Origin of the sequence: Leucobacter sp. UCMA 4100 (genome assembly GCF_027853335.1) — a bacterium.
GTDB lineage: Bacteria > Actinomycetota > Actinomycetes > Actinomycetales > Microbacteriaceae > Leucobacter_A.
Genome location: NZ_JAFEUS010000002.1, coordinates 628,905 through 743,624, shown reverse-complemented (window position 1 = coordinate 743,624; position 114,720 = coordinate 628,905). Strand labels below are relative to the sequence as shown.

Sequence of the window (114,720 nt, the reverse complement as noted above, 5' to 3'; positions counted from 1 at the left end):
CCAAGGTTTGTAGGGTTTTGCCGCCGCTGAAATGAATCAGCGAAGAGGGTGAGGCGACATGAACATCGTGTTAAGGGTGGTTGCCGGGGCGGTTCTTGGCTGCCTCTACGTGGGCCTCGCGGGCATTATCGGCATGCAAGCGTTTGGCGCCAGAGTCGGGGCAACATTTTCGTTGAAGATTGAGCCCATCATGGCGGGGCCGCAGAGTGTTCCTTACTTACCCTACGCCGTTGGTGGGGTGCTTGGCGCGGTCTTCATCTATGTGTTGTTTGCGGTCTTTGCGGTGTTTGCGGCACGCAATCGCACGCACTCGGCGGCCTTGAATTTCGGCTTTAGCGTAACGCTCGTGCTCATCGGGTTGCAGCACACGTCGTACGGCCCTGACTACGAGTTGCTGCCATGGGGTCTCGGGTGGATACAGCGTGCCTCTCTTGAATCGGCAGTACACGTTCTCGCCGTAGCGAGCTTTGGCTTTGCGATCTGGCAGTTGCTTCGACGAGGGCGCGAGGTGCGCTCGGGCCGAGATGGATTGTCAGAACCGGCAGTATGACGAAAGGGCGGGTGTCTCGCCCAGTGTTTGGCCGAGACACCCGCCCTTTCGCGGCGTGAGAACTTACGCGTTTGCTGTGGCGGTTGCCTTCGCGAAGCGCTCCTGCACGTCGCTCCAGTTCACGATGTTCCAGAACGCCTTGACGTAGTCGGCGCGAACGTTCTGGTAATCGAGGTAGTAAGCGTGCTCCCACACGTCAAGCTGCAGAAGCGGGGTGATGCCGAGCGGAGCGTTGCCCTGCTGGTCGAACAGCTGGAAGATCACGGGGCGTGCCCCGAGGTCGTCCCAGCCGAGAACCGACCAGCCTGAGCCCTGCACGCCCATTGCGGTCGCGGTGAAGTGCGCCTGGAACTTTTCGAACGAGCCGAAGTGCTCGCCGATGGCCTCGGCGAGGTCGCCCTCGGGCTCGCCGCCACCGTTGGGCGACATGTTCTTCCAGAACACGCTGTGGTTGATGTGACCACCGAGGTTGAAGGCGAGGTCCTTTTCGAGCTTGTTCACGTTCGCGAGGTTGCCGCTGTCGCGGGCCTCAGCGAGCTGCTCGAGCGCGGTGTTTGCGCCCGTGACATAGGCCTGGTGGTGCTTCGAGTGGTGCAGCTCCATGATCTTGCCCGAGACGTGAGGAGCAAGCGCGCCGTAGTCGTAGTCGAGATCGGGAAGGGTGTAGACGGTCATGTGTTTCCTTTCAGTGGTGTCGCAGCGACGAGCGCGGCAACGAGTTAGATCGCGTCGCCCGTGAGGTGAAAGGCGCGATCGAGGTAAATCATGGGGGCGCCGCTCTCGTTCGTGTGGGCGCTCAGCACCTCGGCAACCGCGAGCATTGACGAACCAACGGCGATCTTGTTGACGATGCGGCAGCGAAGCGCGACGCGAACGTCGCCCAGGTGCGGTTCGCCCGTGGGGAGCTCGCTCCAGTTCTGCTCATCGGTGAAACGTTCGCCGCCAGATACCGCGTACTCCTGCGCGATGGCCTGGTGCCTTGCGTCGAGCAGGTGCACGAGAATGGTGTCGGCCCCAAGGATGAGGCCGGCGCTGCCGGTCGAGCGCGTTACCGAGAACACGAGCGTTGCCGGGTCGACGGCAACTGAAGCGACGCTCGAGGCGGTGAGCCCGACGGGCCCTTCTACGGTGTTCGCGGTGATGAGCGCGACCCCGGCTGGATGCTCGCGAAACGCTGCCTTGAACGCCGTCTCAAGATCGGTCTGTGTGGTGGTCATCGGGTCCCTACTTTCAGCGTGGCTTCGGTTGATGCTTGGGCATGGTGCAGCATGTCGTGGCGCTCGACGATCTTCGTGCGTTCGCGGTCGCGCACCGAGCCGAGGGTGCGCTCGGCGTGGTCAAGCTGCAGCCAGCCTTCCCACGTCACCGCCTGCCGCAACCGCTCGCTGAGAGCCTCGGCGGCGGCCGCCTGGCGTGCCGCCCGCTCCTCGCTGCCCGCGGCGAGCGCGAGATCATCGAGCAGCGAGCCGATCGTTTGCGCTGCATCAGATTTCGTCGAGCCGATGAGGCCGATGGGCCCACGGCGGATCCACCCCGTCACATACAAGCCCGCGATCGGCGTGCCATCTGCCGCGAGCACGCGCCCGTCTTGCTCGGGAATCGTGCCGGTCTCGTCAGAGAACGGCACCCCCGTGACCGGCGACGATCGATAGCCGACGGTGCGGTATACCGCCTGCACGTCGTAGGTGACGCGTTCGCCGGTCGGGGTCACCCTGCCGAGTTCATCGGGCTGCGTGCGATCAAACTCGATGCCGGTGACAGCGTGCTCGCCGAGCACCCTCGCCGGTTGTTGGTAAAAGTGCAGGTGCACTCTGCGTGACGCCTCACGGCTCGCCGGGTCAATCGCGGCCCACTCGGTAAAGGTCTTCATCATGATGCGACGCTGAGTGAACTGCTTGACCATGCGCTCGCCGTGCTCGTCAAGCTCGAGGTCTGCTGGGTCGACGATGACGTCGACGTCGTGCTGGGCTCCGAGCTCGCGTAGCTCGAGGGCCGAGAAGCGCACGTCGGCCGGGCCACGCCGAATGAAGAGGTGCACGTCACGCACCCGGTTTGCCTTGAGCGCCGATTCTACGCTGTCGGGAATGTCGGTGTGGTCGAGGTGCTCGGCGTGCTTAATGATCATTCGGGTGACATCGAGTGCCACGTTGCCCGCGCCAATCACCGCGACGCTCTCGGCCTCGAGCGGCCACTCCCGTGGGGCATCAGGGTGTCCGTCGTACCAGGCCACAAAGTCGGCGCCGCCAAAGGATCCAGGGAGGTCGATTCCGTCGATCTTCAGCTCGGCGTCGCGGTCGGCGCCCGTCGAAATGATGACGGCATCGTATGCCTCGCGCAGTTCGTCGACGGTGATGTCGGTGCCGATGGTGACGTTGCCGTGAAAGCTGATGCGCGGGTTTTCAAGCACATCGTGCAGCGCGTCTTGAATCTTTTTGATGCGTGGATGGTCGGGCGAGACGCCGTAGCGCACGAGCCCGTAGGGCGCTGGGAGCTTCTCGAACAGGTCGATGCGCACCTCGGGGTCACGGTCTTGCAGGATATCGGCGGCGTAAATGCCAGCGGGGCCGGCGCCAACGATCGCTACAGTTCGTTTCATAAGGTTGGTCAGTCACTCTCTTGAGGGGGAAGGGCTGCGACGAGCGGGTGGTCGTATGCGAGCGGGCCGGTTCGTGAAGCGCCGCCTGGGGCGCCGATCTTGTCGAAAAACTCGACATTGGCCTTGTAATAGCCGCTCCACTCATCGGGCAGGTCGTCTTCGTAATAGATCGCCTCGACGGGGCACACCGGCTCGCATGCGCCGCAGTCGACGCACTCATCAGGGTGAATGTAGAGCATTCGCTCGCCCTCATAAATGCAGTCGACGGGGCACTCGTCAATACACGCACGGTCTTTGAGGTCGACGCACGGGAGCGCGATGACGTAGGTCATGCACTGACTCCTTTCACAAGTTCAGGCAGGGAATGTAAGCTCACACTGAGACTCTAAAACCTCAACCTAGGTTGAGGTCAATTCGAGAGGGGCGAAATGTCAGTGAGTACTCAGCATCGAAAGGCTGACGCGGGCGTATCGCAGGGAGTGTCTGGGGAAGATTCAGCGGGGGCCGCGGCCCACTCGCCCGACGAACTCCTGAGCATCGGCGAGATGAGCGAGCGCACCGGCGTAGCAGCCTCTGCACTGCACTACTACGAGCGACTCGGGCTCATTGCCTCGCACCGCACGGCGGGAAACCAGCGGCGCTACCCCCGGCACATGCTCCGCAGAGTCGCCCTGGTTTCGGTCGCCAAACGCCTTGGCATACCGCTTGAAGACGTGAAAGATGCCTTTGCCGACGTGCCCATGTTTGAGACGCCCTCGCACGAAGACTGGCAGCGAGCCTCGCGGCGTTGGAAGCGGGTGCTCGAACAGCGCCGCCGCGGCATTGAAAAGCTCGAGAAAGAGCTCACGGGGTGCATCGGGTGCGGCTGCCTCTCGATGAAGGCGTGCAGTCTGTTGAACCCCGACGATGAGCTCGGCGATACGGGGCAGGGCGCTCGCCGTATTCCGGTGTGACCTGGCGGTGCGGGTGATTTTAATCCTGCAAAAGCCCGGCTTTTCGTGCTCGCTTTGCTGCCCATAGTGCGATACGCAAATCAATTGAATCTGAGGGCGATAGCGCATCTTTGCCGGTGAGCTCACGAACTCTTGCAAACCGGTGCCGAATGGTATTGACATGCACAAAGAGCTTTTGAGCGGTGTGTTGCAGATGGTTTTCGCAGTCAAAAAAAGTTGAGAGCGTGGTCACGAGATCACCGCGCCCAATCTCGTCGGCCTCAAGAAGCGGCTCACAGAGCTGGGCGAAGAATGTTTCGAGGACAGCAGCTGGCTGCTGCTCTAAAAGCGCTTCAAGCGACGCTAACTCGTGGGGGCCGGTCACGCCGCCACGGCTTTTGGCGATGCGCAATGCCGAACGTGATTCGGTGAGGGCCCGACCGAGATGGGCGAGTGGCACCACCGAGCTGAAGCCGCAAACGAGGCCAGGCTTGCGAAAGGTGTCGGGCTGCACTGGCTCACTAATGAGTATGACGTCGCGTTCGCTCGTTGCAATGAGCCCGAAAGGGAGAGTGGCTTTGAGAGCACGTTCGCTGCCGGCGGGCCAGCGAGACACAATGAGCCGCTCTGGGCTAAGTTGCTGTGCTTCGAGCTCAGGTGCGAGTGCTTGGGGCAAGGCGAGGCCCTCGACAATGAGCGTCGTCAGTTGCCCAAGGCGTGACTGTTGCTCTGATGTGGCCCTTGCGTCTTCCCGTTCTGAGAATTCAAGCAGGCTTTCAAACTGCTCTTTGAACTCTTCGCTCGGCTCTTCGGCGCCCCCGCTCTGGCTGAGTGAGTGTTCGACGGCAGCAGTGAGCTCAGTCGACTTGGCCCCTTTGCGGGCGAGCGTAAAGAGTCTCGCAAGCAGGGCAATCTCGCGCCTGCGTGCCTCGCTCTGGAGTTCGGCACGGCGCTCGAGTACGGCGTCATTGAGCGCGAGAAAAGGAACCCCGTGTTCAACGAGCAGAAGCGGTAATGATGCTTCGCGGCATGCGTCAACGAGTGCCTCGGGTGCTTGAAGGTGCACCTCGCCAAGACCTAGCACCACGCCCGCGACCTCGGCCTCAGCGAGCGCTGCAACAAAATGCTCTGCGGCACCAGGGCGCACGAGTGCACTGCCGAGGGTACACACGAGCTCGTGGTGGCGAAGATGCGGGCGTGGGTCAAGCTGTTCGGTTGAGTGAACCCACGAAACCTGAGTCTCGGCAGCGCCGGGTGGCAGAAAAACTGGGGTGAGTGACAGGGCGTCATTGCTCAAGAGATCGTTGATCGAGGTGAGCGTCATCATCGGCGAAACACTCCTTAATTGTATGTTTCTCTATATTGTATCGCTCATTATGGAGAAAAGTCCCATGTTGTCCCGTTTGCTTATGGAGAATGCCATAGTTGGTTGAAACGCTTAGTTTGGGGCCAAAGGAGACCACAATGAGCCAGGGGAATCCTGCACTCGAAACAGAACACCGAACACTTCGCCGAGAATTTAACTTCGGCTCGGTGTTCGCTTTTGCATTCGCTTTCATTTCGCCCATCGTTGCGCTATACGGTATTTTCGGCATTGCTGTGGCTGAAGCCGGGCCCTCATTTTGGTGGGGTTTTCTCATCGTATTCGGTGGCCAGTTTCTTGTAGCTCTCGTCTTTGCGACGCTCGTATCGAGGTGGCCTATCGAAGGCTCGGTATACCAGTGGGCAACGCGACTTATTGGCTCTGCTTACGGCTGGTTTGCCGGCTGGTTTTATATCTGCACCCTTGTGATTGCGATGACCACGGTCGCTTTAGGCGCCGCTGGATTTATTGCCAATATTCTCGGGGTTCGCGGTGCAGGCGCGACACAGGTGGCACTCATCGCCTTTGTGCTGCTCATCGTGGGCACCATCATTAACCTTTTGGGCCGTGGGGTGCTGAAAGTGTTTATGGTCGCGAGCATTATTGCCGAGATTTTTGGATCGATTGGTCTTGGCATTTGGCTCCTCATCGCTCACCGCACGAACAGCATTACGATTCTCTTTGATCAAGGCGAGAGCGTCGGTGCCTCTGACGGCTACTTCACGCTCGGCGGGCCGTTCTTGCTCGCCGTCGTTTTCATTGGCTTCTCGTTCGTTGGGTTTGAGAGTGCTGGTGCTATTGCTGAAGAGGTGCATGAGCCGCGCAAGAACTTGCCGAAGGCCGTGCTCTTCTCACTCACCATTATTTCGCTCATCGTGATGTTCTCGAGTCTCGCGATTATTCTCGCGATGCCTGAGAATGCAAGCCAGCTTCCAGGCTATGCCGAAGACCCCGTGCACGCGGTACTGACAGCGCTGCTTGGCTCACAGTTTGCGATACCCATTCAAGTGCTCTTTTCTATTGGGTTTATCGCGAGCTTCCTTGCCCTGCAAACCTCTGCTTCACGGCTCATTTGGGCCAAGGCCCGCGACGGGGCGCTGCCATTTTCACGGAGCCTCTCGGTGCTCACGAAGAAACAAAGCCAACCGATTGGCCCCATCATTATCACGACGGTGATTGGCACGGCGTTGCTACTCATGAGCAACGTAGCCGAAAACATCTACGAAGTGATGGTGAGTTTTACCTCAGGCGGCTTTTACCTCAGCTTCCTCTTTCCTGTTCTCGGGTTTGTGGTTGCGCTCTTCAAGAAGCGCTGGGTCTCGGGCCCGTTCTCGCTGGGCGTGTTCACGAAGCCGGTTGCTGTCGCTGCCCTCATTTGGGTCGTGCTCGAACTCGTGAACATTGCTTGGCCCCGTGCGGTCAATGGCAGCTTTTTGCTCGACTGGTCAGTGATTATCGGGGTAGGTACTCTCGCTCTCGTCGGGGCACTGGTGTACGCCTCGGTGCGCAAACGTATAGAGAATGTTGAGACCTCTGCGGTAGTGATTGATGCGCCGAAGAGCGATGCCTCACGGGCTGACAGGAGTTGAGTCACCAGATGAATCCAGTAGTTTTTGTCACGGGCATTGCCGGTGGCATGGGTGCCGCGATCGGCGAACGGATGCGCCGGGCCGGTTGGGCCGTGGCCGGTTATGATCGTGCTGAACACAGCCTTGCCGATGTGCATTTCTCGGGCGATGTGACCGACAGCGAGTCACTCGTTGCTGCGATCGATGAGACCGAAGCGCAGCTTGGCCCGATTGCGGGTCTCGTGTGTGCCGCCGGCCACTACGAGAGCACGGCGTTCACTGAGGTGACCGACGAACAGATGAGCACGATGTTACGCGTGCATCTTGGAGGTTTTGCAACCGCTTCTCAAGCGGTTCTCGGGCGCATGATCAAACACGGTGGCGGATCAATCGTTGCGATCACGAGTGAGCTTGCGATTGGCGGTGGGCCGCGTGACTCGCACTACTCGGCTGCAAAGGGTGCGATCACGGGCGCAATGAAGAGTCTTGCCGCCGAGGTCGCGAGCACCGGGGTTCGGGTGAACGCGGTTGCCCCAGGGCCTACGAATACTGCTTTGCTCGCAACTGATTCGCCTTGGCGCGAACCGGAGTATCTGAAAACCCTCCCGAGCGGGGCGTTAACCGAGCCCGAAGAAGTCGCCGCATGCGTGCAGTTCTTGCTTGAATCTGCAACTTTCATGATTGGCGAGACGCTGCACCCGAACTCAGGAGCCGTGATCTAATGCATGATCAATCGTTAGCCACTACATCTGCTCTCGTCACTGGCGCGGCGGGAGGCCTCGGGCAAGCCCAGGTGGCGCAACTCGCCTCACTCGGCGCAACGGTCGCTGCCCACGCGCGTTCTGAGAGCTCTGGCTTAGCTCAACTGCTCGAGCAAACCGGGGCTACCCCCATGATCGCTGACCTAGCGACTCCAGAGGCTTGTCGGGCGCTTATTCGCGACACCGCCGGGCAGCTGGGAAGTCTTGACCTCGTGGTGGCAAACCATGCAACCATGATCATGGGGCTGCTCGTTGACGCTGATCCGGCTGACTGGTGGCGCGTGATCGAAGTGAACCTGCTTGGCACCTTTGCGCTTATTCAAGAGAGCGCGCGAGTGATGCGCGAACAGGCAACCGGTGGCCGCATTATCGTCATTTCAAGCGAGTGGGGTGTGACGGGGTGGCCCGAAGCCACCGCCTATGCGGCGTCAAAAGCTGGCCTATTGTCACTCGTCAAGAGTCTTGGGCGGGAGCTTGGGCCGGAAGGCATTTTTGTCAACGCAATTGCGCCCGGCGTGATTGACACCCCGCAACTCGCGGTTGATTCAGACGCCGCAGGCATCTCACTTGAGGCTATGCACGAGCAATATGCAAAGCAGATACCCCTCGGGCGCATAGGCCGCCCTGAAGAGATCGCTGAGGCTGTTGCGATGCTCGCATCGCCTGAGCAGCGATCGATTGTTGGGCAAACCATACAGGTCAATGGCGGTGCCACTCGAAGTCGCGTCTGAACCGACCGAGCAGGCACACCGTCACAAGAAGAAAAGAGTGAACACATGACTCACCACACACCAGTACCTCCTATTGATGGCCAGGTATCACCGCGGTATGCAGGGTTGACGACCTTTGCGAGGCTGCCACGCATTACCGATGTTGAAGACCACGATGTTGCGGTCGTTGGCGTTCCGTTTGATGCGGGGGTCACGTTTCGCCCGGGTGCCCGATTCGGGCCAGGAGCGATTCGCGAGGCTTCACGGCTACTGCGCCCATACAACCCAGCACTTGAGGTTGCGCCTTTCGACGAGGTGCAGGTAGTCGACGCGGGCGACGTTGATTGCAACCCCTTCGATATTCAGACCGCGCTTGCCGAGATAGAAGCGGGCATTTCGGGCCTGGCCAAAGGTGGCAAACCTGTTCTGGTACTTGGTGGCGACCACACCATCGCGTTGGCTTCGATTCGTGCGATGCATAAAGAGCACGGGCCGATGGCGCTCATTCACTTCGACGCACACCTTGACACGTGGGGGCCGTACTTCAACACCCCAGTGACTCACGGCACTCCGTTTCGGGTGGCCATCGAAGAGGGGCTGCTCCTGAAAGAGCACTCGGCACACGTCGGTATTCGCGGCTCGCTGTATAGCGCCGAAGATTTGACTGATGACGAAGAGCTTGGGTTCACGATTGTACACGCGAGAGAGTTTCACACGACCCCGTTCACCGACATCATCGAGCGTATTAGCGCTCGCGTTGGCGATGCGCCCCTTTATATCTCAATCGATATTGACGTACTTGACCCGGCACACGCTCCGGGAACGGGCACTCCTGAGGCAGGTGGGCTGACGAGCAGGGAACTTCTTGAGCTTTTGCGTGGGCTGAAGCACAAGAACATTGTTGGCGCTGATGTTGTTGAGGTCTCACCCGCATACGACCACGCGAGCATCACTGCCGTTGCCGCCTCACACTGCGCTTATGATTTACTGTCAATAATGAGTAGAAAAAACGCAGATGAATAGAGCCGATAGCGCACCGGCTGCCGCACCCATCGTCTGGCCTGAGAACGCTCGCACCGCGGTGTCGTTTTCGTTCGACGTTGACGGTGAGTCGGCGGTGCTTGCCGCGAACCCTGCCACTGCCGAAAGCATGAGCGTCATGACGCATCAGCGCTACGGGCCAACGGTTGGGGTTCGCAGGCTGCTCGATATGCTCGACCGGCAAGGGGTGCAGAGCACATTTTTTGTGCCTGGTTTTACCGCTCACCTTCACCCGTGGGTCATTCGCGACATTGCTCGTGCCGGACACGAGATTGCTCACCACGGTTATCATCACGACAAACCTGCCGGGCTCACCGTTGCCAAGCAAATTGAACAGCTTGACCGCGGTAGTGACACGCTTGAAGCGCTGACGGGTGAGCGCCCTGTGGGATACCGTGCGCCGATGTGGGATCTCTCGTGGCAAATGCCAGGGCTCTTGCTCGAGCGTGGATTTGCGTATGACTCGAGTCTCATGGACGATGATTTTCCATACCTGCTACGCCCACAAGACGGTGCGCCGAGGCAGGGAACGACAGTTGACACGATCGTTGAGATTCCCATTCAATGGGCGCTCGATGATTGGGAGCAATACTGCTACATTCCCGATGTCACCGAACTCGGGCCTATTCAGACCCCGTCCCATGCGATCGAGCTTTGGCGCAGCGAGCTTGACGGCATGCGCCGCTTTGGTGGCTGTTGGGTGCTCACCAACCACCCGTTCCTCTCAGGAAGGCCCGGGCGTGCGATGGCCCTTGAAGCGTTCGTTGCCGAAGTCGTCGAGCAACGTGATGTGTGGATCGCCCCGCTGCACCGCATCGCAAGCCACGCGAGGGAACACTCGACAACCGTGAAGCAGTTTCAACGCATCGTGTGATGGCGTTTAGCCGCCTTAGGGCGCCGTGTCGATGGGGTTGAACTCGTGCTGCACCGCATCGGGGTCGGTCTCGATCGTGGGGTAATCGTTCTCTCCTTTGAGGCGGGCGATCGCATCGCGAAACTGCACCTCGAGAGCGCTGATCGAGGACTGCGCGTTGCCGAGCTCGAGCCCGCTGAGCAGCGCTTCGTAGGTGGGCGAGACCGAGAGGCGCACCGCAAACCCCTCCTCGGCGCTCAGACTCGCAAGTCGCGTCTCCATGACCAGCGTCGACATGATGCGCGAGAGCCGGTAGCTGCCGGCGAAATCGACGAGAAGCTGGTGAAAGGCGAGGTCTGAATCGCCGATCGCCCAGGCGTCGTCGCCGCGTTCGGTCGCCTGCGCGAACCCCTCGTAGGCGCTCCGCAGGGCGCCAAGCACCTCGGTGTTGCGTGCCTCAGACACGAGGTGCACTGCGCGAGACTCGATTGCGAGCCGTGCCTCGTACACGTCGTCGATCGCGTCGCCGGTGATGCCCGTGACGCGAAGGCCGCGGCCGGGAAACGCGGTCAGGAGCCCCTCCTGCACGAGTCGCTGGGCCGCCTCGCGAAAGGGGGCACGGCTCACGCCAAGCTGTGAAGAGATCTCGACCTCGCGCACCGGCGAGCCGACGGGGAGCCCTCCGGAGAAGATCGCCGAGCGAAGCTCGTGGGCGATGAGGTCGACGGTTGAGCTGCGGGTGAGGGGAGCCATTTGGCGGGGTGATCCGCCGTGGTAGTGACCGTGCAAGGGGTGCTCCGTTCGGTGTTGTGGGCGGTTCTGATGGCCCGGGCCTGCCGTTGCCGCGGCAGAGCCGGTGGCGGGCTGCCTGGTGGGATCCGCTAATGCAACGATTCTATCTAATTGTAGACAATCTTACTGTTTACATTTCATTCGGTCTGCATTCCGCGTAGCATCGCTCAGGTCGATCGCTGACACGGGCCTACACCTGGCCTTCAGAAACGAAACGAGGAACAATGACCAGTACCAGACACCGATTTACGCCCCTCGCGGCCGCTGCCGCCGGGGTCGCGGCGCTGCTGCTCTCGGCCTGCACGGCCACCGGAAACACTGACACGGCAGACGGAAACACGCTCGAACGGTTGCAAAAAGAGGGAACGATCACCCTCGCGATCGCCGAAGAGCGCCCCTACTCATGGGTTGATGAGAGCGGTGAGGCAACTGGCGCGACTATCGCGATGCACAAAGAGATCTTTAAAGGGCTCGGCATCGACAACGTTGAGGTCGTTGAGGTCGACTGGAACTCGCTTATTCCCGGCTTGAATGCTGGGCGCTTTGACGCGATTAGCGCGGGCATGTCGATTTTGCCCGACCGTTGTGAGCAAGCGGCCTTCAGCGACCCCGAGATCATGTACACGACCGCGCTCGCGGTGCCGAAGGGCAACCCCGAGAAGCTCAGCGACCTTGACTCGGTGCTTGACCGAGACGGCGACGTGAAGCTCGCGGTGCAGGGCGGCGCGATCGAGGCCGACTACGCCGATGAGCTCGGCATCAAGAACACGATCCAGGTCGATAACGCCCAGGCAGGCATGGAGGCCGTGCAGAGCGGTCGCGCTGACGCGTTCACGCTCACCGCGGTCTCGATGAACTGGATGGCAAAGGATCTCGACGACGTCGAGACGACCGACGCCTTCGTGCAGGAGCTTGACGGGGTGCCGCAGATCGGTGCGGGCGGCACGGTGTTCCGCAAGGCCGATACCGAGCTGCTTGAGGCGTACAACGCTGAGCTCGCCAAGATTACCGGTGACGAGGCGAAGTACCTTTCGCTCGTTGAAGAGTTTGGCTTCACGGCAGAAAACCTGCCGCCCGAAAGCCTCACGACCGAGCAGCTTTGCTCGGGCGAACTCGCTGAGTAGGGGCGAAACAACCCGTGGTTGAAAACCTTGAAGCGCTCGGAAGGGCGTGGCCGCGCATCATGGAGGGGCTCGGTATCACCGTCACCCTCACGCTCGGCGGCGCCCTTCTCGCGCTCATCATCTCTGTTGTGCTGGGGCTTATGGCCCTGTCGCAACACGGCCTCGTACGTGGTATTGCTCGTGTGGTCATCGAATTCTTTCGTGGCACCTCGCTTGTCGTGCAGCTCTTCTTTCTCTTCTTTGTGTTGCCGCTGTTCGGCTACGAACTTACGCCGATTTTTGTCGGTATCTTAGGCCTGGGGCTGAACTATGGGGCCTACGGAGCAGAGGTCGTTCGTGGGTCGATCAACGCGGTTCCGAGCGGTCAATGGGAGGCCACGACGGCGCTCAGTATGTCGCGCTTTGGTCGCATGCGTCGCGTGATTTTTCCGCAGGCGTGGGCCATCATGTTGCCTTCGCTCAGTAACCTGCTCGTGCTGCTGCTCAAAGGTACGGCGATTGTGAGCTTCATCACGATGTTTGACCTCACGGCTTCGCTCAACAAGCTGCGCATCGACACGAACGTCTTCTTCGCCTACACGGTTGGCCTGCTGCTCTACTTCGCTCTGGCGTGGGCGTTCAGCCTCGTCATGATTATGCTCGAGGCGCGCGCTAAGCAGAAGCTTGGCCGCGGTAAATCATTCGGCGAAATGCTTCGCGGCTCGACCTCGAAGGTAACCGCCGCACAAGATGCTATTCGCCCCAGCAACGGTCAGGGGGTGACGAAGTAATGCAAGACGCACTCTGGAACTGGGACTACGCGCTCGAAGCGCTACCCATCTTGCTCGGCGCCTTTGTGAAGGTGACCCTTCTCGTCACGGTGCTCGGCAGTGTGATTGCTGCGCTGCTCGGTCTCGTGATCGCTGTCACGAGGCGAAGCGCGCCTCGCCCCATCGCGCTCGCGCTCGGTTTTGTCGTGAATTTCATACGTATGACCCCGATCGTTGTGCAGTTGCTGTTCGTCTATTACGCCTTTTCGAGCGTCTCACCGCTCACTCTCGGCGTGATCGTGTTTGGGGTGCACTACGCCACCTACATGGCCGAGAGCTATCGCGCGGGCATCGAAGCGGTTCCCGCGGGGCAGTGGGAGGCGAGCACGGCACTCAGCATGTCACGCGGCCGCACCTGGTGGGCCGTCATCATTCCGCAGGCCATCAGAAGCACGCTGCCCTCGCTGGGCAACTACGTGATCGCGATGTTTAAAGACACCCCCTTTCTCATGGCGATCACCGTCACCGAGCTTGTGCGCGCCGCACAACTGTTCGGCGGCCAGCACTTTCGCTACATCGAAGCGATCACGATCGCCGGCGTGATCTTCTTACTTGCTAGCTACCCGACCTCACTCGTGATCGGGCGAATGGAGAAACGACTTGTCAATAACGCCTAACCCTTCAGAAGAGCCGGTCGAGGTGCAGTTCGAGCACTCGCCGGCAACCCACACCGGGGCAATTACGATTGCCAACGGCGAGACGCCCGCGATCCACTTCGATGGCGTCGAGAAGCGCTTTGGCGACCACGTCGTGCTCAAGGGGCTCGACTTCTCAGTGCGCAAGGGCGACCGGGTCACGCTCATCGGCCCCTCGGGCTCGGGTAAGACGACCATTCTGCGGCTCGTCATGACGCTCGAAGAGGCAAACGGTGGGTACATTTACATCGACGGCAAGCCACTCACCCACCGCGAGGTGAACGGCAAGCGCGTCGAGCTCAAAGAGAAGCACAAGAACGAGATGCGAAAGCGCATCGGGATGGTGTTTCAGCAGTTCAACCTGTTCCCGAACATGACCGTGCTCGAGAACATTATCGAGGCGCCCGTGCACGTGCTCGGGGTGCCGAAGGCGAAGGCTAAAGCACACGCCTACGAGCTGCTTGAGAAGGTCGGTTTGCCCGACAAAGCCGATGCGCACCCCTCGCAACTTTCGGGCGGGCAGCAGCAGCGCGTCGCGATTGCGCGAGCGCTCGCGATGGACCCAGAGATTCTGTTGCTCGATGAGGTCACGAGTGCGCTCGACCCCGAGGTCGTGGGCGAGGTGCTCGGTATTCTCACTGATATCGCGCGCGACACCGATGTCACCATGCTCATCGTGACGCACGAGATCCAGTTTGCACGCGAGGTTTCAAACCGCGTGCTGATGTTCGATAACGGCAGCATCGTTGAAGAGGGCGATCCTGAAACCCTCTTCAATAATCCAAAAGAGCACCGCACGAGAGAGTTTCTCTCGGCGGTGCTCTAAGGGGCCGCGAGGTGATCGCGACATATTGGTTGCGGATCGCGCGCTACGCGCGTGCCGAGCGGGCTCTGCGCAGTACGACGAGGGCGGCACCGAGCGTGATCGCGGCTACCGCTGCGAGCCCGATCATGCCGGGGTTGCCGCCGGTTGATGCAAGGCTTTCGGGGGTGCTGGGCGTCTTGGCGTCGGTTGTCGGCTTTGACGCGGTCGGCTCTGAGGGCTGCTCAGTGGGCTCAGAAGGATCGGCTGGTTCAGCAGGGTCCACCGGCTCCTGAGGGTCTTCGGGAGTCGTTACCGAGGGGTCTTTGGGCTCTGGGCAGGTCTCGGCGGTGACCGTGAACTGCCACTCGGTGGTCGCTCCAGCCTCGAGGAAGTAGCCCTCGGCTGCGGCGGCGGTCACGGTGATGACGTCACCGTCGCGGGTTTCGCTGTAGATGACACCCTCGTCATTGGGAAGGCTGACCCTCGCTTCGACGCCGCATGCGCTGGCGCGCTTGAGCGCTGGCTCGGTCGGGGCCACGAATCGGGTGACAAGCTGAGAGGTGAAAACCAGGTACCCGGTGGAGTAGCCTTGCCAGCCGTCTGCACCGTTACGAACCCAAGGTTTGAAGTCGTGATCAGAGTTCTCCCAGTCAATGTTCATGACGAATGAGGCATTTTCCCCACTCTTCGTCACCGGGTCGATGACGAGGGCATAGCGCGAGCCTTTGGTGAGCAGCGGGCGGTCGGCAAACGAGACCTTGGCCCAAAGCTGTCCTGAGCCATCTGGCTCTTCGAGGGTTATTGCCGACGATGATCCGCCTGCCAATGGCTCTGCTGCGGGGCCGGTCGCGTCGTCAAATTCGTGAATATTCATCGAAGTGAAGTCGGCGCCGGTTTCGATGTTGTTCAGCTTGATGCGCACCGTTGCCAGGTTGCCCGTTTCAGTCTGGGTGAAGGGCTGTGCCATGTGATCAGAGGGTGATGAAACTTTCCAGGCTGAGGCAAAACCGCCCGTCGGTGACTCGGCACCCGGCCGAAACTCTTCGGTTACCGCAGCCGCTGGCGCGACCATGCTGAGACTCCCTGCGAAGCCGAGTAGTGCGGCGGTGACCGTCGCGAGCAGTGGTGTGAAGACACGCATGAATGGACCCTTTCCCCTGAGTGCGTGGAACCCCCGTGAGCGCTCATCGCTCTGTAACCTCTCGGGCTGCTCCGTGCACGGGGCAGACAACCCGCAACGATATGCGGGGCCACGGCCCAGTGGGTTCCCGGGCAAATGGGGGAGCCCGAGCAGAAAGTGTTGCACCCTATGCAACGTGCGTAGCCTATGCGTGATGGAGCGGCGAATTCAAGCGGCCTGGCGCAACGTTATGCGCATCGCTCACGAGTAGCGTGAAAAGCACGGCGTCTTTTGTCGACAGTGTGACAAGTTGGTTTTGCGCCCGAAATGGGCGATTAGGGGCGAACCGCATCGGTGTCGAGGGGCTGTTCTGCGGCCTCTCCCCGGGGTCGCCCGGCGAGAACCCAGTACACGATGCCGACGAGAAGCCCGCCACCCACGAGGTTTCCAAGACCCACGAAGAGCATGTTTTCGGCAAAGAGCGGCGCGCTTGCGGCGGGGTCTCGCAGCAAGACGCCGATCCAGTAGGTGGTCATGTTGGCCACGACGTGCTCGAAGCCTGCGCTGACGAAGGCGAGCATGGCCAGCAGAATGACGGCGATGCGCGGGCCCGGGGCGACGATGCGCACGCCCATCCACACCGCGAGGCACACCAGGACGTTGCACAGGGTGCCGCGAATGACCAGTTCGAGCGGGGTGAGCAGCGACTTCGAGAGCAGCAACTCGTGCACCATAGCTCCCGCGGCGGCGTTCGTTTCGAGCACCCCGGATGCGACGATGAGGGCCGCGAAGAGTGCGGCGCCCACGAAGTTTAGGGCAAAGGTGGTGGCGATGAGGCGTACGGCGGTGCGGCCGCCGATGCTCTTGGCCGCGAAACCCTGAACCGCGGTCATCATGGTTGAGGTGACGAGCTCGGCGCCGGCAAACACCACGAGGGTGAGAGCGACACCAAAGACGAGGCCGCTGACGAGTTTGGTGAGTGGGTCGCCGGCGGCGAGCAACGGCCCGGCCGTACTCACCATGAGAATGACACCAACACCAACGTAAGCGCCGCCGAGCAGACCTGAGACGGTGAAGGCGCCTGGGCGTTTGAGGTCGCGGGCCTTCGTGAGGGCTGCCTTGGCCTGGGTGTCGAGGGCCTCGGGAATCGAGAGCATACTGCCGCCTTTGGGTATGAATCGGTGACGTGAAAACACGAGAGTGTGGTTCGCGAGAATATCGCGAACCACACTCTGCGGGTATTGCCTGGCCTGGTTTACTAGGCGACGCTGTGCGCGAGGCTCAGTTCAGGCGCCTCTGAACGGTATTTGCCGTATCCGAGCTGAATCATGATCTGGTCGGCGACGTAGCGCGCATCGTGCCACACGCCCCAGATGAAGTTCGAGCCGCGGCGGGAGAGCCAGGGCAGCCCCAGGAAGTAGATGCCGGTCTCTTTCGAGATGCCACGCTGGTGATCGGGGTACCCGCTGTCGTCGAAGGCGTCGACCTGCAGCCACGAGTAGTCGACACCAAATCCCGTCGACCAGAGCACGGTCGTGATTCCGGCCTCGGCGAGATCGATCTCACTGAGGGGGCTTGTCACGCACTCGGGGAGCTCACCGAGCACGTGTGCCTCGGGCTCTTCGGGCAGGTCGAGGCCGTTGCGCAGTACGTATTCATCGGCCTCGCGGAGCGTCGTCAGGTAGTTGTCGTCGCCTCGCGCAATGCTCTCGGCGAGACCTGGCTCGAACGTGATGTTGCCGTTCTCGTAGCCTTTCGTTCGGCCAACGAGGGTGATGCCGCCCGCCGCCAGTTCACGAAAATCAACCGTGTGGCCGCCGTCGGCACCGCTCACCGCGATGGTGACGTGGTCGGCTCCCTGCGGGGGCGTGTTTGCCTCCCACTTGCCGAGCACGCCGAGCCACCACACGAAGTCCCGGCCGCGGTACTGGCGCGGTGGGCGGTCATGGTCGCCCACCGATAGGTACACCTGGCGCCCCGACTTCTGAATCTCGTCGGCGATCTGTACGCCCGATGAACCGGCCCCAACCACGAGCACGTTGCCCTCTGGCAGCTGGCTTGGGTTGCGGTATGACGACGAGTGCAACTGGTGCAGGCCGCTGTCGGCGGGAATGATGCGTGGGTACCGGGCTACCTGAAAAGGGCCGGTTGCCGCGACAACGTGAAGCGCCGCATAGGTGCCCTCTGACGTCTGCACCTCGAAGCCTGGCTTGCCCTCGCGCTTCGTGACCTGACGCACCTCGACGCCGCACTTGATGGGGGCGTTGAACCGTGCAGCGTACTGCTCGAAGTAGTCGGCGACGGTTTCTTTGTCTGGAAACGCGTCGGGGTGTACGCCGGCGAACTCCTGGTTCGGAAACCGGTCGTGCCATGCTGGCCCGTTTGCGACGAGGGAATCCCAACGCTCTGAACGCCACCGCTCGGCAATGCGGCTCTTCTCGAGCACGACGTGCGTGATGCCGCGGTCGGTTAAATGCTCGCTCATGGCTACACCGGCTTGCCCGGCGCCAACGACGACGACTTCGACCTCCTGAATCGACATGCGATCTCCTCAACTTTGAAAATATGGCCCGATAGGCGGCTTGAATACCGGCGCTCACGGCTTTTGCCCGCACCAAGAACGATGCGTGGGTGGCCAGAGCCCGTTCCTTCAAGCAAAAGCCCTTGCGGGCCGCGAAGCAAATAGTCGTTTTCGCTCGCGTCTATCAATAAAAGAGATGCAGTTGGTTTGCTAGATCGAAAAGAATGTTTAGTGAAGCGTTTCCTGGGGGTCAGCTTCGAGCAGAATGCGGCGGATCATCTTGGTCACCGCGACCGCACGTTGCGAGCGCTGCACCTTCGTGAGGGTGCTCACCACGATCTCGAGGCTTGGCACCGCCCCTTCGATTTCAAGGGGAATCACCTTTTCGCCCGTATACGTGCGCTTGATGTTTGGGCGCAGGTTGAGAATCGAGTAGCCGAGGCCGAGGGCAACCATCGAGCGCACGGTTTCGTAGCTCGAGCTCCGGTGCGCGATGCGCGGCTCAACCCCAGACTCTTTGAGTACCGAGAGGAAGTATTGGGAGCTCGAGGGGAGGTTGAGCATGATGTACGGGTCATCGGCGAGGTCTTTGAGTGCGATGCTGCCGCGGCCCGCGAAGCGGTGCTTCGTGTCGACGATGACGTGGGGTGCGACGTCGATGATTGTTTCACGCAGCAGCCCTTCTTCCTGGGCGAAAGCGTAGTGAACGCCGAGTTCTGCGCGCCCGTACCTGAGGGCCTCGAGAATGGTCGCATCGTTTCCCTCGAGCACCTCGACCTCGAGCTCTGGGTACTCTGAGTTGAGCCGTGAGAGCAGTTGCGGCACGAGAAACGGCGCGAGGGTGTTGAAGCAGGCGATCGTAATGCTGCCCTGCACTGCCTGCTGGCCCTCGTGAAGCCCCTCGATGGTGTTCGAGAGCATCGTGAAGAGCTCCTGGGTGTCGGCGACGAGCTGGTGGCCCTGCGGGGTGAGAATGAGCCCCTTCGAGTGCTGCCTGATGAAGAGCGTGGTACCGAGCGCCTGCTCGAGCTGGGTGATGGCGGTCGACACAGCCGACTGGGCGACGAGCATGCGCTGGCTGGCCTCGGTCATGTTGAGGGTGCGGGCGCACTCAGAAAAATAGGTCAGCTGGGTGAGGGTAATGGGAAAACGCTTCATCGACATCTTTAATCACCTAAATAGATTTGATAGCTAACTTTTAACTATTTTACAGATGCTATCGAAGGGCCGAGAATAGTTCCAGTATCCATTAGTGCTGCTCAACGAGGAGAACCGTGATGACGACTCATGTGCGACTGAGAAAATTCAATACCAAAGAGACGTACCCCGAACAGAATCTCGACAACGACCTCTGCCAGGCCGTCGTCGCCGGCGGTGTGGTCTACCTGCGCGGTCAGATCGGTCAAGATCTTGAGACGCGTGAGTCAGTTGGTATTGGCGATGTCACCGCCCAGACCGAGCAGGCCATGAAAAACATTCAGATGCTGCTCGAAGAAGCCGGCAGCAAGCTCGAAGACATCGTCAAGGTCACGATCTACATCATCGACCCCCGCTACCGCGAAGACGTGTACCGCACCGTGGGCAAGTGGCTCAAGGGCGTGTACCCGGTCTCGACCGGAATCGTCGTGCAGGCGCTTGCTCGCCCCGAGTGGCTCGTCGAAATTGACGCCACCGCCGTTCTGAGCGAGGCATAGCACCATGACACTCTCACTCATTCTGCGCGACGCTGAGACCGGCGACTTCGGTGCGGCGATCAGTTCATCATCGCCTGCCGTTGCTGCTCGGTGCATCAACCTTGCTCCCGGAGTTGGCGGCGCAAACTCGCAAAACGTGACCGACCCGAGGCTCGGTTTTCAGCTCATCGAGCAGCTTCGCAGCGGATCAGGCGCACAGGCAGCCCTCGAAGCGGTCGTGCGCGGTGCCGACCCCGAGACCATCGGGTACCGTCAGCTGCTCGTGCTTGATACCTCGGGCAAGGCGGCAGTGTTTACCGGCGACCGAGCCCTCGGAACTTTTGGTGAGGCGACCCGCGAGAACGGCGTCGCTGGTGGCAACATGCTTGCGAACCTCGGGGTGCTCGATGCCCTCGTCGACGCAGCGCTTGCAGCAGAAGGGCCCCTCGAACGCCGGCTCATGGCGGGCCTCAAGGCTGCCGTTGCAGCGGGCGGCGAAGAAGGCCCCCTGCACTCGGCCGGGCTCTCGGTTGTGACCGATGCTGGCTGGCGGGTCACCGACCTGCGGGTCGACTGGGCTGATGGAGATCCGATCGCAGAGCTTGAGACCCTTCTCGACCGCTGGATGATCGAGCGCGACGACTACATTAACCGCGGCATCAACCCCCACGTCGCCCCCTCGTACGGGGTTCCGGGCGATGAGTAACGACGTGAAGGCGCGCATCGCCGATCGGCAACGAGCGATCGACGACGAGCTCATCGCGCTCTCGAATCAGCTGCACGCAGACCCAGAGCTCGGGTGGCAGGAGCATCGCTCTTCTCGGGCGGTCGCCGACCTGCTTCGCGCGCACGGGTTTGTGGTCGAGCAGCCCTACCTTGGGCTTGAGACGGCCTTTCGTGCCGTCTTCACGCCGTCGCAGTCGCGGTTTACCGTTGGCTTTCTCGCCGAGTACGATGCGCTCCCTGGTCTTGGCCACGCATGCGGGCACAACCTCATTGCGACCATGTCGGCCGGTGGCGCGATTGCGCTCTCTGAGGTTGCCGAAGAGCAGGGCATCACCGTGACCGTCGTTGGCACTCCCGCTGAAGAGGGTGGCGGTGGCAAGATCGAGCTGCTTGAGCGTGGTGCTTTTACTGAACTCGACTTTGCGCTCATGGCGCACCCTGCTCCCGTCGACGTGGCCGAGGCTGAGCCCTTCGCGGTCACTCACTGGCACGTTCAGTATGAGGGTCACGCAGCGCACGCCGCGGCCTATCCCGAGCGGGGCGTCAACGCGAATGACGCCTTCCTTGTGGCGCAACTTGCCATGGCGCTCCTGCGTCAGCAGCTCCCGTCGACCGTGCGGGTGCACGGGGTACAGACGCGTGGTGGCGAAGCGCCGAACGCGATTCCCGAGCGCACCGAGGGTCGTTGGTACGTGCGTGCCACGACCACCGAAGAGCTCCTTGATCTCGAGCGTAGGGTCGAGGCCTGCTTCGAAGCCGGGGCGGTTGCGACCGGTGCGAAGCTCACGATCACGCCCGAGAGTAAGCGTTACGCCGAGATGCGCACCGACACCGAGGCGCTTGCGCATTACAAGACCAACGCGCTCGCGCTCGGCCGAAATTTTGACGTGAGCCCGGCACAGGCGACCATGAACCGCGCCTCGACCGACATGGGTAATGTCTCGCAGCTCGTGAACGCCATTCACCCTTATATTGGGGTCGGGTCGACAGCGAGCAACCACCAGCCGGCGTTTGCCGAAGCGTGCGTGGGCGAGATCGCCGAGCAGACCCTGCGCGATGGGGCAACGGCCCTCGCGTGGACAGCGTTTGACGTCGCAAAGCGGCGCATGACACCGACCAAAGCAGAACTGACCGAGGAGAACTGAGAATGAGTCACACGTTTGATGAGTGGCGGGCGAAGGCCGAAGCACTGGTGTTCGATGGTCGCCCCGTGATCCACGGTGAACGCGTCGATGCCCTCTCTGGCGCAACCGTCGAGAAAAAGAACCCGGCGACGAACCAGGTGGTCTCGCAGTTGCACGCGGGCAACGAAGCCGACGTCGATGCGGCGGTTGCCTCGGCGCGTGCTACCTACGAGTCGGGGGTGTGGTCGCGCGCTGGCGCCGGCTACCGTCGCGAGCGCCTGCTCGCCTTCGCCGAGGTGCTTGAGGCGCACGCCGACGAGCTCGCGCTCTACGACACGATCGACATGGGCAAGCCCGTGCGCGAGTCGTCGACGATCGATGCGCCGGGTTCGGCTGCGCTCTACCGTTTTTATGGTGAGGCGATCGAGAAGCTCGAAGACCGTATTCCCGTCACCGCGCCGGGATCGACCGCGCTCGTGACCCGCGAACCTCTCGGGGTCGTTGCCGTCATCGTTGCGTGGAACTACCCGCTCGAAATCGCAACCTGGAAGATCGCGCCGGCCATCGCCGCCGGCAACTCGGTGGTCATCAAGCCGCCCATCGAGGCTTCGCACTCGACGCTGCGACTCGCAGAGCTCGCGGCCGAGGCTGGCATTCCTGCGGGCGTCATTAACGTGGTGCCAGGGCGCGGATCGCAGGTTGGTAAGGCGCTCGCCTTGCACGAAGACGTTGACATGCTCGCTTTCACCGGATCGACCGAGGTCGCAAAGCAGCTGCAGCAGTACGCTGGGCAGTCGAACATGAAGCGTCTCGCGCTTGAAGCTGGTGGCAAGAGCTCGAACATCATCTTTGCCGACACCGACGACTTGCAGGCCGCGGCGGCAAAGGCTGCGTTCGGCAGCTTCTATAACCAGGGCGAAATTTGCTCGGCGAACTCTCGCATCTTTGTTGAGCGCCCGGTGTATGACGAGTTCATGCGGCTCTACGTTGAGGCGTCGAAGGCATACACGCCGGGCGATCCGCTTGATCCTGCCAGCGGAATCGGCTCGCTCGTGTCGCAATCGCACGCCGATAGCGTGTGGGCGACGATCGAGAACGCGCGCCGTGACGGCACGATTGTTGCGGGCGGTAACCGGCCCGAGATAAACGGTTCGCAGGCCTTCATTGAGCCGACGATCGTCACCGACGTTCCGATCGATCACGAGGTGCACACCCGCGAGATCTTCGGCCCCGTCGCGGTCGTGACGCCCTTCGACACCGAAGAAGAGGCGATCACGCGGGCCAACGAAACCCCGTACGGCCTCGCGGCCTCGGTATGGACCGGCAGCCTGGCAAGGGCGCACCGCGTCTCGCAGCTGCTCGTCGCTGGCACCGTCTCGGTGAACACCGTTGACGCGCTCGGGTTCACAACACCCTTCGGCGGGTTCAAGCAGTCGGGCTTTGGCCGTGACCTCTCGATTCACGCTCTCGAAAACTACACAGACTACAAAACAACCTGGATGCAGTGGGGCTAGGCCCCGGTGCTCAGTCAATAGGAAAGGAACGACCATGACACAGCAAGTCGCTGAAACAGTTGTCGTGCCACAGCAGGCCGAGGCCGGTGGCGAAGACCTCTCGCAGATGGCCAAGCGTCACCTCGTGATGAACTTCACGCCCGCGAGTAAATACCGCGAAGACGATCTTCCGGTCTTCGTACGAGGCGAGCACTGTTCGGTTTTCGATGCCGAAGGCCGACGCTTCTTTGACGGGCTCGCAGGACTCTTCTGCGTGCAGCTCGGCTACACCCACGGCGCCGAGGTTGGCGACGCGGTGCGAGAGCAGCTCGCGGCCCTGCCGTACCAGACCACCTGGAGCGTTGCTCACCCACCCGCGGCAAAGCTCGCGAAGAAGCTCGCCGACCTCGCGCCTGGCGACCTCAACCGCGTGTTCTTTGCATCGGGAGGTGGCGAGTCAAACGAGTCGGCAATCAAGCTCGCTCGTCAGTACCACATCACCCGTGGTGAGGGTACCCGCTACAAGTTCCTCGGCCGCCGCGTGGCTTACCACGGCACGAGCTTTGGCGCGATGTCGCTGAACGGCATGACCGACGTGCGCAAGATGTTCGAGCCCCTCATGAACGGCGTGCGTCACACCCACAACACGAAGCGCTACCGCCGCCCAGAGGGTGAAACGGCTGAGCAGTTCACGCAGTTCCTCTTGCAGGAGCTCGAGTCGCTCATCGTGCAAGAGGGCGCCGACACCGTTGCCGCGATCATCATGGAGCCACTGCAGAACGCGGGCGGTAGCCTGAAGCCACCGACACCCGAGTACTTCCAGGGCGTTCGCGCGCTGTGCGACAAGTACGGCATCCTGCTCATCGCCGACGAGGTCATCACCGGCTTCGGTCGCCTCGGCTCGTGGTTCGGCTCGACCCACTACGGGTTCCAGCCTGACATGATCACGTTTGCCAAGGGCATTGCTTCGGCGTACATGCCCCTCGGCGGCGTCATCGCGAGTGACCGCGTCATCGAGACCGTGCTTGACGGCCCACTCGGCATGTTCAACCACGCACTCACCTACGGCGGGCACCCTGTGGCGTGCGCCGCAGCGCTCAAGAACCTTGAGATCATGGAGCGAGAGGGCGTCGTCGAGAACGTCGCCGAACTCACCCCGTACCTCGAGCAGCAGCTCGCCGGCGTGCGAGATCGCCACCAGGACATCGTCGGCGACTTCCGCGGCGACGGCTTTCACCGCACCTTCGAACTCGTCACGAACCACGAGAAGAAGGCGTGGGATGCACCCAACCTGCCGGCAGACGAGTTCGTTGGCAAGTACCTGAACCCCGCGCTTGGCGAGGTCGGCCTGCTGTGCCGCGTCGCCATTGACGCCGAGGGCAACCCGCTCGTGCAGGTTTCGCCCCCGCTCGTGATGACGAAGGCCGATATTGATGAGCTGGTCAGCCTGCTCGACAGCGCCTTCGGTATCGCAAAGAAGAACGCGAGCCTCTAACCACCGCGTCTTCGCAGGTAGCGCCCGTGACGATTCACGGGCGCTACCGACCCATCTCCTCTTGTATCGCTTCTATCGATTTTTTATCTCATTCTTATCTTGTAAATAGATTGTGGTTGCTCCTTCCTGGGGCCCGCCACGTAACAGGCAACGGAGCCGAAGGAGTGACCATGTCGCCCAAAGAACCCCCGGTCGTAACAAAGACCTTTGTGCAGTTTGAGCAGCAACACATCATGCCGATTCCCGAGACCGAGCGGAATGGTACGAACCGTTCGAACCTCTCCATCTGGGTGAGCCTCAACATGATGCCACTCGCCGTGGTCACCGGCGCGATCGCGAGCGGCGCATACGGTCTGCCGATCTTCTGGAGCATCGCCGCCATTCTCATCGGCAACGTCATTGGCGCATTCGGTGCCGCGCTCCACGCATCGCAGGGGCCGCACCTCGGCATTCCGCAGATGCTGCAGGCACGCGCCCAGTTCGGATACTTGGGCGGTAGCCTCTTCGCGATCATCGCGCTCATTATGTTCCTCGGCTTCTTCGCCGGCATTCTTATCGTCGCGAAAGACGCGATCGAGCTCGTCTTTCCCGGCGTCAACGGCACCCTCGCGATTATCGTGTTCGCCGCCGTCGGCATTCTCCTGTGTATCTTCGGCTACGACCTGCTTCGCAAGACCATGACGTGGATCTCGATCTTGATCGGCGTGACCGTTGCCATTTCGATGATCATGCTCGCCATGAATCCTGCCGTCACCTCGCAGCGCGCCGAGGCCGCGTTTAACTTCGAGGGCTTCTTCGCGATGCTCGCGATTGGCGTGGTGTGGCAGCTCGCATACGCGCCCTACGTCTCTGACTACACGCGGTACCTGCCCAAAGACACTGGCCCGAAGTCAGCGTTCTGGAGCACCTACCTCGGCCTTGTTGGCAGCTCAGTCTTCGTGATGTCGCTCGGCGTGCTGCTCGGCGCCGCGAGCCCCGACAACCCACTTGCTGCGCTCTCTGATCACCTTGGCGGCTTCGGTGTTCTCGTGCTGCTCATCTTCGCGATTACCTCGGCGCTCATCAACGGCGTCGAGCTGTACTCGGCCGTCATGAACGCCCTCACGGTCATGCAGTCAAGCTTCAAGAACATCGTGATCACGACCCGCACCCGAGTGATGACGACCCTCGTCGTTGGACTCATCGGCATGGGCATCGCGCTCTTCGGCCAGGGCGACTTCATGACGACCTTCGACAACTTCCTCTCGCTGCTGCTCTACGTACTCATCCCGTGGTCAGCGATCAACCTCGTTGATTACTTCATCGTGAAGAAGGGCGACTACGTGATCGCCGATCTCTTCGCCCGCGACGGTGGCCGTTACGGTAAGTGGAACCGAGTCGGTCTCCTGAGCTACTTCATCGGCCTCGCGGCCCAGGTGCCCTTCATGATCACCGATCTCTACACCGGCCCAATGGCTGGGCCGCTCAACGGCATCGACATCGCCTGGCTTGTGGGCTTTGCCGTCACCGCTGTGGTGTTTCTCGTGCTGGTGCGCTCTACATCACGCAGCACAACACGCGTCAGCGCGTAACACCCAATGGGCGGGGCGGGCCCTCGTGGCCCGGCCCCGCCGCCTCTCGATAGCTTCTCGGTCTCGCGCCAAGATCTGCACAACCCAAGGCTCTACTCAACGAAGAGAAAGTCAGTACGATGCAACAACGACCACGGCTCACCGAATCGACGACAAAGATCGTCACGTTTGAGCGCCGACATATTCGTCCCATCCCAGTGACTGAACGGCACGGAACCACGCGGGGGCTCTTCTTCGTGTGGCTCGGCATCAACATGTTGCCGCTGACCGTTGTGACCGGTGCGCTTGGGCCAACCGTCTTTGGGTTGAGCTTCGGCTGGACCCTCGTCGCGATCGCGATCGGTAACCTCATCGGAGGCCTTGGCGCCGCGCTGCACGCTTCGCAGGGGCCAACCCTCGGTATTCCGCAGATGCTGCAGGCGCGCGGCCAATTCGGGTACTTCGGGGGCAGCTTGCTCGCGCTCATCGCGCTCGTGATGTTTCTCGGCTTCTTTGCCTCAAACCTCGTTGTTGCGTCGCAGAGCTTTGCTGCGATCTTCGACAGCGACAATATCAACGTCGGCATTATCGTTTGCGCGCTCATCGCCCTCGTCGTAGCGATCTTTGGTTACGACCTCGTGCGCAAAATGATGGCGGTTTTCTCGGTGATCATCGGCATTATCGTCGTGGTGAGCATCGTTATTACGCTGAGCAACCCGGCAACGTTTGCTGCGACTCCTGAGCTCGGGTACAACACCGCCGGGTTCTTTGGCATGGTCGCCGTCGGCGTCACCTGGCAGCTCGCCTACGCCCCGTACGTTTCAGATTATTCGCGGTACATGCCGGCAGACGGGGGAGCGAAAGAGGCGTTCTGGGCAACCTACCTAGGGCTTGTTCTCGGAACGGTGCTCGTGATGGTACTCGGAGCCATCGTGGGGCTTCACGCCACTGATGGCGACATCATGGCGGCGCTCGGCGGGCTTCTCGGCGGGTTCGGGCCACTGGTTCTTTTTGCCTTCGGTGTTGCCTCGGCGGTCATGAACTCATCAAACATTTACTCGGGCGTCATGTGCTCGCTCACGGTATTTGAAACGATCTCAGAGGAAATTCGTATCAATACCCGCGCCCGGGTGCTCATGTCAGTTGCCTATGCGTTGCTCGCGATGTTCGGCGCCATCATTGGCAAAGATAACTTCCTCGTCATCTTCGGCGACTTCGTTTCGATGCTGCTCTACGTGCTCATTCCATGGTCAGCGATCAACCTCATCGACTACTTTGTGCTTCGCAAAGGGGAATATTCGGTCGGCGACATGTTTGAACGAAACGGCGGTCGATACGGCAGATGGGACGTGGTCGGGCTGGTGAGCTACCTCATTGGCATCATCGTGCAGATACCGTTTATGGTGAGCACGATGTACACGGGCCCGATGGCTGAACCGCTTGGGTTTGTCGATATTGCTTGGCTGCTCGGCTTCGCTGTGCCGGCCCTCGTGTACGGGGTGTGGAAGCGCGCCAAGCTCGGCAGTACGCAGCGAGAAGAAGGAGCGCTTGTATGATCGCAGATCGCATTGTGACGAATGCGCAGTTGTGGCTGCCTGAGCCGAGCGCAGCGATCGCTGTTGCTTGGGCTGATCAAACGATCCTCGCGGTCGGCACCAACGAAGAGGTACTCGAGTACCGTGGCGCGTCGACCCTGGTGACCGACGCGGGTGGTGCCGCGCTTCTTCCTGGCTTTCACGATGCGCATATCCATGCGCAGTCGGGCGGTATCGCGCTCACGGGCTGCGATCTTGACGCAGAGCACTCCCTCGAGGGGTACCGCCGACTCATCGAGGAATACGCCGCGAGTCATGATGATGAGTGGGTCACGGGGTCTGGATGGTTCGGCGACGTGTTTGCCGGCGGGTTTCCTCATCGCGAGCTCCTTGACGACATTCTTGGCGAACGCCCCGCGGTGTTCACGAGTCACGATGCTCACGGCATCTGGGTGAATACCGCTGCGCTCACGAGGGCGGGAATCGACGATGAGACCCGAGACCCGGCTGCCGGGCGCATCGTTCGTGACGAGTCGGGCCACGCAACGGGCATGCTCATCGACACCGCGGGTGAGCTGGTTACAAGGCTGCTCCCCGAACCCGATCAAGCGTCGTTGCGCTCGGCGCTCCTCGCCGCCCAGGAACGTCTGTTCTCGCTCGGGGTAACCGCCTGGCACGATGCAATTCTTGGTGAATACCTCACACTGCCCGATTGCATCCCGGCGTACCTTGAAACCGTCAGCGACGGTTCATTGCGCGCTCGCGTCACCGGCTCGGTGTGGTGGCCGATCGAAGCTGGAGTGAGCTTCGTGCCCGAGATGATTGCCCGCGTTCGCGAACTGCGCGAGGCAGGCATGGCGGTGAATAGCGTCAAGATCATGCAAGACGGGATCTGCGAGAACTGTACGGCGGCCCTGATTGCTCCGTACACGGGAGTGAACCCCGAACAACGCGGCGACTCCGTCATCGAACCGCGGGTGCTGCACGAGATCACGGCAGCGCTCGACGCGGCAGGGCTCAGCGTTCACTTTCACGGCGTGGGTGATAGAGCAGTGAGGGAGTGCCTCGATGCGGTTGCCTATGCGAGGGAGCGCAATGGCTCGGGGCAGGCGCACCAGATCGCTCACCTCGATGTCGTTGACGAGCAAGACATTGCACGGTTTGCAGATCTCGGCGTGACGGCAAACTTGCAGCCGCTCTGGGCCCGAAACGATCAAGAAATACTCGAACGAAAGCTGCCCCTCATTGGTGAAGAGCGTTTTGGTTGGCACTTTCCGTTCGGTTCTTTGCACCGCGCCGGGGCCCATCTGGCGATGGGCAGTGACTGGCCGGTGACGAGCCCTGACCCCCTGTGGGGGTTGCACACCGCAACACAACGAACTGCTCCTCTCGCCGATAAGCACGCGCTGAACCCTGAGTCACGCGTCGCGGCGCAACCCGAACAGCGCCTCGACGTGGCAACCGCTCTTCGGGCATACACGCTTGGCAGTGCTGAGATTTCTGGCAATGCGGCGATGATCGGAAGTCTGGAGCCGGGCAAGCTGGCCGACCTCGTCGTGCTGAGCGGGGCGATTGACGGCGCGCACTCGTTCGATGAGTTGCGCGTCACCGAGACGATTCTCGGCGGCCAAACGGTGTATCTGGCTGAGTAACGTCACCCGTGAATGCGTTCAGTGGGGTTGCCCGGCGGCTTGCCAGACAACCCCACTGAGCAATGACTAGAAGAGGATGAGCTTCGCGATCTCGAAGTAGATAATGAGGCCGGTTCCATCAACGAGCGTCGTGATGAAGGGGCCCGAGATGACGGCTGGGTCCTTCTTGAACTTCTGCAGCACCATGGGCAAGATCGACGCGACGATCGAGCTCCAGATGACAATCGCGGCTACCGTGAGGGCGACCACGAGCGAGATCTCGAAGCCGACGCCCAGGATGCTCGCGCGAATGATGCCGGCCGCAGCCATGCACGCGCCGATGAGCACGCCGGTGGAGATCTCTTTGCGCAGGACGCGCCAGATATCTTTCATCGTCACCTCGCCGACCGCCATGGCACGCACGAGTGTCGTCGTGATCTGTGTGCCCGTGTTACCGCCAGTGCCGATGAGCAGTGGAATGAAGAACGCGAGCGCGATGACCGACTCGAGCTGGTCTTCGAATGCGCGCAGCACCGTGCCCGTGTACGACTCGGCGACGAACAGCACCAGGATCCACAGGATGCGCTTGCGCCAGAGCATCCACGGGGTCGCCTTGAGGTAGGGAACCCCGAGCGGGGTTGAGGCGCCCTGCTTTTCGGCGTCTTCGGTGCCCTCTTCTTCGATGATGTCGGCCACGTCGTCGACCGTGATGATGCCGATGACGGTGCCGTTCTCGACCACGGGAATCGCGACTAAGCGGTAGCTGCTCAGCAGCTGGGCCGCCTCTTCCTGGTCGGCGTAGGGGTCAACCGAGACGAAGTCGGTGTTCGTGAGCTCAGCGACGGTCATCTCGCTCTCGGCGAGCGCGAGGTCACGAAAGCTGACGACGCCGTGAAAGTTGCCCTGTTTGGTGACGTAGACGTAGGCGATGGTTTCTGCCTGCTCGAGGAAGTCGCGCAGACGGTGCATCGCGTCGCCAACGCTCGACGTGGCCTCGACCGTGAGAAAGCGCGGGGTCATGCGCGAAGCGGCACTCTCAACGGGCCACTGCATGAGCTGCTCGAACTGCTCGCGCGAGTCGGGTGAGAGCTGCGCGATGATTGTCGGAGCGGCGGGAAGCTCACGCAGAATTGCGACGGCCAGGTCGGGCTGCGAGAGGTCGAGCACCTCGGCGGCGCGAGAGTGTTCGAGCTTGCCGACGGCCGTAGCGGCCTCGGCTATGGGCAACCGTTCGAGCGCGAGCGCGGCATCAACGGCCGTCATCGGTGCGAGGTTCACGGGCTTCGTGTTGTTTTTGCGCGTGCTTGAATGAAAGATGTTTTTCGACATGATCTTCTTCTTCTGGGTAAAAATGCCACAGCAAGACACCGACGCTCAAACGTGAAGCGTCGGGATGTAATGCTCGAACAGAGTTGCACTGATCGTGCTGGTCGAATCCATGTAAGAGCTTTGACTCTATGCAGCGTATCTACAATCAGAAGCCACTTGGGGCAACACCTTAAGCCGATGTTGCCTGTCCTGATCTTGGGCATCTCTCGATGTCGTCAGATCAGTGGCCTGTGTCTGCATAGGAGCCTCGCCTAACGAGACAACCAGGGTCTACAGTACAAGAAACTTCGCAAGTGTCAAACCATGCGCCGTTATTGACCCGGTTATGCGCTCGGTGACTCACTTTGATCACGTTGGCTCCACGCGGCGGTCGCCTGGAGGTTTGCCTGCGCGCTCTCGGCTGCTGCCTCGGGGTCGCGGGCAACGATCGCATCGAGCACTTCGTCGTGGCCGCGGCGCTCGTCGCGACAAAAGCCGTCGCGGCTTTGCGCCGTGCTCATTGACTCGTGAAGGCGAGGTAGGAGCGCGGTATATACCTCGAACAGAATGGGGTTGTGGGCGGCCCGGGCTATGGCCTCGTGCACGGCAACATCGGCGTCGACCCAGCCCTCGTCGCTCACGCTCGCGCGCTCACTGAGGGCCTTGCTGATGCGTTCGATGTCGTCGTTGGTTGCGCGCTCTGCCGCGAGTCTCGCGAGCTGTGGTTCGAGGGTGATGCGTGCCTCGAGCACATCGTCGAGTGAAGCCCCGGAACGGGCGAGCGCACCGGGAACCTCGCTGCGGGCGCGCACGAAGGTGCCGTCGCCCCGGCGAATCTCGAGCATGCCCGTGTACTGCAGCGCGCGCAGTGCCTCGCGCAGGGTGCCACGCGCGACACCGAGGGAGGCCATGAGCTCAGACTCGGGCGGAATCTTCTCGTCGACCCTCCAACGCCCCTCGACGATTTCTGCGCGCAGTCGCTCGACGACCTGATCGCTCAGCGAGGCCTGCGGTACCGGGGTCAGACTCATGTATGCAATGATAGTACCTTGTTTTGGTTAGACGTTAGACCTTTGGGGGTGAAGTGGTGACTGCACGAGGCACAACCGCTCAGAACACTGGGCGCCCGGCGCTCATGATCGTTGCGTTGCTGCTTGTCGCGCTGAACCTCAGGCTCGCGATCACGAGCGCGAGCGCCCTGCTCACCGCGCTCACCGAGTCGGGAGCGCTCACCCCCGTCACCGTCGTCATCATTCCGGCACTCCCCACCGCAGTGTTCGCCGTCGCGGGCATCGCGACCGCCGGGCTGGCAGAGCGCTTAGGTAGGGAGCGCACCGTGCTCTTTGGCATGATCGCGCTCACGCTCGGCCTCACCATTCGCGGCATCGCATCGCCGTGGATCATCGTGCTCGGCACCGTCGTCGCGACCGGCGGCCTCGCCGTCGTGAACATTTTGCTGCCCGCGGTCGTTCGCGCCCACTTTGGTACGCGGATCGGCGCCGTCACGACGGCCTACACGACCGTCATGCCGCTCGGGGCCGCTTTTGCTGCTGCCGCCGCGGTCCCGTTCGCCGAGCGTATCGGGAGCCCCTCGCTCGGCCTTGCGCTCTGGGCGCTTCCGGCCCTCGTCGGCGTCATCGCGTGGGCGTTGCTCATGCCTCGCACCGCGCCAGAACCCCGATTGCCACTCGAGTCCGGCCAGAAGCGAAGGCTTCCAACCGGCACGTGGCTTCTCGCGGCCTATTTCGCGCTCCAGTCACTCCTCAGTTACGTCATGATGGGCTGGCTGCCCACCATTACTTCTGATGCTGGCATCGCGCCAGAGCGCTCTGGTGTGTTGCTCGGTATCGCCATGGCGGTCGGCGTGCCGACGACGGTCGTCGTGGTCTCGCTCGCGAGTGGCATTAAGCGCATGCGGGTCGGCTTCATTCTCATCGCCCTATCGACCGTGAGTGCAATGCTCGGGTTGCTCATTGCCCCGCAGGCGATGCCCGAGCTCTGGGCCGTGCTCATCGGCGTTGGTATGAGCGCTTTCCCGCTCTTGCTCGCGCTCATTGCCGGGTTCGGCGCCGACGCGACCGAGTCTGCGCGGGTGTCGAGCGTTGTGCAGTCGGTGGGGTACTCCGTTGCGACGCTCGGGCCGTTGGGGGCAGGGGCTGTCAGCCAGCTTCTGGGGTCGTGGGATGCGGTGCTCGTGGGCCTCGCGGTGCTCGCAGTGGTGCAGGGAACCATCGGCATTCTGGTGACGCGCGTGCTCGCGAAGAACCGGCGCGAAGCGCGTCGATCCGCTTAGTGATCATGGGGCGCATCGCAGGATGTCGCAAACGGCTCGGTGGGTGACGCGTTCTGCGCAGACGGCATGGTTAGGCAAGGCTAACCTCATGAGAAGAGCCTTTCTTGTGCTCGATCCCCGGGGGTTCCCGCAGGGGAGATCGTTCTTTTGACCCGAAAGAAACCATGACATTCGTGATGCCAACACTCAAACCTGCCGCGCTCATTTCTGGCGCGGTCGCGGCCCTGCTCGTGCTGAGCGGCTGCTCATCGACGCCCGAGGGCGATGCCAAACCCGACACGGCAGGGGAATCGTCGACCTCAGCGCTGCTGCCCGAGGCCGAGGGCAAGACTGACTACCCGCTCACCCTCGAGACGCCGTTCGGCGACACCACGCTCGATGAGCGCCCCGACCGCATCGCGATCGTCACCTCGGCGACCCCCGACACCGACGCGCTGCTCGCTTTGGGCGGCACTCCCGTTTTTGCGCCCTCGACGATCGAGCGTAACTCGTGGCTCGACGCGAGCCTCACCGACCCCATCGAGACGATTTGGGATGCGAGCCCCGACGTTGAGCTGCCGGCCGAGGCCGTTGCCGCGAGCAAGCCAGACCTCATCGTCACGCTCCAGGCGCTCGATACTTTCGATCAGAAGGCGTTTGACCAGCTGAGCGCGATCGCACCAGTTCTGTATGCCGAGGTCGACTCGCTGAGCTGGCAAGACCTCACACAAACGCTCGGTGACACCATCGACCTCGGTGACCGTGCTGCCGAGGCTGTCGCCGATACCGAGAGCGTCATCGAGCGCACCCGCGAGGCGCACCCCGAGTTTGAGGGCAAGACCGCGACCCACGTGATTGCGCACTCAGAGAAGGCCGGCGCCTTCTACGCGAGCACCCCGGGCTCGAACACCGAGCAGCTCTTCAACGAGCTTGGTTTCGTGCTGCCAGAGGCAGCGCAGTCAGTTGCCCCCGGCACGAAGATCAGTGACGAGCTCATGGGCATGATCGACGCCGACTTCTTGCTCATCAGCACGATTACCGAGCCCGAGTTCTTCCTTGACTCGCCGCTGCTGCAGAGCGTTCCGGCTGTTGCCGAGGGGCGTGCGGTCATTGACCCGGCCGAAGAGGGCACGACGACGAATAACTTCGCGTGGGGCCTGAACCAGCAGAGCGTGCTCAGCATTCCCTGGCTCATCGAGCGGCTCGCCGAGATGGGCTCAGAGGCGCTGAGCTAGCGGCACCCCGAAACCTCACGGGCGTGCGCCACCCCTCTGCGGGGCGGTGCACGCCCTGCCGCCGTCACGCACACCAGAAAGCTTCAGCGCTATGACCTCTCTCAGAGCCAACTCCACGAGCCTGGACGACCCGCCGGGGGCCCCACCCGGTACAGCCGCCGTGCGTGGCCTCGCTCGCCGACGCACGGTAGGAATGCTCGTGATCGTTGGTGCCCTTGTGCTTGCCGCGACCGCGAGTCTCGCCTTCGGTGCCAAAATACTGAGCGTTGAAGAGACATGGGCCGCGTTCTGGCACCCTGACGGGTCAGAGGCGGCAACGATCGTGTGGACCCTGCGAGCGCCCCGCACGCTCGCAGGCATCGTCGTCGGCGCGGCGTTTGGCGTTGCGGGCGCACTCATTCAGGCGCTCACCCGCAACCCGATCGCCGACCCGGGTATTCTCGGTGTGAACGCTGGGGCTGGCTTCGCCGTGACCATCGGCATCGGCATCACAGGGGTGACGAACGCGAGTGAGTACGTGTGGTACGCCTTCATCGGCGCGGCCCTCGCGACGCTGCTCGTGACCCTCATAGGTTCTGCCGGTCGCGGCCCGGCGTCGCCAGTGACGCTCGTGCTCGCAGGTGTCGCGCTTGGCGCCGTACTCAATGGCTTTTCGACCTTTCTCTCACTCATCGATCCTGATACGTTTCGGGCCGTACGCAACTGGGGTCTCGGGTCGATCGAGCGAACCGACCTGGGCGACACGCTCTCAGTGCTGCCGCTCATTGTCGTGGGCCTCGTCATCGCGCTCCTCGTGTCGGGCCCGCTGAACTCGATTGCGCTCGGCGACGAGCTCGCGGCGACGCTGGGTGCGCGGGTTGCCCGTACCAGGGTGCTCGTCATCATCGCGGTGACGCTCCTCGCCGGAGGTGGCACGGCGCTCACGGGAGGTATCGGTTTTGTCGGGCTCATGGTTCCGCACATTATGCGGTGGATCTTCGGCCCAGACCAGCGCTGGATTCTCGCGACCTCTGCACTCGCGGCACCCGTGCTTGTGCTCGCAGCCGACGTGCTCGGGCGCGTGATTGCGCGACCCGGCGAGATTGAGGTGGGCGTGCTGACCGCCATTATCGGTGCCCCCGTGCTCATCGCACTCGTGCGCGGGCGAAAGTCGAGCGGGCTATGAGTGCCAGGCGCGTGTTAACGAAGCGCGGGGGAGTGCGGCCCATCGACTTCGGTTCCCGGGTGCGGGTCGTGCGCACACGGTTTACCTCACACCGTTTCTCGACCCGCGTGCTCGGTGTCTCGGCGTTCCTGTTTATGGTCGCTATCGGCGTGGCCATCGTCGCCATTCGGTTCGGGGATTTCCCGCTCACGGTGCGTGAAGTGCTCACCGTGCTCGGGGGAGCCGGCGATGAGTTTCACCGCATGATCGTGCTCGAATGGCGACTGCCTGTCGCGATCGCGGCCGTTGTCTTTGGTGCGCTGCTCGGTATTGGCGGCGCTATCTTCCAGTCACTCACGCGCAACCCCCTCGGCTCCCCTGATGTGATCGGCTTCGATGCGGGTTCGTACACGGCCGTTGTCGTCATGATTCTGGTGTTCGGTAACGCGAGCGCCTGGGCTCTGGCCGGTGCGGCGCTCGTTGGAGGGCTCGCAACCGCGATACTCGTGGCCTCGCTGGCCTACCGAAACGGCTTCCAAGGCTTTAGGCTCATCATCGTAGGCATCGGCATTTCTGCGATTTTGGGTTCTATCAACTCCTTCCTCATCACCAGATCTGACTCAACCGATGCGATCGCCGTGGGGTTTTGGGGCGCAGGATCGATTACCCGTGTTTCGTGGGCCACCCTCACCCCATCGCTCATCATTGCCGCGGTGCTCGCCCTCGCGGCGGTTGCGCTCGAGCCGAGCCTGCGAAGGCTGGAACTTGGTGACGACGTCGCGGTCGCGCAGGGGTTGCGCATTGGACCGGCTCGGTTTGCGCTGCTGGTGCTCGGCGTCGCTACGACCGCGCTCGTGACCGCTGCGGCGGGGCCCATCGGATTTATCGCGCTCGTTGCCCCGCAGCTTGCGAGGCGGCTCACCAGGTCAGCCGGGACAAGTCTGCTCTCGGCGGCTGCGATGGGCGCCGCGTTGCTTGCGACCGCCCACCTCGTTTCGCTGCTCATCGCGCAGGCCTACCGTGCCATTCCGGTCGGGCTCATCACCGTGTGCCTCGGTGGCCTCTACCTCATCTGGCTACTCATTCGAGAGTCACGCCGTGTTGGCACGGCGAGCTCATCGTGACCGGAACCCCTCGAAGAAAGCAACGTATGTACGACCACCTAGACCACGCAGACCGTGACCCCTCGAGCCGGCTGCGCATCGACCACGCAACGATAGGTTATGACCGTCGCGTGATTTCACGGGACCTCACGACCGAAATTCCAGCGGGCTCCTTTACCGCGATCATCGGCCCGAACGGATGCGGTAAGTCGACGCTCCTGCGGGCCTTTGCCCGCGTGCTTACCCCTGAGCAAGGTCACGTGTTGCTCGACGGGCGTGCCATCTCGTCGATGCGCGCAAAAGAGGTCGCTCGTGAGCTCGGCCTGCTCGCACAGACCTCGTTTGCCCCCGACGGCATCAGGGTCGCTGACCTCGTTGCCAGGGGCAGGGCCCCTCACCAATCACTCCTCCAACAGTGGCAGCAGGCCGACGAAGATGCGGTGACCGCGGCGCTCGCAGCAACGCACCTGAGTGACCTTTCTGACAGGCTCGTCGACGAGCTCTCGGGCGGTCAGCGCCAGCGGGTGTGGGTCGCGATGCTTCTCGCGCAGCAAACATCGATCATGCTGCTTGACGAGCCCACGACCTTTCTCGACATTGCGCACCAGTACGAGCTGCTTGAACTGTTTCGAACGCTGCATGAGGACGGCAAAACGCTTGTCGCCGTGCTGCATGATCTTGGCCAGGCGGCACGCTATGCCGACCACCTTATTGTGATGCGCGATGGGCAGATCGTGACGACGGGGCCGCCAGCCGAGGTCATCACCCCCGAGCTCATCGAGCGCGTGTTTGGCCTGCGGTGCCTCGTGCTGCCCGATCAGGTGACGGGAACACCAACGGTTGTTCCGCTCGATCCGAGAATCGCTTCGGCCGCTTCGGGTTCAGCGGCGAACGAGGTGGGACTCACCCCGTAAAAGCCGCGAAATGTTCGCGCGAAACTGTTCGGGTGCTGGTAGCCAACGCGAAACGCGACCGAAGTAACCGACGCCTCAGAACGCAAGAGTTTTGCTGCGAGGTGCATTCGGCAGCGAAGACGCCACTCACGAAACGTTAGCCCGGTCTCAGCGACAAAGGCTCGCTCAAGACTGCGGCAGCTCGTGTGCACCTCGAGCGCCCAGTCGACGGCCCTCCGCTCGTCGCCGGGGTTCAACAGGAGCGCTGCTGCAACCGCTGCGGCGGTTGGCGTTGTCGGGAGCGGCAGGTTCTCGGGCATCGAGGCGCCGCGCTCGAGAATTGAGAGCACCTGGCGCTGAATGTTGGCCCCGGGTTGAATGATCGTGCTGCGGCTCTGATATAGCGCGAGAAACATGTCTTGCTCGCGTTCGAGAATGCGCACGACGGTTGGTCCGCGCAGCACGGTTGCCGTGTGGTCGATGGGAAACCAGTAGGGGAACACCACCGAATCGGGCCTGACCTCGAGTGCGTGGGGCGTCTCGACCGGTAACCAGAGAACCTCGCCCTCGTGCAGCACGGTGGTGCGGTCGGCGTGCCGAAAGAGCGTTGAGCCGCGTACCTGCCAGAACGCCATGTGCTGGTCGTCGTGGCAAATCTCAGGAACCGCGACCGCTGGAATGTGCAGCGGGATCTTGAGTGCTGGGTCGTTCGCGGTGGGTGTGCTCGGTGTCACCGTGCCCCTTTCTGTCGTGCTGGGCGCCGTGACTGTCGAGTTCTGCGCCGCGCTATAAAACGAAGTTAGCCTAACCTATCTTAGGGCTGATGTTTGTCGGCCTGAGTTACGTTACCGAAGGAACCAGCATGGCCCGGAGTTTGCGCCCGATCGACGTTTTTCCGCTCACGACTCGCACCCTGAGCGTGTTGCGTGTCGTTGATGTGACCCCGGGTATGCGCCGCGTCACCCTGGGGGGCCCTGCACTTGCGGCGCACACTGCTGAGAACGGGTACCATGTTGCCGCGTTTCGTTCAGACGGTGTTGACGATGAATTCAAGATTCTGCTCAAGCATCCCGATGCCGAGGTCGCGGTTGGTCCAACGCAGGCAGACGGCCTGCTCGTCTGGCCACGCCACGACGAGCATCTCGTCATGCGCACGTACTCGGTGAGGCGTTGGAACCCCGAGACCGGCGAAATCGATATCGACTTTGTGCTGCACGGTGTCGGCGCAGCGAGTACCTGGGCGAGGCGCACCCAGCCCGGTGATCTCATGCAAATCGCAGGGCCGAAGGCCTCGTCGGGTCACCCCGTGAGCGCTGACTGGACGCTGATTGCCGGCGACGAAACCGCGCTGCCCGCAATTGGTCGCTGGCTCGAGGAGTGGCCAGAGGGCGCGCGAGGTCAGGTCTTCATCGAAGTGGCCGAGCAGTCGCATCGCCAGCAGCTGCCAACCCCGCCAGGGGTTGAGGTTACCTGGCTGTCGCGCGACGGAGCAGAACCCGGCACGACGACGCTTCTCTACGATGCGATCACCGGAGCAGAATGGTGGCCAGGAACGGCCTTCGCCTGGGTCGCGGGCGAAACGCACACCCTCACCCCGATTCGCCGCTGGCTGCGCAATGAGCGGGGCCTTGGCAAAGAACAGGTCGAGGTCACCGGGTATTGGCGCAGGCACGAGGTTGTGGCATCAGCGAACGATAGCGCGGTTCCTGACGAAGCCGCGCGTGAGAGCGCCCAAGAGAAGTTCTTGCACCTCAGTGAGATCATGCCGGCCGTCACGATTCGTATTGCGGCAACCATCGGGCTTGCCGGTGCATTCAACAGCGCACCGCGAACCGTGGCCGAGCTCGCCGCGGCGACCGAGACCGATCCCGTGGGCCTCGGCAAGATGCTGCGGTATCTCGAGTCGATCGAGCTGACCGAGCTGCATGATGACGGGCGTTATTCGCTCACGCAGGCCGGCAAAGAACTCGAAAACGAGTTTATTGGTGAGATTCTTTCGCTTGACGGCCCCGAGGGTCACCGTGAGCTCCACGGCCTGCTCGCTTTGTCAGCGGCGATTCGAACCGGCAAGGGAGATCATGCGGCCTGGTTTGGAGCCGGGTTCGAAGAGAGCGTGCAGAGCGACCCCACGGCGATTCTCAAGCGCGTTGAGCACGAGGCAGAGGGCGCGGTCTATGTCACCGGAAGCGTTGCGGCGTCGCCGCTCTTCGAAGGGCTCACCTCGTTGCGCGTCGCTGGTCGCGCGGCGGGTGCGTTTGCTGAGCGCATGGTCGCGGTTCATCCCGAGCTGCGCGTGAGCGTGCTTGCGGCTCCGAGCGAACTCGCGGCAATGAGCACAGTGCACCCTGATCACGAACGCATCGTGTTCGAGCCGGGGAGCATGCTCGAGGCGAGACCCGAACCGACCGACGGCTACCTCATCTGTGCCAGGGTTGAGACGCTCTCTGATGCCGACGCCGTGTTCATGCTGCGACAGGCGGCGGCGAGCCTTACCGAGGGTGGCCGCATCATTATTTTCGGCAGCGTACTCGACCCGGATCAGGCTCACGATCACGACTTTGAAGAAGACCTGTTGCTCTTCTCGCTGAGCGGCGGGAGCGCACGGTTTCACGAGGAGTACCTGCGTCTCTTCTCAAAGGCAGGTCTCGAGCTGAGCGCGCAAGATACGGTTGGGTGGGGCCGAACGATCTACGCCCTGACGGCCCGCGCGTAGCCAAGTGGTGAAGGGAAGCGGCAGGGCGGTCTGGGGCCGGTTTGAAGCCCCAGAAGAGCAGCCGGCAGAGCCCCGGCTTGTGCCTCGGCCGCGCATCAGCGCCCCTCAGCTGAGTTATGACATCTTTCGTTCGGTTCGTGGCACCGTGGTCGTGGCTGCCGGGCTCATCGTCCTGTTTGACGTGGCGAGCATGCTCGTGCCCGTGGTTATCGGAATGATCGTCGAGACGGTGATCGCCCCGGCAGCCTCAGGGCATGCCCTCCCTTCGCTGTGGCCCGCGATCGCCATGGGATTTGGGTCGCTCATCGGGCTTTTTGTGCTCATGAACGTGGGCAATCGCTTCGGCAGTCGGCTGGGGTGGCTCGGGGTGCAGCGGGCTAAGTACGAGTTGACGCAACGGGTGCTTGAGCGTCTCGTCGATGAGCGGGGGCTTTCGGGCGATGAACGGCACCCCGGTTCCCTCCTCGCGCTCGCGACGGGCGACGTGCATCGGGCGTGCCTCGTGCTGTACCTTGTCGTGTACCCGCCCGCGCAACTGATCGGTCTTGGGGTTGGTGCCACGGTGCTCTGCTCCATTCACCTTGGGCTTGGGCTCACGGTTTTCGTCGGTCTCCCGCTGCTACTGGCGCTGAGTGCGCTCATCGCGCGGCCTCTCCAACGCCGCAGTATGGCTGAGCAGGCCGAGGTTGCCGATGCCGCGGCGAGCGCCGCCGATCTTCTCTCGGGTTTCCGGGTGATTCGAGGTCTGTACGCAGAGCAACTCGCGACGCGTCGCTACCGGGAAAAGAGCCGTACGGCCCTCGCTTCGACCCTTCGCGCCCGCGAGGCCCGTGCCGTTTTCGAGGGTTGTACCGATATCTTGACTCAGCTGAGTGCCGCGGTCATCGCGATCGCGGCGACCTGGCTGGCGCTGCGCGGCACGCTCTCGGTGAGTGATCTTGTCACAGTCGCGGGTATCTCGGTGGCGCTCCTCGGGCCACTCGAATCGCTGACGAGCTCGGTTGGCTCCTTCTGGGCGGTGTCGCAGGCATCGGCTGGCCGCATCGCCGGCGTGCTCGCGACCGAAGCAAACCCGGCCTCGGCTGGTGACGCGACCCCCGGAACATCCGGCACGGGGCTCAGCCTGCGGTCGCTCGCACTCGACGAACGGTACCTTACGGCCGAGATTGGCCCCACTGAGCTCGTCGTCCTTTCGCTCCGTCAGCGCGAGGCCGCTGAGCTCGGCGCGTTGCTCTCGCTCGAGCGTCTTCCCGTGAGCGGCGAGGCGACATACGGTTCGCTCGCTGTCGCCGAGTACCAGCCAGAGGCGTTGCGAGCGCGGCTGCTCGTGGCCCCGCGCGAACCGGCGTTGTTTCCCGGCACGGTGCGTGAGAACGTGACCTTGTCAGCGGATCCCCGCTGGTCGAGCCAAGCGCACACGGCCCTGAGCGCCGCCGCTCTCGCCGAGGTCGAGCTGCCCGATGGGTACGAGCGTCTCGTGAGGGGTGGCGGCCGCGAACTCTCGGGCGGGCAGCGCCAGCGCATTGCCCTCGCGCGGGCGCTCGCCGCCGACCCCGAGGTACTCGTGCTCAGCGACCCAACGAGTTCGGTCGACACGGTAACCGAGGTGCGAATCGCTCGCGCGATCCGCGAGCTGAGAGCAGGCAAGAGCACCATCGTGGTGACCGACTCGCCAGCGTTTGTACAGATTGCCGATCGGGTGATCCGCCCTCACTCCGGCAATGAAGCCTCTCAGCCTGAGCAGTCGCGTGACCATGGTTGACCCGGCGCTCTTACCCATCGCGAGCGGTGCCGAGGTAGCGAGCGATCTTTGGCGAAGGCTTCGCGGGCGGCGCCTCGCTCTCGGAGGCGTGCTCTGCCTGTGCATCGCACAGGCCGCGGCGGCACTCGTGTTCGCCCTCGTCGTAGGCAAGCTGGTCGATCTCGTGCTTGAAACCGCGCCGCTATCGGGAGGAACCTGGGGCATGCTGTGGCCCGCCGCCTCGCTGATGGTCTCGGCAGCGCTCGCTTCGGGGTTGCTCGGGGCCTGCACCGGGATAGCGCTCGCGCGAATCACCGAGACGCTTATTGCCCAACTCCGTGAAGAATATGTGGGGGCGGCGCTCCGGCTCCCGCGAGCGACAATCGAACGTGCGGGGCCGGGAGACGCGGTGACGAGGGCTTCAGACGATATCGCTCATATCTCGGCGAGCTTGCCCGAGGCTTTGCCGAGGGTGTGCGTCTCGGTGTTCACGGTGATTCTTGCTGGGGGCAGCGTGGCGGCAATTGACCCTCGCTTTCTCGCGGTCTTTGGGCTCACCATTCCGGTCTATCTGTTGACGCTTCGGTGGTACCTTCGCACGGCACCCGCCGTCTATGCCGCCGAGCGAGAACACTATTCGCTTCGTGCTGATGCCGTGCTCGACACGCTCACCCAGCTGCCCGCGGTACGAGCGCACGGTCTCGCCCGCACGCAGCTCGACCGTATTGCTGCTGCCGGGTGGCAGACGGTGCGTTGGGCGATGCGCGCAAGAATCGTGCAAAATCGGCTCTTTGGCAGGCTCAACATCGCCGAAGCATTGGGGCTTGGCTCGTGCCTAGCGGTGGGCCTTGTGCTCGCATTGCGTGGCGAGGTGAGCCCGGGCCAAGTGACTGCGGCGGCGCTTCTCTTCGTGCGCATCGTGGTTCCCATCGAAGGGTTGCTCGGCGTTCTTGACGATCTCCAGTCGGCCCTTGCCTCGCTGGCGCGGGTGATCGGGGTTACGCTCGCGGGGTCGGCTGCAGATGATCCGCCTGCTGCGGGCATGGGCCCACACCCGCGAACTGCACCGCGGCGAGCGAATGCGGCTCCGGCAGTAACCTTGGCCGACGTCAGCTTTTCGTATGACGGGCGGCATGCGGCGCTCAGCGACATCACGCTGACGGTGCCACGGGGTGGTGTGCTTGCGGTCGTCGGCGCAACCGGGTCTGGCAAATCGACGCTCGCTGCGCTCATCGCCGGCGTGCACGAGCCAGCGGGAGGGCGGTTTGAGCGTTCGGTCGACGAGCGCGGGATTGTGACGCTCGCTCAAGAACCACACGTGTTCGCGGGGTCGTTACGCGAGAACCTCACGCTTGCAGCCCCCGAAGCGTCAGACCAAGAACTGTTGCAGGCGCTCGAACAGATTGGTTCGCAGGAGCTTGTGCCCCTCCTACGTGAGGGACTCGACACGATGCTTGGTGTGGGCGGAACTCCGCTCACCGCTACGCAGGCTCAGGAGATTGCGCTCGCGCGGGTACTGCTCGTCGACCCCGAGTTCGTCATTCTCGACGAGGCGACGGCCGATGCCGACAGCGCCAGCAGCGCCCGTCTCGACGAGGCCGTCGCCGCGGTCGTTGCCAACCGTAGTGCGGTGATCATCGCCCACAGACTGAGCCAAACGCTCATCGCCGACGAAATAGCGGTGCTCGAATCGGGGCGGCTCATTGAGCTCGGCGACCACGAGACATTGCTTGGCGCTGACGGGGCATACGCGCGGCTGTGGGCGGCAAGTGCGGGGCGGGCATGATCGGCTAGGGTCGAAACCATGCAAGACGAAGCGACAACCATTGCGGCTCGCCATCACTTTCTCGAGACTCATCTCGTGCGAGGGGTACGCAGGGGCGAGAGCCCCACGCTCGCCTGGGCCCGCACCGGCGCACCTCACCCCGAACTGAACCGGGTGCTGTGGTTCACGCCCGGCGAGATCGAGCGGTCGCTTGAGCGCATGCACGGGGTGCCTGCGCTCTGGGCGCTCTGGCCTGGAATCGAGGGGTACGCCTTGACCGAGGCGGCCGCCCGCGATGCCGGCCTCAGCTTCATCGAGGAGGAGCCGCTCATGGTGCTGCCCCTCACCGGCTCGAACGTGGCCGAGAGCGCCGCGACCGAGCCCGTCAGGGACGAAGCGGGCGACGACGGTGTGCGCATTGAAGTGTGCCACACCGAGGCAGAACTCACCGAGTGGGCGGCGTTCTGGGCTGCCGAAGATGCTCAACCCGATGACGTGCCGCGCATTGTCGCGGCGCTCGCGCCCTTCGCGGGTCTCGCCGGCGCCGCGAGTGAGAAGGCCGTGACCCACCTCATTGCCCGCAACGGCGACGCGGTGGTTGGCTGCGCCGCCGCCGTGGTCGTGGGAGCCTCGTCGGCGGTCGAGCACGTCATTGTCGACGCCGGGTGGCGATCGCGAGGCATCGGGTCTCGGCTGACGCGCGCCGCGATTGATGTTGCCTCGCAAGCCGGTGCCGTCGCTTGCGTGCTCACCGCATCGCCCGATGGCGAGGGCCTGTACCGCAGGCTCGGCTTCACTGACGTGTGTCGGGTGCGCAGCTACGGCCTCGCGTGATGAGGGCGCTTTTTCGTGACCGCGAATGCGGTGCCGATGCCGAGCGCTGTGAGTACCGCGATGCCCAACACGAGCCACCGCGCAGAGGCGGCATGGTCGGCGCCTCCGAGCAGGAGCAGGTTTCCCGCGAGCGCTGAGGTGAGCGTGAACGCGATGAGCTGCGTGGTGCTCACGGCGGCCGCGGCCTTTGCGCTCTCGCCCGGGTCATCGCTGCTGCTCATCGCCGCGACGGTGAGGTGCGGAAACGCGAGGCCGATGCCCGCTCCCGCGACGAGCAGCAGCACCGCCCAGACGATAACCGTGATAGTGCTGGCTCCCGCGACGAGCAGCAAGCCGTAGCCCGTGAGTCCCGCGGTGAGGAGCGCCGGTCCCGTGCGCACGAGCGCTCTCGCGGCCTCGGCGCTCACGTTGGCGCTGAAGAGCTGCCCGCCGACCCAACCGATCGATAGGGTCGCGCCGAGCATGCCCGCGACGAGCGGTGAGAGCCCGCCCAGCTGCTGCCCGAACAGCGGTATGAAATTCTCGGTCATGACCCCGGCACAGAGCGTCGCTACGGTGAGGTAGATCCACTTCAGTGAACTGCCGCGCTGGTAGGCGAGACGGGGAAGTACCCCGTGCTGGTCCTTCGAGTCGATGACGAGAAAGGCGGCGAGCAGCAGCAACCCCGCCCCGATCATCACGAGTACGAATGCACCCGACAGAATCGAGCTGAGGCTCAGCGCGGCCGCCGTGAGCGCGAGTGCGGTCATCGAGGCGATCGGAAGCGGGGCCGCGGCCTGCGCATCGGGGCGCTTCGGGGGCAGCGTCTTGAACGCGACCACGGCGAGCACGAGGGCGAGCACGGCAAGCACCCCGAACGCTGCACGCCAGGCGCCGGCCTGCGCGAAGGATCCGCCAAGCATCGGGCCGACGAGAGCCCCGACGCCAAACATGGCAGTGATGAGGCTTGTCGCGCGAATCCAGAGCTGCGCCGGCAACACCGAGCGGATCGTCGCGTAGCCAAGCCCCGTGAGCAAGCCCGCGCCGATGCCCTGGAGCGCGCGGCCCGCGATGAACAGCTCCATGGTCGGGCTGAGGGAGCCGAGCGCCGTTCCCGCAGCGAAGGCGACGTAGGCACCGATGTACGAGCGACGAGCGCCCCGTGTGCCGATGAGCCTGCTCACGAACATGGTCGCGATGACCGCGGTGATGAGGTAGCCGGTTGAGGCCCAAGCGTAGTAGCGCTCGCCGCCGATGTCGGCAACAACCGAGGGCATGAGTGCTGCGGTGAAGTAGAGGTTCATGGCGTAGAGGGCGACGCCGCTCGCCATGACGAGCACGGCCGAGCGGTATTGCCGTGAGAAGAGCGCGCGCCAACCGGTCTCGGCGGTTTCGGTCAGCGGTGTTGGGGCGGTTTCTGGGGCGGGGGAATCTGGGTAATGGTGACTCATGAGGTCAACGGTAAAACTTAAAGTGCACTTTAAGTCAAGGGTGCTTATTATTGAGAGACCACCCCGGCCCCGAGCGAGAATGAGGTGCGTGATGCAGTACACGCCGACAGAGCTGCTCACCATCGGTGAGGTCGCAGAGCGCGCAGGTATCGCGACGAGCGCCGTGCGCTTTTACGAAGAGCGAGGGCTCATCACCTCGGTACGCACCGCAGGCAACCAGCGACGCTACCCGCGCCATGTCTTGCGGCGCATCGGCATCATCAGCGCGGCGCGACGCTTTGGCATTCCGTTGTCTGAAGTCGCCGAAGTGTTCGAGTCACTGCCCGAAGATCGCATGCCGGGCAAGAACGACTGGCGGCGCATTTCGCAACAGTGGCACGATCGCCTCGAAGCCCGCCGCAAGGAGCTCGAGCTGCTCGAAGCGGAACTTATCGGGTGTATCGGCTGCGGGTGCCTATCGCTCAACACCTGCCGGGTGCTGAACCCCGGCGATACGCTCGCTCAAGAGGGGCCCGGAGCGCGCAGGCTGCAGGTCGACTGACGAGGCATGGGGCCAAGAACGCGGCACGCATCGTGATCATATGGTTACCTTGGAAAGTGCCGAATTGCGGGGAGCTCGGTGGGTGCTCTCGGGTATGCTTCCAAGCAGATGTGGTTGGCGTACGCCGGTGCATGTCTCTCTTTTGGGGCCGGGAGATTCCTTGCCAAAGCGTTATTTGAAAGGCCAAACATGCGCCAGAACAGACTCATCTTTGCAACACTCGTCACTGTTGGCGCTGCGAGCCTCGTGCTGAGCGGTTGTTCGTCAAACACCGAGCCAAATCCTGAAGATCATCCCCTCAACGCATACTGGAGTGCGCTCTATACGGGCGAGGATATGACGCAGGAAGATTACGATAAGCAGCACGATGAAGAGCAGGCACTGATCGCCGAGTGCATGGCGAAGCAGGGCTTTGAATACAAGCCTGATACCAACAGCGGGACCGTCATCTTCGAAGACGACGGCGAGGAGGAAGAAGAAGACTCAGGGCCCGAATGGGGAACCCTCGAGTTTGCCAAAGAATACGGGTACGGCATTGTCGACTGGCCCGGCATGAACGACATGATGAGCCCCGCTAACGGTGATGAAGAAGAGTACTTCGACCCGAATGAGGAATACGTCATGTCGCTCAGCGAGTCAGAGCAGCAGGCTTACTATGAAGCGCTCTCTGGGCCCGGGCTCACCGACGAGCAGATGGAACTGCTCGAAGAAGGCGAAGACTTCGACTGGGATTCACTCGACCAGGGCTGCTATGGCGAAGCGCAAAAAGAAACGCAAAACAACCCAGGTATGGATATTTACGAAGATCCAGAATTCGCTGATTTGATGCAAGACCTCGAAAATCTCTACACCGACATGCAAGAGGACGAGCGCATTAAGAAGCTGAATAGCGATTGGGCTGAGTGCATGGCCAAAGAGGGACTGAGTGACTACAGTGACCGTAATCTCGCACAGGATTCTCTCCAGGAGGAGTGGAACGAGAAAGCCGAAGAGGTCAATGCGAACAACGGTGAGAACGACGAGTGGAAAGAGCCTTCACAGGAGGTCAAAGACGAGTTCCAGAAGCGCGAGATCGAGGTTGCCGTTGCCGACTTTACCTGCGCTGACAAGCTGAAGTGGGACAAGGTCAACAGCGATGTCGACATCGACCTTTCGCAGGCCTTCGTCGACAAGAACAAGGCTCAGCTTGATGCCATGGTCGCAAAGTACGGCCAGAAGAAGTAGGCCTCGGTGAGTGAAGAATCACAGCAGCCCCTGAGCAAAGACGAGAAGGCCGCGGCAAAAGCCGCGGCTCAGGAGGCGAAGGCCTCGGCCCGTGCCGAGAAGAAACGTGAGCAGTCTGAGCAGAAAGCTGCCCGAGCCGAGAAACGTGCCGAACGCAAGGCCGAGGCGGCGAAGCACCAGCCGGCAGACGCTGACGACCCTGAAGCATCGGGGGTTCCCGGCAAGAAAGCATGGGCAGGGCCAAGGCTCGTCGCGCTCATTGCCGGTGTCGCGGTGGTCTCGCTGCTCGCGGGCATTCTGGTCATGCAGTTCATCGTTTCGCCGGCTGAACTCGCCGCGAGAACCGAGGCGCCCGAGGCCGGACCCATTACGGCTCCGGTCGAGAAGCGCGCCATTGAAAACACCGTCGTGATGCGCGGCGAAGTGACCTACGCCGATCCGGTTGAGCTTGAGATCGATACTGCAGGGCTCGCTGAGCGTGCGGTTGTGACCGGGCACGTGCCCGATGAGGGCGCGATCTTCGAGAGCGGCAATATCGCCCTCGAGGTTGCCGGTCGCCCGGTGCTCGTGCTTCCCGGCGAACTGCCGGCATACCGCAACCTCAGCGTTGGCCTGCGCGGCCCCGATGTTGCTCAGCTCAAAGCGGCCCTTGCGGCGCTCGATATTTGGGCCGGCGATCAGTCAAGCGACGTGTTTGAAAACGATACCGCCTGGGGCGTTCAGGCACTCTACGAGCGGGCAGGCTACGACGCGCCAACCGGAGGCGACGAGGCGCGCGATACCCTCCGTGGTGCCGAGCGGGCAGTGCGCGACGCGAACGTCGGCGTTTCGCAGGCACAGGCCGACCTTCGTGCTGCTCGCGAAGCGCAAGAAGACGACTCGGTTGCTCTCGCACAGCTACAAACCGCGAACGAGTCCCTCGGCGACGCTCAGCGTGAGCTCGGCGAGGCACAGATCGCCGTCTTGCCGTCGCTGCCCTCGAGCGAGGTCGTCTTTGTTGCTTCGCTGCCAAGGCGTGTCGACAGCGTGTACGTGAAGCGCGGCGACGTGCTTCAAAACAACGCGATGATCGTTTCAGGCGCGACGCTCACGATTTCTGGAACCGTTGCGAAGCAAGACGCTGAGCTGCTCAAAAAAGACAGCGTTGGTTTCTTCCCGGGGCCCGATGGCGATGAGCTTGAAGCCAAGGTGACCGCAATCACCGAGCCCAAAGCCGGCAAGAAGAACGATGAGGGAGGTGGCAACGGTGGCGGCGGCGAGCAGCAAGGCTCGCAGGGCGGCGACTCGGGTGGCCGTTACACCGTCACTTTCGCGCCGGGCGAGCTCACATCAGAGCAGATCGAGGCGCTGCGCGGCACGAACGTGCGCGTACGGGTTCCGGTCGAGGCCACCGACGGCGAGGTGCTCGCGGTGCCGATCGCTGCACTGTCGGCGGGTTCAGGGGGCGACAATCGCATCGAGCTGCTCACACCGACGAAGAAAGATCCGTACGCAACCGAGATCATCGAGGTGACGGTCGGGCTTGCCGCCGACGGTTTTGTTGAGGTCAGCGCGAGCGACAAACGTATCGAACCCGGCGCCAAGATCGTGGTGGGCCGCTAGTGGAGCCAGCAACACTCGATGGCCCGCTCGTGGTGCTCGACGACATCACGCGCATTTTTCCTGGGCCCCCCGCGGTGCACGCTTTGCGCGGCGTCAACCTCACGGTTGAGCGGGGTGACTACCTCGCGATTGTCGGGCCTTCTGGTTCGGGCAAATCGACGATGCTGAACACGCTTGGCCTGCTCGACCGACCGAGCACCGGCCGGTACCTGCTCGAGGGCATTGACACGTCAACGCTCTCAGAAGACGAACGGGCCGAGCTTCGCGGCGGTCAGATCGGGTTTGTGTTTCAGTCGTTTCACTTGTTGCCACACCGCACGGTGCTCGACAACGTCATGCTTGCCACGGCGTACGCCCAAGTGCCCAAGGCTGAGCGCAAGGAGCTCGCCCTCGCCGCTCTTGAGCGGGTTGGCCTGAGCCACCGCGTGCACTTCTCACCGAGCACGCTCTCGGGAGGCGAGCGGCAACGCGTTGCCGTTGCTCGCGCCGTGAGTACATCGCCAAAGCTGCTGCTCGCCGACGAGCCCACGGGCAATCTCGATAAAGAGAATTCGCGGCGCGTCATGAGGCTTTTCGATGAGCTCGGGGCCGATGGGCTCACCATCATTATGATTACCCACGACCAGGCGGTTGCCGAGGCTGCTGGGCGTCGCGTGCGCATTAGCGACGGAGAATTGTTGGAGATCGAGTGAACGAATTACACACCGAGACAGAGGAGCCCTCGCGCCGGTCACGGCTCGCACGCTTCTCGTGGCGGCCCCGTCGTTCACGAGTGAAGACGGGCTTCACGACGCAAGACCTCGTGCATGAGGCGCTCGAGGGCGTTGCGGCACGACCCTCGAGGCTCATCATCACGCTCGTCGGCACCGTGCTCGGCATTGCCTCGCTCGTGCTGACGATCGGCCTTGCCCAAACGGCGGCGGGCCAGATCTCGCAAAAGTTTGACTCGGTCACGGCAACGCGAGTGACGGTCGAGCCGGGCAAGGCTGATGGCCCGGGGAATAAAGAACGAGTGACCCAACGGCTGCCGTGGGACGCGGTCGAGCGGGTTTCGCAGATCGCTGGTGTCGAAGACTCCACGCTCATTGCTGAGCTGCCTCAGGGCCTCAGCGTTGACGCCGTGCAAGTGCAAGACCCCGGAGCCGTCCCAGAGGCACCACCAAAGGTGATTGCCGCCTCTGCCGGCCTCTTGGACGTGGTGAGCGGATCGCTGTCGACGGGTCGCTTTTTCGACGAGGGCCACGCCGAACGCGGTGATCGCGTCGTGGTGCTCGGCAAGAAGGCCGCCGAGAAGCTCGGCATCAACCGAGTGACCGGGCAACCGGCCATCTTCATTGACGACCGTGCCTACACCGTCATTGGCATTCTCGACGAGGTGGGGGTGCGCGAAACGCTGCTCGACTCGGCCATCGTGCCGATCACGACGGCTCGGGAGCAGCTCGGCCTCGGGAAACCACAAAACCTTGACATTCGCATTCAGGTCGGTGCTGGTCCCGTCGTGGCCAAGCAAGCTCCCATCGCACTGAGCCCGAACAGCCCAGAGGGGTACAAGATCGGGGCCCCCGCGAGTATGAGCGAGCTGCAGGGCAGCATGGAGGCCGACTTCAACGTGCTCTTTATCGCGATTGGCGCGGTCGCGCTGCTGGGCGGTGGCATTGGCATCGCCAACGTCACGCTGCTCTCGGTCGCCGAGCGGCGTTCAGAGATCGGACTTCGCAGGGCGCTCGGTGCTCGCACGAAACATATTGCGCAGCAGTTCATGCTCGAGTCGCTCATCACGGGCGTTCTCGGCGGGCTCATCGGTGTCTCTGTGGGGCTCATCGGCCTGCTGATCATCTCGGTCATTCAGGAGTGGACACCGGTTGTTTCGTGGTGGGCTGCGCCCGCTGGAGTACTGGTTGGCGCTATTGTAGGTTTAGCGGCGGGCACCTACCCGGCGTTAAAGGCTGCTCGCATCGAGCCCGTCGACGCCCTGCGCGACGCTCGCTAGCAGCACTCACCAAGACAGTTTTGAGCCGGGGGAAAGCGCTTTTGCAGAAACGACGTTCGGTAGGTTGGGCTGCCCTGACCCTCATGGCGGGTACGCTGGCGCTCACCGCCTGCGCGCCCGAACTGCCGATGCCCCCGGTTCTCCCGCCAAGCGAGACCGAAGAAGTCGAGCCTGAAGAGCACCCGCTCAGCTGGTATATCGACCAGGTGTGGAACGAACAAGAGCGCGCGGCCGGCGCCGAGAGCATTATCGCTGGTTGCATGGCCTTTAACGGCTTCGACTACAAGCCTGAGGTGGCTGCAAAGAAGGCCGAACGCGATATGAGCGACGACGAGGTGCTCGAGGCCGCTGAGAAGAGCGGCTACGCGGTGACCGATGACTATGTCACCCAACTCGGTGAAAACCTGCAAGAGGTGACGGGCGCCAACGCTGAGTACTTTGAGAAGCTCAGTACAACGAAGCAGAAGGCATATCTTGATGCCCTCGACGGCACGCAAGAAAACGGTTTCGAGGGCTGCCGCAGTGAGGCGCAGCTTTTTACCATGGATCACGATCCGGCACGCATTTACCAGGATGACGATTTCCGTGACCTGGTCGCCGCACTCGGGGCGCTGCCCGAAACCATCTCAACCGACGCGCGCAGTGTCGCCCTCAACGTCGAGTGGGCCGAGTGCATGCGTGAGGAACGCCCGATTCGCAGCACCGAGCGAGCTGACGTTCCCGAAGAGATGCGTGAGAACCTGCAAGAGCTCGGTGATCCGAGCGGGGCGCAACTCGCAGAATTTCGTGAGTTAGAGATTGCGATTGCGACCGCCGACGCGACGTGCGCGAAGTCGGTCGGCTGGAGCGAGAGAATCGCCGAGGTGCGTGACGAGTACGAGACTCGCTTCGTCGAAGAGCACCTCGACGATCTCGAAGCGGTCGTTGACCGCTATGGGCTCTAGCGAATCTTGCGCACCTCAAACTGCATCTCTGGGTTGGCGTAGGCCTCCTGCGACTCGATGAGCTGCAGCTCGCGCTCGCCCGAGGCCAGGGTGTTCTCGAGAAGGGCAAACACGCTCGACACGGTCTTTGCTAGGGCGAGGGCTGCGTCATTCGTCTTCACAAAGTGAGCAGTGAAGAGGGCGGCGGTCACGTCGCCCGAGCCGTTCGCTTTCATCGGCAGGTGAGGGGTCTGTACGATCCACGCGCCCTCATCGGTCACGGCGAGCATCTCGATCGTGTTCTCGGGGCGGTCGGGTCGTGCCACACTCGTGACGAGCACGTGTTTGGGACCGAGCTCGCGCACCAGGTCGACTGAAGCGAGGGTCTCATCGAGGGTCTGCGGGTTCGTGTTCGTCAAGAAGCCGAGCTCGAACTGGTTTGGTGTGATGAGGTCGGCCTTCGGGATGACGCGATCGCGAATGAGCTCCTGCACCTCGGTCGCGACGAAGCAGCCCGACGCGGCGTTCCCGAGCACGGGATCGCAGGCGTAGATCGCTTTGGGGTTGCGCTCTTTGACGAGGGCAACCGAGTCGAGAATGGCGTCGCCGATATCGTTGCCGCCCTGGTAGCCCGAGAGCACAAACTCGACATCAGCGAGCCCGTCGCGCTCGTCGATGCCGGTGACAATTTCGCGCACGGTTTCGCCGCTCATGAGCGGGCCACGCCAAGCGCCGTAGCCGGTGTGGTTCGAGAACGCGACGGTTGCGACGGGCATGACATCGATACCGATGCGCTGCAGAGGAAACACGGCTGCCGAGTTGCCGACGTGGCCGTACGAAACTGATGATTGGATTGAGAGAGCTTTCACCTCTCGATCATTCCATATTTTCCGGGGGCGAAATAGACCAAACGGCTCAAAAGTGACGAAACCAGCGGCTTCGCTTGCCGCAAAAGGTTCCTTGGCCCTCTGAACGGTGCGGCCAGAAGAAGCACCGAATGTGGCAACATGTCTGAGCACTGCAATAATGGCTCTGTGAAAGATTCGCTCGCACAGCCAATAAGTGTTGGAGTCGTGACCGCATTGGTGGGGTTCACGAGTTCATTTGCCGTCGTGCTCGCGGGCCTCGCTGCGGTCGGGGCGACCCCGGCGCAGGCGACGCTCGGGCTCATTGCGCTCAACGTGACCCAGGGGCTTGCGACAATCTGGCTGAGTTGGCGGCACAAGGCACCGCTCCTCACGGCATGGTCGACGCCGGGCGCTGCGATTCTCATCGCGACCGCAGGGGTTACCGGTGGCTGGAGCGCGGCGATCGGCGCGTTCGTCGTGGGTGGCCTGCTCGTGATACTCACGGCGGCCTGGCCCCTGCTCGGTCGGCTCATTCAGGCGATTCCTGCGAGCGTGGCCCAGGCAATGCTCGCTGGGGTGCTCATGATGATCTGCTTGGAGCCGGTCGTCGCCCTCGCCGATAACCCGCTCTGGGTTGCCCCCATTCTCGTCGTGTGGCTGGTGCTCTCACGCTTCTTGCCGCGCTGGGCTACCCCCGCGGCTTTTGGTCTCGCGCTCGTGTTCATCGCGAGTGCCGTGATCGCGGGCGGTCAGGGGTTCAGTGTGCCGGCCGTTGAACCCGTGTTGGTAATGCCAACCTTCGAGGCCTCGGCCATTATCGGTATCGCCGTGCCGCTCTATATCGTCACGATGGCCTCGCAGAACGTTCCCGGTGTCGCCATTATGAAGGCCCAGGGCTACGAGGTTCCGTGGCGCGAATCGCTGCTTGTCACGGGCATCGGCACGGTAGCGGGCGCGCCCGCCGGTGGCCACATGATTAACCTCGCAGCGATCACCGCAGCGCTGCCGTCGTCGGCAGAGGCGCACCCGAACCCTGAAAAGCGGTGGATCGCCGCCCACACTGCCGGGTACACCTACCTCGTGCTCGCGGCGCTGACCCCGGTGCTCACGGCAGCGGTTGCGGTCGCGCCAGCGGGCATCATCGAGACGGTCGCTGGTCTCGCGCTCATCGGAACCCTTGTGTCATCGCTCGCCGCAGCGTTCGCCGATCCGCAGATGCGCATTGCCACGGGCGTCACCTTTCTCGTCGCTGCGAGCCCTGTCGTGATCTTCGGTATTGGCTCGGCTTTTTGGGGCATGGTTTTCGGTCTGCTGACGTGGAGCCTTTTCAGGTACGGTGGTCGGCGTGCAGCGTGAATTTGTGAGGCCCGTCGTGAAGCCGGGCGAGATGTTTGACCGTTTTATTGGTGACGAAGACCCGGCGGTAAAAGTTGCCGCTGCCCACGATACCGCGTGGGCGCTGCTTGATCGCGTGCAGAGCATGGCCGATCCAGAACTCGTGCAACGGGTGCTGCGACTCGTCGAGGCCGAGGGCATCGACGATATTGCCCGGCTCTGGTCGAACGCGCACGAGGCTTCGTTGCCCGGCCTGTTGTGGCGGCTCTACCTGTTGCAAACGGTTGTTTCTGGCGACCCTCAGCAGGCGAGTGTCATGTTTGACCACGGCAATCTTGTCATCACGACCATTGACCCGATTGTCGCGGGCGCTCAGCTGCCGATCACCCCAGAGAGCGTGCGTGTGATGTGCGATGAGATTTTGCGGGGAGCCTTTACCGGCGACTTTGCGATTGCCTTAGAGCGGGCAGCGAGCGCGAGCGAGGTCTTTGCTGCTGGAGCGGCCGATCTCGCCGATAGCCGCGAGGCAACCGACGAGGTCCAGGCGACGAAGCTCACCCGCCAAGCGCTCCGTTTTTCAGAGATTGCTGAAGTTTTTCGGTCTGGGGCCAGGGCATGGCGCACCGGTCTAGTACACTAGAAAGCGCCGGGCCACAGTAACCCCGGGCTCCATCTTTTGCCGCTTCGAGCGGACCTTCGCCGAGAGGCGTTCTGTGGCCCGGTCTTTTCTTTTGCTTTACACTGAAAGCTATGCGACTCATGTTGACGAGCTGTGCCATTGTCGGCACAGTACTGCTTGCACTCACGGGCTGTGCCCCCGAACCAGAGCCAGAGGCTCCTCAACCGGTCGAAGAGGCACCTGCCCCTGAGCCAGAGCCCGAACCAGAGCCGGTTGCGCAACCGGGCAAGGGGCCTGAATGCCCCACAGATCACTGCGTCTCGGTGACGGTCTCGGGCGACCTGCTCTTCCACGAGGGGCTTTGGAGTGGCTTCGCCGTGCCCACCACGGCCGAGGGGCACAACTTTGACTTCTCGTCACTCCTGGAGGGTATGAAGCCCTACCTTGACCGAGCCGACCTCAACATCTGCAACATGGAGACGCCGCTCGCTGATTTCGGTGGCCCGTACAGCGCCTTCCCGATGTTCTCGGTGCCGCCGGAGGTGGCGTTTGCGGCGGCAGACGTTGGGTACGACGTGTGTACCACCGCGACGAACCACGCCGTCGATCAGGGCACCGAGGGGCTCGTGCGAACCCTCGATACGCTCGACGCCGCTGGCATTCAACACACCGGCACGGCGCGAAGCCCTGAAGAAGACGATGAGGTGCTCATCGTTGAAGCGAACGGCGTCAAGATCGGCATCGTCGCGGCGACCTTCTCGTTGAACGGGCTCTACGCCGAACACGACTGGCAGGTTGACTACCCGCTCATGCCAGAGCTCGCGATCGAGCGGGCGCAGAAGGCCCGTGAGTTGGGCGCCGAGATCGTTATTGGTGCGCAGCACGTTGGCACCGAGTACACGAGTGAGCCGAACTGGGAGCAGGTCGATAACGCGACGGCGCTCGCCGAGAGCGGGGCCTTCGATTTCATCGTGAATCACCACTCGCATGCTCCCCAGCCATTCGATGTCATCAACGACACCCCGGTGCTGTATGGCACTGGCAACGCGATCAGTGAGTCGGCCCCAGAGGAGCGGCACCTGAACAATGAGTTCGTGTTCACCAGGGTGCAGTTCGCGCAGCAGGACGATGGCTCGTGGGCCACGAACGACATTGCCTGGGCTGCGGCAACGAATCGCCAGAACGGCGATTACCGCTGGTGCTCAGTTGCCTCTGACGCGCCTCAGGGAGTGTGTCAGGGCGAGGCCTTTGACGCTGACGTGCGCACGCGCACCGAAGTGACGATGACCCGCTTCGAAGCGCCCCTCGTGAGGGAATGGCGCATCACCGACGAGTAGCGGGGCGCCAGAGCATGAGCGCTGCGGGCTGCACGACGATGTCAACCGGGCCAACCCCGAGCACGTCGCCGTCGGCATAGACCTCGAGGTCGTCGCCACCGATGGTCATAGCGCCGTGCCGCTCGATCTGGATCTCTGGAAGGTGCTCGTGGCGTGCCGTCGCGAGCATCGGTAGCACGCTGAAGATGCGCCTCCGGGTTGCTCGTGCGACGGTGATGACGTCGAGCAAGCCGTCGTGTGGGCTTGCCTGTGGCACGAGGCGAATGCCTCCGCCAAGCATGGGGGTGTTCATGACGGTCATGAGGAGCTCGGTGGTGTCGCGTACCCGGCCGCCGCGGGTAAAACGGTATCGATCGAACGTGCCACGTAGCAGTTCGCGCACGAGGGCGACCTTGTAGCCGAGTGATCCCGCCGAAAACCGGTAAGCGTTCGCTCTTGCATTTACCCTCGCAACGAGGCCAAAGCACACGTGTGCTGCGAACCAGAGCGGCCGCTCGAGGCTCGCGTGCGCGATCGTGCCGGCGTCGACTGCGACCGGGCGGGGGAGCGATGCGATGAGCTGCTTGCTGAACACCCGTGGCGACGATGCGAAGCCGAAGGCCGAGGCAAAGTCGTTGCCGGTTCCGGCCGGAAACACCGCGAAGGGTTTTGCCCGAAACGCACTGAGCTGCACCATGCTCGCGACGAGGCCGTCGCCGCCAACGAGCACGAAGCCATCGACCCGTTCGGCGATCTCAGCGACGCGAAGCTCGCATCCTTCGCGGCTCGGGCTTTCGATCACCACGCAGTGCAGCCCAAGCGAGGTGAGCGCCGTGACTAGGGAACGACCGGCTGCACGCGCTCGGCCGCGCCCAGAGGCGGGGTTGATAACGACGCCGAGCGTGGGCGAATGAGCGGTCACGGTAGCATCGTACCCGACGTTGGCTCTGACGGCTGCATGCGTCATAGGGCCAACGGGTGCTTCGCGTTACGCCTTGATGGGGTAGGTCTCGACCGAGACGATGCCCTGCTCAGAGGGCGACTTGCTGATGTGAAACACCGAGAACGCGGCAGGCGGCAGCTCGGTTGCCTCGGTGAGGTAGCGGCCTGGTCGTGTTCGATTCACCGCGGCGATCTCGCGCGCGAGGTCGGGAAGCACGGGGCGGTGTGAGCAGATGATGGCGTTCGTCTCATCGGCGAGCACCTCGTTCACGAGCTCACGGAGCCCCGAAACGTCGCCCTCATCCCAGGTATCCTGGCTCACTTCAGGGGCCAGACGAGGGGTGATCTCGAGCAGCTTGGCCACCGGATCCACCGTTTCTGTGCAACGCGTCGCGGGCGACGTGACGATCGCCTCGGGGCTGAACGCGGCGAGCACCGGCGCGATCGTTTGTGCCTGCTTGACGCCTGAGGTGCGCAGCGGTCGCAGCGCGTCTTGGGTGAAGGCCTCGCCTCGTGGCTCCGCTTTGGCGTGGCGCAGAAGAATCACTCCAAAGGTGTCTTGGGCCCCGGCCACAACGAGCTGCTCGAACACGCCAAAGAGCTCTTGGTCTGCGGGGTAGGTGAGGCGGTCGCGCACCTTCTCGACGCGCACCCACTTCACGCGCTTGACCTCATCGTTCGGCTCAAACTCGTAGTCGCCGAAGTGCTCGGCGCTCACGTGGGCCGCCCAGTACTGCACGGTCTTGGCGATAGCGTCGCCGACCGTGTAGTTGATCGTGCCGAGGGTCGTTCCGAGGGCGAGGTCGAGCCCCGTCTCTTCTTCGGTCTCGCGCACGGCGGCAGCCGGGAGGCTCTCGCCCTTGTCGAGTTTGCCCTTCGGGAAGCTCCAGTCGTTGTGTTTGCGGCGCCGAATGAGCAGCACCTTGATGCCGCCCGACTTGGTGTATCGCCACGGCACGGTTCCCGCTGCGAGCACGGTCTTCTGCGGCGCGGCCTTAGCTGCGGTGCTCATTCGGTCACCTGAACCGAACGGTTGCGCCTCGCCCTCGCGAGCGTTCTGAAGTTCATGACGAGGTCTTGCACGTCGGGCAACTGCTCGCCCTCGGCGTTCTCGTTACGGCGCTTCCACGTATCGTCGCTTTGCAGGTGCCACGAAGCAACATCGTCGCTGAACGCCCAACCGAAGAGCTTGTCGATGCGGGCGATGTGGTCGGGGTCATCGAGGCGCACGAGCACCTCGATGCGGCGGTCGAGGTTGCGGTGCATGAGGTCGGCGCTGCCGATGAGCACGTCACGCTCACCGCCATCGTTCAAGAACCCGTAAATGCGTGAGTGCTCGAGGTAGCGGCCGAGTGTCGAGCGCACACGAATGTTGTCGCTGAGGCCTGCGACGCCAGCGCGGATCGAGCAGATGCCACGCACCCACACGTCGATCGGTACGCCCGCCTGGCTGGCGAGGTAGAGCGCGTCGATGACCTCTTCGTCGACCATTGAGTTCGCTTTGATGATGATGCCACTCGGGCGACCCTCGCGGGCGTTCTCGGCCTCGCGGTAGATGCGCTTGAGCAGCCCAGATCGCAGCTTGAGCGGGGCGACCAGTAGGCGCGAGTACTTCTTTTCAAGCGCGTAGCCCGAGAGCACGTTGAAGAGCTTCGTGACATCGCGGCCCACGTCGTCGGCGCTCGTGAAGAGGCCGAAGTCTTCGTACACGCGGCTCGTCTTGGGGTTGTAGTTGCCCGTGCCGATGTGGCAGTAGGTCACGAGCCTGCCGCCCTCTTCGCGAATGATCTGGATGAGCTTGCAGTGGGTCTTGAGCCCCACGAGCCCGTACACGACGTGCACGCCGGCGCGCTCCAGTTTCTTGGCCCACGTAATGTTCGCCTCTTCGTCAAAGCGAGCCTTGACCTCGACGAGCGCGAGCACCTGCTTGCCAGCCTCTGCGGCCTTGATGAGCGCCTCAACGATGGGGCTGTCGCCCGAGGTGCGGTAGAGGGTCTGCTTGATCGCGAGCACGTTCGGGTCGGCCGCGGCCTGCTCGAGAAACGCCTGCACGCTCGTCGCAAACGACTCGTACGGGTGATGCACGAGCAATTCGTTGCGGCGGATCGCGGCGAAGATATCGACCTGGTCACCCGGCGACGGCGGCTGCAGCCGGGGGTGGGTGACGGGCAGGTGCGGGCGGTACTTGAGGTCTGGGCGATCGATGCTTGAAACCGAGAAGAGCCCACTCAGGTCGAGTGGTTCGGGCAGTACGAACACCTGGTCGTCGGTGATCTCGAACTCGCGCACGAGGAGCGCGAGCGTATCGTCGTCCATGTCATCAGAGACCTCGAGGCGGATGGGCGGGCCAAAACGGCGGCGCAGCAGCTCTTTCTCGAGCGCCTGAATGAGGTTCTCGGTCTCGTCTTCTTCGATCTCGACGTCTTCGTTTCGGGTCACGCGAAACACGTGCGTGTCAACGACCTCCATGCCGGGGAAGAGCCCGCCGAGCTGCTCGTCAATGAGGTCTTCGAGCGCGATGTACCGAATGTCGTCGCTCGTCTCGCGACGGTCGACCCGCACGTACCGAGGAATCATTTGCGGCACCTTGAGGCGGGCGAACTCGATCTTGTCGGTCTTCGGGTTGCGCACCCGAATCGACATGTTGAGGGCGCGGCCGGAGATGTAGGGGAAGGGGTGAGCAGTGTCGACGGCGAGCGGCATGAGCACGGGGTAGATGCGCTGCTCGTAGTAGTCGGTCAAGACGGCCCTGTCGGCGTCGTCGAGGTCGGCCCACGAGGCGAGTCTGATGCCGGCGTTCGCGAGCCCGGGCTTCACCTCTGAGAGGTAGCAGGCCGTGTGCCGCTCCTGCAGCTCGCGGGCGCGCTCCATGATCTCGGCGAGGAGTTCGCCTGGCGCGCGGCCCGTGTTCGTTGGCACCGCGAGTCCCGTGACGATGCGACGCTTGAGGCCGGCCACTCGAACCATGAAAAACTCGTCGAGGTTCGAAGCAAAGATCGCGAGAAACTGCGCCCTCTCAAGCAACGGCACGGCGGGGTCTTCGGCAAGCTCAAGCACGCGCTGGTTGAAGGCAAGCCAACTGAGCTCGCGGTCAATGTACCTCTCGAGCGGCAGCGAGGCTGCGTCGACAACCTCGATGACTCCAGTTTCAGGAAGGTCGGTGGCTGCGGTGGCGTCGTTCGTCATGACCCCATTCTATTCAGGGCGTGCGCGAAGCCATTGTGTGCTGCGTAACGCTGTGGTGAACAGTGCATGACGGTACAGTGCCAACGCCGGTTCGTTGTCGCCCTCCACATAGAGCGTCACGCGCTCGGGCCGGTGCTCTGCCATGCGTGCCATCGTGATGCCGAGCAGCGTCGTGCCGAGCCCACGGCCCGCGGCCTCGGGGTCGACGCCGATGACATAGAGCTCGGTCTCGACCGCGCCCGAAACTGAACGGGTGGTTTTGATCCACGAGAATGCGAGTAAGGTCTCGCCCTCGTACACGAGAAAGAGGTCTTTCGGGTCAAACCACGCTTCGCACGTGGTCTGCTCGAACTCGGCGAGCGTGAGCTGCCCCTGCTCGGGGTGCGACGCGAACGCGCGCGCGTTGACCCCGATGAGGTCGCTTCCGTGCCGAGTATTTGCTGAGTCGTAGGTCTCGAGTGTGAGCCCGTCGGCCAGCGGCCTCACACTCACCTCGGCGAGTTTTTCGCCCGGAAGCTCGAGGCGCAGCAGCGTGCGAACGGGCGAGAAGCCGCGCGAGGCAAGCATGTGGCTCGCCGCCGGGTTTTCGCCGTGCGCCCAGGCGAGCACCGCCTGGCCCTCGGCGTGGCCGAGTAGTTCGTCGAGCAGGGCAGAGCCGAGCCCCCTCCCGCGAGCATCTGGGTGAACGACGAGATCAACCTCGTCTGAGCCAACGATGCCGACCGCAGTGAGGTCACCCACCTCGCGGGTGACGATCTCGCGGGCTCCAGACGCAGCTTCACGCTGTGCCTGGTCAGAGATGGCAGGAAAACCGTCGTGGGCTTCGGCAACGCGAAGCAGCTCTTTCATCGCCTCGTTCATAATTGTCAGTCTACTGACCGAGCCCTGCTCGGCTACTGTTAGAGGTATGACTGAAACCAGTGTGCCCGCGCAGGCGGTCTCTGAGACCGACCGCCATATCGCGCGAACGATCATCGCGTGGCTCTGGGCCACACTTAGCGCGGTCGCCGTTGTCGTCTGGGCCCCAGCGGGTCAGCGCTTCGAATGGCTCACCCTCGCGATCGGTGGAACGATTTTGTGTGCCTTCATGCTGCAACTCGGCACGGCCCAGCGCGATGGCTTCATCTCACGCCTGTCATACAGCATTGTCGGCGGATCAATCTTGATCGCCCTGGTCGAGCTCGTCGCATTCCTCGTCGAGTAGCGGTAGACTGGGTGTTATGGATTCATTGTTTGCGCTTGAACTCTTCTTCCTCGGCCTCCTTGGTCTTGCCTCAGTCACGATTGCCTGGGTATCGGGCACCGTGATTTACAAGCTCTTTAAGGGCCAGAAGTAGTCACTGTGATGAGCGCCCTCGGCGAACTGCCCGGTGCGGTTTGCGAGGGCGAGATGGGCGTTGCCCGGCACTATGGGCAACCCATCGCTGAAGCACGCCTTCTTGAAGAGGGCGCCGCTCTCGTCGACCTTTCGCATCGCGGGGTCGTCACGGTCACCGGCCCCGACCGGTTGAACTGGCTCGACTCGATGACGAGTCAGCTGCTGCGCGGTCTGCCGCCCGGTGAGAGCACCGAGTCTCTCTTGCTCACGGCGCAGGGCCGCGTCGAACAATATTTGCGCGTCGTTGATGACGGCGAGACCACCTGGCTGTTGCTCGACGAGGGCCGTGCCGACGATACCGTCGCTTTTCTCACGCGCATGCGCTTCGCCCTGCGCGTCGAGGTTGCCGACGTCTCTACCGAATATGCTCAGGTCGCGACCTTCGTGCCGGCGGGTTCGGCTGACAGCACTGGGCTCGCCCGTGAGTTCGTCACGCGCACCACAACTCCACTCATCACCTGGCGTGACCCCTGGGCTGAGGTGCAGCGCGGCGGCCACCAGTACGCTGCCCAGCGCGACATTGACTGGAACTTCGAGATCGCCCTCGTTGCCCGCGAACAGCTCACGGCCATCGCCGCAGCGGCCGCATCGGGAGCGGTGCGCCTCGCCGGGCTCGACGCCCTCTCGGCGCTTGAGATCGCCGCCTGGCGGGTTGGTGTTGCCGACACCGACGACCGGTCGATTCCGCACGAACTTGATTGGCTGCGCACCGCGGTGCACCTCAACAAGGGCTGCTACCGCGGCCAAGAAACCGTCGCCAAGGTGCACAACCTCGGCCACCCACCGCGCCGCGTCGTGATGCTGCACATCGATGGCAGCGACGGCGAAACCCCAGAACCTGGCGCGTTGCTCACCGTCGCGGGGCAGGAACGACCCGTTGGGCGCGTGAGTCGTTCTGCCGTGCACCACGATTGGGGAGTCATTGCCCTCGCGCTTCTGAAGCGCTCGACCCCCGCCGACGCAACGCTCGAGGTTCCGCTGCCCTCAGGCGGCACCGCCGTCTGCACGCAAGAGCTCATCGTCCCGGGTGACGCGGGCGCGACCCGCGATATCCCGAAGCTGCGCCGCCTCTAGCCGTCGAGTACCACGGCCGAACCCCGCCGAACGCGTGGTTCTTCGCTAGACTGGGGGCATGACCTACACCCTCATACTGCTGCGCCACGGGCAGAGCGAATGGAACCAAAAGAACCTCTTCACCGGCTGGGTCGATGTGCGACTCACCGAGCAGGGCAAGGGCGAGGCCGCACGCGCGGGCGAGCTGCTGCGCGAGTCTGGCCTGCTGCCCGACGTGCTGCATACCTCGGTACTCTCGCGTGCGATTCAGACCTCGAACATCGCGCTCGACACCGCTGATCGCCTGTGGGTTCCGGTTCGTCGCAGCTGGCGCCTCAACGAGCGTCACTACGGTGCGCTGCAGGGGCTTGATAAGGCTGAGACCCTCGAGAAGTATGGCGAAGAGCAGTTCATGCAGTGGCGTCGTTCGTTCGATACGCCGCCACCAGCGCTCGACGACGCGAGCGAGTGGTCACAGGCGAACGACGCCCGTTACGAGGGTATCGACGGTGAGCGCCCGCAGACCGAGTGCCTGAAAGACGTAATTGCGCGCCTCGTCCCTTACTGGGAAGACTCGATCATTCCCGACCTGCGTGACAACAAGGTGGTGCTCGTGACCGCTCACGGCAACTCGTTGCGCGCGCTCGTGAAGCACCTCGAGGGCATCAGCGATGAAGACATTGCTTCGCTGAATATCCCGACGGGCATGCCCCTCGTGTACGAGCTCGACGGGAACTTCACACCCGTGGGCGAGGGCCGGTACCTCGACCCAGAGGCCGCGGCCGCGGGAGCTGCAGCGGTTGCCGCGCAGGGCAAGCACTAACGCGCGACTCGTTCAACCTTGACGTTCTGGCTCGGCAGCTTAGGCTTCCGGGCCAGACGTGTATTCGTAGTCTGACGCCTCGACGAAGAGGCTCGCGGCGAGCTCATGGTCGAACTCGACCGTGCGGTGAAACCCAGCCGCGCACAGGCGCACCGCGGGGCCGTGTCGCTTGATGAACATCGTAGCGCCGGGCTTGAGGCCTGAGCGTTCCATCGTGGTGAGTAGCCTGGTGTCGAGCTGCACAGCCTCACCAATGTATCGCAGCACGGCAACCGACTGCGGTGAGGTTTCGAAGGTGAAGCGCAGGGCGTTGAGCAGCCCGCGGGTGCCGGGGGAGCGCGAGAAGCCGCGATCGATCTCTTCCCTCGTTGGAATGCGGTTGCCGTAGGGCGAGAACTCGGGGTTTCCGAGCTGCTCGGCCATGAGGTGAGCTACTCGGTCGCTCATCGCGTGCTCTAAGAGGCAAGCTTCCTGGTGTAAAAAGGGCCACTCGAGACCGACGACCTGTTCAAGGAAACACTCGGCCAGGCGGTGCTTGCGCATGATGCCGAGCGCTTCGCGGCGGCCATCGCCGCTGAGGTATATTTGTCGGTCGCCCGGTACCGCGACGAAGAGGCCATCACGCAGCATCTTGGTGACGGTTTGTGACACGGTCGAGGGGGCCTGATCAAGGCGCTTGCCGAGTTGCGTGCGGAGCGCTCCGACACCAATTTCTTCAAGCTCAAGAACAGCCTTGAGATACATCTCGGGTGCATTAATGAGCTCTGCCACGCCCGCCTTCTTTCAAGCTACTGGGTCGGCATTCATTCTACTCGCGGCATACTGAGACTCGGTTAGAGCTCGGCATCGGCGAGGGCGGTTCGCTCGGTTGCGAAGAGCACAATGTTGTCTGAGACGACGTTGTGCTCAGCGTCGAAGAGGCAGGTGACGAGCACGAGTTGACCCGGTGCGCTCTGCCAGACCTTCTCGAGGCTACCGAGTGCCGTGCGGGGGTGCCGTTCGGTCGAGGTGACCTCGTAGACGACGTCGCCGTTTTCAGTGGTCACGACAATCTCGTCGCCCACGAGCACCGTCGAGCGTTGCTCGGCGCGATTGACGAGCGGATCAAAGACGGCGCTCTCATTCGACGAGGTATGGCCAATGAGGTACACCGTGTTCGTGCTTCCCGCTCCCGGCAATCCGTAGTCTTCGAGCCAGAATGCCTGAGTGAATCCCGGGGGAAAGAGGTCGTGATCGCTGCCAACAGACATTGCCTCGATGGGGGCGGTGAAGCCGATCGAGGCAATGCTCAGTGCAACCGGCCGAGCAGCGTCGGGCGTAACCGCTTCGGGCGCCGGCTCGACGGTCGTGAGGCGTTCGGCACCCGTTCCTGGCGGCGGCTCGGGTGCGAACAGGCTGAGTGCACCAACCACGACGAGGCCGAGTCCGGCGGCAATCAGGAGCGCGGTGAGGCCGATCAAGATCGCCGTGAAAGGCCGCACCGCGCGCTTGCCCTGTTGTCGTGGGGCTCCCATTAGGGTTCGGGAACCGCAGGTTTGCGCAAACCGAACAGCACCACTCCGGCCGCGCCGAGGAGCAGCACGGCCGCGCCGAGGAGCATGAGCAACTCGGTCGTTGAGAGCGAGAAACCGGCGGGCGGAATGGTCGCGGGAACGATCGTCGCGGGGTCGGTGTGCTCTTCTTGCTCGGCCTCTTCGGCGACGGGCTCACCGAGTTGTAACGTGACCCATCCGACGAACTGCTCATCACTGCTCGTGAAGGCGAACTGGTACTCGCCGTCGCTCAGCGACGAGATATCGACGCGGAGTTCGCCGTCGTCGTTCACCCGAATCCAATCGACCGGGGTTTTGCTCGGGTAAACGTGCAAGAAGAACCAATCACCGGGCTTCGAGTCGGGAATCGTGATGTGTGCAATACCTTCTTCGAGTCGCATCGTGATACCACCGGCGTTCGCCTTGGTCAGGAGGTTTTCTGCCGCGACCGGAGGCTCCGGCTTCTTTTCGGGTTTCGGGGTTGCTTGGGCCGAGGGAGCGCGAAGGCTTCCAGTGGATCCACCCTTCTTCGCTGTCTGTTGTTGAGTACCCTGCTGCGGGTTGGCGAGAGGGGGCAGCTGCACTGCTCCGGGCGCATTGGCCCCGGGCTTTGGTGAGGTGGGGTTCTGGGGGGTGGTGGTCGGCACTCTCGATCCGCCGTCTCCTGGTGTCACCACGGGAGGTACGGGCACCTCGGGCTTTGGCTTTGGCTTCGGTGACGGAGTGTTGACCTTCGAAGACGCAGCCCACGTGACCGCGTTGGCAAAGACCTGCTTGCCCTGGGCAGACCAGGTTCGTGCGTCGACCGCGGCGTGTGATGCGTGTAGGGCGAGATACACGTGACGGTTGCCGGCACGCTCGTCGACGGCGATTCCAGCGCCGCGTGGTTTCTGGAACTTGGCCGAATCGCCCTGTACGAGCGTGACAGTGTCGGCGAGCACGACAGCAGTCTTGCTCTGGAGCCCATCGAACGAAGCCCAGAACGAGTCGCTTGTGGGGTGTGCATCTTGGGTAATGAGCGACCTATCGATGAGCGAGCCAGTGAAGATCGAACCCGAGTCAAAGAGGGGGTGGTCTGGCTGTTTGATGATTTGGTAGCCGATCGAGAACACCGTTTCGTCAGTTTGCGTCCTGCGCTCCTTGGGAGAGGCAAAGGTGTCATGCAAAACCGCGAGGCCGCTCGTGTCACTCGAACCGAGGTCGAGCCAAACAATACCGGTGCCCGCCTTGTCGGTCACCTCGATGGCCTTCGTGAGCTTCTCACGCGAGACCTTACCGGGGTCGTCCCAGACCACCACGTCGTAGTGGGTGAGGGTTTCGAGGGTCTCGGGAAGGGAGTCAGTGCTGTCGACGACGAGCTTCTGCGTCGCGAGAAGCTGAGCCGAGCGACCCGTGGCGTCACCGAGCACGAGCACGTGAGGAAGCGCGTTCAGCTGGAAGTCGAGCCTTGTCGGTTCATCGTGATTCGTGACGGTGATATCAGTGACCGTCTCGGTGTGCATGCCCTCGAGCGAGGCACGCAAGCGATGCATCTCGCCCACGGGAACCCCTGCGAGCGTGTAGGCTCCACGGTCATCGGTCAGGGTCTTGAGATCGTGACCGGCGAGAGCCACGGTGACGCCTGGCAAGGGTTTGCCGGTTGATGCATCGGTGACCAGGCCGGCAACACTGCCGGTGACCTTCGGCGAGAGCTGCGTTTCGAGCTCGACGAACGAGCCTTCAGCGACTGACGCTTCAACCGTTTGTTGTTCGTAGCCGAAACGGTCGACCGTGAGGGTGTACGAGCCGGGCGGCAGGTAAGAGGTCACCGTACCACTTTCGTCGGTGCTCCAGGTCTCGCCGTACTCAGCATTTTCACGCATTCCGTTGGGTTTGTGGTCGGTTGCCCAGCTCACCTGAGCGCCCGATACGGGGTCACCCGTGACGGCATCGGTGATAGTGAGCGAGAAGCCGCTCTCGCCGCGAACCAGCGCGATCGCATCGTGCAGGTTGATGATGCCATGGCCGAACCGAATATCGGGGGCGAAAACCCCCTCGGCATTCTTATCGGGGTGCCATGCGGTCTCTTCGAGCGCGGTCGCAATCTCGTCTACTGAGAGGCCGGGCTGTGCTGATCGTAGGGCAGCGACGGCGCCGGCGACGTGCGGGGTGGCCATCGACGTTCCGGTCGATTTGCCCCAACCGCCGCCGGGTACCGACGAGATAATGTCGGTACCGGGAGCCGCGACGTCGGGGCGAATGAACTCGCCAGAGGGCCACCCAAATTGCTTGACGATGCTCTCAGACCAGTGGGTCGTACCGCCGCACGAGCGCGAGTTGATGGACCGGTCTTCGGTGCTCATGCCGACCGCGAAGGCGTCATACGATGAGCTCGGGTTCGAGATGCACTCCGAGCCCTCCTTCATGTCGTTGCCACTCGCGACGGCAGGAAAAATTCCAGCGGCGCGAAGCTTCTGCAAAGCCCCGAAGAGATAGGTGTCGGTGAACTTCTTGTCGGCGTTGCCGAGCGACATGTTGATGACGTCGGCTGGACGGCCCGCTTTGTTGCCCTCGGCATCGTAGGGGTCCATGGTCCACTCGAGGGCCTTCAGGATCTTGAAGCTGCTACTTCCGTCGCTAATCGCGTTCACAGCCATGAGCTCAGCTTGTGGGGCGACGCCAATCTGCACCCCAAACTCGTTACCGCCGAGAATCGTTCCGGCGACGTGGGTTCCGTGGGTTGCGGGGTCAGCTGGTTGTTTTGCGCGCGGCTTGCCTTCGTGATCGAGGTGGATCCACCCTCCCGGGTACAGCGGGTCGCTCGGGTCATCGGTTGCGAGGCGGGGAGCGAGGTCAGGGTGGTTCGGGTCGACGCCCGTGTCAAGCACGGCGACGCGAACACCCTGGCCGTAGGCGTTGTAAAACTCCCAGGCATCGGGGGCGTTGAGGTGCTTGAGACCATAGGTGATCGGGTTGCCCTCGTTGTCGGTGTACTCACCGTCACCCGGAGTCTCGGTGACCTCGATCGGTTCTTCACTCTCGAGACCGTGCACCTCATAGTTCGGCGTGAGGTCAGCGACCCCAGGAAGCGCTGCGAGCGCGGTGATCGTGTCTTCGCTCGGCTCGGCTTCGACGAGCATGGTGGTTGCGAGCCACGAGGTGTTGAGCACCGTGACGGTGCCGTCGCGTTCGAGCTTCGCTAGGTCGCGTTCAGCTTGAGCGAAGGTGTCTTCGGCCGACTGCTGCAGGAGGGCCGCTGCCGCCTCAGGGTCGCCCGCTGCTTCTGCGGGAACCTCTTCGTCGGTAAACCGAATGAGTATTTCAGCGCGGCCGGTTTTCTCGTCGAGCCAGCTCGCCGTGTCTGGGTCGGTGACCGCTGCGGGGGAGTCTTCGCCCGCGGCAGGCCCATCGGCTTTGCCGCTTGGTTCGACAGCCTCTTTGGCTGGCGCTTCGTCGTGCGGTGCGTTGCGTGACGCTCCCGAGTCGACTTGGCCCTCTAGGTCGAGCAGATCCTGCGAGATGGTGGCCGGGCGCTCTGCAGCTTGGACAGTCTCGTCACCCGGTGACTGCGTGGGCAGCGCTGCCTGCACACCAGGGAGCGAGAGCGTAGCAGCGCCTCCGAGAAACACCGCCACCGCGACGGTTGCGCTCGCCGCCGTTTCGAAAACGCGCCGGTGGCGGGTGATGCGAAAGCTGCCTATTCGAGCCAAAATCGTTGCTCCTTCACGCTGGAAATCGGGGTGCACTCGGCCTGCGGGTGAGTGTTCATGCTTGAAGGGAGAGACTTCAAACCCCTCAGATCATATCGAGTTAAGGGTAACCTTACTTAGGTATGGCGAACAATTGAACATATGACCTAAGTAATGCTAGCCTAAGTCGCGTGCCAGACGTCAAAGTGAAAGTTTCCACGCGAATGCCTCGCTTCGTCTCGGTTCCTCTCGCAGCAGTTCTCGCGCTCGTGCTCACGAGCTGCGCCCTGTTTGTGGGCGAGGGGCCGAACGTTGCCGACCGGTCGCTCGCGAGCCAAGAGAGCCCCCGTTTTTTTGAGGGGCCCGACACCGCGCTCTTGAAGAGTGCCGATATTGAACCTATTACCGACAACCCCGAGCCCAAGCTACCCGTGACCTTCATGGGCATGGACGACGTTGAGGTTGAAATCACCGACACCAGCCGCATCCTTGCGCTCGACGGGACCGGCAGTCTCGCCTCGGTCGTCTGGGCGCTCGGCTTCGGGCCGAACGTCGTGGGCCGCGACCTCACCACGGGGTGGGAATCGGCAAAGGATCTGCCGCTCGTGATGGACAATCACACGCTCAACGCCGAGTCGATTCTCGAGCTCAACCCAACCGTTGTGCTCACCGACTACAGCGTCGGCCCCTATGACGTGCAGTTGCAAATGCGCAACGCAGGTATTCCCGTCATCTTCTTCGACGGTGCCGAAGACATCGACGACATCTCGCGCCTCATTGGTGACGTTGCGACCGCGCTCGGCGTTCCAGAGCTCGGCGACGAATACGTGACCGAGTTTCAAAAGACCCTCGACGAGACGATCGCAAAGATCCACTCGATTGCTCCGCAGAAGGAAGAAGACAAAGTACGCATGGTCTTCCTCTACATGCGCGGCAGGGCAGGCGTGTACTACATGTACGGGAATAACCCCGACGGCAGCACCGGCATTGCGGGCATTCTCATCGAACAACTCGGCGGTGTCGACGTTGCTGGTGAAGAAAACTGGACGAGCGGCAACCTCACCGCAGAGGGGCTCATGAACCTTGAGCCAGACCTCTACCTGATGCTCACCCTCGGGCTTGAATCGGTTGGCGGCGTCGAGGGGCTGCTCGAGGTCCCGGGAACCGCGCAAACACCAGCGGGCGAGCGTAAGCGCGTCGTCGACATGAGCGACTACGAGATGTTCACCTGGGGGCCGCGCACGCCCGAGGTGCTCTCGGCACTCGCCGAAGCGATCTATCACGTCGATCTCGATACCGTTGAGCTCGATGAGAGCCAAGCGAAGGCGGGGCGTTCATGACGGCCGCCCCCGGGGCTCCGGCAGAGCCACACATGGAGTTGCCGCGGGTGCTCGACTTCGACGTCGAAGCAACCGAACTGCCCAAGCCACAAAAGGGCAAGGTGGCCTTGCTCTTCATCATCTTGAGCGTCGGCCTCGTCGCTGCAACCCTGCTCTCGGCCGCACTCGGCCAGATGCAGATTCCCATCTTTGAGGTCGTCGGGTCGCTCTGCCGCAAGGCCGGGCTCACCTGCGGTATTGAACCGACGCACCCGAACGCTGACGCGGCGCTCTGGGAGGTACGCTTTCCGCGCGTCGCCCTCGCCGTGCTCGTCGGAGCCGCGCTGTCTTCGGCCGGTGCCATCATGCAGGGCGTCTTCGGCAACCCGCTCGCAGACCCCGGCATCATTGGAGTCTCATCGGGCGCCGCCGTTGGCGCGAGTCTCATGATTATCACGGGTCTCGCTGCAGGCAGCACCTTCAGCATTCCCGCGGGGGCCTTCGTAACCGGCGTGCTCACCGCGCTCCTCATCTATTCGATTTCACGTTCGGGCGGCCGCACACGGGTCATCACCCTCATTCTCGTCGGCGTCGCCGTCAACGCGTTTGGCGGTGCGGCCCTCGCCCTCATGACGTTCGCAGCCGACATGAACCAGCGCGAGCAGATCGTGTTCTGGCAAATGGGTAGCCTGGCAGGATCGATGTGGGCCTCGGTCGGCACCGTACTGCCCCTCGTCATTATCGGGCTCGCCCTCGCGTTCATGATCTCGGGCAAGCTCGACCTCCTCAGCCTCGGCGATGATGCGGCGAGGCACCTCGGCCTCAACATCGAGCGCTTGCGCATCGGTGCGATCATGATCGTCGCGGTGTTGACCGCGGCTGCGGTCGCGTTCGCGGGCATCGTCGGTTTCGTGGGGCTCGTCGTGCCCCACGTGATCCGCATGATTATCGGGCCCGGCCACCGCGTGCTCGTGCCAGCGAGTGCTCTCGGCGGCGCGCTGCTGCTCGTCGCGGCCGACACCTTTGCGCGCACTGCCGTGAGCTACGCCGAGCTGCCACTTGGCATGCTCACCGCACTTATCGGCGGCCCATTCTTCTTCTACCTCATTCGCGCCACCAGTAAAAAGAACGGGGGCTGGCTGTGAGCATCACCCTACCCGGCATGAAACCGCCGCAGGAGCCGACGCCAGCCGCGATCGGGACCACCGTGCTTGAAGCACGCGACGTCGCGGTTTCTCTCGGTGGCACCGAGATTATCTCGGGCATCTCCTTCGACGTCAAAGCGGGCGAAGTGCTCTCGATCATCGGGCCGAACGGCGCGGGCAAATCGACCTTGCTCGGAGCCCTCGCCGGCGATTACGGCTACCGTGGCTCGATCACCATTGATGGGACCGAGGTGAGCGACTGGAACAACCCAGACCTTGCTCTTCGCCGTGCCGTGCTGCGGCAGAGCAACGCGATCAGTTTTCCGTTCAACGTCGTCGATGTGGTGAAGATGGGGCGCGCGCCCTGGCGGCTCTTGAGCACCGTCGAAAACGATGATCGCATCATCGCGCAGGAGCTCTTGCGCAGCGACACCTACCAGTTTGCAGAGCGCACCTTTACGTCGCTTTCGGGCGGGGAGCGAGCCCGCGTGGCCCTCGCTCGTGCGATGGCGCAGCGCACCCAGGTGCTGCTGCTCGACGAGCCCACTGCGGCACTCGACATCAACTACCAGGAGCAGGTACTCGCCCTCGCGAGGCGTTATGCCCGCCAGGGCGGCGCCGTCATCGTGGTGCTGCACGACCTCGCGGCAGCCGCTGCCTACAGCGATCGTGTGCTCATGATCGACGAGGGCGGCATGCGCGAGTGGGGCGAACCCGAAAGGGTGCTGACCTCAGAGCTCGTGAGCGAGGTCTACCGGCACCCGGTGCGAGTGCGCACCGACGAGAACGGCGAGTTGCTCATTACCCCGGTTCGTTTTCCCGACGAGGCTCCCGCGAGCACGGGAAACGATGCACTGAAGAAGGAGAAGGAATGACCACCCAGGCAGCCACACCCACGTGGGCAATGGCGCGACCTCAGCGTAAACGGATGCGGGGCATCGCGGCCTTCACGCTCGTTGCCTCGCTGTTTGCCGGCTACGGGGCACTCGCGGCAGCTGAGCCTGCGCACGCGGCCTCACGCGTTGACGTTTCACCGACCCCGAGTGCCGAGGGCGCGACGACCGTGACCCTGAGCGGCAGTGGTTTTCAGTACCAGCCGAACGCGCCTGGCGGGGTGTACGTCTTCTTCGGCGCTGTGAGTGATCCGACAACCAATGCTTGGGCACCGAGCCAGGGCGGGCTTTCGGGGCAAACCTATGCCTACGCGGCAACCCCGGGTGCACAATTGCTCGTCGCTTTTCAAGGCGGATCGTCGGCCGAAGCGGCCAACAGCATGATCGATCCCAACGGGAACTGGACCACCGAGATGACCATTCCTGGGTCGACGTTCACCGCAACGTTCGGTGACCCCCACAGTGGCAATCAGCAGGGTGGCCAGGAGATTGACTGCTTGCAGGTGCAGTGCGGCATCATCACGATTGGTGCGCACGGGCTGCAGAACGCTAACAACGAATCGTTCACCCCCATCAGCTTCACGACCTCTGGCGGCGAAGTGCAGACGGGCACCGGAGCCGTGCAGCAGTTCAGCGCTGGCGATGCGCCCAGCAACACCGACGACGCGACGACGCTCAAGGTGCCCAAGGGTGAAGAGAAGGACGATAAGGCCAACGACGCAGAAGCGACTGAGACGCAGCAAGAACAGCAGTCTCCCGAGGCCGCACCAGAAGCTGCTCGCGCAGAGAACGAGACCCTGACGTGGGTAGTAATCGGCGTGCTCGGTTTTGCCGTGCTGGCCCTCATCACCGCAACCTCTGTCGTGCTGGTCAAACGTTCGAAAGCGAAGAAGCTTGCGGCCGCCACTTCAGAAGAGCCGGCCGCTGACGAAGAAGGAGTAACCGAATGACGGGCACGAAGGCCCCACGAATGGGCCGTACCATTGGCGCGCTTGGCGTCGCTCTTGCGCTCTCACTCGGGTGGGTCGCACCCGCGAGCGCTGCCGCAGAGCCCGCTGACGATCAGGCTTCACGGGTCGAGATCGCCGAGGGCCACCTCGACTGGGGTGTCAGATACTCGATTCGCAACTACCTCGAAAACTTTGGCCACACCGAAGGGTACGTCGCTGCGTTCGATGGCGCGACCTATCACAAGGGCAACGACGGGGCACAGTTCCCGTTGCAGAGTGGCTGGGTTGACCTCAAACACGGGAAGGCCGAGCTCGAGTTCGGTGGGCGCATGAAGCTGTACGGCTTCGGCACGCCCTGGCTGCACTTCGACGGGGTCAAACTGAACATTGACGATGACACGGCAACGATCACGGTCGACATGATCGAGAGCTTTGGCACGAAGACCAAGACCCCATCGCTCGAACTTGCAGTCTTTGACCTCGCAAAGACGCCGATGCGCCAGCTGTCCAACGGCTCTGTCGTCATCGAAACCGACGAGGGCGGGTTCCCTCCGGTCATTGGCAATGAACACCTCCCTCGCCAAGACGGTGAGGCGACGTACGGCGGCGACAACAATCAGACCGATGGCTTCTCATTCACGCTGTGGCCCGAGGGCGTCACGATTCCTGACGAAACTGGCGAAGAAGGCGGCGAAGGGGAGGGCTCGGGCAAGACCCCCGAGACTCCAGGGCCCGGGGTTACCACCCCAAAACCAACCGAGGTGGCGAAGGCCGACCCGTACGGCGAGAGCACCGCGAGTAACCAATACGGAGCCTCGCTGACCGTGAGCCCCGCCTACTCGCTCGCTGACACTGAACAGGTTGTGCACCTCAAAGGAACTGGTTTTCCGACGACTGCCGAGAATGGAGGCAACTTTGGTGGCCTCTACGTGCTCTTCGGGTGGATCGACCCTGCCGCGGGTGATGCCTGGGGCCCCGGTCACCGAGGGGTGTCAGGAAAGACCTTTACCTACTCGAAAGATATTGAGCCAGCGGGAACCTTCCAGAGCATGGTGAGCTACCCCGGCAACACGACCGTGCCGGGGTTTCCGATGATGGATTCGTCGGGCAACTTCGAGATGGACCTGCCGCTCATCGCCTCTCGCTTTGAGAGCCAGCACGGTATCGACATTGATTGCTACCGCATGCAGTGCGGCGTCATGCTCATTGGTGCTCACGGTCAGAAACAGGCGAAGGGTGAGATTTTCGTTCCTGTCTACTTCACCGACACGAAAGACGGCACCGGGAATGAGGTACCTGAAGTTCCCGTGACCGCTCCGGTAGCGGTGAACCCCAACATGACCTCAGGCGGAGCCGGTGGGGCAGGGGCACAAAACACGGGACTCGGGGTCAACGGTGGCCTTGTGGTCGCAAGCGACGACGCTTCTCTGCGCACCGCATTCTTCGCAGGCATCTTGCTCTTGAGCGGTGCTGCGCTGACCGCTGCAGTGCTCATGCAACGGCGACGAAGCGGCCTGACACACGGGGCACCGCTCAAGAGCCCAACGATTGACGAAAACAAGGAGTAACGGGATGCACCAAACATCGCATCAGAAACGCGGTGCAGCAGCCGCTGCGCTGCTCATCGGCGTCGCTGCCTTCACGTTCGGCGGAGGCGCAGCGACTGCCATGGCAACCGACGAGGTTCCGAATTCGGCAACCGCAGCAGGGGTGAACTACGACGCTGTCAAGCAGGAGCAACCAACGCTCACCGTCACCTGGCCCAAGGGCGGTATTCCAGCAAACGAGCCGAGCACCGTGACGCTCAGCGGCACGAACTACGCGACGTCAACCGATGGCGGCGCGACATTCGGCGGCGCATACACGCTCTTCGGGGTGATCTCACTCAAAGACAGCGCTGACCCCGGGAGCTGGGCCCCTACGAAGCGTGGCGTGAGCGGCAAAAACTATGACTACATGGACGGTGCCGGAACCTACCAGCTCATGGTCAACTACCCCGGAAACCTCACGGAGCCGGGTATGGAATACATGGACGCGGACGGGAACTGGACCATTGAGGAACACCCCGTTCCCGGTGCAACATTCACCGCACAAAACGGAACCGAGGTCGACTGTCTCGCCGAGGGCGTGCAGTGCGGATTCATGACCATCGGTGCTCACGGGCAGCGAAGCGGCGGGGTCGAAGTGTTTACACCGGTGCTCTTCGAAGGCCAGACAACATTGCCCGGCGTCGAACCTGGCCCTGGTGAGGGTGGTCCCAAACCTGGCCCAGGAACCGGGGGAGAAGAACCTGGTGGCAGCAAACCCGGTGAAGGGCAAGATTACTGCTCTGACGTTGTCATTCCTGATGACGCTGACCTTACCGTGACCGGCAGCCCCCTTGGCAGCGACACAAAGGCAACGATGTCGGTCAAACCGGGACGGTACCTTTCTTGCGACGGTACGACCACGGTCACACTGACCGGTAGTGGCTACGACTCAACGAAACCCATCTACGTGGGGCTTGGCTCGCTCGCCAAGCACGACGATAAGACTTCGTGGCGCCGCAGCCTCGGCGGTCTGAGTGGACCGGGCGAAGACTTCGATTACGGCCTGCCGCAACTCGTGGTGGCACACAACTCGACCGACGGTGACGTTGCGTCAGCCGAGATGACGAAGGACGGTGACTGGAGCCTCGAAATCGAGATTCCCGGATCGAAGTTCGACAGTTTCTTCCAGAGCGACATCAACTGTGAAACCGACTTCTGCGGCTTCTTCTCGTTCGGTGCGCACGGCAACCTTGCAGCGGCGAACGAGGCCTACACTCCGGTGTTCTTTGGTACGCAGACCGAAGCCGATAAGCCCTCGCCGAAACCTGAGACCCCAGGAAAAGACGACAAGACTCCGGCTGTTCCCGGCGATGTTCCTCCTAAACAGGACGGCCAGCCCGTTCCCGTAGCCAACGGTTCACCGAAAGCCCAGACTCCCGGCAAGAACGGAGGGCTCGGTGTTAACGGCGGCCTTGCCGTCACCGGTGACGACAGCACCGCACGCACCGCGCTCTTCGCAGGCCTCCTGCTCGTGAGTGGCGGCGTATTGAGTGCGACGCTCGTGCTCGCCCGTTCACGAGCACGCGGCAACCAGGCCACCATCTAACGCTTTACTGCACACAACAAAAGGAAACAGAAACCATGAAAACAACTGCACAGCAGGGAAGTCGTTCGCGACGTTCCCTGGTCGCCTCAGGAGCCTTCGGGGTCACGGCAGCGCTTTTGCTGTCGGGCGCTGTCGCGACCCCCTCGTTTGCTGCCGAGGGTGAAACCTCGACGGGAACCCCGTACAGCAACACCGAGGCTTACATGACCGTGACGCCGGGAACGAACCTCAACCCCGACGGCACGACAACGGTCACCCTGCGCGGGTTCAACTATGACGAGAAAGCTCCGGTATACGTGGGCTTGGGTGCGAACCTTGCCCCCGAAGACCCTGAACTCTGGCGGCGCAGTGAGGGCGGCATGAGCGGCCCCACCGGTGACTACGATTACGGTTCGCCGCGACTCGTTATTGCGCACGGCAACGACGTTGACGGTGACGTCGCCGATGGCGTGATGGATGCTCAGGGCAACTGGAGCATGGAGGTTCAGGTCGCCGGAAGCTCGGTTCAGAGCTTCTTCGGCAAACATGAGATTAACTGCCTCGAGGCAGCGGCCGGTTGTGGCTTCTTCTCGTTCGGCGCTCACGGCAAGGTTTCAGCCCACAACGAGGCCTACGTAGGCATCTCGTTCGCTGATCCAGTGGTTACGGTTGCTCCAGAAATCTCACAGCAGCCTCAGGCCGCCTCAGTAACTGAGAGCGAAGACGCGCTCTTCAACGTCACCGCAACGGGTGACCCAGCACCAACCTATGCGTGGGAGCGGGCAGCGAAGGGGAGCGATGATTTCGCCCCGATCGCTGGTGCGACGAACGCAGAACTGAAGGTTGCTGCAACCACGCTGAACGATGACGGCGCGAAGCTGCGCGTTGTCGTTTCAAACGAGGCAGGCACCGTCACCTCTGAGGTTGCAACCCTCGCGGTAACCGCGAAGGCAACCGAGCCAGAGACTGAAGAGAACTCAGCTACTGGGCTTGGCTACAACTTTGATGCAACCGAGCAGTCACAGCCAAGCCTCAAAGTGACCTGGCCTGAGGGCGGTTTCCCGGGAGACGAGCCAAGCGCTGCGCGTCTCGAGGGCAAGAACTACGCAACCGCACCAGACACCGGTCCAGTCTTCGGCGGTGCCTACACCCTCTTCGGTGTTGTCAAGCTCAAGGACGATACCGACCAGGGCAGCTGGGCACCGACCAAGCGCGGTGTGAGCGGCGTGAACTACGACTACATCGGCGAGGCCGGCGTGTACCAGCTCATGGTGAACTACCCCGGCAATACCACCGAGCCCGGCATGGAATACATGGACGAGCAGGGTAACTGGGTCATCGAAGAGCACCCGGTTCCTGGTGCAACCTTCACCACTCAGGCAGGCAACGAAGTGAACTGCCTCGCCGAGGGCGTGCAGTGTGGCTTCATCACGATCGGTGCTCACGGCCAGCGCAGCAAGGGCGTCGAGGTCTTCACCCCGGTCGAGTTTGCTGAGCCTCAGGCACCTGCCGCGGTCGAGACCTCGATCACGGTGAACAGCCAGAAGAACGGTGAATACCCGACCGACTTCGCTGGTGAAACGGTGAAGGTTTCGGCTTCGGTTCAGCCGACAGATGCTGTTGGCTCGGTCGAGTTCTTCGCCGGTGACAAGAGCCTCGGTCAGGCTGACATCGTCGCCGGTGCTGCAACGGTTGAGACCAAGCTCTTCGAGGGTGGCGCACACAAGGTTCGCGCCGTGTTCACCCCGGCTGACGCCGCTGCGTTTGAAGCATCAACCTCAAACGAGACCACCTTCCGCATCGTCGATCTGACTCCCGCGGTTGGCACGATTGAGGTCGGCGAAGCTGCACGCGAGATCACCGATGCCGAGCTTCGTTGGGGCGTCGCAAACTTCGTGAGCTTCCACTCAGGCCCGGGCAAGGCTGTTCTCGGCGGGAACGTCGAACTTGCCGCTGCCGAAGACGACACCACTCAGGCTTCGGCCGACCGTCAGTTCATCTTCTCGAAGGGAACCGGCCACGTCGACGCCGATGGCAACGTCTTCATCGAATACGACGGCGAGATCCGCCTCACCTCGGGAACCATGCCCGAGTGGAACTTCCGCCAGCCACAGCTGTTTATGAACGCTGCGGGCGACGGCTACCTCTCGGTTGTTGCCGACGGTCACTTCCTGGGCAGCATGATGGGCAGCGAAGACGTTACCTACGGTCCAGAGCGCATCGTTGTGCAGACGTTCAAGGGTGCCGAGCCGGTCACCGAAGCGACTGAAACATCGTTCACCGTTGCCCCACTCTTCGAAGGCCAGGTCGCACCCGGCACTTGGGCGAGCGACTTCTCGGGCGCGACCCTGACGAACCAGTTCCTGCGCTTCGTCAACAGCGGTGTTCGCTCGTACTTCTACCAGTCGGGCGGATCAGCTGACCCAACCAAGGTCGCTAAGCCCCTGACCGTCACCTACACCTCGGGCGTAGCGCCAACCGTTTCGGTTGCTGGCCCCGTCAAGGTGACCGTGGGTGATGACGCGGTGTTCACCGCAACGGTCGCGGGTGACCCTGCTCCAGAACTGCAGTGGCAGACCCTCGCACCGGCAACTGCCGACGAGGCACGCGCAGCAGATGCTGAGGAGACCTGGGTTGATGTTGAAGGCGCAACCGCTGAGACCTTCACCCTTGAGGCTGTCACCGAAGCAATGAACGGCACCAAGGTTCGTGCGGTCGCTTCGAACGGTTTCGGTGAGGCCGTTACCTCAGAGGCTGTCGAACTGCTCGTGACCAAGCGCTCAACCGAGGAGCCCGGTGGCGAGAACCCCGGTACTGAGGAGCCCGGCACCGAACAGCCTGGTGCCGAGAAGCCTGGCACGAAGGCCCCTGGTGCGAAAACACCTTCGGGCGACCTTGCCAACACGGGTAGCTCACTACCTGTTATTGCCGTGAGCAGCGTAGCGCTTCTGCTGCTGCTCGCCGGTGGCGTGCTCGTGATGGCACGTCGTCGTGAGGGTCACTCAGCCGAGTAACAGCCCCACAGAGAATACCGGTGCGGGGCGATCCTCCTCCTGCCTCACACCGTGACTGCCTTCGGATGCCCGGGTGCGTAACCGCCCGGGCATCCGAAGGCCCCTTTGAGGAGGGCTTGAAGCGAAAGCTTCTCCCGAACAGCAACGAAAGAGACACGACGATGACTGAAACCGTACAGAACCCCAGCGCGACAGGCGCTCAAGCAATGACGCTTGCCGAGCGACTTCGTGAGGTTTCACTGAGCGGTCATGGCCGAGGCGACGAGTGGGGGTCATCGGAAGAGGCCGCAGAGCCTCAATACAGCACTGCATACCTGCGTGGTGGTTTGAACCGTGCGGGTGTTGCTGCGCAGGTGGCGCAGCACTTTCTGATGTACGAGGCGCTTGAAGCGGCAACCCTGGCCCATCGTGAGCGCCTGGGTGAAGACTTCGTACTCTGGATGCCTGAGTTGCACCGCTTGGAGTCGCTGCGTAACGACGCGCAGTACTGGATGGGCGATAACTGGGAGAACGAAGTGCGCACGCGATACGCGACCCCTGGCATCATGCGTTATGTCGAGCGGCTGAACGGGGTCGCGGCGACCTCGTACCCGCACTTCGTAGCCCACCACTACACGCGCTACCTCGCCGACCTTTCGGGCGGCCTCATGATCGCCAAGATGTTTCGTCGCAGCTACGAGATGGCGGGCAGCGAAGGGACGACATTCTACGATTTTCCGGACATTGAAGACCCGCGGGCCTGGAAAGACCGCTACCGTTCGTTGCTCGACACCATGGAGTTCAGTGAGCAAGAAAAGGACGCCATGGTCGAAGAGGTCGCGCTCGCGTACCAGCTCAACAACGAGGCAGGGAGCGATCTCGAGGCTCGCTTCGCAGAGTACAAGGCATGAACCGCTCGGTGAACGGTGAGGGGCTTCGTCATGACTGTGTCTCGCCCCCTCTCGGAGTGAAACGAGCGGCGCTCGTCGCGCTTGCCTGCGCTGGCCTGGTGTTCAGCGTCGGCTGCAGCAGCGATGAAGGGTCGCAAGAAACAAACGAGCGGCCAGCAAATGAAGCGGTCGTTGACGGGGTCGTCGGCGAGCTCGCCTCGGTTGAGGGCGAACTCGCCGTTGGTGAAGAACTCTCCGTTCTCGTGCCGCTCCCCACTGACCAATGGAGCGTCGCGAACGGAGACGAAACCGTCGCTCAGATTACCGAAGAGGCCACCGGCGAGGAAGTGAGCGTGGTGCGAATCACGGCGCTTGCTCCCGGCGAGTCGACCGTGGTTTTCCAAGGTCAGGGCGATATTAGCGACGAAATCACCGTTACCGTCAGCGACGAGCCCGCGCCCTAACCCCCGCAGCGAGAGAAAGAACACGACATGAAGCATACTCAGCAAAGCGGCCACGGCAAGAGCCCCTTGCCGGTCTCACCCATGGGGCTCGCTAGGCTCGGCGCCACCTGTTCACTCATCGGTGCACTCGTGCTTTCGCCAGCCGTAGCGTTTGCGCAGGGCAGTGAGGGAGAAGCCCAAGAAACGCAGCCTGCTGCTGCGAGCCTGCACGATGCGGCGCAGGAACAGTTCGAAACGCGGCTCACCGTCGCGAGCCCTCAAACGGGCACCCGAGCCATGTATTTGCTCGGCGATACACACGACATTCAGGTGAGCCTTCGGGCGCTTGACGCCGAGGCGAACGAAGCCGGCACCCAGCTTCGCGGCACCCTCGAGCTCTTCTCTGATGAGACGCTACTCGGGACCGCCCCCGTTGCCTTCGAAGCCGGCGCAACGAGCGCGACCGTTACGATTCGCACCGACCAATGGGGCCGGGGCGGTGCCCACGAGGTCACTGCTCGGTTCGTTCCCGAGCCCGAAAGCCCTTACCAGGCCTCTGAAAGCCAAGCCCAAACGTACCGGGTGGTCGACACGAAGCGCATGGTCGACGACATCGAGCTTGCGGGCGAACCGGCGGCAGCGATCGAAGAGGCCTCGCTTGAATGGACCATCGGCAATATCTGGTTCTCGAACTTCCGCGTGGGGTTCCACCGAGAGGTCGTCGAGGGAAACGTTTCGCTCCCGGAGCTGACCCCGGGAACGAGTAACGAAGAACTGCAGCGCTACTACTGGCGCCCCTTCACCTTTAGCGGCGGATCGGGCGAGGCTGACGCCTCGGGTAACCGAGTGATCACCTTCACCGGAACCGCGCGGCTCACCTCTGGCAGTGGCAATCAGTGGAACTTTACCGACCCCGTCATGCACGTGAATAAGGCTGGCGACGGGTACATTACGGCCGAGTTCTCTGGCTTCTACAACATCGGGAGCGAGCAGGTCTACGAGCCAACGCGCGTGACGATTGCGACGTTCAACGCCGCTGAGCTCGACACCGATGAGGCCGGGGTCACGACTGCAACCGCCGAGCTCAACTGGGAGGGGCAGTCAAACGGGGCAGGCACGTGGGCGCTCAACTTCAACGCTTCGTTCCCGAACGAGTTCGTTGCGCTGCTGAACCCCGGCGTGAATCTCTTTTTCACCGAGAGCAGTATCGCGACCGACAGCTCGAAGATTCCTCACCCGATTCGCTTCTCGTTCACCGAGAAAGCTCTTGACGGTGGGGGCGAAAACCCCGGCACAGGAGAGCCCGGAGAGGAAAACCCTGGAACCGGTGAAACTCCCGGCACCGGTGAGCCAGGCGCAGAAACCCCAGGCGCAGAGACACCAGGTGAAGAGACGCCAGGCTCCGAGCACCCGGGCGTTGCCGAACCTGGCGAGGGCAACCCTGCCCCGGGGCCACTCCCCGACACCAACGCCACAGTGCCAGCGTCTGATGCTGAACGGTTGAGCGCAACCGGAGCGAGCTCTCACACGGTCCTTGCGTGGGCGGCCGCGGCGGCAATGGGTGCTGGGCTGCTGTTCTTCAGGCGCCGTCGCGATGCACACTGACAACCCCCGCGCGCCCCTTCGCGAAGACGAGCGAGCGTTCAACGAACCGTACGATCTCGATCTCGAGCTCGAGCTTGGGCTCGAGATCGGGGTCGGGCCTGACGAGAACGAGTTGCTCCCGGAGTCGCTCGAACGAACGCCAGCGCCACGGGCGAGAGCCGTCGTGGTGACCCTTGCAACGCTCCTTGTGGTGACGCTGCTCGGGCTCGCGCTCATGTGGGCAGGCCAAAAAAGCGCTACCGCGGCCGATGCCGAGAAAGCGCAGGCCGAAGACGCTTCGCCAGTGACCGAACCTCAGGCAGAGACCTCTGAAAACCAGCCTGAGACGGGAGATGCCGCTGGGGAAGCGGGCGATGAAACGGGGCAGCGATCCGCCGAAAATCACGACTCACCGGGGAGCGCGCTGCAGGCCGACCCGGTTTGGGTTGCTCGAGTCGCGGGCGAAAGCGGGGTGCCCGAGCGGGCCCTCAAGGCCTACGCGACAGCGGCGCTCGTGCTGCGCGATGAGCAGCCAGGGTGCGGGCTCGGATGGAACACGCTCGCGGCAATCGGCCACGTTGAGTCGGGTCACGGCACGATTCACGGAGCATCGATCACGAGCGATGGGCGAGCGTTGCCCCGCATCGTGGGCGTCGCCCTTGACGGCGAGATCTACCAGGCCATTCCCGACACCGATGGCGGGCTGCTCGACGGTGATGCCCTGTGGGATCGTGCCGTTGGGCCGATGCAATTTATTCCGCAAACCTGGTCGACCTACGGCCGTTCAGCAGGCGGATCAGCCGAGCCAGACATCGACCAGATCGACGAGGCGGCTCTCAGCGCCGCGACGCTCCTTTGCGCCGAGGGCGGCGACCTCACGGTTGCCGAAAACTGGATTCGGGCGGTGCAGGCCTACAACCCGAGCGTGGCCTACAACAATGATGTGGCCGATATCGCCGAGTACTACGCCGCTTTTGGGTGAGCCCTGGTGAAAGCGTTCAGCCCCGGTGCCGCAAGGGCAGCCGGGGCTGAACGCTTTCACGCTCGCGGTGTCGCGGGCGATGAAGGCTTAAGGAACGAGGTTTGAGTACTCGTCGAGTGTGCCGTCAACGACGGGCACCTGGCGCTCGATTTCGGTGCCGTCGTTCTCAACGAACGCGGTGACCATCGAACCGGCCTTGAGTGAAACCTCGACGATCTCGGGGGTCTCAACGCCGAAGGGGGTGCTGCCGGGCTCGAGTGAGAAGGTCTCGTCAGAAACTTGCTCGTTGCCATCGACGAGGCGTACCGTCACGCGAGTCGCGGCATCGCCCTTGTTGACGCCAGTGAACACGATGTTTGCGCTGTCTTCGCCCGCGACAACGAGGAAGTTGCGTACGTCGGCGCTGGGAAGATCGATGTCAATGCCATCACTGGGTGCGTACTCGTAGGTGGTTGCCTGCGGAACCATGAAGCCACAACCGGTAGTACCCAGTGCGACTGCAGCTGCGAGTGCAAGAGCCGGTGCGATGCGAGTCTTCAACATAACTCCTCTAGAAGTCTGATTATGTGCTGATAAAGGCACAGTACGAGACCATCTTATCCATGACTGCGGCATTCGCGCGAACGGCAGGCCGGGTAATTCGCATAATCCTGTGGTAGAATGGGGTGTTCACGCCTACAGAAGGAGTCTACTCGATGCGATACGAGCCTGGTGAAACCGTAGTTTACCCCCACCACGGAGCCGCCACGATCCTCGAGGTGAAGAAGCGCAAAATTAAAGGGGAAGAGAAAATCTTCCTCAAGCTCAAGGTTCATGAGAGCAAGTCTCCCTTGGGCGAGGTTGTGCAGAACAAGATTCACAAGAACGACCTCACGATTGAGCTTCCGGCCGAGAGCTGCGAACTCGTTGGTGTTCGCGACGTCATTGACCTTGACGATGTTGAAGAGGTCTTCAACGTACTGCGCGCTCCCTTCACTGAAGAGCACTCGAACTGGTCACGCCGCTACAAGGCAAACACTGAGAAGCTTGCTTCGGGCGACGTGATGAAGATTTCAGAGGTTGTTCGTGACCTCTGGCGCCGTGATCAGGACCGTGGTCTTTCGACCGGTGAGAAGAGCCTGCTCTCAAAGGCTCGCCAGATTCTCGTGTCTGAGCTTGCGCTCGCCAAAGAAACGAACGAAGAAAAAGCGTCAGAAATTCTTGACGACGTGCTTGCCTCGTAAGTTCTTCTTCCATGGCGACACGCTACGCTAGGAGCGTGCAACGACTTTACGACTCTCAACAGCAAGCCGTGGTTCAGTTCACCCCTCTGCGTGAGGGCGAAGTGGCCATGTACGTTTGTGGGCCCACGGTGCAATCAGCGCCACACATTGGGCACCTCAGAAGTGCGCTCTCATACGACATCATTCGTCGCTGGTTTGAGGCCTGCGGTAACCGGGTCACCCTCGTGCGCAACGTCACCGATATCGATGACAAGATTCTCGAGGGGGCGCGGGTCGCGCAGGCTGAAGGAAACCCAGAGGAGTGGTGGGCGCTTGCCTACCGAGTCGAGCTGAGCTTTTCGAACGCGTATGCTGCGATCGGAGTGAAGCCTCCCACGTACGAGCCCAGGGCGACGGCGAACGTGAGCGAGATGATCGCGCTCATTGAACGTCTGATCGAACGTGGGCACGCTTATCCCGCTGCCGACGGTTCGGCGAGCGTGTACTTCGACACGCGCAGCTGGCCAGCGTATGGTGCCCTCACGCATCAGTCGGTCGACCAGATGGAAGACGCGGCAGACAGTGAACCCGTGGGCAAACGTGACCCGCGAGACTTTGCGCTCTGGAAGGCACACCGCGAGCACGAGCCGGTTTCTGCCTCGTGGCCCTCACCGTGGGGTAGGGGCCGTCCCGGCTGGCATATTGAGTGCTCGGCGATGGCCAAGCGCTACCTGGGAAGCGAGTTCGACATTCACGGCGGTGGCCTAGACCTGCGCTTCCCGCACCACGAGAATGAGCTCGCTCAGTCGACGGCCGCCGGCGACGCGTTTGCTCGGCACTGGGTGCACAATGGCCTCGTCAACACCGGCGGGCAGAAGATGTCGAAGTCGCTTGGCAACTCGCTCTTCGCGCACGATCTTATTGCCGAGGGGCGACCGATCGTCCTACGTTACTTCCTCTCTTCGGCGCATTATCGGTCGGTGCTCGACTTTAGCGGCGAGAGTCTCACCGAGGCCGACGCAGCATTCTCACGAATCGAGTCGTTCGTGCAGCGGGTCGAAGATGCCGGCAACGAGGTGCGTCATACGCCCGAGGTCGAGCTCCCAGAGGCCTTCGCCGCGGCGATGAACGACGACTTTAGCGTGCCCGAAGCCCTCGGCGTCGTGCACAGCACGGTTCGAGAGGGCAATGCTCTTCTCGATGCCGGTGACGCGGCAGGGGCCGTTAGCCGGGCCGAGAGCGTGATTGCCATGCTCGATGTGCTGGGGCTGAACCCCTATGCCGTTGAGTGGCAAACTGCTCAGTCAGGCGGTAGCGCAGAGAGTGAGAAGGCGCTCGAGCATCTCGTTGAGGCTCTGCTTGCAGAGCGGCTTGAGGCGCGCGCAAAGAAAGATTTTGGTACGAGTGACGCGATCCGCGATCAGCTGCTCAACGCAGGTATCGCGCTCGAAGATCACGCAAACGGTACAAGGTGGAACGTGAAATGAGTCAGAGTAAAGCAAACCGGCCAGGAGCCGTACGAAAGAAGAGCCGCGGCAAGGCCGTCGGAAGCGGTGGCCAGGGGCGTCAGGCTCTCGAGGGCCGCGGCCCGACCCCGAAGGCCGAAGACCGGCCATATCACCCCAAGGGTAAGGCGAAGGCGGCGCGTGAGCGTTACGAAGCTGCCCAGGCAAAGCACCGCGGTGCGCCACAGCAGCGTGCCCGCAACACGCCGAACGACAGCGAATACGTGACAGGCCGTAACGCGGTGCTTGAAGCGCTGCGCACGAAGGTGCCGGGCACCACGCTGTACGTTGCCGCGCGTTCTGAGATGGACGATCGCATGCGAGAGATCATCGGCATTGCGACTGGTCGTCAGATTCCTATTCTCGAGATCATGCGGCAAGAGATGGATCGCATGACCGTTCGCGACACCGTGCACCAGGGCGTGCTGCTCAAGGTGCCGCCCTACGAGTACGCTCACCCCGAAGATTTGCTTGAAGATGCCTTCGACGCGGGCGAGACCCCGCTGCTGGTGGCGCTCGACGGTGTGACCGACCCGCGCAACCTGGGCGCGATCGTGCGCTCTGTGGCTGCCTTTGGCGGGCACGGCGTCATTGTGCCCCAGCGTCGCTCGGTCGGCATGAACGCCTCGGCGTGGAAGACGTCGGCGGGTGCCGCGGCACGGCTTCCGGTCGCGATGGCGTCGAACCTCACGAGCTCGATTAAAGCGCTCAAGAAGCAGGGCGTCTTCGTTATCGGGCTCGACGGCGGGGGCGACACGATGCTGCCAGGCCTCGCGCTTGCCGACAGGCCGCTGCTCGTGGTCGTCGGCTCTGAGGGTTCGGGCCTTTCACGGCTCGTGACCGAGCAGTGCGACGCAATCGTTTCGATTCCTATCTCGAGTGCGACTGAATCGCTCAACGCGGGCATCGCAACGAGCGTTGCGCTCTATGAGGTTTCGAAGCTTCGTGCGGCACAAGACGCCGAGGCTGACGCATAAACATATTCTCTGTTCGAGAGACGAAACCGTGCCGGGTACTCACGCCCGGCACGGTTTTTCGTGTGTTGGGCTAAAGAATCGCGAGTTCGGTTGCCCTCCATCGAGATTCGATCTTTTCGAGTCTCAGCACCACCGCGAAGCTTCTTTCCCCCGTGTGCATGACGACCGCGGCGTGAATTTTGCCCGGGTGCGGCATGGAACTGACGATTTTGCCCGGTAACGGGACGATTCGTCGTTCATCGCGGTAGACCGCCTGCCGGTCGCGCCGCAGAGAGCGCTGCAGGAGGAGCCGTTCAAAGACCTCACCGGTGACGTACCGCGAGAGCTGCTCGAGCGGTCGTATTCCATGAATAGCCTCTACGGCGTTGAGTGCGAGTGTTCGTATGGTGAGCGTTGAGGGTATCTGTGGCGATTCTTGCTGCTCGGCGTGAACACCCTTCCCGCCGCTGCTCGCAGGAGTGAGCGGCGGCATCGTGGCGTCTGTTGGCGCTCCTTGAAGCTTGCGGCTGGCGTTGACCATGGGGTGTCCTTTCTCGCGGTTCCCCCACAAGTCCTGACCTACACGTAACCCTAGGCAAGCCGCCCTGAAGAGCGTCAAGCAGATTCCAAGCCATAGGCTTGCGCGCCGTCATCGTGGAGAAGCGCACAAGGCCATCTCGAGTGGAATACACTACAGATGTGTCTACGCTTAAAGAACTTGCGACGAAGTATTCGACCCTCAATGAAGAAGAGATCGACTGGTTAGATCTTCTGATGGCCGATGTGCCGCTTCTTGCTGATCTTGCGTTCGGCGACATCGTCTTGTGGGCACCGACCGGCGAGGGCGACTGGCTAGCGGTTGCGCACTCGCGCGCTTCAAGCACGATAACGCTGTTCTACCGAGACATCATTGGCGACTACGTCCGTGAAGACTGGCGTGAGGTCTTTGACGAAGCGGTTGAGACCGGTGAGCCCTCGGTCTCGCTCACCCCGGCCTGGTACGAAGAAAACCCCATGGGGCTCACGGCCTACTCGGTGCGCCGCACTCTGCCAGACTCTGGGGCTCTCTCTGCCCCCTTCGCGGTGATGACCGTTCACACAAGCCATGCCGTCGAATTCAGTGCGTCGAGGCAAATACTGGCGTTCAAAGAGTGCGCCGATGACCTGTGCCGCATGGTGCAAGACGGGACCCTGCCCAACTCGAAGAGCACCTACGCCAGGCGGCAGGGGGCTCCGCGGGCGAGTGACGGGCTCATCAAAGTTGATGATGAGGGCGTCATCACTTTCGCGAGCCCGAACTCGCAAACGACCTTCAACTCGGTTGGTTTTCGTGACGAGCTTGAAGGGCAGAACTTCGCGGCGGTGCTCGCCGACCTCGTACGGGGGCAGTTCGACACCGACGAGTCGATTCCACTCATCGCTCAGGCCAAGGTGTACAAGCGCTCAGACATCGATGTGAAGGGGCGCACCATCACGTTGCGCTCGATTCCCGTGTTGCGCGACGGCAAACGCACCGGGGGCATCGTGCTTTCGCGCGATATCACCGACATCAAGCAGCAAGAGCAGATGCTCATCACGAAAGACGCGACGATTCGTGAGATTCACCACCGCGTGAAGAACAACCTGCAGACCGTTGCCTCGCTTCTGCGCGTGCAGGCTCGACGAGCCGAGAGTGAAGACGCGAAAGACGCGCTCAGCCAGGCCATGCGCCGTGTTGCAGCGATCGCCGTGGTGCACGACACCCTTTCGACGGGCCTTTCTCAGGACGTGGCGTTTGACGACGTGCTCGACCGGGTGCTCTCGCTCGCCACCGAGGTCGCGAGCCTGCACGGCACCGTCGTGCACCTGCACAAAGAGGGCAACTTCGGTACGCTCCCGAGCGAGTACGCGACCCCGTTTGCGCTCGCACTCACCGAAGTGGTCACGAATGCTGTTGAGCATGGCTTGCGCGGCATCGAAGGGAACGTTTCGGTCATCGGCCATCGTGACGAGCACTCGATCAACGTTGTCGTGAGCGATACGGGCACGGGGCTGCCCGGCGGCACCGTGGGCGACGGGCTTGGCACGCAGATCGTGCGCACCCTCATTGAGGGTGAGCTTGGCGGATCGATTACCTGGGAAAATAATGCCGAGGGCGGCACCCAGGTCACCATTGACGTGCCGCTGCACTGGATCAACCAGAAGTGACCCGGCGCCAGGCACCGCCACTCTTTTGGCGCCGATTGCCCCAGCTGCTCGCGGGGCTCACGCTCTTTGGTGCGGGTATGGGGTGCATGGTGCAGGCGTCGGTCGGCGTTTCGCCGTGGGACGTGCTCGCGACGGGCCTCGTGAACGTGACGGGGCTCGACTTCGGCGTCATCACGGTGATCGTGGGCGTCGCCGTGCTGCTGCTGTGGATCCCGCTGCGAGAGAAACCGGGCATCGGCACGTTGCTGAACGTGCTCATGCTGGGTCCCGTTGCACAACTGGTGATCTGGTTCGTGGCGATTCCAGAGAGCGTGCTCTTGCGGTCGCTGCTGTTTGCAATGGGGCTTGGCTTCGTTGCGCTCGGGAGTGGTCTGTACATTGGAGCGCAGTTTGGTCCCGGGCCGCGCGACGGCATCATGACCGGGCTACACCGCATCACGGGGTGGCCCGTTTGGGCCGTTCGTACGGGCATCGAGGTGAGTGTTTTGCTCATCGGGTGGATGCTCGGCGGCAACGTCGGGGTTGGCACGCTGGCCTTTGCGCTCCTCATCGGCCCACTCGCTGCGCCCGCCATGCGGTGGTTTGATTTGCGCCAGCGCATTCTTGACGAGATCGCAAGGCGCGAAAACGAACAGTGAGTAAGTACGCGGCGGGTGCAAAGATCATCTACCATAGATAGCGTGCTGACACGTCTATCTCATTACTTTTTCAAAACACTCCGCGAAGACCCCTCTGACGCCGAGGTAGCGAGCCACAAGCTGCTCGTTCGGGCTGGCTACATTCGTCGCCAGGCTCCAGGCGTGTTCGCGTGGTTGCCGCTTGGGCTGCGCGTCAAGGCCAACATCGAGCGCATCGTGCGCGAAGAGATGGCTGCCGCGGGAGCCCACGAGGTTCACTTTCCTGGCATCTTGCCGCGTGAACCGTATGAGAAGACCAATCGCTGGGAAGAGTACGGCGAAGACCTCTTCCGTCTGCAGGACCGCCACGGCGCTGACTACCTGCTCGGCCCCACTCACGAAGAGATGTTTACGTTGCTCGTGAGCGACATCGTCAGCTCGTACAAAGACTTGCCCCTGTCGATCTTCCAGATTCAGGACAAATACCGTGACGAGGCACGGCCCCGTGCCGGCCTGCTTCGCGGTCGTGAATTTACGATGAAAGACGCCTACTCGTTCGACATCACTGACGAGGGGCTCGAAGAGAGCTACCAGAAGCAGCGCGCCGCATACGAGCGCATCTTCTCGCGCCTTGGCCTTGATTACGTCATCGTGAAGGCCGACGCTGGCGCAATGGGCGGCTCGAAGAGCGAAGAGTTCTTGCTGCCAATCGAGATTGGTGAAGATACCTTCGTGCGTTCGGCCGGCGGGTATGTGGCCAACGTTGAGGCTTACCAGACGCAGGTACCTGCGGCGCTGCCGATTGAAGGTCAGCCAGAGGCGCTCGTATTCGATTCGCCGAACACCCCCACGATTGAGACGCTCGTGGCACACACGAACGCGGTTCTGCCGCGCGACGATCGCCCGTGGGAGGCCGCAGACACCCTCAAGAACGTCGTGCTCGCGGTGACGAACCCAGAGGGTGAGCGAGAGATCGTTGTCATCGGTATCCCGGGTGAGCGTGACGCCGATATGAAGCGCGTCGAGGTCGCCTTCCCGAACTGCGAGGTTGAGCCAGCGACCGAAGCTGACTTCGAACGCCACCCACTGCTCTCGAAAGGTTACATCGGGCCCGGTGCCAAGGGCGCACCAGTGCTTGGTCTCGAGGGCACGACCGGTATTCGATACCTCCTCGACCCCAGGGTCGTCGAGGGAACCGCGTGGATCACCGGCGCCAACGAGCACGAGAAGCACGTCGCGCACCTCGTGATGGGCCGAGACTTCGAGGCAGACGGCGTAGCCGATGTCGCGAACGTTCGCACGGGCGATCCCGCTCCCGACGGCTCCGGCCCGATCGAGACGGCACGCGGCATGGAGATTGGGCACGTGTTCCAGCTCGGCCGCAAATACGCCGAGGCACTCGGTCTCAAGGTGCTCGACGAAAACGGCAAACTGCAAACGGTCACCATGGGTTCGTACGGTATCGGCGTCACCCGTATTCTTGCGGTGCTCGCTGACCTCAACCACGACGAGCGTGGGCTCATGTGGCCAGAGGCAATCGCGCCGTTCGATGTGCATCTCGTTGCCACGGGTAAAGATCCGCTCATTTTTGAGCGAGCTGAGGCGCTTGCCGCCGAGCTCACCGAAGCGGGCATTGAAGTGCTCTTCGATGATCGACCCAAGGTTTCACCCGGCGTGAAGTTTGGTGACGCTGAGCTGCTCGGTATGCCCAAGGTCGTTGTTGTGGGCCGCGACGCCGCCGAAGGCTTTGCCGAGGTGTGGAACCGCCACGCTGGCACGAAAGAAAAAGTAGCACTCGATGGCGTCATCGATTGGGTGCGTCAGTAAGCGGTACACTGCTTTCGAACGTTAGATGCACTGGAGGGCACATGTCTGATCTTGGACCGGTCGTAGTACGACGCACCGTAAACGCGCCGCAAGAGACGGTTTGGGCCATGTTGAGCGACGCCACGGCGCGTTCGGCATGGTGGCCCGAAACCGACATTGAGCTCGAGCTTGGCGGGGCCGTCATTGATGCCCGCGGGCAGCACGGTACGGTCGATGTGCTCGTCGAAGGGCTCACGCTCGGGTTCCGTTGGGCCGACGAGGGGGCAGAGAACGCACGCACCGTTGTGGTGATGCTTCGCCCCGAAGACGAAGACTTCGACCAAACACGGGTAACCGTGATCGAATCAGGCTTCGCCACACTCGCCGATGCGACGAGCCGCGTGCAAGCCGAGACTTCGCACTGGGAACAGACGCTCGAGGCACTCTCCTTGAACGCTGAAGACCCCGAAGCCGCTGCTGTTGCGGTGACGGCTTTAGGAGATCTCGACGACGACGCTGACGAAGCCGATGCGGCCGAAGACGTCGCGGAGGAGCTCTCAGCCGACGCCGAGTTCGAGCTTGAGGATGCAGAGGCCGAGCTAGCCGGAGACCTCGAAGCCGGGACCGTTGAAGCTGTCGATGCGGTTGATGCCGACGAAGCGCTTGAAGCTGACGGCGATGCCATCATCGATGAAGAGCCAGTCGCAGCCGTTGAAGCCGATGAAGAAGCATCAGAGTCTGACGACGCAGACGAAGCTGGCGACTCAGATGAAGCCGATGAGGCTGAAGACGCTGACGAGGGCGATGACGACACCGTTGAGGTGCAACTCGACGAGACAGATCTGAACGAGACGGCCGTGCTCGACCAGATCGATGATGACGTGCAAGAAACTACCGTTATCGAACTTGTCGATGAAGATGCGAACCCGACCACCGTGATTGATGCGCTCGACGACACTGACGACGGTGAAGCTCCCGTGAGTGAGCTCCCTGAAACGGATGCTGCCGAGAGCGGCGACAGTGCGCCGAATGAAGCCGCAGAAGACGAGGCTGAGCACACCGAGGGTGGCGAAGTCGAGCAGAGCTTCGAGTCGGTGCTCACGGGCGACCAGAGCATCATCGAGATCGTGCAAGACGACGTTGTTGAGGGCGAAACCTTCGACCCAGCAGATGCGATCCTGCTGCCCGAGGTAGGGGCTCCATTCACCGAGACCGGCGGAATCCAAATCACCGCCGACCTCGGGGTTGAAGAACCCGTCGACGTCGATGAAACCTCAGAGTGGGAACGCCTGCTTCGCGGCGAATAATCGCTGAAGGGTGACGAACGATACCCTCACACGCCAAGAACAAAGGGCGGCTCACCACTCAGGTGAGCCGCCCTTGCTTTCTTGGTCAGCGTGGAACGGGGCAGGGCCCGACGTTGCTACTCAGCCGCCGCGGCACGAGCCGCAATGTCGGTGCGGTGCTGCGAGCCCTCAAGTGAGATGCGTGCGAGAGCATCGTGTGCGAGGCCACGGGCCGTCGCGAGCGACTCGGCAAGAGCGACGACGCTCAGCACACGGCCGCCCGTGGCGATAAGCATCTCGGGCTGTTTGACGGGCTCGGCTGAAGGGCCGTTTGGAAGCTCGGTTGCGGCGTGAATGACGCGCACGCAGGCATCGAGTGCCTCAGCATCGTTGATGCCCGTGATGGGGCGTCCCGTTGCGACCTCGCCCGGGTAGCCCTCGCTTGCGAGCACAACACACACGGCGGCATCGTCAGAAAAGGCCGGCGCTGGGAGCTGGTCGAGGCGGCCCTCGGCCGACGCGAGCAGGTAGGCGCTGAGCGCCGAGGTCATGCGGGGCAGCACGACCTGTGTCTCGGGATCACCGAAGCGAGCGTTGAACTCAATGACCTTAATGCCCTGCTCGGTGAGAATGAGGCCGCAGTAGAGCAGACCGACGAAGGGAGTGCCCTCGCTCTCAAGCTGACGAACGGTGGGAACGGCAACCTCGTCGGTAATGCGCTGAACGGCGTCGGTCTCGAGCCAGGGAAGCGGTGAGTATGAGCCCATACCGCCCGTATTCGGGCCCTCATCGTTGTCGAAAATGCGCTTGAAGTCTTGCGCCGGCGCGAGCGGCAGCACGTTGTGGCCGTCTGCGAAGAAGAAGAGCGAAACCTCGGGGCCCGAGAGGAACTCTTCGACGAGCACCTCGCCGTGAGGAGCCCAGGTCGCGACGTGGTCGAGCGCGGCCTCGAGGTCTTCGGTGACGAGCACCCCTTTGCCCGCGGCGAGCCCGTCGGCCTTGATGACGTAGGGGGCGCCGTACTCGGCAAGTACCTCGGTTGCTTCGTCGCGTGAGGCTACGTACGAAGCTCGGCCGGTGGGAACCCCAGCTTCGGCCATGATGCGCTTCGCGAATGCTTTTGAGCCCTCGAGCTGCGCTGCTGCTTTGCTCGGCCCAAAGACGGGAATGCCTGCCGCGCGAAGCGGGTCGGCGACCCCAGCGACGAGGGGAGCCTCAGGGCCGACCACGACGAGCTCTGCGCCTCGCTCGGTTGCGAGCTCGGTGACGGCAGCCGGGTCGGTGACATCGACACCGAGAATGCGTTCACACGGCATTCCTGCGTTGCCGGGTGCACACCATACCTCGTGGCCCGCTTCTTCGCGTAGAAGAGAATCAACAATTGCGTGCTCGCGAGCACCTGAACCCAAAACCAAAATCTTCACGCTTCAAGAATAGCCGGTTGCGGTGACATTCTTGGCTCTGCCGCACACGCCCAGCGAGGAGACGGCACAATAGGTGGCATGGCAAAGAGAAGAATCCGGGCGGCCGATGGCGCGGGGGCAGTGCGCGAGGCGCAACAAGCGATCGAGGCTGGCGAGCAGGTACCACGTCCGGTGCTCGCAACCGCCGTGCGGTTCTTGCTCGAAGAGCTCACCGAGCGCTTTCCCGGCAACACGCTTGAGGTGAGGGTTCCGCCATTTGGTGCGGCCCAGTGCGTTGAGGGACCCCGGCACACCAGAGGCACGCCACCCAACGTGATCGAGTGCGACGCAGAAACGTGGATCGCGCTCGCGCTCGGCCAGATGAGTTGGCAACAGGCGCTCGCCGAGCATCGGGCGACCGCTTCGGGCACCCGTGCCGACCTCACCGATCAGCTGCCGCTCATGGGGTCAACCGGTAACGGCGCCGCCTAAGGCTGCACGGTCGGCCAGCGTGGCATTCTTTGAGCCAGGAAGTGCGAGAATGGGTGTATGAATGAGCAAAACGCGACTCCTGCGGGAGCGCAAGACCCCGGGCAAGGGGCGCACGAGGGCGTCGCGACCGATGCCCCGATGCAGGCCGATGCAGCCGACGTTCACGACCCGGCAGAGGCAACCGAAGCCGCACCGGTCATGAGTGAACCCGTGGTGACTGAAGAGCAGGTAGATGTTTCGATTCAGCGTTCGGTTCGCTTCGGGCGACTGCTGATCGTTGGGGCGATCATTGGCGGCGTGCTCGCAGTGATTCTCACGCTGCTGCGCCCCGTTGATCCTGAAGCGCTCTACGAGATGCGTCAGATCGCAGGGTTTATGCTCGTGCTTGGCGCTGCAATCGGGCTCTTCGCAGGGGCCCTCCTTGGGCTCATTCTCAACCTCTTCGCTCGTCGCAAACGTGGTTCTGGAGTAGCCGTTCACACTGACGTGCAATAATGAAGCCATTACCGTGATCGGAGACAATAATGCCTAATCTTTCGGGGCCAACCCTCATTGTCATTCTCTTTATCGTGTTGCTCTTGTTTGGTGCACCGAAGCTGCCCGCACTCGCGAAATCGCTGGGGCAGTCGATGAAAATTCTGAAAAAAGAGGTCAGCAGCGACGACATCACTTCTGAGAAGGGTGACGCGACTGTTCCAGCAGTCGAGGCGTCAGGCGAGGCCGCTACCGTAGCACTCACTGAGGCAGAGCAGGCTCAGGCCGAGCTCGCCCAGGCCCGTGCTGAGGCAGCGGCAGCCAAGGCTGAGGCCGAGGCGCTGCGTCAGCAGGCTGCTGCAACAGAAACCCCTCGCGCCGACTAATCGCGCGAACTCGGCGCCTAACGCCGCAACGCAAAACCCCCGCGACTCCGAGGAATCGCGGGGGTTTTGCTCTGTTCGGCTGGTGCTAGCTGTCGAGGTTTGCCTCGACCCAGCGGAGGTATTCGTCGTTGACGTTACCCGCAATGTACTCGCCCGTGAAGCAGCTGTTCTCGAGCGCCTTGACCTCGCTTTGGCCGGCGAGAATGGCGCGGTTCATGCCCTCAACCGACTGATAGATGAGTTGGTCGGCGCCGATCATGCGCGCGATCTCATCATTTGAGCGCCCGTGTGCGATGAGTTCCTTGCGTGACGGCATATTGATCCCGTAGACATGGGGGTGCTTGACCTCCGGTGCCGCTGAGGCGAAGATGACCGACGCTGCGCCGGCTTGGCGGGCCATCTCAACGATCTGCAGCGAGGTCGTGCCGCGCACGATCGAATCGTCGACGATGAGCACGTTTTTGCCCTTGAACTCGATGCCCATGGCATTGAGCTTCTGGCGCACGCCCTTTCGGCGCACGGTCTGGCCGGGCATGATGAAGGTGCGGCCGATATAGCGGTTCTTGTAGAACCCTTCACGGTAGGTGATGCCGAGGCGGTGGGCCGCCTCCATGGCGCTCGGGCGGGCCGAATCGGGAATGGGCATGACAACGTCAATCGTGCCAGAGGGAACGGCCTGTTCGATCTGCTCGGCGAGCACGTCGCCGAGACGTAGCCGGGCATCGTAGACGGGAATATCGCTGATGACCGAGTCTGGGCGGGCGAGGTAGATGTACTCGAACGAGCAGGGAACGAGCGTCGACTGTTTAGCGCACTGGCGCGAGATCATCTCGCCGTCGGGCGCGATGAGAATCGCTTCTCCCGGAGTGACGTCGCGCACGAGCTCGTAGCCGGCAGACTCGAGTACGAGAGACTCGGAGGCGACGATCCACTCGGTTCTGCCAGAGGCATGCTCGCGACGACCGAGTACGAGCGGGCGAATGCCAAAGGGATCGCGAAACGCAATGAGGCCGTGGCCCGAAATGAGGGCGATGGCCGAGTAGGAGCCCTCGACGCGATCGTGCAGGCGGCTCACCGCCTCGAAGACCTGATCGTCGGTGAGTTCAAGGCCGCGGCCCGAGACGCTGTCTTCGAGCTCGTTCGCGAGCACGTTGAGCAGAATCTCGGTGTCAGAGGTCGTGTTGAGGTGACGGCGGTCGATGTTGTACATCTCGGCCGAGAGCTCACGGGTGTTCGTGAGGTGGCCATTGTGCACCATGATGAGGCCGTATGGGGCGTTGACGTAGTAGGGCTGCGACTCTTCCTCGCTCGCGGCCTCGCCCGCGGTGAAGCCACGCACATGCCCCACGCCGATGTTGCCGAGCAGAGCGCGCATGTCGCGGGTGCGGTACGCCTCGCGCACCTGGCCCCTGGCTCGGTACATGTGAAAACGGCTGCCGTCATCGGTCGCAATACCGGTGGCATCCTGGCCACGGTGCTGCAAGAGGAGAAGGCTGTCGTAAATCTGCTGGTTTGCGAGTTCTTGTGAAACGATTCCAACAATGCCGGTCATACGGGTGAGTCCTTTGAGTCCTTCTGCCGAAATGGTGTGCGACGCGAGATGGCACTGACCCATTTTTGCACACTCTTAGGGTCTCAGGTGAGCCCTGGCTGATGGCAAGCCGTGTATCCGGTGTGCAGCCGGAGTAAGTGGGCGCGGGCCCGACGCACGTTTAGAGCATGAGTAAGAAAATGGGAATGGTAATGACCGAGCAAAGACTTGTCGCCACGACCGTTGCCGCCAAAAGGTTCGCATCGTCGTCGTACTCGACGCTTGCGAGGTAGGCGGTCGTTGAGGTCGGCATTGCGGCCATGAGAATCATGCTGCTCGCCCATACCTCGCTCATGCCGGGGAAGACGACGCGCACGACGAAAATGGTGATGAGCGGAAGCAGAACGAGCTTGCCGATGACGCTGACGGTGAGGTCGAGCGTCTTGACCGATCCGCTCGTAAACGCGCGAAACGACTGCCGAAAGGTGAGCCCGATGCAAAAGAGGGCACCCGGGGTGGCGATCTGGCCAAGCAGATTGAGCGGATCGGCCACGAGCGTTGGCATCGGAAGTCCCGAATAGCCGTAGGCCAGCCCGAGCACAATACTCATTGCGACTGGGTTGAAGAGCACGGCCTTCTTCGTGATCTGCCAGAACGAGACACGGTTCCCGTCGGGCAGCACGCTGACGACGACGGGGTAAAAAATCATGTAGAGCAGGTTGTGCACCATCTGGCCGATGCCAACGGTGACGCCCGCGATCGGCCCGAAAAGCCCCATGGCAATGGGAATCGCAAAGTACACCACGTTGCCGTACGCGCCGCCCATGGCGACCTGCGCCGCGACTCGAGCGGTCCGTTTTCCGGCAAAAAAGATGAAGCCGAACAGTATCAGCGAGGTTGCGACGAGCGTCAGGATGATGAGAAACGGATACTGCGCCGGAAAGCTGTCGAGTGGTGTGCCATCGAGCACCGCCATGAAGAGCAGGGCCGGTAAAGCGACGTTGAAGACGAGGGCGTTAATGGAGCTTTCGGCGCGCGCGAAGCGATCGCTGTAGCTCGCCACGAATCCGACAAGAATGACGATGAAAAGGGGAAGAAGCACCGTCAAAATGGCTTGCATGGGGTTGAGATCTCCGATCTCTGCTGGGGTGCCGGGCAGCGAAGAGGGAGCCCGAATGATCGTCGTTCACAGTGTAAACCACGCGTGAAAAAATTGGTGCTACCGGATTTTTCCTATTGTTTGGCCCAAGAAACCCAATGTTGGACCAAGCGCGTGGCTACTCACTGAGCCAAACTTTTTGCTTGGTCCCCTCGTTTTCTTGTGAATAGTGGACAGGACTCCGGGCTTGGGCGATGCGCAATGTGTAGCAAACCTGTGTTACTGTGCCTTTGGTATTACCATCCTGAATGTTGGATGTCTTCGGTCGAATACCCCTCGGCGCAGAAGATGGGCACAACCTGTAGATACCCAATACAGCTAACTCTCAATGGAGGAGGAGTCATGAAAATCAGCAAGGTCGCTGTAGGGCTTACCGCAATCGCAGCTCTCATGCTCACCGGATGCTCAGGCAACGGTGGCGGCGGAGGGGCCGACTCGGCAGATAAGAAATCGTATGACTGGGACATGACGGTCACCGTCGGTGACACGTCAACCTGGTACGCCGGCGCAGAAAAGTTTGGTGAGCTTCTCGCTGAAAAGTCAGATGGCCGCATGACGCTGAACGTGTTCGGTAATGAGCAGCTCTCGGGCGGCGATCCAGCCGCTGGCGTCGAGCAGCTCATGAGCGGGCAGAAGGCGTTCTCGTACAACTCACCCATCATCTACTCGGGTATCGACCCACGCTTCAGCGCGATCACGGCTCCGTTCCTCTTCGATGACTACGCACAGGCCGATGAGGTTATCGCCGCGACCGGTCTCGATGCATACAAGGAACTCGCTGAGGAGCAGGGCGTCAAGCTGCTCGGCTTCGGTGAGAGCGGTTTCCGCCAGATCACCAACAGCAAGCACGCGATCACGAAGCCAGAAGACTTCAAGAACCTCAAGTTCCGTGTCGCCGGTTCAGAGCTCTTCATTGACATGTACAAGTCACTCGGTGCTGACCCTGTTGCGATGAACTTCGCCGAGGTCTTCACTTCGCTGCAGAACGGCACGATCGATGGCCAGGAGAACCCCTTCGATGTCATCTACAGTGGCGGCCTGCCCGAGGTTCAGGACTATCTTTCTATTCTGAACTACGTGTACGACCCCCTTCTGCTCGGCATGAGCCTTGACATGTGGAACGAGCTCTCAGAAGAGGACCAGGCCATCGTGCAGGAAGCTGCTGACGAGGCGAACGAGTTCCAGATCAAGATGAGCCGTGACCGCGAAGACGAACAGCTCGTTGAGTTCAAGGAAGAGATGCAGGTCGATGAGCTGAGCCCAGAAGAGATCGCAGCCTTCCGTGAAGCGCTTCAGCCTCTCTATGACTCATGGACCCCGAAGTGGACTGAAACGGTCTTCGACGCTGTCAACCCCGCGAACTAAGACTGTGCCTCAGGCTTTTAGGGTTTACCTTCGTGTTCGATAAGGTTTTGACGAAAATCGAGAAGGCGGTACTCATTACCGCCTTCTCGATCATCACACTGCTCGTCTTTGCGAATGTTATTTCGCGCTACGTGCTGCATGCATCGCTTTCATTTTCAACAGAGCTGGTGACGAACCTCGCCGTGCTCATGATCATGGTGGGTGCATCGTTGGGTATTAAGTACAATACTCACCCCGGTTTTACGGTGCTTCGAGATAACTCGAAGGGCCTCCTTCACAAAGTTGTCGTGACGCTCATCGTCATCGTGATGCTCGTGTTCTTAGCCTTCCTCATGTGGTACGGCTACGAGACCGCGATGAAGCAGTTTGCTTCGGGCCGCACCACGCCCGCGCTTGGCATGTCACAAGGGCTCTTCACGATGGCCATTCCGATCGGCGCCGCACTGGCATCGATCCGCTCACTTCAACAGCTGGTGCTCGTTTGGCAGGGTCGCGACCTTGACGAAGAGCCCGATTACCGAGAGGAGGCGTAACTCATGCTTGAACTCGTTCTTTTTGGCACCTTCCTGGTGCTTCTGTTCCTCGGCGTTCCCGTCGCATTCTCGATGGGGGTCTCGGCTCTTGCCGCAGTGACCTTCAAATCGGGCATGATTGCGCTCGCTCCGATGACCGGTGTTTTCTATGCCTCGCTCTCGGGTGAGACGCTGCTCGCTATTCCGTTTTTCATTCTTGCCGGTGTCATCATGGAGCTCACCGGGATCTCGAAGCGGCTCATCGAGTTTGCCGATGCTCTCGTCGGGCACAAGAAGGGCGGTATCGCCCTTACCACCGTCATCACCGCGCTCCTTTTCTCGGCAGTATCGGGGTCGGGGCCGGCAACGGTTGCCGCGATCGGTACGATTCTCATTCCCGCCCTCGTGAGCTACGGCTACTCGAAGCGCCACGCGGCAAGCTTGGTGGCTTCGGCAGGCGAGATCGGCATTATTCTGCCGCCGAGTATCGCCTACATTGTCTTCGCCGTGATCGCGCAGGACTACGAGCGCGTTTCGATCGGTCGCCTCTTCATGGCGGGTGTTGTTCCCGGTATTCTGCTCGGTGTCACGCTCTACATCGTGACGAAGTTCTTGCCACGCGAATACAGTGATGTTGCCGAAAACGCGAAGGCGCATATTCGCAAGGCCACCGGGCGTCTGACCGGGCCAGAGAAGGTTGCGACCGCGAACGCCGCGGCAGGCTCCCCGAGCACGACCGCGAGCGTCGGTAGCGTCGAGAAGATTGACTTCTCTGGCACGAAGACCGAGGTCATTAATCAGATGGGCGACGACGTGAGTCTCGCCGAAGCTTCGAGAGAAGAAGAGGTCTCAACGACCTTCATCACCCAGGCGCTCAGCCAGCAACGCCGAACCGAGCGGGCTCCCTGGCCTGTCATCGGCCGTGCTTTCCTGCGCGCTCTGCCTGGTCTGCTCGTTCCCGTCATTATTCTTGGCGGCATCTACGGCGGCATCTTTACCCCGACTGAGTCGGCGGCGGTCGCAGTGATTTACGCCCTGCTTGTCGGCTTCTTTGTGAGCCGTGACCTGAAGCTCAAGAATCTGCGCCTGATCTTCACGGCGTCTGGCCTGCAAGCATCGAGAATCATGTTTATCATCGGTTCAGCGTCGCTCTTTGCGTACGTGCTGACTCGATTCAAGATTGCCGACCACATCGCCGGCAGTCTCTTGCAGGTGACTTCGAACCCGATTCTCATCATTCTTATGGTGAATCTGATTCTGCTCATCGCTGGCATGTTCCTCGACGCTATCTCGGCGTTCTATCTCTTCATCCCGATTGTGGTGCCGCTCCTGCTCGAAGTGGGTATGGACATTACGACGATCGGTGTCATGATGACGCTGAACCTCGCGATTGGGCTCATCACACCTCCCGTGGGGCTTGACCTCTTTGTAGCCGCAGGCATTGCGAAGATTTCGTTCGCCGAAGCTTCGAAGGGCATCGTTCCCTTCCTGCTCAGCGGCATTGCCTTCCTGCTCCTCGTCGCCTTCGTGCCCATGATCTCGAACTTCTTGCCAGATCTGCTCGAGCTCATCGGTGCTCAAAGCGCCGACGGCACAGTGATGGTGAACGGGGTCAAGATGACCGGGAGCTTCTTTACTGATCTCGGCAGCATGACCGCGGCCTACTTCACGAAATAAACGATAAGGAACTTCTGATGAGTACAACACTCAAAGGGCAAACCGCCATTGTGACCGGCTCAGCTCGCGGCATTGGTGCCTCGATCGTTCGGCACCTTGCCGAGCAGGGCGCGAGCATTGGCATTGTCGATCTCATCGACGGGTCTGAGCTCGCAACCGAGCTTCAGACGCAGTACCCAGAGCAGCGTTTCGTTGCCTATGCGGTTGACGTTCGCGACCGCGAGCAGGTGACGAGCACGATTAACGCGTTCGTTGCTGAGCTGGGGCGTCTCGATATTGTCGTGAACAACGCGGGAACGGCAAGCCGTGTCGGCCTCGAATCGTTCACCGACGAGCTCTGGGAGCTCGACATTGCGACGAACCTCAAGGGCACCTTCCTGTTCACCCAGCAGGCGATCTACCCGCACATGAAGCAGCAGGGGTATGGGCGCATCATCAACGTCTCATCAATCTCCGGCATCATGGGTGGCCCGCTTTCGGGCGGCGACGGGGGAGGCCGCTCAGGCCCCGCCTACGCTGCGTCAAAGGGAGGCATGATCGCGCTCACCAAGTGGGTCGCGAAAGAGGTTGGCCCGCTCGGCATTACCGTGAACTCGGTTGCGCCGGGGCCGATTGCGACCCCGATGACCGAGTCTGTCGAGTACGACTTCTCGAACCAGCCCATCAAACGCCTCGGCACACCAGACGAGATCGCGGGGGCAGTGGCATACCTTGCCTCACCCATTGCAAGTTTTGTGACGGGCGAGACCATTAAGGTTTGCGGCGGCGCCGCGATCGGTTAGTTCCAAGGGGCGGCGGCGAAGCAGCCGTCGCCCCACCCAGCACCACCATCAAACAATTTCATATGCACCCTTCCTTCCAGTGGTAGTACCAACTATCACGACGTGAGGGCTCGCCACAAGCCAGCTCCCACGCACCAGCCACAAGCGTTAGGAACACTGTGAAACCACTCACGCATCCTGGGGAGCGCTTACAGCCAAGAATTAAACCGGTAGCGGTCACATCCAAAACCGTTGTGCGGCAGCTCTCCCAAGGCAAACCACTGACAGAACAGCTCACCGATATCGTCGCTGAACACGGCGCCACGAGCGGTGCTGCTGAGCTTTATTCGGGGTCATGCGACCCTGTGAGCTACGTGATTCCCACGGCGGGCGACAGCCGAAAGGCCGTTGGCTTTTCTGAAACGCGCGTCACACCCGTCGCCAGCTATATTTACGGCGCTGCCACGATCGGACATCGCTTTGGTGAGCCATTCGTGCACAGCCACAGTATGTGGGCGAACGCTGCGGGCGAAACCCTTGGCGGCCACCTCTGGCCCGACACGATCGTCGGCGCAGAAGGCGTGCACGCTGTCGTGCACATTTTTGACGGCGTCGACCTCATCAGCGCCGATGACCCTGAAACTGACATGCCAGTTTTTACCCCTCACGCAAGCGAAAGGAGGGTCTTCGACGTGGCCGTTGAAACCCAACTCCGTAACACCGTGGTCGCTCGTGTGCTTCCAGGCGAAGACATCACCGAGGCGATCATCAAGACCAGTAAGGCCGCCGGGTTTGACTCGGTGAGCGTGCGAGCTGGAATTGGCAGCCTCGTGGGCGGTGAGTTCGTGAACCGTGCCACCCGCGAAACCGTTCGGGTTGATGGCCCCGGCACCGAGGTCATCGCCCTCATTGGCCACGTGTCAGACCTCTCGGCGGCAGAGCTCGAGGTTCGTCTGAGCTGCACGATGGTCGACCGTCACGGCGTCGTGCACGCCGGTGAACTCATCGCTGGGGCAAACCCGGTCGCGGTGACCTTTGAACTTGTCCTCCAAGAAATGAACCAAGAAAGCAAATAAGGAGCAACACCATGGACGTAGTACTCAACCAGGAATTCCTCGGCGAAGAAGAAGAAGCCGATCTTGTCGAATGGCTCGTGGCCGACGGCGCAACGGTCGCCGAGGGCGACGTGCTTGCACAGTTCGAGACCTCGAAGCTGGTCGCCGAGTTCAAGTCGCCCGCAGCAGGCGTCGTTAGCCAGAAGGCTGAAGAGGGCGACGTCGTCAACCTCGGCGACACCTTCGCAACCGTCGCTTAAGGAGGGCCCAACGTGGCTGAATTTACTGTGAAAGAGCAGGGGCTCGCGGGCCTCACGCTCATGAAGCGTATTCGTGAATTCGAAGATCGTCTTCCCGGCCTCTCGCAAGAGGGGGAAATTCGCGGATCGACTCACCCCTCGAGCGGCATGGAAGCCGTCTCTGTAGGCGTCTCGCTCGCGCTTGAAGATCGCGATGCGATCGCCTCAAACCACCGCGGTCACGCGCACACGCTCGCGAAGGGTGCCGACTTCAAGAAGACGATGGCCGAGATTCTCGGTCGTGAAGACGGGTACTGCAAGGGCAAGGGCGGCTCGATGCACCTCGGTGTCAAAGAGATCGGCGTGCTCGGTACGAACGGTATCGTCGGTGCTGGCATCGGCATCGCAACGGGTGCGGCTCTCGCCTCGCAGGTGAAGGGCGATGGAAGCGTCGCGGTTGCGTACTTCGGCGACGGCGGCTCGAACCAGGGCGTGCTCGCCGAGGCGTTCAACCTCGCGGCGATTTGGAAGCTGCCCGTGATCTTCGTGCTCGAGAACAACTACTACGCGCAGTCGGCATCGGTCGAAGAGATGGTCGCACAGCGCGACTTCACGAAGCGCGGCGAGGCCTATGGCGTTCCCTCCTTCGAGGTTGACGGCATGGATCTCGAGCAGGTGTACGTGACGATGGACAAGGCTGTCGAGCGTGCCCGCGCTGGCGAGGGCCCCTCGTTCATTGTGGCGAACACCTACCGCTACCTCGGCCACATGGCCGGTGACACCGAGATCTACCGTGATGCAGCTGAGGTCGAGGAATGGCGCGCAAAAGATCCCGTCGCGAAACTGCAGAACCGCCTCGTTGAGGAGGGCGTGCTCACCGCGGCCGACATCGAGAAGCTTGAGGCCGACATCACGGCCGAGATCGACGATGTCGTCGAGTTCGCCAAGAACTCCCCGTACCCGGCTGTCGAGACCGCGTTCACCGACGTGTACGCATCGTAAGGAACCGATATGACCACGAAGAAACCACAAAACCTCACCATCTGGCGTGCGGTGAACTCGGCCCTTCACGACATTCTCGAAGAGATTCCTGAATCGATCGTGTTCGGTGAAGACATCACCACTTGGGGAACAGGCGGCGGCATTTACGGTGTGAACCGTAAGCTCGACACGACTTTCGGCCCGAACCGTGTGCGCAATACCCCGATTAGCGAAGAGGTGCTGCTCGCGGCCGCTTCCTCAGCCGCTTCACGAGGACTGCGCCCGATTCTCGAAATCATGTACTCCGACTTCTCGTTCCTCGGCTTCGACGGCATCATCAACCAGGCCGCGAAGAACCGGTACATGTTCGGTGGCCAGTTCGACGTGCCCATGGTGATGCGAACGAACCACGGTGCGGGCATCGGTAAGGCGGCCCAGCACTCTCAGTCGCTCGAGACGATCTTCGCGCACATTCCAGGCCTCGAGGTCGTCGTTCCGTCGAACGCGAACGACGCCTACGGTCTGCTGAAGACCGCGGTGAAGTCAGACAACCCGACTATCTTCCTCGAGCACAAGAACCTCTACTACGACAAGGGTCTTGTGACGTTTGAAGAGATTCCTTTCGGGCAGGCTGCCGTCTCGCGTGAGGGCCAGCACGTCACCGTCGTCGCGACGCAGTGGCTGCACCGTTCGGCTCTCGAGGCCGCAGAGCAGCTCGCTGAAGTGGGCATCGAGATCGAGATCATCGACCCCCGTACCCTCTACCCATTCGATATGGACACGGTCTACAAATCAGTCGCAAAGACCCGTCACCTGGTCGTCGCGCACGAAGCGGTTCGTGACTACGGCTGGGGTGGCGAGTTTGTCGCGAACGTCGTCGAAGACGCTTGGGACAACCTCGACGCGGCTCCCGTTCGCATCGGCGCCTTCCGCGCGCCGATTCCGTACAGCGAGCCTCTCGAGAACGCGATCGTGCCTCAGGCACAGCAGGTCGTGGCCGCCGTGAAGAAGGCGCTCGGTAAGTAGTCCTGGTAGCCGAGCTTGCGCCGGGGCAGATACCGGCGCGTGAGGGGCCCGCATCCGCAATGTTGCGGGCCCCTCGTCTCCGGAGCGAGGCCGCGCTGAGTCGCGGCACCCGCCCACGATTTTCCACAGTGAAGGAACCACATGATTTCTCTCGAACAGCAGGTTGCACTCGTTTTCGGCGGCGGATCGCTCGGCGGCGAAACCAACAACGGCCTTGCCGCCTCCCTCGCCTTTGCCGAGGCGGGCGCGAAGGTCGCTCTCGTTGACGCGAACCCCGAGGCGGTGCAGGGTGCGCTCGACCGCTTCGAAACAGTGTTTCCCGGCTCTACCAACGGCCGGGTCATCGGAATCACGGCCAACGTGACCAACCCAGACGAGGTGCGCGCAGCGGTTGAAGCAACGATTGAGGCGTTCGGCCAGATCGATGTACTGCACAACAACGTTGGCATCGCGCGCATGGGCGGCCCGCTCGAGATGGAACTCGACGAGTGGAACCTCGTCATGAACGTGAACCTCACGAGCGTTTTTCTCACGACGAAGTATGTGCTGCCGCACATGCTGGAGCGAGGCAAAGGCTCGATCATTAATGTCGCCTCGGTCGGCGGCATGCGGTACATCGGTTACAACTACCCGAGCTACACCGCGACCAAGGCCGGCCTCATCGGCTATACGCAAACGATCGCGCTCGAGTACGCCGCGAAGGGCATTCGAGTGAATACGATTTCACCCGGCTACATCGAAACCCCGATGATGTACCGCCAGATCAGCGGCGCCTACGACTCGATCGAGGCAATGGTTGCCGCCCGGCATGCGCTCAGCCCGACGGGAAAAATGGGTGTCTCGCAAGACGTCGCACGCGCCGCGGTCTTTCTCGCGAGCGACGCGGCGCAGTACATCAATGGCGTTTGCTTGCCGGTCGACGGCGGGCTTATTCAGCGGGCCACCGAGCCGGCTCGCGATCACTAAACGGTTGCGGTTGGAACGATCCGCCGCAGGTGAGAGCCGTTTGGGCTCATCGCTTATCCTGCCCCTCGCGCTCTCGCGAGGGGCAGTCGCGTTTTGGCCCACTGGCAGTGAACCTGTCGGCACGTTTGCCGCTAAGCTTGAGGGGTGACCGAAAATACTTCAGCATATGCCCAAGCCGGTGTCGATACTGAGGCGGGCGACCGCGCGGTAGCTCTCATGAAGGCCGCGGTTTCTCGCACGCACGGCCCCGAAGTGCTTGGCGGCTTTGGCGGCTTCGCTGGCATGTTCGACGCCTCGGCCTTGCTCGGCTACAAGCGTCCCTTGCTCGCGACCTCAACCGACGGTGTTGGCACCAAGGTTGCTATCGCGCAGGCGATCGACAAGCACGACACCATCGGCCAAGACCTCGTGGCGATGGTTGTCGACGACATCATCGTTGTGGGCGCGAAGCCCCTCTTCATGACCGACTACATCGCGTGTGGCAAGGTCGTTCCCGAGCGCATCGCCTCGATCGTTGGCGGCATTGCGCGCGCTTGCGAAGCGACGGGCACCGCACTCGTGGGCGGCGAGACCGCCGAACACCCTGGCCTGCTCGGCGACGACGACTACGACGTGGCGGGTGCCGCCGCTGGCGTGGTCGAGGCCGACGACATGCTGACCCCTGACCGCGTGCAAGACGGCGACGTTGTGCTCGCGATCGGTGCTTCGGGCCTGCACTCGAACGGCTACTCGCTCGTGCGCAAGATTATGGCCGACGCGGGGCTCACCTACGAGCAGCACGCGGCCGATCTCGGAGCCACCTACGGTGAGGCACTGCTCGAGCCCACCATGCTGTACACGGGCCCACTGCTGCGCGTTCTCGAGACCCCGGAGCTGCACGGCGCCATCCACTCGCTGAGCCACGTCACCGGCGGCGGCATCGCGGCGAACCTCGCCCGCGTCTTGCCGCAAGACGCCTGGACCGAGGTGGATCGCGCCACCTGGTCACCGCTTCCCGTCTTCCAGCACCTCGCGCAGGTCGCTGGCCACGAGCTCACAAGCCTCGAGGGAGCTTGGAACCTTGGCGTCGGCATGTTCGCGGTGGTCGACCCTGCACGCGCCGAGGCAGTTGCCGCCAAGCTGCGCACCGAGGGCATGACCGTGTGGCAGACCGGCGTCGTGGGCAAGAGCGCCCGCGACCTGGCTGGCTTCGAGCAGGGCGCCAAGGGTGTCGACGGCGGCGCGGTGCGCCTCGTGGGCTCCTACGCCTCGTAGGCTTCGCTTCGCGTTCCTGGGGCCCGCCTCTTCGAGCACGGTCTCGGGTTGCAGTCTTCCTGGCCCCGCACCTCACCGTGTGGTCACTTTCCCACCTCGTGTGGTCAAAAAGTGTCGAAATTCTCGGCGCAATCGACACTTTTTGACCACACGGTGAGGCGGGAAAGCGGGGAAGCGCCCGTGCCCCGCGCGAACGCGAAAGAGGAGTGCCTCCCGGCCGACAGGGTCGGTTGGGAGGCACTCCTAACGAAGAGAGGTGGGAGCGCTCGCGCTACTCCTCTTCCTCTTCTTCGTCATTATATTTGTCTGCGTACTCAGCCCACATGTCTTCTTCAGACTGCGACTTCTGTGACGCACCGAGCTCACGTTCGAGTTGCGATAGGTCAGTATCTGGACTGAAGTATTTAAGCTCGCGAGCAACTTTTGTGTGCTTCGCCTTTTGACGGCCGCGCCCCATGCGAGACCCCCCTACACAATTCAGGCCCCGGAGCGTTTGGCTGCGAGGCAAACAACACGTATTCAACAACTAGTATGTGAGGGGTAGTTTAGCACGTTGTTCGATGAACAAATAATGGGTCCTGCGCGTTACCATGGAGATGTGGCTAAGCGTAAACGAAATCTCCTGATAATTCTGGGTGCTGCGGTCGTGATTTTACTCGTCGCGGTGGCAATGATTGTCGTGCCAATTCTCACGCACAAGAGCGGTGGCAGCTCTGGCCAAACCGATCCGGGCGGTTTTGTTACCGAGGTGACCGCGACCGGTGATGACGGCCGAACTCGTACGCTGCGAGCCACCGATCTCGCGGGAAAGCCCGTCGACATGGGCCACTTGCAGCCGGGAGAAACGCTGCGCGTCGAGGGCGAAGGCTTTGATGCATCGAATGGCATATACGTGAGCTTTTGTAAGGTCCCCACTGACCCGACGGTCAAGCCTGGGCCGTGCCTCGGCGGCATTCCTGAGAATGCGCAGGAAGAAAAAGATGAGAGCGACCGGGCTGATCCGCTCGAGAGTGCGTGGATCACGAATAACTGGGCCTGGCGTTCGTTCGCGTCGCATCAGTATCTCGATGCGAAGGCGGGAACGTTCCGGGTAGAGCTTGTCGTTCCGCCGGCCTCAAGCGAGGGGGTCGATTGCTCGGTTGACGCGTGCGGGCTGTTTACCCGTGCCGATCACACGGCCCCGGGCGATCGGGTGCAAGATGTGTTTTTACCGATCCGCGTTGAATGAAGTGGTGAACGGCGAAGCGTGATTCAGCCGACGAGCGTGTGAATGAGCGTCGCGATCGTGTAGATGGTGACGCCAGCGATTGAGCCAACGACGGTTCCGTTGATGCGAATGAACTGGAGGTCTTTGCCGACCTGTAGTTCGATCTTCTCGGCGGCTTCGCTCGCGTCCCAGCGGTAGACGGTCTCGGTGACGACCTGGGCGAGGTCGTGGCGGTACGTGTGCACGAGGTGCTCGACCGCGGTCATGACCCACACGTCGATCTTGTACTGCAGCGTCGGGTCGTCGAGCAGCCTGCGGCCAAAGTCGGTGACGGCACGGGTCATGCGCGCGCGAAGTTCGCTGTGCTCATCTTCGAGCATCGCCGTGAGTGAGGCTCGGGCGCTGTTCCACGTGGATTCGACGATCGTGCGAATGCGGGGGCTGTCGAAAATCTCTTCCTTGAACTGCTCGACCTGCTCTTGCAGTTGCGGCTTTGACTGCAGATCATGGGTGAGGTCATGGAGAAAGCGATTGGCTGCCTCACGGAATGGGTGCTGCTCGTTGTCGCGCACGGCACGAACGAACTTGACGACCTCTTTGTGCGCGCGGTCGTCGATGAAGCGGTTAGCAATCGACGGAACCCACGACGGCATTCGTGATGAGACGAGCGCGTTGAACGACTCGGGGTGGGTGACGAGCCACTGCTCTGCGTGATCGGCGACGATGTCGATGAGCGCGTGGTGATGACCGGCCTCGAGCAGTTGCTCGGTCACGCGACCAATCGTTGAAGACCACGGCGGATCGATGACATGCTCTCGAATGAGCGATTCGAGAAGGTCTTGAACGTCTGCATCAGAGAGTACGGTGAGGCCCGCGATGCCGGCTTGCGCAGCGAAACCGGTGACCTTTTTGGCGTTCACAGGTTCTTGCAACCAGGTGCCGCTGATGCGGGCACCGCTGATGGTCGAGAGGCGTTCGTGTACGACCTCATCGGCGAGGAAGTTCTCTTCGATGAAAGAGCCGAGACCCTCGCCAATTTCGTCTTTCTTGCCCGCGATGAGGTTCGTGTGCGGGATCGGGAGGCCGAGGGGCCTGCGAAAGAGGGCAGTGACGGCAAACCAGTCGGCGATCGCGCCGACCATGCCGCCCTCGCTCGCTGCGCGGACGTACCCGGCCCAGACAAAACGGCCCTGCAGGCCGAATGACACAGCAAACACCACTGCCATTGCCACGAGTAGCCAGAGCGCGATCGCCTGCATGCGGCGAAGCTGCTCGAGCTTCACAAAATCTTCCGGCGTGACGGCGCCGAGCGTTCGTTTCGACCTCACTGTTTTCATTACATTCATTATCTACCCTGCCACATGCAGATTGTGCACTTCTTCAGCGGGAATGGCGACGCGTATGCGAAGCTACTTTTTATGCACCTTCTCGCCAAAGTCAGCCTGAAAAACCGCGCTCTCATCGCTCTCGTCACGATTGTGGCCTGTCTCTTTGGTGTGATCAGCATGTCGGGGCTGAAGCAGGAGCTCATGCCGCAGGTGCAGTTTCCTGCCATTGCGGTGGTGACGAGCTACCCGGGTGCCTCGCCCGAGGTCGTCAACAATGACGTTTCGGTTCCCATTGAAGAGGCTGTGAGTGGGGTTGCCTCGCTCGAACGCTCCTCATCAACCTCTTCGACGAGTGCGTCGATGGTGCTGCTCGAGTTCACCTATGGAACCGATATTGCGGCAACGGAGCAGAAGGTCGAACGCGCGATCTCGCGCATCTCGCAGTCGCTCCCGCAGGACGTTGAGCCGCAGGTTGTTTCGGGATCGATCGATGATTTTCCCGTGATTCAGATCGCGGTCGGTGCAGCTGACGGTCAAGATATTGAGTCGCTCACGAACTCGCTCGAGACGGTTGCGGTGCCAGAACTTGAAGACGTCGACGGTATTCGTCAGGTGCGTCTTGGTGGCGTGACCGGCCAACGCGTTACGATCACCCCAGACGAGGCGAAGCTTGCTGAGAAGGGCTACACGAACGAGTCGATTCAGAGCGCTCTGAAGCAGAACGATGTGTTGCTCCCCGCGGGGCAGATTACCGAGGGCGAGAACACGCTTTCGGTGCAGGTCGGTGGTGACGTCGATACCGTCGACGCGCTCGCCGCATTGCCACTCGTACCAACTCCTGAGCAGTTCATGCCGCAGCAGCCTGAGGTAGGCGCTGCTGGTGCCGATGGACTCGATGCGGCCGGGCTTGACGCCTCGCAGCTCGACGCAGCCGCGGCAGCCGAGCAGGCCGCACCACCGGTGCCCACCGCTCCGGAGTACGTGACGATTGGCGACGTTGCCGAGGTCACCCTCGAATCAAACCCTGTCTCGAGCATCTCGCGCATTAATGGTGAGCCGGCGGTCTCGGTCTCAATCACGAAGCTTGCCGCCGCAAACACCGTTGAGGTGTCGCACGCGGTACAAGACCTGCTGCCGAAGATCGAGAAAGCGCTCGACGGGGCAGAGCTCACGGTCGTTTTTGACCAGGCTCCCTACATCGAACAGTCGGTCGAGACGCTCGCGGTTGAGGGCATGCTAGGCCTCGTCTTTGCGATTCTCGTCATTCTTGTCTTCCTGCTCTCGGTGCGGGCGACGTTGGTAACCGCGGTCTCGATTCCCACCTCGCTCCTGCTCACGTTTATCGGCCTGAACTTCGCCGATTACACGCTCAACATGCTCACTCTCGGCGCGCTCACCATCTCGATTGGTCGCGTTGTTGACGACTCGATCGTCGTGATTGAAAACATCAAGCGGCACCTACGCGAGGGCGAGCCTCGGGCGAGCGCGATTGTGTTTGCCGTGCGCGAGGTGGCCGGCGCCATTACCGCCTCAACCGTGACCACCATCGCGGTGTTCTTGCCAATGGCCTTCGTGTCGGGCATGGTCGGCGAGATGTTTAGGCCCTTCGCCTTCACGATGACCTTCGCGCTCGCGGCCTCGTTGCTCGTCTCACTTACGATCGTGCCTGTGCTTGCGTACTGGTTCTTGAAGGCAGAGCCGCAGACAACGCCTGAGGATGAGACGCCAGAACGGCCCGAGCTTGAGGCGCAGCAAGAGCTTGAGGCGCAGCCAGAGCTGTCAGAGCTCCAAGAGGCAGTTCTGACAGGCCCCACGAGCTCAGCCGACGAAAGCCCCAAGGGTAAGCGAAGGGCATCACGACTGGGTGACGGGACTGCCGTCACGAAGCTGCAGCGCGTCTACCTTCCGGTCATCGACTGGACGCTCAAAAAGCCAGTGATCACGCTGCTCGCTGCAGTAGTAGTGTTCGCGGGAACCCTCGCGACCTACCCGCTCATGAAGCAGAACTTCATGGGCGACGATGAACAGAATGCTGTATCGCTCACGCAAACGCTCGCGCCCGGTGTCAGCCTCGACCAGCAGCTCGTGCACGTTGAAGAAGTTGAGGGCGTTCTTGAAGAGGTCTCAGAGATCGAGACCGTGCAGGTTACGGTCGGCTCGAGCGACCCCGCCATGGCAATGTTCGGCGGTGGTGGCGACGGCGCTGTGAGCTACTCACTCACGATCGATCCAGACGCACAGCAGCAAGCCGTGCACACGAAGATTCGTGAGAAGCTCGACACGCTTGAAGACGCCGGCGAGTTCTCATTGAGCTCGGCGTCGGGTGGCATGGGCTCGGTCTCAACCGTCGACATTACGGTCACCGCTCCTGCTCAGGACCAGCTGAACGATGGGGTCACCGAGGTCGTCGACCGGTTGCGTGCAAACGATGCGTTTGTGCAGGTCGAATCGAACCTTGGTACCTCAAGGCCGATGATTCAGGTGACGGTTGACCGAGAGGTTGCGGCACAGGCTGGCCTCAGCGAGGTAGCAGTCGCCTCGATTGTCTCGTCGGCCATGCAGCCCACCGCTGTGGGCCAGGTAGTACTCGACGACTCGAGCGTGCAGGTCTACCTTGCCCCGGGCGAGACACCCGCAACGAGTGACGAGATCGAGGCTCTCAAGGTTCCAACCGTGCTCGGCGAAAAGACGCTTGGTGACCTCGCCGCGGTTGAACACGTTGACGGCCCGGTTTCCATCTCGACCGAGAAGGGCGTGCGTTCGGCGACCATCTCGGCGACGCCAGAGAGCGACGACCTCACGGTTGCCGCGCAGGCCGTTCACGAAGAGCTCGACGCGATTGAACTCCCGGGCGGGGTGACTGCCTCGGTAGGCGGCGTGCTCGCAGAGCAAGAGAAGGCGTTCGAGCAGCTTGGCCTGGCGCTTCTCGCCGCGATCCTCATCGTGTATGTGGTCATGGTGGCAACGTTTAAGAGCCTGCTGCAGCCGTTGCTGCTGCTCGTCTCTGTACCATTCGCGGCCACGGGTGCGATTCTGCTGCTCGTCGCGACCGGTATCCCCCTCGGCGTTGCATCGCTCATTGGCGTGCTCATGCTCGTGGGTATCGTCGTGACGAACGCGATCGTGCTCATCGACCTCGTGAATCAGCTGAGGGAGAGAGGCATGGCGCTGAGAGATGCAGTGCGCACCGGCGCCGCACATCGTTTCAGGCCCATCGTCATGACGGCGCTTGCTACGATTTTGGCGCTTACCCCGATGGGTATTGGGCTTACCGGTAAGGGCGGCTTCATCTCGCAGCCGCTCGCGGTCGTGGTGATCGGTGGCCTGCTCTCGTCGACCGTGCTCACGCTCGTCGTGCTGCCAACGCTGTACTACGTTGTCGAGCGCGCGCGTGAACGTTCGCGGGAGCGCAAGGCTGCGAAGCGAGCGTTGAAAGCGCACGCTGTGAAGACGCCGAATGAGGTCGCATAAGTTTTCCGCTAGTATTGTGCGGTCGGCTTGGAGCGAATCCGCATTGATATTGCTTGTTGTAGCGCTCCCTGGGCCGAGTCAGCGGGGAAGACCCCGAAAGTGAAGTGATCGGCCCGGGTGGATCCGGGGAGAGCCAGCGTGCACATTTGAGTGCATTTTGCGTGCTCGCGTTCACGTGATGAAACATAGGTGAAACCTAGCCAATGGCAAACAAGCGAAACAGCGGGGGCTTTAAAGCCTCAAAGAACTACGACCCGAGCCGAGCCCCAAAGGGCAAGCGTCACCCGGGTTCAGCGCAAGGAGGCGGCCCCAAGCGTCGCTTCGATGACCGCGATGACCGCGGCTTCCGGGACGATCGCGGTAACCGCGATGACCGGGGATACCGCGACGAGCGCGGTGGCCAGCGCTCTGATCGCCGTGAAGGCGGCCGCGACTTCCGCGATGACCGCGGAGGCTACCGCGGTGATCGCCGAGACGACCGTGGGCGCGAGGGCGGCCGAGGGTTCAAGAATGATCGCGGCAACGAGCGCGGTGGCTATACCAACGACCGTGGTTACGGCAACGATCGCGGGTTCAAGAACGATCGCGGCTTCAAGAATGATCGTGGCTTCAAGAACGACCGTTTTGATGCAGAGCGTGGCGGGCGTGAAGACCGCGGGTTCAGCGACAACCGTGATTTCCGCGGCAAGCGCGACGACCGCGACTTCCGCGGCAAGCGCGATTTCCGTGATGCCCG

The 114,720-nt window shown here is 62.2% G+C and carries 103 protein-coding genes and 1 riboswitch (1 of these 104 cut by a window edge); of the genes, 74 read left to right on the top strand and 29 right to left on the bottom strand.

Annotated elements, in window-relative coordinates; translation table 11 throughout:
* Window positions 1–58 precede the first annotated feature (58 nt).
* Window positions 59–550, top strand: coding sequence for a hypothetical protein (locus JSO19_RS03695; RefSeq protein ID WP_270909817.1), 492 nt, complete (start codon window positions 59–61; stop codon window positions 548–550).
* Between the two features lie 63 nt (window positions 551–613).
* Here the strand turns inward: JSO19_RS03695 and JSO19_RS03690 are convergent, their stop codons facing one another.
* From JSO19_RS03690 to fdxA, 4 genes are read right to left on the bottom strand one after another with little or no spacing between them, the layout of a single operon-like run.
* Window positions 614–1,225 carry a superoxide dismutase gene (locus JSO19_RS03690; RefSeq protein ID WP_270909815.1) on the bottom strand — a complete coding sequence of 204 codons (612 nt, stop codon included), beginning with the start codon at window positions 1,223–1,225 and terminating at the stop codon, window positions 614–616.
* A gap of 44 nt (window positions 1,226–1,269) precedes the next feature.
* Window positions 1,270–1,767, bottom strand: coding sequence for a flavin reductase family protein (locus JSO19_RS03685; RefSeq protein ID WP_270909813.1), 498 nt, complete (start codon window positions 1,765–1,767; stop codon window positions 1,270–1,272).
* Window positions 1,764–3,146 (bottom strand): FAD-dependent oxidoreductase, encoded by a 1,383-nt coding sequence (locus tag JSO19_RS03680; protein ID WP_270909811.1) that lies wholly within the window; start codon window positions 3,144–3,146, stop codon window positions 1,764–1,766. Before JSO19_RS03680 ends, JSO19_RS03685 begins: the two co-directional genes overlap by 4 nt.
* A gap of 8 nt (window positions 3,147–3,154) precedes the next feature.
* The gene (gene fdxA, locus JSO19_RS03675) at window positions 3,155–3,478 is read right to left on the bottom strand and encodes a ferredoxin (protein ID WP_270909810.1); all 324 of its coding nucleotides are present in this window, start codon (window positions 3,476–3,478) and stop codon (window positions 3,155–3,157) included.
* 96 nt (window positions 3,479–3,574) lie between these two features.
* Between fdxA and soxR (JSO19_RS03670) the strand changes: the two genes are divergently transcribed.
* On the top strand, window positions 3,575–4,099 hold the full coding sequence (gene soxR / locus JSO19_RS03670) for a redox-sensitive transcriptional activator SoxR (protein ID WP_270909809.1): 525 nt from the start codon (window positions 3,575–3,577) through the stop codon (window positions 4,097–4,099).
* Between the two features lie 19 nt (window positions 4,100–4,118).
* On the opposite strand, the gene JSO19_RS03665 is transcribed toward soxR (JSO19_RS03670), so the two are convergent.
* Entirely contained in the window at window positions 4,119–5,405 is a 1,287-nt protein-coding gene (locus tag JSO19_RS03665) for a helix-turn-helix domain-containing protein (RefSeq protein ID WP_270909807.1), read from the bottom strand.
* A gap of 137 nt (window positions 5,406–5,542) precedes the next feature.
* Here JSO19_RS03665 and JSO19_RS03660 point away from each other — a divergent pair, with 137 nt between their 5' ends.
* Genes JSO19_RS03660 through JSO19_RS03640 form a run of 5 tightly spaced genes read left to right on the top strand, consistent with a single transcriptional unit; the run spans window position 5,543 to window position 10,395 of the window.
* Complete coding sequence (locus tag JSO19_RS03660; protein ID WP_270909806.1) at window positions 5,543–7,030, top strand: amino acid permease; 1,488 nt, start codon at window positions 5,543–5,545, stop codon at window positions 7,028–7,030.
* Between the two features lie 8 nt (window positions 7,031–7,038).
* Entirely contained in the window at window positions 7,039–7,731 is a 693-nt protein-coding gene (locus JSO19_RS03655) for an SDR family NAD(P)-dependent oxidoreductase (protein WP_270909805.1), read from the top strand.
* Window positions 7,731–8,501 (top strand): SDR family NAD(P)-dependent oxidoreductase, encoded by a 771-nt coding sequence (locus tag JSO19_RS03650; protein ID WP_270909804.1) that lies wholly within the window; start codon window positions 7,731–7,733, stop codon window positions 8,499–8,501. Before JSO19_RS03655 ends, JSO19_RS03650 begins: the two co-directional genes overlap by 1 nt.
* A 45-nt stretch (window positions 8,502–8,546) precedes the next feature.
* On the top strand, window positions 8,547–9,503 hold the full coding sequence (speB, locus tag JSO19_RS03645) for an agmatinase (RefSeq protein ID WP_270909802.1): 957 nt from the start codon (window positions 8,547–8,549) through the stop codon (window positions 9,501–9,503).
* On the top strand, window positions 9,496–10,395 hold the full coding sequence (locus JSO19_RS03640; RefSeq protein WP_270909801.1) for a polysaccharide deacetylase family protein: 900 nt from the start codon (window positions 9,496–9,498) through the stop codon (window positions 10,393–10,395). Before speB ends, JSO19_RS03640 begins: the two co-directional genes overlap by 8 nt.
* A gap of 15 nt (window positions 10,396–10,410) precedes the next feature.
* On the opposite strand, the gene JSO19_RS03635 is transcribed toward JSO19_RS03640, so the two are convergent.
* Window positions 10,411–11,163, bottom strand: coding sequence for a GntR family transcriptional regulator (locus tag JSO19_RS03635; RefSeq protein ID WP_270909799.1), 753 nt, complete (start codon window positions 11,161–11,163; stop codon window positions 10,411–10,413).
* A gap of 227 nt (window positions 11,164–11,390) precedes the next feature.
* Between JSO19_RS03635 and ehuB the strand changes: the two genes are divergently transcribed.
* The 4 genes from ehuB to ehuA all read left to right on the top strand — a co-directional run bounded on the left by ehuB (window position 11,391) and on the right by ehuA (window position 14,560).
* Window positions 11,391–12,290, top strand: a complete 900-nt coding sequence (gene ehuB, locus JSO19_RS03630; RefSeq protein ID WP_270909798.1) for an ectoine/hydroxyectoine ABC transporter substrate-binding protein EhuB — start codon at window positions 11,391–11,393, stop codon at window positions 12,288–12,290.
* 14 nt (window positions 12,291–12,304) lie between these two features.
* Complete coding sequence (gene ehuC / locus JSO19_RS03625; protein WP_270909797.1) at window positions 12,305–13,060, top strand: ectoine/hydroxyectoine ABC transporter permease subunit EhuC; 756 nt, start codon at window positions 12,305–12,307, stop codon at window positions 13,058–13,060.
* A complete protein-coding gene (gene ehuD / locus JSO19_RS03620) occupies window positions 13,060–13,716 on the top strand; it encodes an ectoine/hydroxyectoine ABC transporter permease subunit EhuD (protein WP_270909795.1) in 657 nt (218 codons plus the stop codon). The genes ehuC and ehuD overlap by 1 nt, the downstream gene beginning before the upstream one ends.
* Before the next feature lie 61 nt (window positions 13,717–13,777).
* Window positions 13,778–14,560 (top strand): ectoine/hydroxyectoine ABC transporter ATP-binding protein EhuA, encoded by a 783-nt coding sequence (gene ehuA / locus JSO19_RS03615; protein ID WP_442915704.1) that lies wholly within the window; start codon window positions 13,778–13,780, stop codon window positions 14,558–14,560.
* A 43-nt stretch (window positions 14,561–14,603) separates the two neighbouring features.
* Here the strand turns inward: ehuA and JSO19_RS03610 are convergent, their stop codons facing one another.
* The 4 genes from JSO19_RS03610 to JSO19_RS03595 form a co-directional block, all read right to left on the bottom strand.
* The gene (locus JSO19_RS03610; RefSeq protein ID WP_270909794.1) at window positions 14,604–15,680 is read right to left on the bottom strand and encodes a hypothetical protein; all 1,077 of its coding nucleotides are present in this window, start codon (window positions 15,678–15,680) and stop codon (window positions 14,604–14,606) included.
* Between the two features lie 314 nt (window positions 15,681–15,994).
* Window positions 15,995–16,816 carry a formate/nitrite transporter family protein gene (locus JSO19_RS03605; protein WP_270909793.1) on the bottom strand — a complete coding sequence of 274 codons (822 nt, stop codon included), beginning with the start codon at window positions 16,814–16,816 and terminating at the stop codon, window positions 15,995–15,997.
* Window positions 16,817–16,917: 101 nt separating this feature from the next.
* Complete coding sequence (locus JSO19_RS03600) at window positions 16,918–18,201, bottom strand: flavin-containing monooxygenase (RefSeq protein ID WP_270909792.1); 1,284 nt, start codon at window positions 18,199–18,201, stop codon at window positions 16,918–16,920.
* A gap of 207 nt (window positions 18,202–18,408) precedes the next feature.
* On the bottom strand, window positions 18,409–19,338 hold the full coding sequence (locus JSO19_RS03595) for a LysR substrate-binding domain-containing protein (protein WP_270909791.1): 930 nt from the start codon (window positions 19,336–19,338) through the stop codon (window positions 18,409–18,411).
* Window positions 19,339–19,457: 119 nt separating this feature from the next.
* On the opposite strand from JSO19_RS03595, the gene JSO19_RS03590 reads away from it, so the two are divergent.
* From JSO19_RS03590 to JSO19_RS03555, 8 genes are all read left to right on the top strand, one after another.
* Entirely contained in the window at window positions 19,458–19,874 is a 417-nt protein-coding gene (locus JSO19_RS03590; protein ID WP_217135490.1) for a RidA family protein, read from the top strand.
* Between the two features lie 4 nt (window positions 19,875–19,878).
* A complete protein-coding gene (locus tag JSO19_RS03585) occupies window positions 19,879–20,559 on the top strand; it encodes a DUF1028 domain-containing protein (protein ID WP_270909790.1) in 681 nt (226 codons plus the stop codon).
* The gene (locus JSO19_RS03580) at window positions 20,552–21,724 is read left to right on the top strand and encodes a M20 family metallopeptidase (RefSeq protein ID WP_270909789.1); all 1,173 of its coding nucleotides are present in this window, start codon (window positions 20,552–20,554) and stop codon (window positions 21,722–21,724) included. The genes JSO19_RS03585 and JSO19_RS03580 overlap by 8 nt, the downstream gene beginning before the upstream one ends.
* A 2-nt stretch (window positions 21,725–21,726) precedes the next feature.
* Window positions 21,727–23,217, top strand: coding sequence for an aldehyde dehydrogenase family protein (locus JSO19_RS03575; RefSeq protein WP_270909788.1), 1,491 nt, complete (start codon window positions 21,727–21,729; stop codon window positions 23,215–23,217).
* A 34-nt stretch (window positions 23,218–23,251) separates the two neighbouring features.
* A complete protein-coding gene (locus JSO19_RS03570) occupies window positions 23,252–24,691 on the top strand; it encodes an aspartate aminotransferase family protein (RefSeq protein WP_217135476.1) in 1,440 nt (479 codons plus the stop codon).
* A gap of 170 nt (window positions 24,692–24,861) precedes the next feature.
* Window positions 24,862–26,262 (top strand): purine-cytosine permease family protein, encoded by a 1,401-nt coding sequence (locus JSO19_RS03565; RefSeq protein WP_270909785.1) that lies wholly within the window; start codon window positions 24,862–24,864, stop codon window positions 26,260–26,262.
* Between the two features lie 119 nt (window positions 26,263–26,381).
* Window positions 26,382–27,797, top strand: coding sequence for a purine-cytosine permease family protein (locus tag JSO19_RS03560; RefSeq protein WP_270909783.1), 1,416 nt, complete (start codon window positions 26,382–26,384; stop codon window positions 27,795–27,797).
* Complete coding sequence (locus JSO19_RS03555) at window positions 27,794–29,428, top strand: amidohydrolase (RefSeq protein ID WP_270909782.1); 1,635 nt, start codon at window positions 27,794–27,796, stop codon at window positions 29,426–29,428. The genes JSO19_RS03560 and JSO19_RS03555 overlap by 4 nt, the downstream gene beginning before the upstream one ends.
* Window positions 29,429–29,494: 66 nt before the next feature.
* Here the strand turns inward: JSO19_RS03555 and mgtE are convergent, their stop codons facing one another.
* Both mgtE and JSO19_RS03545 read right to left on the bottom strand, forming a co-directional pair.
* On the bottom strand, window positions 29,495–30,736 hold the full coding sequence (gene mgtE / locus JSO19_RS03550) for a magnesium transporter (RefSeq protein WP_270909780.1): 1,242 nt from the start codon (window positions 30,734–30,736) through the stop codon (window positions 29,495–29,497).
* Window positions 30,737–30,834: 98 nt separating this feature from the next.
* A riboswitch (M-box (ykoK) riboswitch) is annotated at window positions 30,835–31,002 on the bottom strand.
* A gap of 57 nt (window positions 31,003–31,059) precedes the next feature.
* Window positions 31,060–31,746, bottom strand: a complete 687-nt coding sequence (locus JSO19_RS03545; RefSeq protein ID WP_270909779.1) for a FadR/GntR family transcriptional regulator — start codon at window positions 31,744–31,746, stop codon at window positions 31,060–31,062.
* 56 nt (window positions 31,747–31,802) lie between these two features.
* Here JSO19_RS03545 and JSO19_RS03540 point away from each other — a divergent pair, with 56 nt between their 5' ends.
* The 5 genes from JSO19_RS03540 to JSO19_RS03520 all read left to right on the top strand — a co-directional run bounded on the left by JSO19_RS03540 (window position 31,803) and on the right by JSO19_RS03520 (window position 37,383).
* Window positions 31,803–33,008, top strand: coding sequence for an MFS transporter (locus JSO19_RS03540; RefSeq protein ID WP_270909777.1), 1,206 nt, complete (start codon window positions 31,803–31,805; stop codon window positions 33,006–33,008).
* Between the two features lie 176 nt (window positions 33,009–33,184).
* Window positions 33,185–34,222 (top strand): ABC transporter substrate-binding protein, encoded by a 1,038-nt coding sequence (locus JSO19_RS03535; RefSeq protein WP_270912093.1) that lies wholly within the window; start codon window positions 33,185–33,187, stop codon window positions 34,220–34,222.
* 91 nt (window positions 34,223–34,313) lie between these two features.
* Entirely contained in the window at window positions 34,314–35,387 is a 1,074-nt protein-coding gene (locus JSO19_RS03530; RefSeq protein WP_270909776.1) for a FecCD family ABC transporter permease, read from the top strand.
* Window positions 35,384–36,490 (top strand): FecCD family ABC transporter permease, encoded by a 1,107-nt coding sequence (locus JSO19_RS03525; protein WP_270909775.1) that lies wholly within the window; start codon window positions 35,384–35,386, stop codon window positions 36,488–36,490. The genes JSO19_RS03530 and JSO19_RS03525 overlap by 4 nt, the downstream gene beginning before the upstream one ends.
* A gap of 26 nt (window positions 36,491–36,516) precedes the next feature.
* On the top strand, window positions 36,517–37,383 hold the full coding sequence (locus JSO19_RS03520) for an ABC transporter ATP-binding protein (protein ID WP_270909774.1): 867 nt from the start codon (window positions 36,517–36,519) through the stop codon (window positions 37,381–37,383).
* Here the strand turns inward: JSO19_RS03520 and JSO19_RS03515 are convergent.
* Window positions 37,287–38,096, bottom strand: coding sequence for a helix-turn-helix transcriptional regulator (locus JSO19_RS03515; RefSeq protein WP_270909773.1), 810 nt, complete (start codon window positions 38,094–38,096; stop codon window positions 37,287–37,289). The two genes, JSO19_RS03520 and JSO19_RS03515, sit on opposite strands and share 97 nt — an antisense overlap.
* Before the next feature lie 128 nt (window positions 38,097–38,224).
* On the opposite strand from JSO19_RS03515, the gene JSO19_RS03510 reads away from it, so the two are divergent.
* The 4 genes from JSO19_RS03510 to JSO19_RS03495 are packed head-to-tail and all read left to right on the top strand — an operon-like array spanning window position 38,225 to window position 44,415.
* Window positions 38,225–40,075, top strand: coding sequence for a siderophore-interacting protein (locus JSO19_RS03510; RefSeq protein ID WP_270909771.1), 1,851 nt, complete (start codon window positions 38,225–38,227; stop codon window positions 40,073–40,075).
* Window positions 40,076–40,079: 4 nt separating this feature from the next.
* Window positions 40,080–41,837 carry an ABC transporter transmembrane domain-containing protein gene (locus JSO19_RS03505; protein ID WP_270909770.1) on the top strand — a complete coding sequence of 586 codons (1,758 nt, stop codon included), beginning with the start codon at window positions 40,080–40,082 and terminating at the stop codon, window positions 41,835–41,837.
* The gene (locus JSO19_RS03500; protein WP_270909768.1) at window positions 41,797–43,602 is read left to right on the top strand and encodes an ABC transporter ATP-binding protein; all 1,806 of its coding nucleotides are present in this window, start codon (window positions 41,797–41,799) and stop codon (window positions 43,600–43,602) included. The genes JSO19_RS03505 and JSO19_RS03500 overlap by 41 nt, the downstream gene beginning before the upstream one ends.
* Window positions 43,603–43,620: 18 nt before the next feature.
* Window positions 43,621–44,415 (top strand): GNAT family N-acetyltransferase, encoded by a 795-nt coding sequence (locus JSO19_RS03495; RefSeq protein ID WP_270909767.1) that lies wholly within the window; start codon window positions 43,621–43,623, stop codon window positions 44,413–44,415.
* Here the strand turns inward: JSO19_RS03495 and JSO19_RS03490 are convergent.
* Window positions 44,400–45,845 (bottom strand): MFS transporter, encoded by a 1,446-nt coding sequence (locus JSO19_RS03490; protein ID WP_270909766.1) that lies wholly within the window; start codon window positions 45,843–45,845, stop codon window positions 44,400–44,402. The genes JSO19_RS03495 and JSO19_RS03490 overlap by 16 nt on opposite strands.
* A gap of 91 nt (window positions 45,846–45,936) precedes the next feature.
* Here JSO19_RS03490 and soxR (JSO19_RS03485) point away from each other — a divergent pair, with 91 nt between their 5' ends.
* The 6 genes from soxR (JSO19_RS03485) (at window position 45,937) to JSO19_RS03460 (ending at window position 52,146) form a co-directional block, all read left to right on the top strand.
* A complete protein-coding gene (soxR, locus tag JSO19_RS03485; RefSeq protein WP_270912092.1) occupies window positions 45,937–46,386 on the top strand; it encodes a redox-sensitive transcriptional activator SoxR in 450 nt (149 codons plus the stop codon).
* Window positions 46,387–46,575: 189 nt separating this feature from the next.
* Window positions 46,576–47,610 carry a hypothetical protein gene (locus tag JSO19_RS03480; protein WP_270909765.1) on the top strand — a complete coding sequence of 345 codons (1,035 nt, stop codon included), beginning with the start codon at window positions 46,576–46,578 and terminating at the stop codon, window positions 47,608–47,610.
* Window positions 47,611–47,616: 6 nt separating this feature from the next.
* Entirely contained in the window at window positions 47,617–49,212 is a 1,596-nt protein-coding gene (locus tag JSO19_RS03475) for a hypothetical protein (protein WP_270909764.1), read from the top strand.
* Complete coding sequence (locus JSO19_RS03470; protein ID WP_270909763.1) at window positions 49,212–49,904, top strand: ABC transporter ATP-binding protein; 693 nt, start codon at window positions 49,212–49,214, stop codon at window positions 49,902–49,904. The genes JSO19_RS03475 and JSO19_RS03470 overlap by 1 nt, the downstream gene beginning before the upstream one ends.
* The gene (locus JSO19_RS03465) at window positions 49,901–51,202 is read left to right on the top strand and encodes an ABC transporter permease (RefSeq protein ID WP_270909762.1); all 1,302 of its coding nucleotides are present in this window, start codon (window positions 49,901–49,903) and stop codon (window positions 51,200–51,202) included. Before JSO19_RS03470 ends, JSO19_RS03465 begins: the two co-directional genes overlap by 4 nt.
* Before the next feature lie 83 nt (window positions 51,203–51,285).
* Complete coding sequence (locus tag JSO19_RS03460; RefSeq protein ID WP_270909761.1) at window positions 51,286–52,146, top strand: hypothetical protein; 861 nt, start codon at window positions 51,286–51,288, stop codon at window positions 52,144–52,146.
* Here the strand turns inward: JSO19_RS03460 and pdxY are convergent.
* Window positions 52,143–52,994, bottom strand: coding sequence for a pyridoxal kinase PdxY (gene pdxY / locus JSO19_RS03455; RefSeq protein ID WP_270909760.1), 852 nt, complete (start codon window positions 52,992–52,994; stop codon window positions 52,143–52,145). The two genes, JSO19_RS03460 and pdxY, sit on opposite strands and share 4 nt — an antisense overlap.
* 138 nt (window positions 52,995–53,132) lie before the next feature.
* Between pdxY and JSO19_RS03450 the strand changes: the two genes are divergently transcribed.
* The 3 genes from JSO19_RS03450 to JSO19_RS03440 all read left to right on the top strand — a co-directional run bounded on the left by JSO19_RS03450 (window position 53,133) and on the right by JSO19_RS03440 (window position 56,264).
* Window positions 53,133–54,329, top strand: coding sequence for a benzoate/H(+) symporter BenE family transporter (locus JSO19_RS03450; protein ID WP_270909759.1), 1,197 nt, complete (start codon window positions 53,133–53,135; stop codon window positions 54,327–54,329).
* Entirely contained in the window at window positions 54,319–54,948 is a 630-nt protein-coding gene (locus tag JSO19_RS03445; RefSeq protein ID WP_270909757.1) for a hypothetical protein, read from the top strand. Before JSO19_RS03450 ends, JSO19_RS03445 begins: the two co-directional genes overlap by 11 nt.
* 110 nt (window positions 54,949–55,058) lie before the next feature.
* On the top strand, window positions 55,059–56,264 hold the full coding sequence (locus JSO19_RS03440) for a CapA family protein (RefSeq protein ID WP_270909755.1): 1,206 nt from the start codon (window positions 55,059–55,061) through the stop codon (window positions 56,262–56,264).
* Here JSO19_RS03440 and JSO19_RS03435 read toward each other — a convergent pair.
* From JSO19_RS03435 to mshD, 4 genes are all read right to left on the bottom strand, one after another.
* Window positions 56,251–57,165 carry a diacylglycerol/lipid kinase family protein gene (locus JSO19_RS03435; protein ID WP_270909753.1) on the bottom strand — a complete coding sequence of 305 codons (915 nt, stop codon included), beginning with the start codon at window positions 57,163–57,165 and terminating at the stop codon, window positions 56,251–56,253. The two genes, JSO19_RS03440 and JSO19_RS03435, sit on opposite strands and share 14 nt — an antisense overlap.
* Window positions 57,166–57,231: 66 nt before the next feature.
* On the bottom strand, window positions 57,232–58,197 hold the full coding sequence (locus tag JSO19_RS03430; RefSeq protein WP_270909752.1) for an NUDIX hydrolase: 966 nt from the start codon (window positions 58,195–58,197) through the stop codon (window positions 57,232–57,234).
* A complete protein-coding gene (locus tag JSO19_RS03425; RefSeq protein WP_270909750.1) occupies window positions 58,194–60,371 on the bottom strand; it encodes an RNA degradosome polyphosphate kinase in 2,178 nt (725 codons plus the stop codon). The genes JSO19_RS03430 and JSO19_RS03425 overlap by 4 nt, the downstream gene beginning before the upstream one ends.
* Before the next feature lie 9 nt (window positions 60,372–60,380).
* Complete coding sequence (gene mshD, locus JSO19_RS03420) at window positions 60,381–61,232, bottom strand: mycothiol synthase (RefSeq protein ID WP_270909748.1); 852 nt, start codon at window positions 61,230–61,232, stop codon at window positions 60,381–60,383.
* 46 nt (window positions 61,233–61,278) lie between these two features.
* On the opposite strand from mshD, the gene JSO19_RS03415 reads away from it, so the two are divergent.
* The 3 genes from JSO19_RS03415 to JSO19_RS03405 all read left to right on the top strand — a co-directional run bounded on the left by JSO19_RS03415 (window position 61,279) and on the right by JSO19_RS03405 (window position 63,625).
* The gene (locus tag JSO19_RS03415; RefSeq protein ID WP_217135428.1) at window positions 61,279–61,575 is read left to right on the top strand and encodes a hypothetical protein; all 297 of its coding nucleotides are present in this window, start codon (window positions 61,279–61,281) and stop codon (window positions 61,573–61,575) included.
* Between the two features lie 141 nt (window positions 61,576–61,716).
* Window positions 61,717–62,823, top strand: coding sequence for a CAF17-like 4Fe-4S cluster assembly/insertion protein YgfZ (ygfZ, locus tag JSO19_RS03410; RefSeq protein WP_270912091.1), 1,107 nt, complete (start codon window positions 61,717–61,719; stop codon window positions 62,821–62,823).
* 58 nt (window positions 62,824–62,881) lie between these two features.
* Window positions 62,882–63,625, top strand: coding sequence for a phosphoglyceromutase (locus tag JSO19_RS03405; RefSeq protein ID WP_270909747.1), 744 nt, complete (start codon window positions 62,882–62,884; stop codon window positions 63,623–63,625).
* A 39-nt stretch (window positions 63,626–63,664) separates the two neighbouring features.
* On the opposite strand, the gene JSO19_RS03400 is transcribed toward JSO19_RS03405, so the two are convergent.
* The 3 genes from JSO19_RS03400 to JSO19_RS03390 form a co-directional block, all read right to left on the bottom strand.
* Window positions 63,665–64,396, bottom strand: a complete 732-nt coding sequence (locus JSO19_RS03400) for a metal-dependent transcriptional regulator (RefSeq protein ID WP_270909745.1) — start codon at window positions 64,394–64,396, stop codon at window positions 63,665–63,667.
* A 62-nt stretch (window positions 64,397–64,458) separates the two neighbouring features.
* Window positions 64,459–65,139: a class F sortase gene (locus JSO19_RS03395; protein WP_270909744.1), complete on the bottom strand. Its 681-nt coding sequence runs from the start codon at window positions 65,137–65,139 to the stop codon at window positions 64,459–64,461.
* Window positions 65,139–68,846 (bottom strand): S8 family serine peptidase, encoded by a 3,708-nt coding sequence (locus tag JSO19_RS03390; RefSeq protein WP_270909743.1) that lies wholly within the window; start codon window positions 68,844–68,846, stop codon window positions 65,139–65,141. Before JSO19_RS03390 ends, JSO19_RS03395 begins: the two co-directional genes overlap by 1 nt.
* A gap of 170 nt (window positions 68,847–69,016) precedes the next feature.
* Here JSO19_RS03390 and JSO19_RS03385 point away from each other — a divergent pair, with 170 nt between their 5' ends.
* The 11 genes from JSO19_RS03385 to JSO19_RS03335 all read left to right on the top strand — a co-directional run bounded on the left by JSO19_RS03385 (window position 69,017) and on the right by JSO19_RS03335 (window position 83,138).
* The gene (locus JSO19_RS03385) at window positions 69,017–70,165 is read left to right on the top strand and encodes a heme/hemin ABC transporter substrate-binding protein (RefSeq protein ID WP_270909742.1); all 1,149 of its coding nucleotides are present in this window, start codon (window positions 69,017–69,019) and stop codon (window positions 70,163–70,165) included.
* On the top strand, window positions 70,162–71,289 hold the full coding sequence (locus JSO19_RS03380; protein WP_270909740.1) for a FecCD family ABC transporter permease: 1,128 nt from the start codon (window positions 70,162–70,164) through the stop codon (window positions 71,287–71,289). Before JSO19_RS03385 ends, JSO19_RS03380 begins: the two co-directional genes overlap by 4 nt.
* A 17-nt stretch (window positions 71,290–71,306) precedes the next feature.
* On the top strand, window positions 71,307–72,164 hold the full coding sequence (locus tag JSO19_RS03375) for a heme ABC transporter ATP-binding protein (RefSeq protein ID WP_270909739.1): 858 nt from the start codon (window positions 71,307–71,309) through the stop codon (window positions 72,162–72,164).
* Window positions 72,161–73,132: a hypothetical protein gene (locus JSO19_RS03370; RefSeq protein WP_270909738.1), complete on the top strand. Its 972-nt coding sequence runs from the start codon at window positions 72,161–72,163 to the stop codon at window positions 73,130–73,132. The genes JSO19_RS03375 and JSO19_RS03370 overlap by 4 nt, the downstream gene beginning before the upstream one ends.
* Window positions 73,129–74,700 carry an HtaA domain-containing protein gene (locus tag JSO19_RS03365; protein WP_270909736.1) on the top strand — a complete coding sequence of 524 codons (1,572 nt, stop codon included), beginning with the start codon at window positions 73,129–73,131 and terminating at the stop codon, window positions 74,698–74,700. Before JSO19_RS03370 ends, JSO19_RS03365 begins: the two co-directional genes overlap by 4 nt.
* Window positions 74,701–74,704: 4 nt before the next feature.
* A complete protein-coding gene (locus JSO19_RS03360) occupies window positions 74,705–76,267 on the top strand; it encodes a hypothetical protein (RefSeq protein ID WP_270909734.1) in 1,563 nt (520 codons plus the stop codon).
* 35 nt (window positions 76,268–76,302) lie between these two features.
* Window positions 76,303–79,260: a hypothetical protein gene (locus tag JSO19_RS03355; protein WP_270909732.1), complete on the top strand. Its 2,958-nt coding sequence runs from the start codon at window positions 76,303–76,305 to the stop codon at window positions 79,258–79,260.
* 161 nt (window positions 79,261–79,421) lie between these two features.
* Window positions 79,422–80,150, top strand: coding sequence for a biliverdin-producing heme oxygenase (locus tag JSO19_RS03350; RefSeq protein WP_270909731.1), 729 nt, complete (start codon window positions 79,422–79,424; stop codon window positions 80,148–80,150).
* Window positions 80,147–80,593 (top strand): hypothetical protein, encoded by a 447-nt coding sequence (locus JSO19_RS03345; protein WP_270909729.1) that lies wholly within the window; start codon window positions 80,147–80,149, stop codon window positions 80,591–80,593. Before JSO19_RS03350 ends, JSO19_RS03345 begins: the two co-directional genes overlap by 4 nt.
* A 27-nt stretch (window positions 80,594–80,620) precedes the next feature.
* Window positions 80,621–82,177, top strand: a complete 1,557-nt coding sequence (locus JSO19_RS03340; protein ID WP_270909728.1) for an LPXTG cell wall anchor domain-containing protein — start codon at window positions 80,621–80,623, stop codon at window positions 82,175–82,177.
* Window positions 82,167–83,138, top strand: a complete 972-nt coding sequence (locus tag JSO19_RS03335; RefSeq protein ID WP_270909727.1) for a lytic transglycosylase domain-containing protein — start codon at window positions 82,167–82,169, stop codon at window positions 83,136–83,138. Before JSO19_RS03340 ends, JSO19_RS03335 begins: the two co-directional genes overlap by 11 nt.
* 87 nt (window positions 83,139–83,225) lie before the next feature.
* Here the strand turns inward: JSO19_RS03335 and JSO19_RS03330 are convergent, their stop codons facing one another.
* Window positions 83,226–83,681: a DNA modification methylase gene (locus JSO19_RS03330; protein ID WP_270909726.1), complete on the bottom strand. Its 456-nt coding sequence runs from the start codon at window positions 83,679–83,681 to the stop codon at window positions 83,226–83,228.
* 152 nt (window positions 83,682–83,833) lie between these two features.
* Between JSO19_RS03330 and JSO19_RS03325 the strand changes: the two genes are divergently transcribed.
* Genes JSO19_RS03325 through rlmB form a run of 3 tightly spaced genes read left to right on the top strand, consistent with a single transcriptional unit; the run spans window position 83,834 to window position 86,822 of the window.
* Window positions 83,834–84,361, top strand: a complete 528-nt coding sequence (locus JSO19_RS03325) for a CarD family transcriptional regulator (RefSeq protein ID WP_217135393.1) — start codon at window positions 83,834–83,836, stop codon at window positions 84,359–84,361.
* 11 nt (window positions 84,362–84,372) lie between these two features.
* Entirely contained in the window at window positions 84,373–85,827 is a 1,455-nt protein-coding gene (gene cysS, locus JSO19_RS03320; RefSeq protein WP_442915672.1) for a cysteine--tRNA ligase, read from the top strand.
* Entirely contained in the window at window positions 85,824–86,822 is a 999-nt protein-coding gene (gene rlmB, locus JSO19_RS03315; protein ID WP_270909722.1) for a 23S rRNA (guanosine(2251)-2'-O)-methyltransferase RlmB, read from the top strand. Before cysS ends, rlmB begins: the two co-directional genes overlap by 4 nt.
* Before the next feature lie 70 nt (window positions 86,823–86,892).
* Here rlmB and JSO19_RS03310 read toward each other — a convergent pair whose 3' ends face one another.
* Entirely contained in the window at window positions 86,893–87,342 is a 450-nt protein-coding gene (locus JSO19_RS03310; protein ID WP_270909721.1) for an Rv3235 family protein, read from the bottom strand.
* A gap of 158 nt (window positions 87,343–87,500) precedes the next feature.
* Here JSO19_RS03310 and JSO19_RS03305 point away from each other — a divergent pair, with 158 nt between their 5' ends.
* Genes JSO19_RS03305 through JSO19_RS03290 form a run of 4 tightly spaced genes read left to right on the top strand, consistent with a single transcriptional unit; the run spans window position 87,501 to window position 92,718 of the window.
* Window positions 87,501–88,988 carry a sensor histidine kinase gene (locus JSO19_RS03305; RefSeq protein WP_270909719.1) on the top strand — a complete coding sequence of 496 codons (1,488 nt, stop codon included), beginning with the start codon at window positions 87,501–87,503 and terminating at the stop codon, window positions 88,986–88,988.
* Entirely contained in the window at window positions 88,985–89,626 is a 642-nt protein-coding gene (gene yczE, locus JSO19_RS03300; RefSeq protein WP_270909717.1) for a membrane protein YczE, read from the top strand. The genes JSO19_RS03305 and yczE overlap by 4 nt, the downstream gene beginning before the upstream one ends.
* Window positions 89,627–89,668: 42 nt before the next feature.
* On the top strand, window positions 89,669–91,432 hold the full coding sequence (locus tag JSO19_RS03295; RefSeq protein ID WP_270909716.1) for a proline--tRNA ligase: 1,764 nt from the start codon (window positions 89,669–89,671) through the stop codon (window positions 91,430–91,432).
* A gap of 41 nt (window positions 91,433–91,473) precedes the next feature.
* The gene (locus JSO19_RS03290; protein ID WP_270909714.1) at window positions 91,474–92,718 is read left to right on the top strand and encodes an SRPBCC domain-containing protein; all 1,245 of its coding nucleotides are present in this window, start codon (window positions 91,474–91,476) and stop codon (window positions 92,716–92,718) included.
* Between the two features lie 116 nt (window positions 92,719–92,834).
* Here the strand turns inward: JSO19_RS03290 and purD are convergent, their stop codons facing one another.
* A complete protein-coding gene (gene purD, locus JSO19_RS03285) occupies window positions 92,835–94,121 on the bottom strand; it encodes a phosphoribosylamine--glycine ligase (RefSeq protein WP_270909713.1) in 1,287 nt (428 codons plus the stop codon).
* Window positions 94,122–94,199: 78 nt separating this feature from the next.
* Between purD and JSO19_RS03280 the strand changes: the two genes are divergently transcribed.
* Genes JSO19_RS03280 through JSO19_RS03270 form a run of 3 tightly spaced genes read left to right on the top strand, consistent with a single transcriptional unit; the run spans window position 94,200 to window position 95,452 of the window.
* On the top strand, window positions 94,200–94,592 hold the full coding sequence (locus tag JSO19_RS03280; protein WP_270909711.1) for a sterol carrier family protein: 393 nt from the start codon (window positions 94,200–94,202) through the stop codon (window positions 94,590–94,592).
* 57 nt (window positions 94,593–94,649) lie between these two features.
* Window positions 94,650–95,087, top strand: a complete 438-nt coding sequence (locus JSO19_RS03275) for a hypothetical protein (protein ID WP_270909710.1) — start codon at window positions 94,650–94,652, stop codon at window positions 95,085–95,087.
* A gap of 29 nt (window positions 95,088–95,116) precedes the next feature.
* Window positions 95,117–95,452, top strand: coding sequence for a Sec-independent protein translocase subunit TatA/TatB (locus JSO19_RS03270; protein WP_270909709.1), 336 nt, complete (start codon window positions 95,117–95,119; stop codon window positions 95,450–95,452).
* A gap of 85 nt (window positions 95,453–95,537) precedes the next feature.
* Here the strand turns inward: JSO19_RS03270 and purF are convergent, their stop codons facing one another.
* Complete coding sequence (gene purF, locus JSO19_RS03265) at window positions 95,538–97,004, bottom strand: amidophosphoribosyltransferase (protein WP_270909708.1); 1,467 nt, start codon at window positions 97,002–97,004, stop codon at window positions 95,538–95,540.
* A 160-nt stretch (window positions 97,005–97,164) separates the two neighbouring features.
* The gene (locus JSO19_RS03260; RefSeq protein WP_270909706.1) at window positions 97,165–98,103 is read right to left on the bottom strand and encodes an AEC family transporter; all 939 of its coding nucleotides are present in this window, start codon (window positions 98,101–98,103) and stop codon (window positions 97,165–97,167) included.
* Between the two features lie 381 nt (window positions 98,104–98,484).
* Here JSO19_RS03260 and JSO19_RS03255 point away from each other — a divergent pair, with 381 nt between their 5' ends.
* The 10 genes from JSO19_RS03255 (at window position 98,485) to purM (ending at window position 107,978) form a co-directional block, all read left to right on the top strand.
* Entirely contained in the window at window positions 98,485–99,507 is a 1,023-nt protein-coding gene (locus JSO19_RS03255) for a DctP family TRAP transporter solute-binding subunit (protein WP_270909704.1), read from the top strand.
* 32 nt (window positions 99,508–99,539) lie between these two features.
* The gene (locus JSO19_RS03250) at window positions 99,540–100,040 is read left to right on the top strand and encodes a TRAP transporter small permease (protein ID WP_270909702.1); all 501 of its coding nucleotides are present in this window, start codon (window positions 99,540–99,542) and stop codon (window positions 100,038–100,040) included.
* Window positions 100,041–100,043: 3 nt separating this feature from the next.
* Window positions 100,044–101,696, top strand: a complete 1,653-nt coding sequence (locus tag JSO19_RS03245; RefSeq protein WP_270909700.1) for a TRAP transporter large permease — start codon at window positions 100,044–100,046, stop codon at window positions 101,694–101,696.
* A gap of 17 nt (window positions 101,697–101,713) precedes the next feature.
* Window positions 101,714–102,478 carry an SDR family NAD(P)-dependent oxidoreductase gene (locus tag JSO19_RS03240; protein WP_270909698.1) on the top strand — a complete coding sequence of 255 codons (765 nt, stop codon included), beginning with the start codon at window positions 101,714–101,716 and terminating at the stop codon, window positions 102,476–102,478.
* A 233-nt stretch (window positions 102,479–102,711) separates the two neighbouring features.
* Entirely contained in the window at window positions 102,712–103,533 is an 822-nt protein-coding gene (locus JSO19_RS03235) for a PCC domain-containing protein (RefSeq protein WP_270909696.1), read from the top strand.
* A gap of 11 nt (window positions 103,534–103,544) precedes the next feature.
* Complete coding sequence (locus JSO19_RS03230) at window positions 103,545–103,772, top strand: biotin/lipoyl-containing protein (RefSeq protein ID WP_217135357.1); 228 nt, start codon at window positions 103,545–103,547, stop codon at window positions 103,770–103,772.
* Between the two features lie 12 nt (window positions 103,773–103,784).
* Window positions 103,785–104,753: a thiamine pyrophosphate-dependent dehydrogenase E1 component subunit alpha gene (locus JSO19_RS03225; protein WP_270909693.1), complete on the top strand. Its 969-nt coding sequence runs from the start codon at window positions 103,785–103,787 to the stop codon at window positions 104,751–104,753.
* Between the two features lie 9 nt (window positions 104,754–104,762).
* On the top strand, window positions 104,763–105,758 hold the full coding sequence (locus tag JSO19_RS03220) for an alpha-ketoacid dehydrogenase subunit beta (protein ID WP_270909692.1): 996 nt from the start codon (window positions 104,763–104,765) through the stop codon (window positions 105,756–105,758).
* Between the two features lie 141 nt (window positions 105,759–105,899).
* Entirely contained in the window at window positions 105,900–106,724 is an 825-nt protein-coding gene (locus JSO19_RS03215; protein WP_270909691.1) for an SDR family NAD(P)-dependent oxidoreductase, read from the top strand.
* A 144-nt stretch (window positions 106,725–106,868) separates the two neighbouring features.
* Entirely contained in the window at window positions 106,869–107,978 is a 1,110-nt protein-coding gene (gene purM, locus JSO19_RS03210) for a phosphoribosylformylglycinamidine cyclo-ligase (RefSeq protein ID WP_270909689.1), read from the top strand.
* A gap of 271 nt (window positions 107,979–108,249) precedes the next feature.
* Here purM and JSO19_RS03205 read toward each other — a convergent pair whose 3' ends face one another.
* A complete protein-coding gene (locus JSO19_RS03205) occupies window positions 108,250–108,435 on the bottom strand; it encodes a DUF3073 domain-containing protein (RefSeq protein ID WP_217136582.1) in 186 nt (61 codons plus the stop codon).
* A 141-nt stretch (window positions 108,436–108,576) separates the two neighbouring features.
* On the opposite strand from JSO19_RS03205, the gene JSO19_RS03200 reads away from it, so the two are divergent.
* The gene (locus tag JSO19_RS03200; protein ID WP_270909687.1) at window positions 108,577–109,206 is read left to right on the top strand and encodes a hypothetical protein; all 630 of its coding nucleotides are present in this window, start codon (window positions 108,577–108,579) and stop codon (window positions 109,204–109,206) included.
* Window positions 109,207–109,229: 23 nt separating this feature from the next.
* On the opposite strand, the gene JSO19_RS03195 is transcribed toward JSO19_RS03200, so the two are convergent.
* Window positions 109,230–110,522: a DUF445 domain-containing protein gene (locus JSO19_RS03195; protein ID WP_270909686.1), complete on the bottom strand. Its 1,293-nt coding sequence runs from the start codon at window positions 110,520–110,522 to the stop codon at window positions 109,230–109,232.
* A 24-nt stretch (window positions 110,523–110,546) separates the two neighbouring features.
* On the opposite strand from JSO19_RS03195, the gene JSO19_RS03190 reads away from it, so the two are divergent.
* Together JSO19_RS03190 and JSO19_RS03185 are read left to right on the top strand one after the other, a co-directional pair.
* Window positions 110,547–113,984: an efflux RND transporter permease subunit gene (locus JSO19_RS03190; protein ID WP_442915671.1), complete on the top strand. Its 3,438-nt coding sequence runs from the start codon at window positions 110,547–110,549 to the stop codon at window positions 113,982–113,984.
* Window positions 113,985–114,187: 203 nt separating this feature from the next.
* On the top strand, window positions 114,188–114,720 hold the 5' end (the start) of the coding sequence (locus JSO19_RS03185; protein ID WP_270909684.1) for a DEAD/DEAH box helicase. Its footprint extends 1,846 nt past the window's final position; 533 of the gene's 2,379 nt are visible here — the first part of the coding sequence; the start codon lies at window positions 114,188–114,190; its stop codon lies off the right edge, out of view.

Bases quoted from the DNA above. Each gene is read 5' to 3' on its own strand.
- JSO19_RS03695 (WP_270909817.1), top strand. From the start codon at position 59: ATGAACATCGTGTTAAGGGTGGTTGCCGGGGCGGTTCTTGGCTGCCTC.
- JSO19_RS03690 (WP_270909815.1), bottom strand. From the start codon at position 1,225: ATGACCGTCTACACCCTTCCCGATCTCGACTACGACTACGGCGCGCTT.
- JSO19_RS03685 (WP_270909813.1), bottom strand. From the start codon at position 1,767: ATGACCACCACACAGACCGATCTTGAGACGGCGTTCAAGGCAGCGTTT.
- JSO19_RS03680 (WP_270909811.1), bottom strand. From the start codon at position 3,146: ATGAAACGAACTGTAGCGATCGTTGGCGCCGGCCCCGCTGGCATTTAC.
- fdxA (WP_270909810.1), bottom strand. From the start codon at position 3,478: ATGACCTACGTCATCGCGCTCCCGTGCGTCGACCTCAAAGACCGTGCG.
- soxR (WP_270909809.1), top strand. From the start codon at position 3,575: ATGTCAGTGAGTACTCAGCATCGAAAGGCTGACGCGGGCGTATCGCAG.
- JSO19_RS03665 (WP_270909807.1), bottom strand. From the start codon at position 5,405: ATGATGACGCTCACCTCGATCAACGATCTCTTGAGCAATGACGCCCTG.
- JSO19_RS03660 (WP_270909806.1), top strand. From the start codon at position 5,543: ATGAGCCAGGGGAATCCTGCACTCGAAACAGAACACCGAACACTTCGC.
- JSO19_RS03655 (WP_270909805.1), top strand. From the start codon at position 7,039: ATGAATCCAGTAGTTTTTGTCACGGGCATTGCCGGTGGCATGGGTGCC.
- JSO19_RS03650 (WP_270909804.1), top strand. From the start codon at position 7,731: ATGCATGATCAATCGTTAGCCACTACATCTGCTCTCGTCACTGGCGCG.
- speB (WP_270909802.1), top strand. From the start codon at position 8,547: ATGACTCACCACACACCAGTACCTCCTATTGATGGCCAGGTATCACCG.
- JSO19_RS03640 (WP_270909801.1), top strand. From the start codon at position 9,496: ATGAATAGAGCCGATAGCGCACCGGCTGCCGCACCCATCGTCTGGCCT.
- ehuB (WP_270909798.1), top strand. From the start codon at position 11,391: ATGACCAGTACCAGACACCGATTTACGCCCCTCGCGGCCGCTGCCGCC.
- ehuD (WP_270909795.1), top strand. From the start codon at position 13,060: ATGCAAGACGCACTCTGGAACTGGGACTACGCGCTCGAAGCGCTACCC.
- JSO19_RS03610 (WP_270909794.1), bottom strand. From the start codon at position 15,680: ATGCGTGTCTTCACACCACTGCTCGCGACGGTCACCGCCGCACTACTC.
- JSO19_RS03605 (WP_270909793.1), bottom strand. From the start codon at position 16,816: ATGCTCTCGATTCCCGAGGCCCTCGACACCCAGGCCAAGGCAGCCCTC.
- JSO19_RS03600 (WP_270909792.1), bottom strand. From the start codon at position 18,201: ATGTCGATTCAGGAGGTCGAAGTCGTCGTCGTTGGCGCCGGGCAAGCC.
- JSO19_RS03595 (WP_270909791.1), bottom strand. From the start codon at position 19,338: ATGAAGCGTTTTCCCATTACCCTCACCCAGCTGACCTATTTTTCTGAG.
- JSO19_RS03590 (WP_217135490.1), top strand. From the start codon at position 19,458: ATGACGACTCATGTGCGACTGAGAAAATTCAATACCAAAGAGACGTAC.
- JSO19_RS03585 (WP_270909790.1), top strand. From the start codon at position 19,879: ATGACACTCTCACTCATTCTGCGCGACGCTGAGACCGGCGACTTCGGT.
- JSO19_RS03580 (WP_270909789.1), top strand. From the start codon at position 20,552: ATGAGTAACGACGTGAAGGCGCGCATCGCCGATCGGCAACGAGCGATC.
- JSO19_RS03575 (WP_270909788.1), top strand. From the start codon at position 21,727: ATGAGTCACACGTTTGATGAGTGGCGGGCGAAGGCCGAAGCACTGGTG.
- JSO19_RS03570 (WP_217135476.1), top strand. From the start codon at position 23,252: ATGACACAGCAAGTCGCTGAAACAGTTGTCGTGCCACAGCAGGCCGAG.
- JSO19_RS03565 (WP_270909785.1), top strand. From the start codon at position 24,862: ATGTCGCCCAAAGAACCCCCGGTCGTAACAAAGACCTTTGTGCAGTTT.
- JSO19_RS03560 (WP_270909783.1), top strand. From the start codon at position 26,382: ATGCAACAACGACCACGGCTCACCGAATCGACGACAAAGATCGTCACG.
- JSO19_RS03555 (WP_270909782.1), top strand. From the start codon at position 27,794: ATGATCGCAGATCGCATTGTGACGAATGCGCAGTTGTGGCTGCCTGAG.
- mgtE (WP_270909780.1), bottom strand. From the start codon at position 30,736: ATGTCGAAAAACATCTTTCATTCAAGCACGCGCAAAAACAACACGAAG.
- JSO19_RS03545 (WP_270909779.1), bottom strand. From the start codon at position 31,746: ATGAGTCTGACCCCGGTACCGCAGGCCTCGCTGAGCGATCAGGTCGTC.
- JSO19_RS03535 (WP_270912093.1), top strand. From the start codon at position 33,185: ATGCCAACACTCAAACCTGCCGCGCTCATTTCTGGCGCGGTCGCGGCC.
- JSO19_RS03530 (WP_270909776.1), top strand. From the start codon at position 34,314: ATGACCTCTCTCAGAGCCAACTCCACGAGCCTGGACGACCCGCCGGGG.
- JSO19_RS03525 (WP_270909775.1), top strand. From the start codon at position 35,384: ATGAGTGCCAGGCGCGTGTTAACGAAGCGCGGGGGAGTGCGGCCCATC.
- JSO19_RS03520 (WP_270909774.1), top strand. From the start codon at position 36,517: ATGTACGACCACCTAGACCACGCAGACCGTGACCCCTCGAGCCGGCTG.
- JSO19_RS03510 (WP_270909771.1), top strand. From the start codon at position 38,225: ATGGCCCGGAGTTTGCGCCCGATCGACGTTTTTCCGCTCACGACTCGC.
- JSO19_RS03500 (WP_270909768.1), top strand. From the start codon at position 41,797: ATGAAGCCTCTCAGCCTGAGCAGTCGCGTGACCATGGTTGACCCGGCG.
- JSO19_RS03495 (WP_270909767.1), top strand. From the start codon at position 43,621: ATGCAAGACGAAGCGACAACCATTGCGGCTCGCCATCACTTTCTCGAG.
- JSO19_RS03490 (WP_270909766.1), bottom strand. From the start codon at position 45,845: ATGAGTCACCATTACCCAGATTCCCCCGCCCCAGAAACCGCCCCAACA.
- soxR (WP_270912092.1), top strand. From the start codon at position 45,937: ATGCAGTACACGCCGACAGAGCTGCTCACCATCGGTGAGGTCGCAGAG.
- JSO19_RS03480 (WP_270909765.1), top strand. From the start codon at position 46,576: ATGCGCCAGAACAGACTCATCTTTGCAACACTCGTCACTGTTGGCGCT.
- JSO19_RS03460 (WP_270909761.1), top strand. From the start codon at position 51,286: ATGGCGGGTACGCTGGCGCTCACCGCCTGCGCGCCCGAACTGCCGATG.
- JSO19_RS03450 (WP_270909759.1), top strand. From the start codon at position 53,133: ATGTCTGAGCACTGCAATAATGGCTCTGTGAAAGATTCGCTCGCACAG.
- JSO19_RS03440 (WP_270909755.1), top strand. From the start codon at position 55,059: ATGCGACTCATGTTGACGAGCTGTGCCATTGTCGGCACAGTACTGCTT.
- JSO19_RS03430 (WP_270909752.1), bottom strand. From the start codon at position 58,197: ATGAGCACCGCAGCTAAGGCCGCGCCGCAGAAGACCGTGCTCGCAGCG.
- JSO19_RS03425 (WP_270909750.1), bottom strand. From the start codon at position 60,371: ATGACGAACGACGCCACCGCAGCCACCGACCTTCCTGAAACTGGAGTC.
- mshD (WP_270909748.1), bottom strand. From the start codon at position 61,232: ATGAACGAGGCGATGAAAGAGCTGCTTCGCGTTGCCGAAGCCCACGAC.
- JSO19_RS03415 (WP_217135428.1), top strand. From the start codon at position 61,279: ATGACTGAAACCAGTGTGCCCGCGCAGGCGGTCTCTGAGACCGACCGC.
- ygfZ (WP_270912091.1), top strand. From the start codon at position 61,717: ATGAGCGCCCTCGGCGAACTGCCCGGTGCGGTTTGCGAGGGCGAGATG.
- JSO19_RS03405 (WP_270909747.1), top strand. From the start codon at position 62,882: ATGACCTACACCCTCATACTGCTGCGCCACGGGCAGAGCGAATGGAAC.
- JSO19_RS03395 (WP_270909744.1), bottom strand. From the start codon at position 65,139: ATGGGAGCCCCACGACAACAGGGCAAGCGCGCGGTGCGGCCTTTCACG.
- JSO19_RS03380 (WP_270909740.1), top strand. From the start codon at position 70,162: ATGACGGCCGCCCCCGGGGCTCCGGCAGAGCCACACATGGAGTTGCCG.
- JSO19_RS03375 (WP_270909739.1), top strand. From the start codon at position 71,307: ATGAAACCGCCGCAGGAGCCGACGCCAGCCGCGATCGGGACCACCGTG.
- JSO19_RS03370 (WP_270909738.1), top strand. From the start codon at position 72,161: ATGACCACCCAGGCAGCCACACCCACGTGGGCAATGGCGCGACCTCAG.
- JSO19_RS03365 (WP_270909736.1), top strand. From the start codon at position 73,129: ATGACGGGCACGAAGGCCCCACGAATGGGCCGTACCATTGGCGCGCTT.
- JSO19_RS03360 (WP_270909734.1), top strand. From the start codon at position 74,705: ATGCACCAAACATCGCATCAGAAACGCGGTGCAGCAGCCGCTGCGCTG.
- JSO19_RS03355 (WP_270909732.1), top strand. From the start codon at position 76,303: ATGAAAACAACTGCACAGCAGGGAAGTCGTTCGCGACGTTCCCTGGTC.
- JSO19_RS03350 (WP_270909731.1), top strand. From the start codon at position 79,422: ATGACTGAAACCGTACAGAACCCCAGCGCGACAGGCGCTCAAGCAATG.
- JSO19_RS03345 (WP_270909729.1), top strand. From the start codon at position 80,147: ATGAACCGCTCGGTGAACGGTGAGGGGCTTCGTCATGACTGTGTCTCG.
- JSO19_RS03340 (WP_270909728.1), top strand. From the start codon at position 80,621: ATGAAGCATACTCAGCAAAGCGGCCACGGCAAGAGCCCCTTGCCGGTC.
- JSO19_RS03335 (WP_270909727.1), top strand. From the start codon at position 82,167: ATGCACACTGACAACCCCCGCGCGCCCCTTCGCGAAGACGAGCGAGCG.
- JSO19_RS03330 (WP_270909726.1), bottom strand. From the start codon at position 83,681: ATGTTGAAGACTCGCATCGCACCGGCTCTTGCACTCGCAGCTGCAGTC.
- JSO19_RS03325 (WP_217135393.1), top strand. From the start codon at position 83,834: ATGCGATACGAGCCTGGTGAAACCGTAGTTTACCCCCACCACGGAGCC.
- cysS (WP_442915672.1), top strand. From the start codon at position 84,373: ATGGCGACACGCTACGCTAGGAGCGTGCAACGACTTTACGACTCTCAA.
- rlmB (WP_270909722.1), top strand. From the start codon at position 85,824: ATGAGTCAGAGTAAAGCAAACCGGCCAGGAGCCGTACGAAAGAAGAGC.
- JSO19_RS03310 (WP_270909721.1), bottom strand. From the start codon at position 87,342: ATGGTCAACGCCAGCCGCAAGCTTCAAGGAGCGCCAACAGACGCCACG.
- JSO19_RS03290 (WP_270909714.1), top strand. From the start codon at position 91,474: ATGTCTGATCTTGGACCGGTCGTAGTACGACGCACCGTAAACGCGCCG.
- JSO19_RS03280 (WP_270909711.1), top strand. From the start codon at position 94,200: ATGGCAAAGAGAAGAATCCGGGCGGCCGATGGCGCGGGGGCAGTGCGC.
- JSO19_RS03275 (WP_270909710.1), top strand. From the start codon at position 94,650: ATGAATGAGCAAAACGCGACTCCTGCGGGAGCGCAAGACCCCGGGCAA.
- JSO19_RS03270 (WP_270909709.1), top strand. From the start codon at position 95,117: ATGCCTAATCTTTCGGGGCCAACCCTCATTGTCATTCTCTTTATCGTG.
- purF (WP_270909708.1), bottom strand. From the start codon at position 97,004: ATGACCGGCATTGTTGGAATCGTTTCACAAGAACTCGCAAACCAGCAG.
- JSO19_RS03260 (WP_270909706.1), bottom strand. From the start codon at position 98,103: ATGCAAGCCATTTTGACGGTGCTTCTTCCCCTTTTCATCGTCATTCTT.
- JSO19_RS03255 (WP_270909704.1), top strand. From the start codon at position 98,485: ATGAAAATCAGCAAGGTCGCTGTAGGGCTTACCGCAATCGCAGCTCTC.
- JSO19_RS03245 (WP_270909700.1), top strand. From the start codon at position 100,044: ATGCTTGAACTCGTTCTTTTTGGCACCTTCCTGGTGCTTCTGTTCCTC.
- JSO19_RS03240 (WP_270909698.1), top strand. From the start codon at position 101,714: ATGAGTACAACACTCAAAGGGCAAACCGCCATTGTGACCGGCTCAGCT.
- JSO19_RS03230 (WP_217135357.1), top strand. From the start codon at position 103,545: ATGGACGTAGTACTCAACCAGGAATTCCTCGGCGAAGAAGAAGAAGCC.
- JSO19_RS03220 (WP_270909692.1), top strand. From the start codon at position 104,763: ATGACCACGAAGAAACCACAAAACCTCACCATCTGGCGTGCGGTGAAC.
- JSO19_RS03215 (WP_270909691.1), top strand. From the start codon at position 105,900: ATGATTTCTCTCGAACAGCAGGTTGCACTCGTTTTCGGCGGCGGATCG.
- JSO19_RS03205 (WP_217136582.1), bottom strand. From the start codon at position 108,435: ATGGGGCGCGGCCGTCAAAAGGCGAAGCACACAAAAGTTGCTCGCGAG.
- JSO19_RS03195 (WP_270909686.1), bottom strand. From the start codon at position 110,522: ATGAAAACAGTGAGGTCGAAACGAACGCTCGGCGCCGTCACGCCGGAA.
- JSO19_RS03190 (WP_442915671.1), top strand. From the start codon at position 110,547: ATGCAGATTGTGCACTTCTTCAGCGGGAATGGCGACGCGTATGCGAAG.